Source organism: Chitinophaga skermanii, assembly GCF_003259335.1.
Classification (GTDB): domain Bacteria; phylum Bacteroidota; class Bacteroidia; order Chitinophagales; family Chitinophagaceae; genus Chitinophaga; species Chitinophaga skermanii.
This window is the reverse complement of the sequence record NZ_QLLL01000003.1, coordinates 230686-346028: the sequence shown is the minus strand read 5'-3', so window position 1 is coordinate 346028 and position 115343 is coordinate 230686. Positions and strand designations below refer to the sequence as shown.

Sequence of the window (115343 nt, the reverse complement as noted above, 5' to 3'; positions counted from 1 at the left end):
GGAATACATGCAGTTAACATCCGGCGAAAAGATTCGTTTAGATGCCTTGGTAAGTGTGAATAACATTCCCCTGCCACCGGCAGAAGAAAGCAGCTGCCGGGTATAAGACCTAACGCAAAAGACTACACGAAACCCTTAAACATATAAAATGACGCTTATACAAGACCCAGAGTTCATGGAAGCCGTTTATAAAATCCTCGTTTCCATTGTTATTGGTTCAGCACTAGGATTTGAACGGGAAATGCGCCGCAAGGCGGCGGGTATTCGTACCATTACTTTGCTGTGCGTAGGCTCTACCCTATTTACGATTTTGAGCATGCAAATTGGTCACCCTAATAGTATGGACCGTGTAGCGTCGAATATCCTAACAGGCGTGGGTTTTATTGGTGCGGGTGTAATCTTTAAGGGTGAATTCTCGATTGATGGGATTACTACTGCTACTACCATTTGGATTGCGGCGGCATTGGGTATGGCCATTGGGATGGACCGTTTTTGGTTGGCAGGTGTAACATTGGCCCTCGCTTTGTTAGCGCTTACTTTATTAAGCTATGTGGAGATTTGGATTGCCCGTATCCGCGACCGGAAGTATTATACCTTGCTGTACAAGATGGAGGAATGTAATGAAGGTATTATTGAAGAGGTGTTCAAGTCGCACCGCCTCCAGTTTAAGAAAATCGTTGCTTTCCGTAAAGACGATGTAGTGGAAGATAAATACGAAGTTACCGGCTCCAAAGAAAATATGTTAGCTATGAACCAAATATTGTTACGCCTAAAAACGATCCAGTCATTTACGGTGCAATCCAATGCTTAGTATATAATACAGACGATATATGTAAATAGCTGTAAAGCCTATCCCCACCCTATCCTTAGCCTATCCCTAGCCTATCTTTACCCTATCTATTGCCTATCTCGACCCTATCTAAAGCCTATCTTTAGCCTATCCTCACTCAATAGCAGCAAGGGTTTCAGCTATTTTAGCCCTCTAACACACGCTATAGCAATGCTTTAGCAAATGCTACTTCTTCCGTAAAGTCATTAATACAACCCCGGCAATTACAACGGCCGAGCCTTTTAGTACTTCGGGTGACAGGTGCTCATTCGCAATCCAAAAGCCAAGGAACAGTGCAACCACCGGGTTTACATAAGCGTAAGTTGCTGTAATCCTAGGCGGTGCGTTGTTCACTAACCAAGAATAAGAGGAATAGCCTATAAGAGAACCGAAAATTACGAGGTATGCGAAAGCTTCGTATGTACGAATGGTAAGGTCGCCGAAACTTGGCCAGTTGGGTTCGAGTATGAGGCTGGCGATAAAGGAGAATATACCGCCTGCAATCATTTGAATGGAAGTCGCCGTCATTTGCGCAGGTAATTGCAAACGGGGCGATAAGAGAGAGCCGGTTACCCAGGTGATTGAACCGAAAATGATAATCCCAATCGGCCATAATGGGTAATCGCGTACGGCATCCGTTTTAAACGGGTCGAAAATAAGGTACAACCCCAAGAAGCCAATCAACACCCCCGCAATAGTTAACCAAGTAGGCTTCTTCTTACTAAAGAAACCCCAATCCAGCAATATAAACCATGCCGGGGCCGCGGCCACTACAAGCGAAACAATACCGCTAGGCATATAATGCACAGCAAAAGCCACCACGGTGTTCCCTATCCCAATTAAACATATCCCAACGATCGAAGCCATCCATACTTCCTTCCAAGTAGGCCACTTCTTTTCTTTCCCAATGGCAAACGCCAATAAAATACTACCCGCCGTTAAAAACCGGAAGGCAGAAAATAAAAAGGGCGGCACCTCCATCGTGGCAATCTTCAATCCAAGATAGGTGGAACCCCAAATAATATACACTGCTAATAATGCAGGAATAAGTAACGGTGAGCTAGACGATGTAGACATGGTTTTCATACCGGAAATTCCCAGCGGCGATTATGCCGCGAAATGGGGCTACAAATGTGCAAGAATTTTTCTGCAAAATAAAACCCCTTGCAAATAAATGACAAGGGGCCTATAGGGAAAAATCGGTTTTCTTATTTCTTCATATACACTTCAATCGTTGCATTCGTAGGTCTACGCGGCGCAAGGAAGGTATCCACTTTTTGGTAAGTAGCTTCCAACTCCGTTCTTAAGGCAAACGGGAAGAAGTTATTCAAGGTAGGTGCGTATTCATACAACACGATATCATACTCATTCGCACGCACTTTCGCTGTAAACATATCGAGCTGTTTATTGAACATCCCCACCCCAAGGTGATACCATAACGGGTAGTTACTACCGGTTTCCAAGTTAAATGGAACAGCGTATGCCAATGGTGTTAATTCTGTCATGTTCAACACCTTCGGTGCGCCTTGAGGGAACTTGGTTTTCACATTCGCAATCAATCGCTCCATACCATGCACGGTAGAGGCCGGCATGTAAATCTTTTCAAAGCCTTTGATGTCTGTAAAAATCCATTCGCTCGTAGGCACATCGGTAGAGTCTAAGTTGATCATGAAGTTGTGCTTCGATACCACGTTCTCGCCTGTTTTGCTAACGTGCTGGATTTCATTCGCCGGTAAGAACTTAGCAAATACACGGTCGATGTATTTCCAATATGTGCCCGACCACCATAGTAATACCATGGCAGCACCGAGTACAAAAGGTTTAAAGGCGTTTAAGTTGAACGAGATATATTGACTTAGCATGCTAACGATAAAAGCAAATGCAAAGCTGTGGTAGAAAATGTTATTGTCGGGCGGCGTATAACTCGTTACTTGGAACAATGCTGCTTCCGCAATAATACCGAGCGTAAGTAAGGTGAATAACACCAATTGCTTATTCTCCCAAAACGCTTTGAACTGCTTGAGTTGCGGGATCAGCAATACGATAATTAACACCAAGTAAAATTTCAACCATTGCGATTCCCCGAAGATGGCATCTGCAAAATCAACCACCGATAAACGGCTGCTATGGGGGGCCTGGCCATGGTTGAACCAATAGCCAATCCCGTATTTTGAAAACGGCCAAAAGAAAGCTATAGCCACTAAGGCATAGAACCCTATGAAAATCAATAAGTCGAACTTCTTCTTTTCAATAATGCTATAATATAACAACAAGGCCAACGCCAACAACAATCCTAAGCCGCCACCATCTTGCTTTGTAAAGAAGGATAAAAACAAGAAGAAAGCCGCCGCTAATAATTGCAGCCCTCGTACCCAATGATTAAACGAGGCCGTGATGAAGCGCATCAAGAACGCTAAACCTATCAATTCATATACAATAACGCTATGGTTATACCATGGCCAGAAGTTGAAGAAGGAATAGGATAAAGCAAATACCAATACCGACAATACCCTAATGCCCGGCTGCACTTGCAACGATTTCAATATAGAACGGAAAGCAAAGCCTGCTGCTATGTTCATCACTACTTGGGCCTTCACCAAGGATATCAACGAAGGACCAAATAGCTTAAAGAATAATGCCGGCATTAACCAGAAACCAAAGCCCAGCGGGGTGCCAAAGTCTTTATACGGGGTTTGCCCCAAATACAAACGGTACGCACCTTCGTACGATAAGAAAATGTTTACCCGGTATGGGAACGTCAAAAATAAAGGAACAAGCGCTAAGCCGATAATAATCAAGCACTCAAGAAAGGTAGCTTTGTAACGCTGTGTAAAAGATCCTGGCATAGTTGGGGGACTATTAATCTATAAACAATCAAGTATTAAAAAATCAAAAGTAATAAGATTATATCTCATATGAAAGGCATGGTAGCCATACACCACGTGAAGTAATCATTTAACTTGGTGAATGACATAAAATGCTTCGTTATAGTATACATCTATATAATCACTATATATCTTATTTCCTAATACGTTAATTAAAGTTAATACATCATTAATGAGCATTTTTCTAATTCAACTTAGCATATTCTAATATTCGTTGTATCTTGCAGGCACATTAATGTTATTATCCCCGTGCAATATTTAAAGCTATTAAGGCCAACTCATTGGGCAAAAAACCTCTTCTTATTTATCCCTCTGTTCTTCGCAGGAGAAATCACGCATATTGACAAGATCGTTTCCTTGATCCAAGCTTTTATTTCCTTTAGCTTGATCGCCAGCAGTATTTATATCATTAACGATTACCGTGATATTGAAGCGGATAAATTACATCCCAAAAAAAGTAAACGTCCTTTAGCATCGGGTGCCGTTAGTAAACCGGCCGCCTTGGTGATTTTCGGGATCTGTATTGCCCTCGGTTTTGGTATAGCCTTGCTGTTGAAAACAAAATTTGCCTTTGTATTAGGCCTTTATTTCGTGATGAACCTCGCCTACTCTTACGGTTTAAAGAACATTTCCATTCTCGATATTATCATCCTATCCATTGGTTTCGTGTTGCGTGTTAAAGCGGGTGGCATTGTGGCGGTGATTACTATTTCGGAATGGTTGATGTTGATGGTGTTCCTGTTATCGCTCTTTATGGCAATTGCGAAGCGCCGGGATGATGTGTTGATTAAGCTTGAATCGGGGAAAGATATGCGTAAGGCGGTGAAAGGCTACAACTTGGATTTTATGAACGTATCGCTCGCCATTGCGGCGGCGGTAATTATCGTGGCTTATATTATGTACACCATGGCGCCGGAAACAAATGGTCGTTTCGGTACTTGGCGCCTCTACTATACAAGCATTTTTGTTATTGCTGGATTATTGCGATATTTGCAAATCACCTACGTGGAAAACAACACGGGGTCGCCTACCAACATCTTATACAAAGACCGCTTCATTCAAATAACCATACTCCTTTGGATACTGAGTTTTTATGTAATTATTTATTTACCTATTGACAAAAGTTTCTTTGGATAATGCAAAAACAACTAGCGAATTGGGGTAATTACCCTGTGCTGACCTGTGACGAATGCACCTTCACGAATGAAGAGCAATTGCAACAGTATGTTAACGCCCACAACAACATTATTGCCCGTGGAAACGGCCGTTGCTACGGCGATGCTTCCTTGGCGCAAAACAGTGTATCTACTTTGAAGTACGATAAAGTGCTTTCCTTCGACATTACCAACGGTGTGTTCGAATGCCAAAGTGGTATTACACTCGATCAAATCCTCGACATTATAGTGCCGAAAGGCTGGTTTTTACCCGTTACGCCCGGAACCAAGTTCATTACCGTAGGTGGTGCCATTGCTTCTGATGTACATGGCAAAAATCACCACGTAGATGGTTGCTTCTCGAATCATATCGTGTATATGGAAGTACTAACAGCCCAAGGCTTAGTACGATGTTCCCCTACCGAAAACAGTGATTTATTCTGGGCAACAAGTGGCGGTATGGGTTTAACCGGTGTAATTACCAACGTGCAATTCAACTTGAAGAAAATTGAAACGGCATATATCAAGCAAAAGCAAATCAAGGCGAAGAACCTAGATGAAGTTATTGCTTTGTTCGAGCAATACAAACACTATACGTATAGCATGGCTTGGATTGATTGCTTGAAAAAAGGTGATGGCTTTGGCAGAAGTATTTTGATTGTTGGAGAACATGCTACGAAAAATGAATTAAACCCCAAGCAAGCCGTAGCGCCTTTGCAACTGCCAGCTAAACCCAAACTCACCGTTCCCTTCAACCTCCCTTCCTTCATCTTGAATAACTTCACCGTGAAGGCTTTCAACTGGTTGTACTACAATAAAAACACCCGTAAGGAAATCAATAACGTGGTGCCCTACGAACCGTTCTTCTATCCACTCGATGCCATTTTGCATTGGAACCGTGGTTATGGTAAGAAAGGCTTTGTACAATACCAATTCGTATTACCATTAGCACAAAAAGATGGCCTCATCGCGATATTGAAACGAATTAGCGACAAAGGCTGGGGTTCATTCTTAGCGGTGTTGAAAGTATTTGGGCAGCAAGATTCGTTGATTTCTTTCCCTATGGAAGGATACACGCTGGCCTTGGATTTCCCGGTACGCAATGGCTTGTTCGAGTTTTTGGATGAGTTGGATGAAATTGTATTACAATATGGTGGCAGGCTCTATTTGTCGAAAGACGCACGCATGCAACAAGCTACCTTTTGGAAGAGCTACCCCAACGCGCAAACATTTGCCGATACGGTGAATAAATTCAACCCGTCGCACAAATTCAGCTCTATTCAATCGGATCGACTTCAATTAACAAATCAATAATCCTTATACACGAGGTACATGCCTACTTTACTATTACTCGGCGCCAATTCTGATATGGCCGTTGCCTTGGCCCGCAAATTCGCCCAAGAGAAATTCGATATACAACTCGCTGCCCGCAATACAGCTCCTTTAGAAGCACTGTGCAGCGATCTTCACATACGTTATAACGTTACAGCCACAGCGCACACATTCGATGCCACGGCGTACGATACCCACGAAAGCTTTTATAACAGCTTGCCTGTAAAGCCCAATGTAACCATCAGCGTATTTGGTTACCTCGGCGAACAAGCAACAGCTAACAATAGCTGGCAAGAAACAGCAAAAATTATTGCCACCAATTACACCGGTGCAGTATCTATTTTGAACATCGTAGCCAATGATTACGCGGCGAAGAAGGCCGGTACCATTATCGGCATTAGCTCGGTTGCAGGCGAACGCGGTCGCCAAAGTAATTATACCTATGGTAGTGCAAAAGCCGGCTTTACGGCTTACCTATCAGGGTTGCGTAACCGCTTGTTCCACGATGGCGTGCATGTAATGAGCGTACAACCAGGATTTGTGTATACCCGCATGACCGAGCATTTGAACCTCCCGAAATTACTCACTGCACAACCGGCCGACGTAGCCAATGCTATCTACAAAGGTTATAGCAAAAAGAAGAACGTGATTTTCGTGAAGTGGTTCTGGCGTTACATCATGTGCATTATCCGTAACATCCCTGAAGGCATCTTTAAAAAATTGAAATTGTGAATCCAGGTATTGCATTTTTCGACTTCGATGGTACCATTACCACGAAAGATACTTTATTCGAGATGGCTCGTTTTCAACGTAGTAAACAAGCTTATTGGAAAGGACTCTTCACGTTACTGCCTACTTTCGTAGCCGTAAAGTTGAAGTTGATACCGGCTGCCAAAGGCAAGGAGAAAATGTTGACCTACTTCTTAGGAGGAACAAGCGAGCGCCATTTTAATATGACTTGCCGGGATTTCTGTAGGAATATTTTACCCAATTACATTCGTCCACAAGCGATTACGGCTATTACGAAACATTTGTCGGAAGGACATGATGTAGTTGTTGTTACAGCCTCGGCCGAAAACTGGGTACAGCCGTGGTGCGATTCGCTGGGCATTCAATGTATAGGTACGAAACTAGAAGTAGCACAGGGTAAATTTACCGGTCGTATTGCGGGCGAGAATTGCAATGGAGCAGAGAAGGTAAACCGTATACGTGCAGCGTATGATTTAGCAAACTACGAGCAAGTATTTGCTTATGGAGATACAAGTGGCGATAAGCCCATGCTAGCGTTGGCGAAAGAAGGCTTTTTTAAACCTTTCAGGAATTAAAACATATCATTCAATACCCACGATAGCATTAATATCGTGATGGCGATAGAAGGAATTAACGCTGCATTCTTCATTTTATTTCTAAGATGGATACCCAATGCAGCCAGCAAGGCATTGTCGGGGTTCGTATGATCACTTACCCTGATAGTGCCTTCTCTTTTGAATAACAAATAGTTCTCGGCACTCCGCATCACTTCCACCCCATCTTTCTCCCATACCCAGGTATTATAGAAGCCTTTTACCTTGAAAGTATACCTTGTACCACTGTTTAAAACAAATTCTGCCTTTGGAAACCAACGAAGCCATTGCACGGTATGTACAACGCCCAACATGTGTAATTGGTCGGCATCAAACACGTTGATATTGTAGTTCAATATGCCTTGCGACTGGAAACGGTAATTATGACCGTACAGTGAACCGTGGATGGGATTGCCCAACCATTCCGATTTGTACAAATTTCCAACTTGTTGGCCATTACTAAATAGTGTAAACTTGTCTTGGAAAGATTTAGATTGATAGGATAATATTTGGTTCATAACAACGGTTAAATTAACAGGTTTATGGTCACAGATAGGCTACTGTAAATGTAATAAATGTTGTTGAATCATTTCCGCAAATTGTATAATTCTCTGTTAAAAATATAACCGTATTTCGTACGCGTATAAAGGTGCAATATTCCTTAAACCCTCGTACGCAAGCACTTGTTATTTACACGACTGAACTCCCATTATGGCGAAAATTTTAATACTCTTAGCACACCCAGCCTTAGAACGATCTAGGGTACACAAACGAATGGTGTCGGCAGTGAAAAACATGGATCATGTAACACTGCACGATTTATACGAACTATATCCCAATTTTGATATTCAAATACCGCGGGAACAAGATTTGCTGCTGGCCCACGATATCATCATTTTACAACATCCTATGTACTGGTACAGCGGGCCGGCCTTATTGAAACAATGGCTCGATTTAGTATTAGAGCATGGTTGGGCCTATGGCATGAAAGGTACCGCGTTAAGAGGGAAATGGCTTATGAGCGCCATTTCTACCGGGGGGCCTGAAGCGGCATATACCTTGGAAGGGCACCACCAACATACTTTGAAACAATTCATGTTGCCTTATGAACAAACCGCCAAGCTCTGCAATATGCACTACCTGCCACCGGCGGCAATTACCGGCGCACACAAATTAGACGATACCGCCATCCAACAAAAAGCCTTGCAATACCGCGCTTTGTTGGAACGCCTACGCGATGAACCGCTCGACTTACAACAAGCGGCACAATTACCCAATTTGATGGAGTTAATCCAATTACCACAAGCTTAATCGACCATGGAACATAGTTTATTATTTCAATGCCTCGTGTATTTACTCGCCGCCGTTATTTGCGTACCCATCGCGAAAAAACTAGGCTTAGGGGCTGTATTAGGATATTTAATTGCCGGGGTGGTAATTGGTCCTTCTGTTACGGGCATTATGGGCGAAAACTCTTCGGAAGTGATGCACTTTGCAGAATATGGCGTGGTGATGATGTTGTTTTTGATCGGGATGGAATTAGAACCCGAATTACTCTGGAAGCTCCGTATCCCGATTATAGGTTTAGGTGGCGTTCAAGTATTATTGACAACCGCCGCCTTTACGGGCGCTGCATACCTTTTGGGTTTGCCCCTAAAAGCCAGCTTCGCAATAGGTATGATCCTATCCCTTTCTTCTACGGCGATTGTACTACAAATACTCAAAGAGAAAGGTTGGATGGAGCTATCCGCCGGGCAAAGTAGCTTTTCCGTGCTCCTATTCCAAGATATCGCCGTTATTCCCATGCTAGCGGTTTTCCCCTTGCTAGCAAGCAGCGATGTACATACCGAATCTGAGAGTCATACCCTCATTAGCGGCCAACCCGGCTGGGTGCAAACACTAGTTGTGCTAGGGGCTGTAATAGCCATCATCTTCGCTGGGCGTTACCTAGTAAGGCCATTGCTTAGCGTTGTAGCTCGCACCCGGGTAAGAGAACTTTTTACCGCTTCTGCCCTTTTATTGGTGATTGCAATTATTGTATTGATGACACTCGTAGGCATGAGCCCAGCATTAGGATCATTCCTGGGTGGCGTTGTATTAGCCAATAGTGAATATCGCCACGAACTGGAAAGTGATATAGAACCCTTTAAAGGTTTGCTGCTGGGGTTGTTCTTCATGGCGGTTGGCGCTTCTATTGATTTTAAGTTGATATGGGCGGAACCATTGCTGATTATAGGATTGGTGTTCGGGGTGATGTTATTGAAGACCTTGGTACTCACCATTTGTGGTAAAATATTTAGGTTAAGTAAAGATCAAGATCTCCTCTTTGCTTTGGCACTTTGCCAAGTGGGTGAATTCGCCTTCGTACTCCTTTCATATTCACGCCAAAACGCCATCTTGCCAAACGATACAGTAAGTATATTAACGGCTGTTGTAGCACTTAGCATGGCCTTAACGCCACTGGTGTTCCTCTTCTACGAGAAAGGTATTCAACCCATCTTCCTCAAAAACATCCAACAAGAGGAACGCGAATTCGATGAAATTGATACGAAACACCCCGTTATTATAGCAGGCTTCGGCCGTTTCGGGAACATTACTGGCCGCTTTCTTTTAGCGAACGGTATCCAATGTACCATCCTCGATAACGACAGCGACCGCGTAGAAGTACTTCGAAAAATGGGATACAAAGTTTACTACGGCGACGCTACCCGCAACGACATGCTCGCTTCTGCCGGGGCCGAAAACGCCAAGCTGATCATTATCGCCATGGATACACCCGAACAAACCCAAGAAGTAGTCAAACTCGTTAAAAAGCACTACCCCAATATGCAAATGCTCGTACGCTCGGAAGACCTCACCGATACGTTCGAACTCATGGACCTCGGCGTTGTACGCATCTACCGCGAATACCTCGACACCTCCCTACGCATGGGCGTAGATGCCATGAAACTCCTTGGCTTCCGCGCATATGCCAGCTACCGTTCCTCCCAAACCTTCTTACGGCACGACGAACAAGCTATTAAAGGCTTCAGCGCCAGCCGCGACGATCGCAAACAGTTCATTAGTACTGCCCGCGACAGGATGGAAGAACTGACCAAACAGCTCCAAATCGACAAAGTAGCCCGCTGGCGCGATGGCGACAGCAGTTGGGAAGCCGAAACGATGCGCGAAGAAGCCCGGATCGACCCGGAAGAAAAAAACATCCAATAACAGTACAATATTTGCTGCATTCAATCGTCATCTTACCATTAACACTTGAATGCAGCAAATCGATACATGGAAAATCAACAGAAAAAACAAAAACTCTCGCTAGGTGGGTTTAAGAAAACACTTCGTTTATACAAATTTGCAAAACCATACCGCTGGCAGTTCTTATTAGGATTAACCCTTTTATTTTTATCTAGCGCCTCTACCTTATTATTCCCCAAGCTCCTCGGGCAGCTCGTAGACGCCGCCCACCAGGACCGCGTTATGCAAGAAATTAACCGCATTGGCTGGATGCTGGTCGCCGTTTTATTGGCCCAGTCAACCTTATCTTTCTTCCGGATTGCCATTTTTACCCGGGTAACCGAGAAGATCCTCGCTGTATTAAGACAAGTAACGTACGGTCATTTAACCCGTTTACCTATGAAGTTCTTCGCAGAAAGACGTGTAGGTGAGTTAAACAGCCGTATTTCCAGCGACATTTCCATCTTACAAGACACGTTTACTACTACTTTGGCCGAGTTTATTCGCCAATTAGTAATGGTAGTCGGTGGACTAACGCTTCTTTTAATTACCACCCCGCAGTTGACAGTGTTCATGCTGGCGATCTTGCCGGTAATTATCATCGTGGCCATGGTATTCGGGAAGTGGGTACGGAAGTTTTCGAAGAAAGTGCAAGCCCAAGTGGCCGACTCGAACGTAATTGTAGAAGAAACTTTGCAGGGTATTTACAACGTAAAAGCCTTCGCCAACGAACACTACGAGGTAGAACGTTACAAACAGAAAACCAATGAAGCCGCCAAAACAGGTATCCTCTCTGGTACTTACCAAGGCTATTTCGCTTCATTCCTAATCATGGGTTTATTCGGTACCATGGTAGCCGTTATCTGGAAGGGTGCCATCATGATTAATGAAGGGCAATTAATGGCGGGCCAGTTATTCTCATTCATCATATATACCGGCTTTATTGGTGGTTCCATTACCGGTTTAGCAGAAATATATACGCGCCTCCAAAAAGGTTTGGGTGCTACAGAAAACATCTTGGAAATACTTGATGAACCGGTAGAAGAATTATCGGAAGTGAAGATCGAACACATAGCAGCGCCCATTTCCGGGCAAATAGTTTTTGAAAATGTAAGCTTCCACTACCCTTCTCGTAAGGATATTACGGTGCTACGCGATGTAAACTTCACGGTACAACCCGGCTGGCAAGTAGCCCTCGTTGGCCCAAGCGGTGCCGGTAAATCGACCATTGTGTCGCTTTTATTACGTTTATACGACCCTGTACAAGGTTCCATCAAATTCGACGGGAAGGATGCGTTGGATATTCCTTTATCCGAGCTGCGCTCTCAAATGGCCGTGGTACCACAAGATGTTTACCTCTTCGGTGGCACCATCCGCGAAAACATTGCCTATGGTAACCCCGAAGCCGATGAAACGGCCATTATAGAAGCTGCTAAACAAGCCAATGCATGGGAATTCATTCAAAACTTCCCTAGCGGCCTAGATACCATTGTGGGTGAAAGGGGTATACAATTATCGGGTGGTCAAAGACAACGGATTGCTATTGCACGCGCTGTACTGAAAAACCCACGCCTCCTCATCCTCGATGAAGCTACTTCCGCCCTCGACGCAGAGTCGGAACGACTGGTGCAAGATGCTTTGGATAAGTTAATGAAAGGCAGAACCTCCATCGTAATTGCCCACAGGCTAGCTACGGTGCGCAAAGCAGATTTAATTCTCGTGATGGAAAATGGTACGGTTGTAGAATCGGGCACACACGAATCGTTATTACAACACGACCAAGGGTTGTATAAAACACTGAGTACTTTACAATTCACGCATTAATTATAACATGGGCAGGACTACCTTAAAGGTTTCCTGCTCATCTTTTACCTGTAAATCTTTCCCTGATAGTATTTTATACAAGTGCTGCAATTGAGATAAGCCCTTTTTCTCTGAGGAAGCCCGCAGCATGGGAGCTTGTTTGTTATTGGAGATAATGAGATGGTCCTCGTCGTTATAAATCTGGATCTTCAACGGTTGCTCAACCGTCATAATATTATGCTTAATGGCGTTATCGATCAGCATTTGCAAGGTCACCATCACTACCCCTTTCTGCAATACGGGGCTAGCCACATCTACCTCAATTTGAATAGCATCACCAAATCGATCTTGCATTAATGTGCGATAATGCTCGATAAAGGTAATTTCTTGCCCTATTTTCACCACAATGTTTTCATCGTGCTGCAACACGTAACGGTAAACTTTCGCTAAATGCCCAATAAACTGGGAGGCTAAACCCGGATCTGAGGTGACTAAGTTATCTAAAGATGATATGGTATGTGATAAGAATTGAGGATCGACTTGGTTTTTCAGATGATGGTACTGCATATGCAATTTTTCTTGCTCCAACACAGCCGCACGTTCGAATGATTGCCGCCAGCGTTTAATGAACTCGTCGCTAATGAATACAAGGTTGATGGAAACGGAAATGAGCGTATTGGCGAGATAGATCATGCCATTGACTTCATGCTTTTTGGGGATTTCTCTGAAATCGTATACCACTAAAAACACCAAGTACCGCACGCAAATCACCAAGCCTACGCCAATTACTAGCTGTAACACTATTCGCCCATATTGAAACCGCTCTAAGGGTAACCACCTATTCAACAAATGGTGCACCAGTAACAACAAATACCAAACGCACTGAATTACCACCACTAATATCACCGAAGCAAATAAATGTACCTGTACCGGCATAGATGGCATCACATTTGCACGCACGAGCCAACTAACAATTACTACCACGAGCGTGATAATCCATCGCCAGAAGAATGTTTGTTGAACGTTAATGCCTTTTTGCATACGCTCAAATTATATAATAAAGCCATTTTGGTGAAGTACTACCGTATAAATGGTTGATTTGGACTGATAGATGCCGTATTTCATGATATGTAATTTTTTTTCGAACATTTCCATTATAATTTTGTCAACACCTATTACGTTTATATATTGCAAAAAGAGAATCATAGGGTATTGTTTGGACAGCCCGCATGGATAACCGTATCCCGTTTAACGCCAAAGGGCGTTGATGATTGAATACACTTATTTTAAAAGCGCAGTCAAATTAGGAGAGCCCAAGGTATGGAAACAGGCCAACAGTCATTTATTGAATTCCTTTCTACTGCACACGCCAACGGAACTTTAACCACCGATGATGTGATTGCTTGCGTGATGCCCCTCTTTAGAGGTGTGATGGCTTTACACGAAGAAGGAAAAGTTTTACATATTGCCGACGAACACCAAGTGATTGCTGTACACCACCAATTACACGTCGACCCCATTTACGCTATTGCTCCCCGCGACGCAATGGACAAAATCATTCGTTTACAATCGGCCTACAACGGTCATATCGAAGTAGCCGACAAGTTCAAACGAAATAAAGGCGGTAACGGCGAGTCGACCGTACTGGAGAACCTCGAAATATATACCGGCCCCATTCAGCAACTTTCCCTCCCCGCATATATACCGGGTTACGAATGTTATGAATCTCTCGTAGAACACCACGATGCGCAAACAGACATTTTTACACTCGGGCTTATCTTGGCCAGCGTAACAATTGGGCTTAACTTCTATAAAGAAGAAGACCTCACCCAGTTCGTGAACAACCGCCAACATCTAATGCGCTTGCAGTCGAAAATCCACCCGGCGATCAATACATTGATCGTGGAAATGACCGAATTAAACCGGGCTAAACGCAGCCAGGATTTAACAGATATCATTCACCGGTTGAATCATTACCGCGACTTCAATCCCAATATCCAAAACGACTTATCACAAGTAGCAGGCTGGGTTAAAACCGTGAATACCACCCGCGAAAGTTATATACTGGGCAAATTGCGTAACCGCTTGTTCGATACCAGCAGGCGCAACCGTTTGCTTTATTACAAACCAAACTTACGGTTCATCAACCTCACGGTAAGCAGCGTTCCCATGGTGGTACACTTCAAAAGTATCCCGGCGAATACCTTGTTTACTTGGCACGAGCAATTAGCGGCCACAGTTGTTCAGCAGAAGGATTTAGTATTGAATCAATACTTACGCTTCGAAGATCACCCTTACTTACAAGCTTCTTTGAATACCATCCGCATCGAAAGCCAACGTGATATACAAGAATACGGGTTCAGTCAACTAAAAATGGCCATTGCCTTTTTAGATTGGTTCAACTTGAAGGAAGAAGAACAAGAACGGATTCAAAGCCCGCTGTTGCTAATTCCTGTTACCTTGAAGAAGAAAAAGAATGTAGCCGCCGACCAGTTTGTACTGGAAGTAAATAGCAATGTTGCGGAGGTAAACCCCGTGCTGGCGAATTACTTGGAGGACTTATACGGTATCCAATTACCCGCTTACGTGGAGTTGGAAGAAATGAGCGTGCAACAATTCTATGAACACATTAGGGCACAAATAGAAGGAGCCAACAAAGGGTTTATATTGACCTACGTCGATAAACCTCGCGTAAACCTCGTATATGAAACGGCACAACAAACCGTAGCACATTACGGTAGACGCTTTGGCATGCAAGACAATACCACCAAGCGTGCTACCCGTTCTACTACCCTAGAATTATTCCAATTAGCAGAAACGCCTACAAATAAATACCATTGGCATTTTGATGTATGTAATATCGTATTGGGCAACTTCAATTATAAGAAGATGAGCTTGGTACGTGATTACAACCACGTAATCATGAATAAGCTGCAACACGGCGTGTTCGACCAGTTATTCAGTGCCCAACCAAAACCCATCGTGCAATACCAGCCTGCCCCGGTTGACCCAGCTAGTTGGCAACACGTAGTTACAGCAGATCCTACGCAAACCAACGCGGTACTGCGCGGGCGGAACGGGGAAAGCTACGTCATTCAAGGTCCTCCTGGTACGGGTAAAAGCCAGACTATTACAAACTTGATAGCCGATTTTGTAACACGCGGCAAGCATGTGTTATTCGTGTGTGAAAAAAGAGCGGCGTTAGACGTGGTTTACCACCGTTTAAAACAGCAAGGTTTGGATGAACTGTGTTGTTATATCCACGATTCACAGCAAGATAAAAAATCGTTCATCCGTGATTTAGAAGCCACCTACAAACTGTATGCTGCGCAGCCTTTGGATTTACCGGCATTGCAGGAACAACGTACTAGTTTGTTGAAGAAGCTGGATGTACCCATCAACCTACTACAAAACTACCATCAAACACAAAATACTGTTAGCGAACAAGCCGCCACTACCACGCGCGACTTAATCGCTGCCCTCATTGCTTTACGCCCGGCCCTGCAGCAACTTTCCCCTAAAATGGAAGAAGCGATGCCGTATTACGAACAATGGGTACAATTTGGGCAGGTGATCCAGCAATTGGGTAGCGTATTAGAAGATACAGGTTCAATGCCCATTTTCGCGGAACACCCACTAAGCAAAGTGAACGAGGCAATCTTCGCTCACCCGCAACCAGTAACCAACCTGGAAAACTTGCTCGATGCCGCACAAAAAGCATTGAATGATGTACTACAAGTGTTGCGCGCTACACAACTCGATCAAAGCCTGTACACGAACCTTGCCGTATTGAAAGATACCGTGATGCATGCCCACTTAATGGTGCCGTTGGCACAACAACAACAAGTGGCATTGATCGACCCGGCAAACCCCGCTTCGCAGGTTTTAACACAACAATTGAACTTGCTCAAAGAGCAACAAGCTATACACCAACAAGCCGTAGAAGCAACCGTTCACTGGCAATTCAAGCTAGATGAGGCCACTGTGAGAGAGGGCTTAGCACTCGCCAACCAGAAGGAACATAGCATGTTGGGTTTCATGGATGGCCAGTGGCGTAAACTGAAACAACAAGTCAACGCGGGATATTTCTTCGATGCACACCCTGTAAAGCCAAGTATTACCACGGTTTTACAACAATTACTGCACGAGTATGAAACCTCGGCAGCTATTCTTCAAACAAAGAAAAACATACAACAACAATACGGTTTCCAGGACATCGACCAGATGGTGCAAACGGTAGAACGCTTGAGAACAAGGATTACCCATCCTGCTGTTCAGTGCTTAGTACACCACCCACAAGGGAGTCAAATTACCTTGCAACTGGCCGAGTTACAAGCTCCTATTGCCAAGTTGGAAGTGGCGTTGGAAGCTTGCTTGCACGAATACCAAGGCAAGTCGCTTCTACAAATGGAAGATGAACTAGAAAACATCTCCATGAATGCCAATACCCTACCCGACTTAATGCCGGCACTCGAGAACTACTTGGCCATGCCGGCAACGCTTAAAAATGCGGTGCATACCATCCCGTTCTCGCCATCGCAATTTGAAGCAGGTATGGCGCATAAAAGCTTACGCCAAGTATACCTGCAACAAAAGCAATTCGCGGCCACCGATGCACATACACTCGAAAAGGCAGTAGAAGCCATACAGGTGTATTATAAAGAATTGATGAAGCTGAATGCTTTGATCACCAAAGCACAAGCAAGGGGTAAATTCAATGATCATCTTAGCGTTAGTGCCCAGCCTTTATCGGCCTTAACACCCGAAGAGAAAGAGTTCAAGAAGCATTATCTTGAAGGCAGGAAGATATTAGAGAACGAATTTGCGAAAAGTAGTCGCTTTAAAAGTATTCGTGAATTAGCCTCGAAGGAAAGTGCCGATGTATTGAAGGATTTGAAGCCTATTTGGTTAATGAGTCCTTTAAGCGTAAGCGATTGCTTACCGGTTGAAAACACCTTCTTCGATGCCGTGATATTCGATGAGGCTAGCCAGATTACATTAGAAGAAGGGATTCCTTCTTTATACCGCGCCCCGCAAAGCATTATTGTTGGCGACGATAAACAAATGCCGCCGACCGATTTCTTCACCACCAAGGGTATCGATAAGGATGACCTTGAGTTAACAGTGGAAGAAAGCGCGAGTGATTTATTAAGTCACGACGTAGACAGTTTACTGGCCCAAGGCGCCCGTAAGCTCGACAGCGTGATGTTAGGTTGGCACTATAGAAGCCAGTTTGAAACATTGATCAACTTTAGCAACCATGCCTTCTATAAAGCTGGTTTGCTTACTGTTCCAGATAGAACCGTTCACCAATTGCCGAAACAGCCGATTGTAGTGAATAGTGCCGCGGAAGGCCTATTATATGCCAGCAGCCTATACGACCGGAGTATTAGTTTCCATTTCCAACAAGGCGGTGTGTACGAGAAACAAGTGAACTTACGCGAGGCACAATATATAGCCGAACTTGTTCGTAGCTTCTTACGGAAGAATGTGAAGGATAGCATTGGTATCGTAGCATTCAGCCAGCCACAACAAACAGCCATTGAAAATGCGTTGGAAGCCTTGGCGAAAACGGATATTACGTTCGATCAACAATTAGACGAAGCAAGAATAAGAGTAGAGAACGACCAGTTTACAGGTTTGTTTGTAAAGAACCTGGAGAATGTGCAAGGCGATGAACGCGATATTATTATCCTCAGCGTATGCTATGCACCTGCTAGTAGCGGTAAAATGTCGATGCACTTTGGACCTATCAATAAGAAAGGTGGTGAGAAACGATTGAACGTTATTTTCAGTCGCGCGAAGAAGCATATGGCCGTGGTAAGTAGTATTAAGCACCAGCAAATTACCAACGAGTATAATGCAGGCGCTAACTATTTGAAACAATTCTTACAATATGCCGAGCATGTAAGTATTGGTGCCATGAAAGAAGCGAACCAAGTATTGCAGAAACTGAATTATAAAACGCAACAACCTGTTCAGCATATCCACGAAAGCTTGGTGTTACAACAGATTAGCCGGCACTTACAACAGAAAGGCTATGTAACGCAATCGCAAGTAGGGCAATCTGGGTTTAAATGCAGTTTAGCCATTAAAGCGAATGAGCAAGACGATCATTATGCATTGAGTATTTTGGTGGATGATGATGCACACTACGCGAATGAAGATGTGTTGGAACAATACTTCCAACGCCCAGCCCTCTTGGAGAACTTTGGTTGGAAGATCATGCGTGTATTAGCGAAAGATTGGTTACACCAACCGAAGCAGGTGGTAGAAAACATCTTAAAACGCTTACATAACGAGCCGATGATTACGCAGGAAAACCCAGCCAGCATAGAGAAAGCGTATGCGCAAAGTGTTTCATTGGGCGCATATGAAAACCTTCCCTATCAACGGTTCATCCTCGATCAAGGCGAGTATATTAAATCTTGGGAAATAGCGGTAGACGATCTTAAACTCGTGACCCGTTTCGGTAAACTCGGGGCAAAAGGACAAGTACAAGTGAAAACCATGGAAAGCCAAGCGCATGCGAAAGAAGCAATGCAGCAGATGATTAAAGAAAAACAAGCGGAAGGGTACATTACGGCACCAGTGCAGTTGTAACTTTTACGCGGTAAATACATTGAAAGCGAATGAGGCGTTTGTCCTTGTTCGCTTTTTTATTACATAAGCTATTAGAACCGTACAATTTGCTTGGTATTCACAGAAGCGTATTGATGCACGAGGTTGAGGATATAATCATTCTCGGGATATTGTGTGAGTTGTTCTTTCAAAAATTCAGCACTCTCTAATTCCGCATTACTAGGAATATAGCCCATGCCATAGAACTTCCCTTTTTCGATGTACACGCAACTGTGTTGCCCTTTGGCTAAACCATTGTCGATAATAGCAAAAGTAGCGAGCCCTTCTTGTAAATGCCTGATAGCGGCAAATACACGTGAGTTATAGGTGTCGGCATCTTCGCGGTGTTCACAGGCGCCTTTGCATATTTGGGATTCGAGACCTGTACAAGCTTGCGTATCGGCTTGTAAGAAGCAGAGTTTATGACAGAGGTTGAATTGCTTGACTAACTGTATTAACCGGTTCCGTCCTTCAATCATTAAGTTGAAACCTAATATTGGCGTAGTGTATTTTCTTTTCTTTTCGATCGCCAAGCGCATATAGCCTTGTTGATCTTCGAACACATAAATACCGAATTTGGATTCGATATGTTTTTGCGCCCGGTTATATGCCGGCCACAGGCGTTTTATTTCGATGGATTCTAAAATGAATGCAATGAGTTCAGTGCCTGTCACTTGGTGGCTTACTTGGTAAATATTGCGGAGGAAATCTTGTCGTTGCTTACCGGGATTATTGCCGGAGAAATGGCTTAATACCCGCTTCCTGATATTGATAGCCTTTCCCACGTATACCACTTTCCCCTTTTGATCGTGGAAATAATATACACCGGGTGTATTGGGTAATTGTAATACTTGCTCCCTGGGCAAATTAGCTGGTAGTGCCTGCTCTTTAGAACCCACTTTTAACATAGATGCCAGCACTTGCTGGGTATCATTAGCCAGCAGCTTCTCGAACAATTGTACCGTAGCCGCCGCATCGCCATGGGCACGGTGGCGGTCTTGTATAGTTATGCCTAACTGCCTGCACAAATTCCCCAAACTATAAGAAGGCATCCCCGGGAAAATCTTCCTACTCATCCTCACGGTGCACAGCTTCTTACTATGGATGGCAAACCCCGCTACATCGAGCTGGTGCTTGATAAAGGAATAATCGAAATTAACGTTGTGTGCAATGAAAACATTGGGCTGTAACAATTCGAATACTTTGGGTGCCAGCTCACTGAATGTAGGCGCAAAGCTCACCATTTCATCAGTAATACCCGTTAAAGCCTGTATATACCGTGGTATAGGCATTTCCGGGTTCACGAGACTATGAAAAGTATCGACAACCTGTTGCCCGTCATGCACAACGATGGCGATTTCAGTAATACTACTCGCACTCGCATGACCTCCAGTGGTTTCTATATCTACAATTGCATACATGGGAGAACGAAGATAATATTTTCATCTAATGCAACACTAGTCTTTTGCTAATATTTTTGGCAATTACACTTAATACACTAATTATTTTAGTGTTTATGTATGAAGGATTGGGATAATAGATGCCTGCTATGCTAAAATAATATAACACTGTTTGCAGGGTGCATGTGGGATAGCAGACATTTGTAGTAGATGATTTTAGATCTTCGGTTGACAAGGATTCGTAATGCTTATGTAGTAAAAAGCCTGCGTGTGGTACACGCAGGCTTTTGTGGTATGTAAGAAGTACAATTTATCCCTTAGTATACCACACTATACTTTTCCCAGCTTTTAGGGTACATCTTTTTGATCTCATTTAAAATAAAACTTGGTATAGGTGAATTGCGATAATCAACTCCTTTACTTTTTAAGAAGTCTACAATTGCCATCTTTTTTTTAAATTCTCTTGATCCCAATTCAACCAAATCCTCTCTAAGATAATCAACTATAAAAATAGGCTGATCTTTACCCGGATCTTCAGTCGGTCTATAAAACATAGGTATTTTATAATCTGCTCCATTTTCCAATAATAATAAAACTACATCATATCGTTTTAAGATAACGGATTCTGTGAGTGCTGTCCTGTGATATTCATTCATGAAATTCACATTAGCCCCATTAGCTAATAACAGTTTTACTATTTCAACATTTCCGCTTTTACTTGCAATTATTAATGGAGTCATTCTTGTTTTATTGCCCTCCCTTCTTTCTCCAACTTCAACATCGTTAACATTAGCTCCAGCCTTAATTAATTGCTTTGCAAACTTTATATCATAATTTTTTCGATAACAGGCTTTAATCAGTGCTGAACTACCATCGTATGTATCATGTAAGTTTACATCAGCCCCCAAATTTAGTAATTCATTAAACGATTTCCATTGTTGATTGATGACAGTCATCATTAAAAGGGTTGCTCCAAATTTAGCTTCTTGAAAATTTAGCAATGAAGTATCTTTTGACACTATTTGTTTAATTTCATAAATATTCCCATCCTCAACTGCTTTTGCTAGTTCCCATGCTGGAGTATTTTGAAAAATTCTATAATCTCCATATAAAAGAGTTTTCTTATTTACTACCTTATCTCTTTCAATATTATTATTACAAGAAATAAAGAAAGTGACAATAACTAATAAAAATATCTCAAAATTATTCTTCATCATTTTGCAAAATCTGAGGGGTGACTTAATCCAAAAACTTTCAACATACTATCCATACTGTGACCATTCAATTTAGATGCATTATCTACGGGCTTTACATCGATTCTAATACCGTTTACATCTGGTATTTTAGAATTATCTTGCATAAAATTCAACGGATCGGATGTCAATACATAAGCGTGAATATTGGACTCTCCTTTTAGTGGTGTTTTCCAATTGCCTACAGCAAACTTCATAATATCCCCAACACCTGCCGCTTTAAATGTTATTGCTGGTCTACCAGTAATAATTGAACTCAAAGCAGCTTCACCACCACCAAGAGAGTGACCTGTAAAGGTTAAATCGACTCCTTCTCCAAGCTGAATAGATATTTACCGTGTTTTCGATATTCAATTTACTTGTTAATTGGTTTACAGCATCAATTTTTCTTTAGGGGATTTTACTTGTAGATGATTTTATATCTTCGGTTGACAAGGATTCGTAATGCTTTTTACTACTATGAAAAAATTATCGTTCCATTTTTTTGATCCAAGCCAGGCTATCCGGAAATGCTAGATTGAATTCCTTAAAATCAGTAGTCGTAATCAGCATTCGATTATTATTTAGGTCATCAACTTGATAAGCGACCGGGAAACTTTCCCCTATTAGAGAATATCCTCTTGAAGAATAAATGGTAGGATAAGCGCCTAAACCATGATAAATTTGTCCATTAACTTCAAAACTATACTTTACTGAACCTCCGCTGCCTTTATAATCTGCATAAAAATTTACTACGCCCCCTGGTACAATTTTAAAATCTGAGGTTAGCTGTTTATCCCTTATCATGGCCTTTATAAAAAAACAACCAATTACTAAGAATACCAAATAAGGTAAGCATTTATTAAAGCTTCTTTTCATCGTTCTAAGGTGAAATGTTTTTAAGTACATCACTTATTAAGGCATTTAAGGTATTTAACTGAGTACTAGTAATAGCTGTTGCGCCAAAGTATATTGTCACTACCCCTTCTCTTTTAAGGCCCCCAGTTAACATACCTTTAATTCCAGCGTATGAACTTAGACCTAGATAATCTAATCCTTTTCCAACATATTCATTAGCAACTCCGCCAACTAAAATTTCTGTAAAGAAATCCGTATATGATTTTTGACCAAATATCGGCCTCTTAAAATTATTATCAGGCCTAAAATCTAACGCACTTCCGACCATCGCTGCACCAATAGGATTTTGCATAAATGTACTTTCTGTAATACTTGCAACATTTAAATTCATTACCTTTTCCTTAAAGGTAAGCTTATCACTAGTCATGTATTGAACCGTAGCGTCTCCAAACCAGACCCAAGGCCTTCTGCTGTTATTCCTGAATCCCCGTTAAAACCTTGTATGTACCAAGGTATAGGCATTTCCGGGGTCACGGGACTATGAAAAGTATCGACAACCTGTTGCCCCTCATACACAACGATGGCTATTTCAGTAATACTACTCGCATGACCTCCTTTCTAAAATATTACTTATGACAACTCCAATTGAACAACCAACACCAAATAATGCCAAACAAATACCTGCGACCAAATTGCTCACGCCTGTTTCATTTATCCATAATACGGTATCCTCTCCAGGTAACATTTTCATATCAAATATGTCTCCTATTTTATAATCCTCACAAAACGTACCTCTTACCTGTTTATTATAATTTTGTCCTTCGTAACTAAAAGTAACAACATAAGGTTTCGTACCTAAACATATTGGTGGCTTTTCAATTAATACCATTTTCACAATCTTTCCATCTTGTGCAATTTCAAATACTTTCATATTGGCACCTATAAGTAAGAGACTTCCAATGAATAATATTAATCCTGCAAAAAATACGAATGTCTTCATTACCTAATTACATTTATTGGCATATTAAATCGTGTATTATCCTTAACAGGCATGTCAAGTTACGAACCCGTTTTCAATTCTTATTAATATTAAATATTACTTGCTACAACGGAATATACGACCTTACCGTTAACCCAATTACTTCTAAGCTGTACGTTAATTTCATTATCTAGTGCTTTGACCGCAGCGGCTTTTGGTTTATTTGTAGACTCAGCTGCTGAAACTCTCGCAGCTCTATCCGCTTTTTGGCGCGTTGCAGCCATGTGCCCATCAGAATGAATTTGGGCTTTTTCGGAATTTCTCCAGCTACTTTACAAATTAGCATATCTTCAAGGGTTTTTGTTAAGGTTACTTTAGACTCATTGCTTCCTTTTCCTTTAGTTCTATATTACTTTAATACTGATTCTCCAACATCTATATCTAAAGAAACAGTTTCATTAACTACTTTACCAGCTACTTCTTTTGGAATGTAAGCTGAGGTAGCAGCAGATAAAAAACCTGCATTGGCAGAAATTGCAATCGCATAATATCAATATCCGACCTTAATGCAGCTCTAAGCTTCTGTCCTTTCATCAATTGCTTGCGACTTGTGTTCCATATTCAACAGCGGCACCTCTTATCTTGTACAGGATAGCTAGCAGGCTTAGCTGCACGCGTTTCATCTACATTACTGAATAATTGGGTTTCTGTTGCAGCATCTGATGTTTCCATGGTGGCCACATAATTTGCTGTTCCAGTTTGGTACACGTAGGCTTTTGTGAATTTTATTACTGTATTATTCAACTATTTTGGAATTTTTTGGATTAGCGATTAAATACTCGATACGATAAGTAGAGTCCAATTTATATCTCCCTTTAGACTCAATTCTTTGAAATCTAAAATATCTCATCCCATTAATTTTATACTGATATCTTACCTTGGCGTCATCAACATAAATAACCTTAGCAAGGTTTATTAATGTTGAGTCATTTGGCAAAAAGACTTTCTCAGAGAAATCAACATAAATATCATTAGGATCTTTTTTGCGATAATATATAATGTAATGCTCTCCAATTTCCACATCACTTGCAGGCGTGTTATACCGCCCTTCATACTTTACATTTTCAACGACATATTCAAATATCGCGTAAGATCCCTTATAAGAACCAACATCGACTACATTCCCTATAGTGAAATTATTTTCTGCTTTAAAGCTATTTCTTACTGACGTGCCATAAAACACTGCAAATTTTCCAAATAAGAAAAATATTATCACTATTAAAATTCCACCAATGGCTAAAGCTATTGAAAAAATTAAAATTGACTGACCCCGTGAAAAATTTTCTTTGTTGTAGCTTTCTTTCATAACTAACTTGCTTTACATACTACTTATTTGTCCCCCTAACTTTCTTCTTTATTGGATCACCCACAGCTCCATTTATAGCTGTTTCTAATGCAGGAGTTGCAAATTCAAATGCTTTCTGTCCAGAAAGCTCAGTAATATTTGCAACAAACCTACTTTCCATTTGCGCTGCTTTCAACCTCCACATCCAAATAATCTATTTCTTTAAATGATTTACCAGGTATTTTTTGTCCAGCCAATTCACAACCTGCAGCACATTCACCATTAACAGCCCCTTTGCCAAGGCTTTTATTTATATTAGATTATTTTAGATCTTCGGTTGACAAGGATTCGTAATGCTTATGTAGTAAAAAGCCTGCGTGTGGTACACGCAGGCTATTATGGTATGTTGCTATTTAATTTCAATATTTTTAATCCATAATAAGCTATCAGGAAAAGGTATTGAAAAGTTTCTGAAATCTTTAGTACTGATTAATATATGGCTAATTTTATTATCTTTTTTTAGAAAAGCAACCGGAAACTTTTTCCCTACTATTATACTTCCTTGGCTCCTACTTATTTCTGGATAAGCATTATATCCTTCATAAAATATTCCATCTACTTTGTATTCATATTTCACAGTATTAGAACTTCCTTTCGCCGCAATTGTAAAACTAAGTACTGTCCCTTCAGTCAGAATATAATTTTGCAGCAAATCATTACTATCGTTATAAGATTTAAAAATTAATATTAATAAACCCAATATTACAAAAACTGAAATAATTTTCGACATATCATTACCTTATAGCATTGTTATCTGGACTCTCTTCAAGAACTGATTTAATCATATTTAAAAGATTAGCAAAAGTATTCATTTGGGTTCCTATAAAGTGTGCTTGTAGCTCCAGTTTCAAATTGTATTGCAAAAATATCATTATGTTTTAAACTTTCCTTAATAACACCATCAATTCCCAAGTACTCTAATCCTTTTTCTCCTACTTTATTGGCACCTCCGGTAATTACTGTTTCCATGAAAAAAGTTCCAAAGTTTTTTTAACCCCGAACTTCGGGGGAGCCTACACAAACTTCTGTCCTTTCATCAAATTGCTTGCGACTTCTGTTCCATACTCGACAGCAGCCCCTCTTATCTTATACAGGATAGCTAGCAGGCTTAGCGGCACGCGTTTCATCTACATTACTGAATAATTGGGTTTCTGTAGCAGCATTTGATGTTTCCATGGTGGCCACATAATTTGCTTCTCCAGTTTTTTATGTTAACACTATCCGAGTATTCCCTAAGTGATCCTTCACAAAGTAGATGATTTTATATCTTCGGTTGACAAGGATTCGTAATGCTTATGTGGTATTGTTTAATTAAATCTAAAAAGGTTTATTTTCTATATATTAATGCGTATTCTTTAATCCCATATAAACAACTACTCCTAAAAAACTAACTATACTGATTACAACGTAAAAAAGAGCAGTTAATTTAATTTCTTTCTGTGACTTTTTTGATTCTTTCAACCACTTATCATGTATAACAGAAGGCAAATGTTTTTCCCTGTAAAAAAATCTTATGTAATTAAATATCAGAAAGAAAAAATAAATACCAACTGAAACAATCTTTAAGAGATATTCCTGTGGATAATATATGGCTATAATAATGAACCAAATTGTAAGCAAATTAAATGTTTGCAGTAAGGAAACTACTGTAATACTAGTTCCCTCTGTTTCTTTCTCCCTGTTACGCGCATAAAACTTTGCGACTAAATAGAATAAATAGTCAAAAAACATTCGCACTTTATTTTTAATAAATTAACACCCTAAGTACTTAATTTGATTCTTCCAACTATTCAAATTATACTTCATATCGTTGTATAAATCAATAGTTGATTGTGTAAAATCACCAAAAAGATCACCAATATTCTTTCCTGTCACTTTTTTATAATTGGATCACTAAGATTGCAAAGTCTCAATTCGGCTGCATAATAAACGTGCCATTAATCCCTGCTACCGAGAAATTAACGATATCCGTTCCAAAGTCTTTGGAATAAGAAAAGAAATCAACCACTTCCCTTCCCGGGTCCGTAGGGTTTGCAGGCGTATTATAATTTGAACTGGAAGGGGCTCTCAACTCGTCCGGCCTCCCCATAATACTGCGTGTTATAGCACCACCGCCGGATAAACTTCAGCCCATCCACACATCCGATGCTAATTCATTTACACAAATTCCATTTGAGCCATAATTCAATGCAATATGAATGGGAATTGAACGCGATTGTTCTTGTATTAAAGGCACTCCCACATTGGGTACACCCGTAGCATAATTCAATGCTACATCGCCTGCTTTATTCATTGTTGCCGCGCCTACTGGTGGCGGTAATCCACGGCTAGGATTAAATCCGTAATCGTTTTGTCCTCGGGCAAGTACAAGTAAATGTGTGATACTCAATAGTATTACTAATAAGCATAGTTTCTTCATCTGCGTTAGGTCAAATGGACACTAATTATTAATTGTCATATATTGGCAATCGTATTGCTAAGAAAATTCCAGCGTCTTTAAACATCCTTATATATGTTTGATTTCCTGGTTTCGAATTAGAGCATCAAATGCTATTGAATTCATTATGTAAATCAATCTATTCTTACAATTACTCTTCTTTTCAGTTCTTAACCAGGAACAAGATCATTATAAATCGGCCGACCAGGTAACCGTATTTTATCTTCCGCAGTTATTGAATAAATTAAATAATACTTATTATTACAAATTTCAACAAAGGTTATCCCAAAAATAGAACCTGGAAAATCATAATAAATAAATACACCTATCTTATAATTTTTATCCTTTCTGATATGAGCAAAACTTTCAAATGATAAATTATCAATAAGAAAATTATTGACCACGAATCCTAATTCATACCCGTATTCATCATAAGAATTAAATATCAATTTGCCTCTTTGAATATTTATTACATTTAATGCGGAAATATGAGTAGATATATCTGCTCTATACTTTGACAAAAAATTATTGATAACCACATCATGGTATTGTTTATTAAGTAAATTCAGTGAATCCTGTAAAATAATATCACTTTTTCTTTCCTCTAATGTAAAGTGAATACTTTTAAATTTACTGTTCTCCAACTTATCAACTGGAACTTGCGCATTTAAATTTGCACTTAACAACATCCAAATAATAAAAAGCAATTTATATTTCATATTAACTGTTCTATTGAATTACAATTGGTTTTCCCGTATCTGGGTAAACTACGACTAGGGTTAAATCCATAATCGTTTTGCCCATGGGCAATAAAATGCTTACTACTCAATAGTATTACTAATAGCACAGTTTTCTCATCTCACATGTACTTTAAGGTTAAATGATGATGATTAATTGGTTAACAATATTCCATCCACCTACATATTATACCCCACCCTAAACTGCACAGGCTGCGTAGCGGGATAATGCTGGTTATGTAAGAAATCGTATAGTATGATAATGTTTCCTTTCAGTTTATTATTGATCTTGTACTTCTTGCTTACCCCCAATAAAGCCGAGTTAAAAGCCGATTGTACTTTCTCCGGTGAATTGAAGTTGTACGTTCTCTCAAACCCACCATTCACGAAGAACGTGCCTTTCAATTTGTAATCCATATAACTGCGAAGCCCGGCACCGGCGCTCGTAAACTGTATGTTATTCCACCCCGATCCCAAGCCCAGCTTATAAACACCTCCTACTCCTATTGTTCCGTTTTTCGAGAACTTGTAGCCTACTTGTAAGCCTACATCCCCACTTGCCGGGAAGTACTGGTTGTTCTTCTGGAATTGCATATTGGTGCCGTATTCTAAGCGTTGTAAGAAACGCTTCTGCTTCATCTCGTTAGGTTTGAAGTTGGGCATCTCCGCCGCATTGTCTAAGCCCGGGAATTGATTCCGCAAGGTTTCCATGCGTTCGCGGGCACTACTCATCTGGTCGCGTAAGGCTGCCGTAGCATCATTACTACCGCCACCACCACCTGCCCCTGGCATGGCACCGCCTAATCGTTGTTGGATTAATTGCTCCACTTGTGAGCGTGTTTGCAAACCTTCTAAGGAAGCTGTACCACCTGTATTTTGGAAATTAAACAGGGAGGCAATGAGCGAGTTTTGTTGAATGAGTTCTTTGAATTGCTTGCTGTTCTTCACCAATTCAACTACCTTCTTCTCTATCTTTTTGCGGTCTTGCAAGATATCTTTGTATTCCTGCACCTGCTGTACATAGCTGTATGCCGCTTGGTTGTATTTGGAGAGATATTTCTTTAAATCGGTATACTGCCCCAACTGCGATTGTAAATACTGCTTTCTTTGGGCTATAAACTGGCGTACTTGCTGTACTTCTTCAAACTTAGACTGTAACTCGTCTACGTTGCCAACTGCTTTCGTTAATTGATCTTTGTACTTCCCAATATTGCCATCCTTGCCCAGCATGCCTAATACACTCGATACCGTATCTACATAAGAATCGTACTTACCGCCACCCTTACCGGCACCCGGCTTAAACTTATTCAAAGGATCAAATACCCGTTTAGCCGCCATGGAATCAATTTTCGACAAACGCTTATTGAGCGCGTTTTCATATTGCTCCAATTCTGCTATAGCACGCGCATTCGCACGCTCCAACTGCTTCGTTGTGCGTGATACCTTCTTATTAACTTGTTGAATGTATTGCTGGCTGTATTGCTCGACCTTGGCTGCCGTATCTTTCGGCTGTATAGACTGTACAGGACTAAAAGTTAGGCAAATTGCATAAATGTATACTAACATAGGTTAAATGGATAATCTTCATGTGAAGATATTAAATTCTCCAACACAAATTCATTCAAATAACATATAATTAATTCCTATACGTCAAACCCCTTAACAGTTGAGAACGTAGAGATTAGAAAAGCTTTCAACATCGAAAGTATATCGAAAACGTATTCTTCTTGTTTAACAATAGTGTTAGTCCACGATGGGAGAATACATTTTCAACTCTTACCTATCGCCCCCGGAACCAACTACCATATTCCATTTTCCTTAATAATAAAAGATACTAAGAATAATACGAGCAATGAGGAGTATACTACACTACTTTTCTCTCTCTTTTAAACGCATTGCTTAAATACTTACTATTTAATACTAGAAACACCATCAACAACAATAACGCTATCGGCTGAAATATGGGAAACATAAGTGAACCTACCCAAAATTGTTTCGTGATAATTGGAGTTGTAAAGGCTGCCAGATTAATTGTGCTCAGCAATAATGTAATTCCTGTGATTAAAACGCCAATTCTCATACTGAAGAAGTATGTGAAAATATTGATCAATACAAGTATACCACCTGTTAAATGACGCACCCTAGCCACATGAGTTACGGCTACAATGTCATACCATGTAATAAGGGTAAAAACCAATAAAATGATGAAAGGTATATACCTTATTATTTTCTTGATGTGCATGTCTATTTTTTATATTTCCTTAATGAATTCGAAATCTGGACGCGCTTTTGGCGGTGAAAGAAACCTTATGCTGTCTCCAACTATCTAATAAATTTCGTAATAATACCACATGCTCTTCCGCTAAAAAAAACTGGTATTTTATAATTGTACGATCGACCCCTAACTCTAAATAATTTCCACTACCATTCGCAAATGACATTCTTCCATTCCTCTCTCCTTCAACCTCTAACACAAATATTTCTATTGTAGTCAATCCTGGAATATCATGTACAACTCTATGTTCATTCGCATGTACAACTATTCTACTTTCATTCAATTCAATTATACCAACCTTCTTATAATTAACGATCATACGTGATATCCATATTATCATGCTTCCACCTACAAAGGCAACTAATTTCAACGTATCATACTGAAAATAGTAGCATAATAGTGCAAGCAAGTATAGTATAAAACTAATCGCATACATCGAAAGAATGAGTTTTTTGTTATGTGCTTCAATTAACGGGAGCTGTATACTGTACATCTAAATATTGTTAAACTATTAAAATCCACAACCACACGCCTATCGATACAAGCTAAATCTTCAAATGAAAACTATCTATTCTGCTTATTCAGCGGCGGCTTATAATCATACCTCCCTTCTTATTATCTACTTTACTTTTCACAACAATATATATTTAAACAAATCATCCCAATAAGCTTCAACGTACAGCCAATACGAATATCATATCTATCTCAAAAAATCCTTTAATAAATCGTCCTCCTCTTGTTTCTTTTGCATCACATGTTTCATAAACCAACGGTACATATAATTACCTAGGGTATAGAACGGCCATGTTATAATTGTCATTATCAATGCTGATATTGGAATCGTTACTATACCATAAAAGAAACCGGCAAAACCATGTACATACTCATCATTCACCATGGAAACATCATATCCTGCTAATGCTAAAAATGCAGCTAATAATCCTAAGGGAATCATCGGAAATAAAAACGCGATAAAAAACCGGGAAAAAGGTACTTTGTAATCTTTCATAGATAAACTGTATTTAATCTTAGCCTAAAAACGAAACAAGCTATTTGCAGGAGGGAATATGCTCTACATTACTGTTATTCTAGGTTAAATGCATCATCTTTTGTACCGTGAAAATAAGGAATCTTCCCATTCATACCATATAATATTACCATTTAGCCCACTTTTCAACTCATTCCCCCTATTTTTCAATTCCCGTACTTCTACTGAGAAACACCCCAACCCGCAAAACTACTTTTGCATGATCAAACATATTAACAAGCAAAAATTCTCTAACATCATGTATTTACATTGTTCCCAAAAAACAATCATGACTACGCTCCTCGCAGCGTTCACCGTGCTTACTTTTAGCAACTGCAAAAAAGATAAAGACGACAAACCGGAAGACACAACCACCGTTACCGCCGCTAAACTCCAAAACAAAAAATGGAAAACAGTAGCCGCAACTATTACCCCGAAAGTACGGTACGACGAAAACCCAGATCACCTCACGAATAACCTCTATGCCGACGTGATGGATGCCTGTGAAAAAGATAACTTCTTCCAATTCCTCGACAACGGCGTATTACGGATGAACGAAGGCGCAGATATTTGCGAGGAAGAACAACAAACCAGCGATTACCAATGGCAAATTACCAATGGCCAGTTGAAACTACCTTACTTCGAAGACGGTTTCATTAACCCTACCTTCACTGTTGAAAAGTGCACCAAATCGGAAATGAGATTCACGATCAAAGGTAAAATTCCAACAATCAGCGATCAAGAATATACGATCACTTTTACGGCTACTTCTTTCTAACACTTATTAACTTTTTCAATAAAAAACAGTTACAGTTTCAACAAAAATCCCTGCTGCTAAGCAAGCAGTGTTACAAACAATTAGGTAATTTTATTTGTGTGGTTAAAGCTTTATCGGCGCTCCCAAAAGGGCGTCGATTGCTTTTTGGGGGTATGACTAGAAAATCGTTATTTCGTAACAAATCCACTCCCCATGCATGTCGATGAAATTATGGAACAACTCGTTGCCCTCGGCAGCCCTTCCATTAAGAAAGTACTGATCAACCATGGCGCCAAAGAACCTTTCTACGGCGTTAAAGTGCAAGATTTAAAGAAGATACAAGCGAAGGTGAAGAAGGATTACGAACTCTCTAAAAGCTTGTACAATACTGGCATCTCCGACGCCATGTACCTCGCCGGCCTCATCGCCGATGAAAAGAAAATGACCGAAGCCGATCTCCGCGATTGGGCCGCTAAAGCTCCTTGGCAAATGATTATAGAATACACCGTGCCTTGGATTACGGCGGAAACACCCCACGGTCCTAAACTGGCTACAGAATGGATCAACACAGGCGATGAGCACTTTGCTAGCATTGGCTGGGCTACATGGTCGAATATTGTTGCTATTACAAAAGATGAACAGCTCGATATTCCCTTCCTCCAACAATTAATTGAACGCGTAGTAAAAACTATTCACGCTGCACCCAACCGCGTGCGCTATACAATGAATAGTTTTGTAATTGCCGCCGGTAGTTATGTACCAGCTTTAACAACACAAGCCATGGCAGCTGGTAAATCCATTGGAGAAGTAGAAGTAAACTTAGGTAACACGGCCTGTAAAGTACCAGGTATAATTGAATACATCGATAAAGTAAAAGCCAAAAATTACATCGGTAAGAAAAAGAAAATGGCCAGGTGCTAAACCCGGCCACTCCAAATTATTTTACTACAAGGCTTGCTTATCCTGCTGCTTGTCCAATAACAGCAAACAATAAGAGAATACCTAGTATCATCAATATAAAGAAGAAAATCTTCCAGAAACTATACGGTCGCTGGCCAATCACTTCTCCTGTACTGGCATTGATATAAATGTTATACACTTTGTTGTTATACTTATAACTACTAATCCAAACAGGCAATACCGCGTACTGGATATTCGGATCTTCATACGTTACCCGGTAATCATTAATCCGCTGTTCATCACCCCCAATATCATCCCTAATAGCACTTTGAATGCCTGGGTCCATCCGCTGCTTCGCAGTTTCAAAACCTTCTTCGGGTTTGGTTTTATATACTTCCGTTCTGAAACCACTCAAGTATCTTTCGTCAAAAGCTTTCATGTCTTCAAAACGCCAAGGCTCTAATTTCCTTTCTACTTTTGCATCTATCGAGGCACTTGCTTTCACAAGTATCTTATCGAAATATAAATACACGGTGCCCGAAGCTCGCGACCAACGGGTGTGCCGTACTTGGCGCGTACGAATTTCTTGCTTCCCGTTAACGGTAGTGGTATACGTTTCGGTGGTATAGTAATAATCGCCCCTCTCACCTGTGTAAGTGGTGGTGGTGTTTGAATCGAAGTTCCAATACGGCAAGTATATACCTTTTAATTGTCGAATATCTACCAAGCTATCGGCATTCTTCAACATCTTATTTGGCACAAACCAGCGCGACTTCATCCATTTAAACAGGAATAAAGCGGCTTGTCGATCGCTTATTCTAAAAGGCAGCACCACGTGCGGCTGGGTAATTTGTTTCGAGTCGGACTGGTTAACCACCAAGGGCGATGTACAGAACGGGCAACTATCCGAGGCCACGTTCGGTAACATGGTAGTGGTAGCACCGCATTGTTTGCAGCTTACTACGTAGGAACTTACTTTTTGTCCTTGTGCTGTATTATACTCCGCTTCTACGAATTCCGCAAAATCAGTAGATATCGTATGGGCAGGTGTAGTATCGTAATCGTGACCGGATTCAATTTCGTTCATCGTTCCACAGTACCCGCAACGTAACTTTTGCGTACCGGGTTGAAACTCCAACTTAGCACCGCAGCTGTCGCAAACGAGGGAGGAAACGATTTCGCTGTTTTTTTCTTCGAATGGCATAGATCAGTTAGGTAAAATCAAAACAGGCAAGCGTTACAGCTTACCTGTTTGTGATTAAGTAATATGTTAGAAGCCAGGAATTGGTGGCGGTACATTTTTAAATAAGTTGTCTAAATCATCGTCATAGTACGCCGATTTCCACTCTGTTAACCCTTTCTTCCAATACAGGGTATCGGAATTGATGGTGCCCGCGGCAATTAAAGCAGGAATTTGATCATAATTGTAAGGACCGGCTTGTTGACCATTAATAGCAAAGAAATATTGTGCTGCTGTTGGCAATGGTGGCGGCACTGCGCCATTCGCTGGAGAATTTTGCATACCTTGTGTAGGATCGAACTGGTTTTGTTTGTACATGTTCGTCATTTGGTTACCCATAGCAAAACCCATCGCAGCTTCCATACCAAGGCCACCAACACCTGTACCACCACCAGGGTTATTACTCATATTCTCCATCGCATTGGCTGCTTGGAATTGAGAGTAAGCACCAAGGTTACCGATAATACCCATGCTGCTGCGTTTGTCGAGCGCTGTTTCCACTTCTGGTGGCAACGAAATATTCTCGATCAAAAACTTGGTGAGCTCTAAACCGATTTCTTCAAACTCCGGCTTGATCTTGTCTTGCACGAAAGTAGAGAACTCGTTGTAGTTAGACGCAAGGTCGAGTACAGGAATTTTTGATTCCGCGATGGCGTCCATACCACGCGTTACGGCTAAGTTGCGGAGGTTTTCATTGATCTCTTCAACCGAGAACGTAGGATTTGTAGCAGAGATATCGCGTACAAACATGGCCGCATCTTTCACGCGGAAGTTGTAGCTACCGAAAGCACGCAAACGTACCGGGCCGAATTCCGCGTCGCGGATCATCACCGGGTTTTTCGTGCCCCATTTTTGATTCGTGAATTGGCGCATGCTTACGAAGAAAACATCCGCCTTAAAAGGACTATCAAAACCATACTTCCAACCTTTTAAAGTTGATAAGATGGGCATGTTTTGTGTAGTAAGTGTGTACATACCAGGCATGAACACATCGGCCAGTGCACCTTCATTGAGGAACACGGCCACTTGGGATTCGCGAACGGTTAGCTTCGCGTTCATTTTGATTTCGTTCTGGTAACGCGGGAATTTCCAAACAATTGTATCGCTGGTGGTGTCCACCCATTCGATAATATCTATAAATTCTCCCTTAATTTTATCGAATAAACCCATAGCACATATAGTTTTAGTGCTGTAAATATATTAAAACGTATTATATGTGGATAGCATCCGTGTTAAAATTTATATAAAAGCGTAAGTTCCCCCTATTCACGCCGTTAGCGCCCCTTTTGAGAACAGGGTTAAAGTAATCGAGCTGCCGCTTTCCACCATTTTACAACCAGTTGATAGGCAGTATCCTTCTATGTAACTTCTATGTACTTTACCCGGTAATTCTATGTAGTTTCCTAGTAATTTCTATGTATCGTTGCCCTATTAGACTATATCAAACCTTGTATTTCCTTTAGGTCTCCCTTACTTCCCCTTTACCCTTCCTTTGTATTAGATTGATAATCAATTCACCATTTTATTGGGCTGCGGCCTCGTTACCTGCTCCTGCCTTATCTTCGGGATATTGTTAACCAATTCAACAAGCATTGTTATGGGAAAAATTGTACCCATGGGTTATAAGCACTTGGAAAAAGTAGCTTTCTACCCTACACGCAACGGCTACCTGGCCGTTACAAAACAGCGGAAAATTCCGAAATGGGGTGAAAAAATCAAAGACCACCGCGCGGCATTTGGCAAAACGGCGCAGATGGCAGCCGACCTGTATGCACATTTTCAACCTACGCGGGAATTAGTGAGGGATAAAGGGATGTACCGCCGGTTATCGTCGCATTTAATGAAGGTATTACAGTCGGATGCTACCAATATACGGGGAGAGCGTACGGCCGAGTATGGAGATGTAGCGATGATGGCGGGTTTTGAATATAATAACAAGGTGAAGTTTAACCGGGTTTTCACGGCGGAACATACGATTACGCTGGACCGTGCAAGGGGTATGGCCGAGGTGAAATTCCCCGCTTTTAATGCCCACCATGAAGTGCATGCGCCTAAGCATGCTACACATTTCAAACTCATCGCCAGCCTACACGCGGTAAACTTTCATACACAACAAATTACTTCCCACCATCTTACAAGCCAAACATTGCCTCTTCATGCTACGATAGACGCATTTTCGATGGCCTTAGAGATGGCGAAGTTTGATCCTAGGCACGTTTTTATTTCGGTCGGTATTGCATTTATTGAAGTGGAAAACGGCCAAGAATACCCTATCAAAGGCGGCGTTCTAAACGCTATGGCTATTCGTAAAGTGTTTGTGAAAGCGGTTGTAGCGCAAGAGAAAGGGATAGTTTCGGCAGAAGAAATAATCCGCCAGGCCTTGCTACCAAAGCCTTCGGTGCCACCCAAGAAACGTTCAAGGGCCTTACAAGTAGGCACAAAAAAGCATACACGCTTACGGAAGCATGCAGTAGCAACACCACTAGTTGAATGATGATTTAAGAAACTTTTTCCGCAACGGGAATAATGTGGTAGGCACAACGGCGATCGCCTTCGAGCACATGGTCGACACGGTTCACAGCAACATCGTCGCCGAATATTTTACGGATCGCTTGCAATTCCGAGTTGCAAATGGATTGGCATGCCCGGGCGGCATCACAAATAGGGCAATGGTTTTCGATGAGGAAATAACCACCATCATCTTCCTTCTTCCATTCTGCTAAATACCCTTCGTTCGTACGAATTTCGGCGAACTTATTAATCTTTTCTTCTAGGGAAGGCAAGCCACTGAGGGCGATTTCGTACTTGTAGCTCGACATTTTCTCGCGGGCAAACAGTACTTTATCGAGTGCTTCGGGGCCACTCACCTCTTCAATAGCCTTAATTAACTGCACGGTAAGGGTGGCATGGGTATCAGGGAAACGGCGGTTAGCGATTTCCGTGAGCGACCATAATTGGGTTGGGCGCCCCACTCCTTTAGATGCAGAATTGGCAGTCACGAACCCTTCTTCTTGTAGCTTTAAAAGGTGCAAGCGGGCCCCCTCGGAAGTAATGCCAAGTTCCTTCGCTAGGGCGGTTGCCGACTGTGGACCATTTGTTTTCAGCAACATTAAAAAACGTTCGGCAGTAGACTGAAAAGATGACTGATATTTACCCAAGTATTTACTTGTTTTAATAGCAAATGTCGTAACTTTGGGCCGGAAATACAATTTTTATTACGGGATGCGGCCGGCACCCGGCTATGAACAAAGTTTAACGCGAAGCCTACTTTACAGTACCATAGCCAGTTTGATGGCAAAATCCACCGAAATGTTAAAAGTAATTAACACTACTCTATAGGTCGATTCCGAAATAAAATATTCCAACGAAAGCTATTTAAGGGGAAAAATATATTAAAAACCTCTTAGATGTAAGGCATTTTAACCTGTATGGTTATTGTATATCAATGAAAAGCACCTAAATAATGATAGGATTTTCAGTATTGTAGCAGTAATTTTGCAGGATAGTCATGAACTATAAACGTAAAAACAATGATTACAATCTCACCGGCAGCTAAAGTATATGTAGCTAAATTGATGGAAGATCAGCAAGTGGCAGCGGGCAGTTTTTTGCGTGTTGGCATTAAGGGCGGCGGTTGTTCTGGTTTGGAGTACGTGATGAAATTTGACACGGAACAACAGGAGAATGACCAAGTATTCGAGAACGAGGTGGTTAAGATAGTGACAGACCGTAAGAGTTTGCTCTATTTGTATGGAACAGAATTAGATTATACGGGTGGATTGAATGGTAAGGGATTATCGTTCAATAATCCGAATGCAACGCGTACTTGTAGTTGCGGCGAGAGTTTCGCGGTGTAAGGAGACAAGTGTACGCAAAGAATTTTCAAATTATTTTACTATAATAAATGGCTACAGAAAACGAAATTATTCAACAGTTAGCTGATAAGGCTTACGAGTTTGGGTTTGAAACGACCATCGATATGGAAGTGGCACCTCCCGGGCTTGATGAAGATATTATCCGCTTTATTTCTGCAAAAAAGGAAGAGCCGGAATGGTTACTAGAATGGCGTTTGAAAGCTTATAGAGCTTTTACTAAGATGAAGATGCCCGACTGGCAACATTTCAAAATGCCTGAGATCGATTTTCAGCAACTTTCATACTATGCAGCTCCGAAGAACCAGGCTAAGTATAACAGTTTAGATGAAGTAGATCCAGAATTATTACGCACATTCGAAAAATTGGGTATCCCTTTAGACGAACAGAAAGCGTTATCAGGTGTTGCTGTTGATGCAGTTTTTGATAGTGTTTCCGTAGCTACTACATTTAGAAAAGAATTAGCTGAGAAGGGTGTTATTTTCTGTTCATTCGGTGAAGCCGTAAAAGAACATCCCGAATTAGTAAAGCAATATTTAGGAAGCGTAGTTCCTCACTCCGATAACATTTTTGCCGCATTGAACGCCGCCGTTTTCTCCGATGGTTCGTTTGTATACATTCCTAAAGGCGTTCGTTGCCCAATGGAATTATCGACGTACTTCCGTATTAACGCGCGCAATACCGGTCAATTTGAACGTACATTGATAGTAGCCGACGAAGGTGCTTACGTAAGCTACCTCGAAGGTTGTACTGCTCCCATGCGCGACGAGAACCAATTACACGCAGCAGTAGTAGAAATCGTGGCATTGGAAAATGCCGAGGTAAAATACTCTACCGTGCAAAACTGGTACCCTGGCGATAAAGAAGGTAAAGGTGGTATCTATAACTTCGTAACTAAACGTGGTATTTGTAAAGGTGCAAAAGCGAAGATTTCATGGACGCAAGTAGAAACCGGTTCCGCGATTACTTGGAAATACCCAAGCGTTATCCTTGCCGGCGACAATAGCGTAGGTGAATTCTACTCAGTAGCCGTAACATCTAACTTACAACAAGCAGATACCGGTACGAAAATGTTCCACATCGGTAAAAATACACGCAGCCATATCATTTCTAAAGGTATCTCTGCAGGCCGTAGCCAGAACGTTTACCGCGGTTTAGTAACCGTAGGACCGAAAGCTACTCACGCCCGTAACTTTACCCAGTGTGATTCATTGTTGATTGGCGACCGTTGCGGTGCGCATACCTTCCCTTACATTGAATCGAAGAACCCAACTGCCATGATCGAGCACGAGGCTACTACCTCTAAAATCGGTGAAGACCAAGTATTCTATTTGAATGCACGTGGTATCGATACCGAACAAGCAGTAGCATTAATCGTGAACGGTTACGCGAAAGAAGTTCTCAATCAATTACCCATGGAGTTTGCCGTGGAAGCACAAAAATTATTATCAATTACACTTGAAGGAAGTGTAGGTTAATTCGTTAAAATATACGCAAAAAATGATGCTCAATATTAATGATCTGCAAGCAAGAGTTGAAGAAAAAGCCATATTAAAAGGTATCAACTTGCAAATTAATCCAGGTGAAGTACATGCTATCATGGGCCCTAACGGTTCAGGTAAAAGCTCTTTGGCTTCTGTTCTTGCAGGTAGAGAATCTTACGAAGTAACAGGTGGATCTGTAACATTTGATGGTAAAGATTTATTGGACATGTCGCCAGAAGTGCGTGCCCGCGAAGGCCTCTTCTTAGCATTCCAATACCCAGTAGAAATTCCAGGTGTATCTAACATGCAGTTCTTGAAAGCTGCCGTTACCGAACACCGTGCACATAAAGGTTTACCACCTTTCACACCAAAAGAATTTTTAGCATTCGTAAAAGAAAAGCAACAACTCGTACAGTTCGATTCACAATTGATGAACCGTTCTTTAAACGAAGGTTTTTCTGGTGGTGAAAAGAAAAGAAACGAAATCTTGCAATTAGCCATGCTCGAACCAAAATTATCCATCCTAGATGAAACCGATTCTGGTTTGGATATCGACGCATTGAGAATTGTATCCGAAGGCGTAAACAAATTACGTTCTAAAGACAACGCGTTCTTAATTATCACCCACTACCAACGTTTGCTTGATTATATCGTTCCTGATTTTGTACACGTATTGTACAATGGTAGAATCGTACGCAGCGGCACACGCGAGTTAGCACTTGAATTAGAAGAAAAAGGCTACGATTGGTTGAAAGAAGAAATGCATTTACAGGAACCTGTTCAATAAAATAACTAATGACAAATACGCTTACATCGCCAATCATCGCACAATTACCAGGCGTTTTCGAGCAACACCTTTCAGATAGAAAGCAAGCCGAACCCGCTTCGTTATTGACGCAGCGAGATGAAGCATTCAAAACATTCATGTTAAAAGGCTTTCCTGCTTACAGGACAGAAGAATGGAAATACACCAACGTAGCTCCCTTCTTACAAGAAGCCTTTTCATTCGATACTACTACTACTGTTGCCAATACAACGGTAGAAGAATTGCTGAAAGCTGCTATTCCAGCAGGTTTGGATGCCTATACTTTGGTTTGTGTAAATGGTAAATTCCAAAAAGAATTAAGCCAAGTACCTGCCGAAGCGGATGTTCAAATTACCACTGTTAGCGCAGCGATCGAAGCAGGTGCTTACGCTCCTCACTTCAATACTGAATACGATTACAAACATACGTTCGAAGACTTAAACACTGCTTTATTCGAAGAAGGTATGATGATCGTGGTGAAGAAAGGAGCTTCTGTTGATAAACCGATGCACATTATTCACTTGTATCACCACAGTTCACCATTATTTGCGCAAACGCGCCAATTGTGGGTGGTAGAAGAAGGTGCGCAAGCTCAAATCATCGAAACATTGGTAGATCCAGCTTCTAACAATGCCGTGTTGTTCAACAACAACGTAACGGAAATTGTAACGGAAGCAACGGCAAACTTGCAACACTACCAATTGCAAACTGCGCTTCACCATGTACGCATCGTTCACCAAACACGCGTACACCAACATGAAGACAGCGTGTATTCTCACTTCGCTTTCATTATGAGTAGCGCAGCGTTTACCCGTAACAATATCGATATTGTTCACGTTGGCGAGCATATTGAAACCAACTTATACGGTTTCTATTTAGCATCTGAACAACAATTAATCGATAACCATACCGCCGTTCACCACGCGAAACCAAACTGTAATAGTAATGAGCTTTACAAAGGCGTGTTACTAGATAAAGCAGTAGGTGTTTTCAACGGTAAAATCTTCGTTCACCAAGACGCACAAAAAACGAACGCTTTCCAACAAAACAATAACATGATTTTGAGCGAAGGCGCTATGGTGTACACGAAACCACAATTAGAAATTTATGCCGACGACGTGAAATGTAGCCATGGTACTACCATTGGTCAAGTTTCTGAAGAAGCATTGTTCTACTTGAAATCACGCGGTATTGGCGAAGCAGCAGCACGTAACATGCTCGTTCACGCATTTGCATATGATGTAACGGCACAAATTACTGTACCTGCCATCCGCAAATACATCGAACAAATCGCCGACGAATATTTAGATACTTTCGCGAATAATTAAAGAAGCATTAGAGCCATGTTTAACGACACCATTACATTACCCAAACCTTTTAACGTAGCGGATGTACGCGGAGATTTCCCCGTGTTGCAAACCTACGTGAACGGTGCCCCCCTCGTATATTTCGATAATGGCGCCACCACGCAGAAGCCTTGGGCTGTACTGCGCGCGATGGAAGACTATTATACCGGTTATAACTCGAATGTACACCGTGGTGTACATACCCTGAGTCAACAAGCTACCGCAGCCTACGAAGCTGCCCGTGAAACAATTGCCAAGTACATCAACGCGGCATCGGTACACGAAGTAGTTTACACGAAAGGTACTACCGACAGTGTGAACTTAGTAGCTTCCACCTACGGTAAGAAATATGTAAAGGAAGGCGATGTAGTGATCATTTCGGCCATGGAACACCATTCTAATATTGTTCCTTGGCAGATGCTCTGCGAAGATAAAGGTGCTACCCTCAAAGTAATTCCCTTCGATGAGAACGGTGAATTACGCATGGATGCATTCAAAGAAATGTTAGATGAACGCGTGAAGTTAGTGTCGTTGACACACGTGTCTAACACGATGGGTACCATTAACCCGGTAAAAGAAATAATTGCCTTGGCACATGCCCTTAACATCCCCGTGATGTTAGATGGCGCACAAGCAATTGCCCACTTAGCGGTGGATGTGCAAGATTTGGATGTAGACTTCTATGCCTTCTCTTCCCATAAAATTTACGGTCCTACCGGTATTGGTGTACTATACGGTAAAGAGAAATGGTTAAATGATATCCCTCCCTACCAAGGTGGTGGTGATATGATTAAAACCGTGACCTTTGCCAAAACCATCTACAACGATCCGCCATTGAAATTCGAAGCAGGTACCCCGGCGATTGCAGAATCGGTTGGCTTAGGTGCAGCCTTGCAATACTTAATGGAATTGGATTTAGCAGGCATGAGAGCTTACGAGCATCACCTGAACCAAGTGGCATTAGAAAAATTGCGTACGATCGATGAGCTTCGCTTTATTGGGAATGCCAAAGAACGCAACGGTGCTATCTCTTTCATGATAGGCAACCACCACCCTACCGACGTAGGTGAGTTACTCGATCAACAAGGCATTGCCGTAAGAACGGGTCACCACTGTACACAACCTTTGATGGATATATTTTGTATCCCGGGCACTGTGCGCGCGTCGTTAACATTCTACAACACGGAAGAGGAAGTGGATAAATTGGTAGCCGGCATCAAGAAAGCCGTGATTATGTTGAATAAATAAAGCCGCAACGATGACTATAAATGAGCAGCAAGACGCGATTATAAGCGATTTTGAGATGTTTACCGATTGGATGGATAAGTACGAATACATTATTCAACTAGGCAAAGATCTCCCGGCCTTAGACGAACAGTATAAAGTGGATGATAATTTAATCCGCGGTTGCCAAAGTAAAGTATGGCTACATGCAGATTATAAAGACGGCAAACTCTTTTTCTCTGCCGATAGCGACGCCCTCATTACCAAAGGCTTGGTAAGCTTAGTGATCCAAGCATTAGACGGTCAGCCCGCGAAGGATATTGCCACGGCGGAGTTGTATTTCGTAGAGAAGATCGGCTTAAAGAGCCACCTTTCCCCTACCCGTTCTAACGGCTTACTAGCGATGATCAAACAAATAAAGATGTACGCTGTAGCCTACCAACTTAAATCGTCACAAAACTAAACCATGAGCGCGAATATAGCCTTGCAGATGAAAGTGGAGGAAGTACTCCATACGGTGCACGACCCCGAAATCCCCGTGAATATTTACGATTTAGGCCTTGTATATAAAGTGGAAGCGAGCGATAACGGCCACGTACTAGTGATCATGACCTTAACCGCCCCCGCCTGCCCCGTAGCCGGTGCCATTATCCAAGAAGTAACGGATAAAATTTCCGCGTTGGAAGGTGTTACGAATGCCGATGTACGATTGACGTTTGATCCACCTTGGACGAAAGATATGATGAGCGAAGAAGCGAAATTGGAATTGGGATTTTTGTAAGAGATTAGACGCCACTCGTTGAGGGGCGTTTTTTTTGTGGGATTGTGATGCTGCTATTGGGGTTTTCGATAAACTGGGATATAGTGTTTGGTTGCGAGATATTGAGGAATTTGGATGCTTCTATTGGGGTTTTCGTAAACTGGGATATAGCGTTTGGATATGGGATATTGAGGAATTTGGATGCTTCCAGTAGGAAGCATTTTTTGTTGTTTCATGATGGAATATGTACGTTTCATTACATGTGAACTTAGCGGGTTTGGGGTGCTGGATTATATTTGAATTGTTAGCGTAGTTGTGGTGATTGCTTAGAGAGGAGACTAGCAATTGCTTGATAACTATGCTTGCTAATATGTTATTACGGCGATACTGTGGTTTAAGCAGTATCGCCGTTTTATATATGCGTCATAACCATTAATATCGAGCTTAAGGTTGTGGTTCTAGCGGGTATGGGATTTTATCGGGGTGAAGGTAGCGGAGAAGGAAGTGGATGACGCCGGCTTGGCCGGTCATGAAGTCGGCGGTGGGGAATTCAGTGCCTTCTACGTACCAATATACTTCATTGGGATTAGGTGTGGCTGCTACTTGGTGAATGATACTAAGAACAATTTTTTCTGCTTTCTCTAAATAAGCTGCATCATTGAATGCCCTATAAGCTTCCAAATATACTTCCCCAATTCCAGCACTACCATGACAATGGGATAAATTAAGCATAACAAACTCATGCGGAATACACATAAATGCTTCATCCACAATTTTCTTGTATTTATCGCTCTTATATACTCTGTATGCCACAATAAATACAAGGGCAATTCCACTTGCTCCTGTACAAAGCTCAATAGTTGACTTCATGTCATGTGTACTTGTTCTCCAAAACCTAGTGCCATTTCTGGAAAAACTTGTCTTTTCTAACCATTGTAATCCCGTAATAATACATTCGTCAACTTGAGTATCATGATACAATTCTCTATACAATAGTAACGAGTATAAAATCCCTGCCACGCCATAATGCAGGCCAGTATTTATTTGTTTATTACTATTAGTTGTATCGTTGTACCATGCTCCACTTTCTAGCTGGCTTTCCCTCAATACAGTCACTATTTCATCTATTTTGGCATTAACGTATGCTGCACGATTCTGTTGATGAAGGTGTAACAATGCCAAAAGTTGTCCCGCATACCCAAATACAAGATCTGTTTTGGTGACTATTCCAGTCATCCACTCTACTAAATTATAATCGCTAATATTGTTAAAACATGAATATTGATTCATTAAGTTTAACATGATAGCAATACCTGCTTTCCCAAAGTGTAACCCATTAGGAAATTCTTTAGTTTCAATAGCTACAGGAATCTTTTCAGCAACCCTTAGACCTTCATCAATATTAAAACCAACTGATTTTGCTATATGCAACATGTAAAATACACCAGCAGCCCCCCTATTGAATCCATAATATAACCTAGCGCCATCAAACTGCCCTTTTACATGTCCATTACCAAATATTTTACGTGAAAACCAAGTTTGATGACCAGTAAACATAGGACTATTTACTGTACTAATTGCATGTTGAATAGTTGTTTCGATATCCTTCCTACTTACCAAATCTACAAGCGCTTCTCCTCCTCCATCTTTCTGAATGAGCAGCTTAAAGTATTGTACGGCATTAATGATATATTGTAAACTTGGACGCTGTTGAGGATCATCATGCAAACAATAAAAAACAACATCTCTTATTTCCTTATTTGGAATATAATACGATAATTTGCGATGTAAATTCAATTCGTGGTCACGCGATAAAATAATTGGGAACTGCCCAGTTAGCACAACGAACAAACTTGCGCCAATTGCATATAGGTCATCTTCTATTGTTGGTGTTTTGAGATAATATTGATTGGGTGACATAAAACCTGGGGTGCCCCAGTCAAATTGCAATTCAGCACTTTGTAAGTCATAACTTAATTCCAAGTCAATCATTTGAACATTAAGTTTCTTATCAACAATAAAATTAGTAGGCGTTATGTCACGGTGTACAAAATCACAATTGTGCATGCATTCAATCAATGCTAATATTTTCAACGTGATTTCTAATAGCTTAATCTTTCCATTTTGGGGTATATTATGCCATGTTCTACCATTATAAACTTCGAATATTTCATCCATAAATGACTTACCCTTCACAAGTTCCATTGCAATATACGCATCCGTATTATCCTCGAAATATTCATAGATAACAGGCATCTTAACTTTCCCTCTTAGCGCATCAAACAGTTGCTTTTGCCACCTTATCCTGGAAGTGACATCCCGATTATGAGCGTCTTGCCAAACATTCTTTTTTCCTTGTTTCAGCACACATACGCCCCAAGAAAGCAATCCTTTAAAATAAATTGCTTTATGTACACTTCCCTTCAAATCATTTTTCAAAACTTTAAAAGGCAAATAGTTCCCTACAATTTTATTCACAGCACTGCCCTTATCTTTTGATTGAACGATAGGGAAAAGCCTATCAACTCCACTTGGTAACACATGAGGAATTGTAAATAAATCTTCTACTAAGTTTCCATTTATGTCGTATATAAAATGCAAGTATTCTCCATTCTCTTGTAGAACGGGTATAGGTTTTATACCGCCATACCTGGTATAAATACTATTCGTTAATTGTTGTGCGGCTGATATAACAGGCCCTTCTTCATTACCGAGTATTTCGTACAAAAAAGGATATATACTTCGTGCTTGTTTATCATCGTTGGGGTAAATAACAATTGCTTGTCCTTGTGTAGATACGCCAAGTACAGCATTATTTATATTAATATGGTCTTCCCGTGTTTTAATAAGCTTGAAAGCTACTTCTATAGATTTTAAGTACTGCAGTAAAGGGGGGAGAATGGAGGTAATTGACACAAGATTGCAACTGATGTAATACATCCAACCTTGGGTTTTCCTTAAATCACCATGAATTATATAATAGATATCTTCACTTTCTTCATCAAACTCGTTAAAATATTCGAGTAAGAATACCTTATAATCACGAATTTTGCTTAATTGTTCTGTTGACATAATCGATGATATAAATAAATAGAAAATTCTCCCACAATACCAATAATGTGAGAATGTGCATTTATAATATCATCTATACGTTATACTGTAATTTACTGAAAAATACTAAACAAATTAATTGTTTAAATAAAATTAACATAGCCTGAAAACTGCAGCCACAAAGCATTTACCACGCAGAAATCCACCACCTTCATTTGATTTCCAGGCCTCTTATAATATTGAATTATATAATCACCTATATTTGAGTTCTCCATTTACGACATTTTCATTCGCCTCTCCATTTTATACTTATCAGCAAGCTGAATAATTAGCTTGAAAAGTTTTATTGCACAAAAACTCGTAAGTATGAAAACCAACCTGGTAAGCTGTAAAATGGCACTAGTCATATCACTTACTATTTTATTAATTCCGTTTTACACCTATTCTCAAAAGCTACCTTTGGCTTTACAAATTGGAGATCAACTTCCAGCAAATGTATTAACATACATTTCAAGCAAACTAAAACTATCTAGCAGTAAAGAGTTAGACAATAAACCACTCTTATTATACTTCTGGAATGTCCATTGTTCTGGCTGCATAGCACATATGCCTCAATATGATAGTTTGCAAAAAGTGATGAGCGAGGAGATAATTATATTACCTATTACTACAGACCCTGAGGATAGGGTTCAGAATGCTAGGCTGAAATATAAGAGGATGCAAAGTTTGACTTTACAATTCTTGAATGCAGATACGCTTATTAACAAGTTAATTCCCGTAGACGTATTTCCGGCATATGTGTGGGTTAATAGGAAAGGACGCATTATATCATTTAGTAAACAGGGCAGTATTGAAAGTATAAAGCAATTTGCAAAACATGAAATCGCACCGAAATTTATAGATTCAAAAGAATATTCCGATTCTGCGTTACAGAAAAATATAATATTTCAATCTACATTGGCAACGAATCCAAATACATCTGCTAAACAATTTATTCTCTTTAACAATCATCAACAAATAATTGAAATAAACTACTTATCGAATATCAAAGAATTATATCGCTTTGCATATAACAACCTTTCTAACACTGAACTTGCAAAGGATAGGGTGATAGTAAATGAACTTCATGGAAAGGATGAGGATACCCATATCGACTTAACAAATTACTACTATTATCAAGGCAAATCACAACCTAAAGGTTCTCCCCTAGTGCTATTTAGAGAAATGATCCATACCCTCAATAATTTCTTCGGTTTAACTAGTAGAAGAGTGGTCTCACCGGTAATGTGCTATGTAATAAAAGCCCCAGTCAAACAACTAATAAAAACAAGCACAGATACCCCACACTTTGAATATTATGTTGATTCTTCTATGGCATGGAACTATAAATTGAACAAAATATTAAACCGGGTTCAATCCATTTTCCCAGGTGAATTACCTATTGTTGATGAATCTGGATATGCAAATGGCATTAATGTGAAATTCCCCAATACAGAAGGTATCAAAGGTTTTATTACCTCGTTAAAAGCCATAGGTTTCACTATAGAAATCGAAGAAAAACCAATAGAAATAATATCATTATCTCCTATTCTCATTCCTACAAACGAATAAAATGAAACAAACATTTACCCTGCTTTCGTTTATCCTAACAGCTACTTTAAGTTGTTTTTTGTGGATGGCATCTAATGGCCAAAATTCCATCAAAAATATAGAAGGAAGAATCGTTTCATCAACCAATGAACCTATAATTAAAGCAACAATCAAGGTACTGCACGAGAAGACAGTTGCAATTAGTAGTAATGATGGATTTTTCAGTATACCAGTTGAACGTAATCAAGGTATATTAGTGATATCCTGTATTGGTTATAGTACGAAGGAAATCACTTTTGATGCAAATATCAATGCTAAGGTAAATATTGTACTTACTACAAATTCTACAGCTCTAAACGAAGTAAGTGTTTCAAATGGTTACCAAGTAATTTCCAAAGAGCGTGCCACAGGATCTTATAACTTCGTATCTAATCAAGATGTAAACAGAAGGGTTTCAACAAATATTCTTGACAGAATCGAGAATATGACTAATGCTGTTCAGTTTAATAGGAAATTTAGTAATGAACCCAGTATTACAATTAGAGGTATTAATACCATATTATCGGATCAAAATCCATTGATCATCGTTGATAATTTTCCCTATTTAGCAGATATTAATACAATTAACCCAAATGATATTGAATCTATTACTATTCTGAAAGACGCTGCGGCAGCTGCAATTTGGGGATCAAATGCAGGAAATGGCGTTATTGTTATAACAACAAAGAAGGGAAATTATAATCAGAAAATGAAAATTGAATTCAATACGAATATAACAATTGAAGAAAAACCTGACATCTATTATAAACCCAGTATTTCTGCAAGTGATTTCATTGATGTTGAATTGAATTTATACAAGCTCAATTTTCAACCAGTTAGAAATAGGACGAAACTTTTATCTCCACTCATTGAATTATTAGAACAACAAAAAAAAGGCATGGTTGACCAGGCTACTGTTGATCAAAAAATAGCAGCGTGGCGAACAACAGATATTAGGAAAGATATCGATAAATACGCCTTACAACTAGGCTTAAACCAACAATATGCTGTAAACATGCGTGGTGGGAGTAACAATATTAATTATTTGTTCTCTGCAGGCTATGATAGAAATAAAAGTACGTTAATTGGTAATTCGCTAGATAGAATTACACTACAAAATCAAACCTATTTTAAACCAATACCACAATTAGAGCTGTCGTTCGGAATCAATTATACCAGTACACTTAGCAGAAGGAACAGCCAAGGTATAGATAATATTTCGTTGGGAGATAGTAAAAAAATCTATCCCTACGCGCAAATAGCAGATAAAGATGGGAACCATTTAGCATTACCCAAAGACTTACGATTTAGTTATATCGATACAATGCAGAATATTGGATTACTAGATTGGCACTACAGGTACCTAGATCAACTAGACAATGCTAATAACAAAATAAATAACAATACAATTGTTTTAAACATAGGTACAAAGTATAGATTAAATGAACGATTTTCAGGTGAAGTTAAATATCAATTTCAAAAACAAAATATTGAAGGCACTAATACTCAGAACGAGTTAATGTATGATGTACGAAATGCAATTAACCGCTTTACCATAGCCGAAAGCAATGGCACTTTTACTTATAATTACCCACGAGGTAGCGTAATCGATATTAATAATACAGGGCTAACAACACATTCAGGAAGGGCCCAGGTAAACTACCAAGAACAATGGAATCGTCATAAAGTATTTGCATTAGCTGGTTTTGAAATTAGGGATATAGCTGGGAACATTTATTCTGATAGAATTATAGGATACAATGAATCTTCGGGCTATAGATCACCGATTGACTATAAATCAAACTTTCCACTCTTCTACAATCCACTACTTGCTACAAACATTACTGATATGTTTAGCAAAAGTGAAAGCCTAAATAGATTTACCTCTTTATTTATAAATGCTTCCTATGTGTGGAAAGACAGGTATACGTTATCCGGAAGCTTGAGGAAAGACGCATCGAACTTGTTTGGGGTAAGTACCAATCAAAGAGCTGTTCCTCTATGGTCAATTGGTGCATCATGGAACTTGGCTGATGAAATGTTTTTGAAAGCCAGCAGATTGGTAAACTTACTTAAGTTACGAGCAACCTACGGTTTTAGTGGTAGTATTAATAAACAAGCCGCAGGTGTATTAACTGCCATCAATGACAATGATTACTATTATAACCTACCGACACTTCAAATTATGAATCCCCCGAACGATAAGCTCCGCTGGGAACGCAATGGTATGTTTAACATTGGAATAGATTATAGTATTCTAAATAACCGTGTAAATGGTTCATTAGAATATTATCATAAAATCAATAAGGATTTAATGTCTGAAATTGCAATCAATCCTACTTTAGGCTCATTTGGCCACATGGATCTATCAACTTACTTTGGAAATATAGCAAGTACAAAAGGTAATGGTATTGACCTAAATTTAAATGCAGTTCTATTAAAGCAATTAGTTCGTTGGGATGCTACTTTGTTATTTAGCTATACTCGAACAACTATTACAAAATATGATATAACCCCTACTGTTGCGAATCTTATGGGAGCCGCTAATGCAGGAGCTGGAGGACCTATAACACCACAAATAGGCTATCCTGTTTACGGTATTTATAGTTATCGCTGGGGTGGTTTGGATCCTAAAACTGGCGACCCGAGAGGTTATGTTGCGGATACTTTATCGAAAGACTACACCGCAATACAAAATTCAGGTAATATTAACGACCTCGTCTTTAATGGATCTGCACTACCGACTTATTTTGGTGCTTTTAGAAATACGATCTCTTACAAAGGTGCTAGTTTGTCTATCAACATTTCATATAAGTTTGGATATTACTTCAGAAAAAATGCTCTAGAATATTACTCATTATATAATTATTGGGACGGCTACGGGGAATATGATCAAAGATGGAAAGAGCCAGGTGATGAATCAAAAACAAATGTTCCGTCTGTTCCTGCAAAGCCGAATGGCAGTTTAAGTAGGGATAAATTCTATGCAAATTCTGAAGTAAATGTGTTAAAAGGGGACAACATTCGTTTACAAGATATTAGATTTAGTTACGATCTACCGAATCTCGGTAAAAAGAAAGGAGTACTCAACCTACAAGTATACGGGTATATTAATAATATTGGCATTATATGGCGGGCAAACAAATTAAACTTAGACCCTGATTATTTCTCCCTTCCTCCGTCAAGAACTTACAGTATTGGGTTAAAATCTAATTTCTAATCAATTACAATGACAATGAAAAACTATATACTATTAATACTACTTATTAGCACCTGTTCTGCTAGTTGCAAAAAATACCTTGACGCTAAACCCCAATCGAGCCTCGCGACAATTGAAAACTTGCAAGACTTACAAGCATTGCTAGATAATACCAAACAACTCAATGGTGACGATTATGGAGTGGGAAGCTTTCCTATCTTCGGTGAACTTGGGACCGATGATTATATCATGAATGAAGAATACTTAAATTACATTTTCATAGATCGACGTAATGCTTACTTGTGGAAACAAGATATATTTGAAGGTCAACCTTCAGTTGACTGGAATAATGCCTACCAAGGTATTTTTTATACCAATTACATATTAGAGCAATTAGAGAATTTTGAGCGAAATCCAGGTAACTCTATTTACTGGGACAATATCAAGGGATCAGCTTTGTTCTATAGATCTTGGATTTATTTCAACCTGGTTCAATTATTTTCACCTCAATACCAACAGAATAATGCAAAAACTGCTTTAGGATTACCCTTAGTTTTCAGCAGCAATATCTACCAAAATATATCAAGGGCAAACTTGGAAGATACTTATGCACAAATATTGCTTGATCTAAAATCCGCTATATCATTTCTTCCAACCAAAGCAATTTACAATACTCGTCCTTCAAAAGCGGCAGCATATTCATTATTCTCAAATATTTATTTACAACAATCTAATTACAACCAAGCAAAATTATATGCCGATTCAGTATTGCTTCTACAAAATAATCTAATTGACTATAATAGTATAACTAATACGGCTTTCCCATTTTCATATAAAAACCCAGAAGTCATTTTCCTAGCATCAAACTCAGATAGTTACATCAATGCAGAAGGAGCTAGCCAAGTAGATACATCACTGATGAAAACGTATGCGTTCACTGATCTTCGTAAAGCACTCTTTTTCAACGAATCCGCACCAAATGTTTACAATTTCAAAGGTAATTATACAGGATATGATAAATTTTTCTGTGGATATGCAGTAGATGAAATTTACTTAATAAGAGCAGAAGCAAAGGCAAGACTTGGTAATACTAATTCAGCGTTAGAAGACTTGAATTTACTTCTATCTAAACGATATGAAAACGGTACGTTTAATCCATATAAAAACTTAACCCAGTCGGAAGTCATTAAGTTAATACTATTAGAGCGTAGAAAAGAACTCATATTCAGAAGTCGTCGTTGGCCTGATTTAAAAAGACTGAATCTTTCACCTGCATTTGCTGTTACGTTGAAAAGGGTAATAGAGAACAATACAATTACTTTACCACCGAATGACAAGAGGTATGTATATCCTATACCTAATGATGTTATAGTTAGAAGTAATATACCACAAAATGAAAGATAGTTTACTAAATCGGACGCTTATAAATTTTGGCCGTTAATGTACCAAATGGAGTGTCAGACGAATGCGCATAAAGGCAAGTTACAGGCATGACAACTTTTGTACATTCAGACGTGTAGCAAGCTTGAGTAACAGTTAAATGGTTTGTGCCATATCCACCAGTATAAGGGTTTCCATAATATGTAAACCAGTAATAGGCGATTGATCTTTTTGAGGTAGATTTACTAACCGTTGAAATTAAATTCATACTTATAACAGCCAATAACGCTATACTTTGAATTACTTTTGATTTCATGTTGAAAAATAATTTCAAAAAAATCCTTTGTTAGAACTATTGCTTCTAGGATTTATGGTTTAAGACAACGTATACTTCAATATTATACCTATTGATAGTTCATTGTTTAAAATCAGCCACCATCCATTTTCATGCATGGTGGCTGAAAAACATTGTGTTATTTAATGTAAATTCTCTTAACGATAGTACCGGTTGGAGAATCAGTAGCACGAGCTGTAGCGCATGTTACAGGTTTTACTGTTTTTGTACAGCTTAATGAAGTAGCTTGAGCAGTTGATAAATGGTTAGTACCTAAACCTACTGTAAATGGAGTACCTCCATTAGTAAACCAATAGTAAAGACCTACAGCAGCAGCTTTACTTTGATTGAAAGAAGCGTAAGCTTTAACTGCTAAAGAGCTACCTAATGCGATGATGATCGCAGCTAATGCAAGCGGAAACTTTTTCATAAACTATTCGCTTTTTATACTAAAAAAGCTGAAAAATTAGAATTAACAAGATACCCTACTCTATTTTACAGGTTTTCGGTTTCCCTGTTGTTGCAACAAATATTCTTAGAATTCCCTACTCTATTATTATACAGGCTTTTCGGTACTCCTGTGTATATAACGTATAGATGATGTGCGAATTCAGGCTAAGTTTTCGACATTACTGTTACCAGTTGAGAAACCCATATTTATTAAACTCAAGTAAAAAACGACAAATGATAATATGGTAAAGATGGAATTAAAAATTAAGTGTTGACTCCAACTCAAATAGCGGATGATTCCTCCACATGAACATGGCAAATGTTGATGAGTGCCAAGCATTATACCTACATACAAAGTAAAAGACAACATCGCAATACCTGCCATTAATAACCCAATCGTTTTTGTTTTCTTTAGTAAGATTAATAATGCAACAACCAGTTCCAATATTGGTACTATCCATGAGAAAAGCTCACGATTATGCTTTAACAAATCCCAAGGAGATTGCGCTAATTGTGCTGAAAATATTGCCCTATTCAATAACTTATCACTCCCCGTATACACAAACAACAAAACCAATAAGGCAATAACGATCTCTACGAAAAGTTGCTTCCTTTTCATAACTAACAAACAAGTTTAAAAGTCTATAAATGGTTTAACGATTTTCGGGCAACATCATCAGCAGTTGGCACTATCAATTACCTGTTAACTTAAAGTTACTATTCCTTTTTCTTTTTGTTATTAAATATGAGTATCGTAATCGGGAGTGTTTTTTGTACCTCCAATACTATTATGCGTTTGCTCTTATACAGTGCGGGGGAAACACCGAGCTTTTTCTTGAAAACTGCGATGAAGTTGCTAAGGTTGCCATAGCCCGTGGCTTTTGCGATGCTTTTGATTGGCTCGTCGGTTGATACCAACATGTATTTTGCCTTCTCCATCCTAGCATGCAATAAGAAGTTATAAATACTATCACCAAATAACTGCCGAAAACCTTTCTTCAATTTAAAATCATTCATCCCCACCTTCTTCGACAATACCGGTATACTATAATGATTATGCAAGTTGTTCAATAACAATTTGCGTGTCGATTGTAAGATCTGTACATCTTGCACCGATAACGGGATCTTCGTATTCGCAAATAAATCATAGAGCGACATGATCATTAACTCGTTGATCTTCGCTTGCAAATACTGCTCACGTGTAATACCGGTAAACTTACATCCCCTAACCGCCATCACTGCTCGCAACATCGATGGTACCAACCGGCCATTATGCTTCGTTAATACCCCTGCATGCATACTGCCACATTTCGATAAAAACGTTTCTAATAAAGGATACTGTTCCGCAAACGATTGCAAGTAAGGTGATGTAAATTGAATTAAACAGAATTGGTACACGCCTGCCCTTAATATCATTTTCCCCTTGCCCGTTGATAACGATAATATATTGAAGGTCATTGCCGGCATATTTACCCGTTTGCCGCGGGGCAATAGAAACAACAAATGTCCTTTCAATGAAAAACATGCTACCCCGAAACAAGGTGTCTCGATAGCATATTCTAGCACCTGCGGTGCCTGTATTACCAAATTGTTAAATAATACCCGGATACCCGGAATTTCGATCATTTCCGAGTGAATAGCCGGGGAAAATGGCGGCGGGCAACTTCCTACTGTAATGGTTGAATCTTGTGTTCCCGGTATAGCTTCCGGCGTAAATACACGACTGTCTTGTTTTTCCAATACGGTTAATGCAATTCGCATGTGACTATTGTTTGTTTATTTTAATGGGGTGGCTAGTACGTATCTCACTAATTTAACCGGGGCTACTGACATGGAACGTCACCATTACACTTCTACAACTCGCCCCTATTTCATGCATGTTTTTTCCCGTTTCATCCCGTTCCTCCTACTTTTTTGTAGAATGCAATTTTAAATTTGTAATATTCGTTTTAAGGAGATTTTTAGTAGCATGAATGATAGAAAACTACGGATATACGGCCCCCTATTACTCATGGCCGTACTTTTTACTTTCGTGTATTCGATGGACATCCGCTCCACGAAGCACTTATTATTAGTCTTGTTCGTCACCTCTTACTACGTTTTCATTGCCTGGGAAAGCACGCGGTTAATTGTAGTATGGGCGAGGAAGAAGTATCCCAGTGCGCAATCTAGTACATCACGACTGCGGTTTATGGGGTTGATGATAGTTGTAGGGTCTTTGATCGTGGGCTTCGTGAATTTCTGGGTTACGTGGTGGGTAGGCTTCTATGAAAACTTTTCATACTGGAGCTTACCGTTCTTAATGGGGATGAATATCTTCTATAGTGCCATTATTGCTGCTGTTTATGAAGCGCTGTATTATTTTGAGCAGTGGAAGATCGCTTTCCGGGAAAGCGAGCAACTGAAGAAACTCAATATCCTCAGTCAATTCAATTCCCTTAAATCCCAAGTTAACCCGCATTTCCTATTCAATAGTTTAAACTCGTTATCGTCGCTTATTCAAACCAATCCCGATCGTGCCGAGCTATTCGTTGAAGAAATGAGCGTTGTATACCGCTACCTCCTCAAGAATAACTACCAAGGGCTTACGACCCTCGAACACGAAATCACCTTTCTCCACTCCTACATACACATGCTGAAAACTAGGTTTGGCGATGGGTTACAAATCACTCTCAACATCAACGAAGATTACCACGGCTATTTTCTCCCTCCTTTAGCATTGCAAATGCTCTTGGAAAACGCTGTGAAACACAATATCGTTTCTAAAAATACGCCGCTGAAGGTCGACATTTATACCGATGACCATGCCGTATTACATGTAACGAACAACCTGCAAAAGCGACATAAAATCGCACATTCCGAAAAAACGGGCCTCTCCAATATCATTGCCCATTATAAACTCACGGGCCAAGAAGGGCTGTATATCGCGGAAGAAGAACATGCTTTCGTAATACGCCTTCCTCTCATCAAAACCAATTACAATTATGCGGATATTAATAGTGGAAGATGAACAACTGGGTGTTGAACGCTTAGAGAAACTACTCTACGAAATAGACCCCACTTTGCAAATAGTGGGTGCTACCGATAGCATTCAATCGAGTGTACAATGGCTCAAAAGAAATGATCAGCCCGATCTTATCCTGATGGACATCGAGCTAGCCGACGGTCAATGCTTCGAGATCTTTGAGCAGGTAGTGGTAAAAAGCGCCGTTGTGTTCACCACTTCGTACGACGAGTACGCTTTAAAAGCCTTCGCGGTAAATAGTATCGATTATTTATTGAAACCTATACGCAAAGCGGAGCTGGAAAAAGCGTTGGAGAAATTCGCCTTGGTAAAAGATAACTATGTAGCTACTTATAGCAACATTGCCAACCTCTTACACGCCTTTAAAGATCCAGCTAGTATAAACTTCCGCCAACGCTTCCTTGTAAAAACCGGCCAGAAGTTTAATTCTGTTGAGATAGATGAGATTGCCTATTTCTATGCGGAAGGAAGGTTAAGCTATTTTGTTACTTGGCAGAATAAGAAGTTCGTGGTAGACTATACCCTGGATGAACTAGAGAAGATGTTGAACCCTTTACACTTCTACAGGGCCAACAGAACTTTTATAGTACATGTACGCGCTGTTAAAGAAATGGCGGCGTACTTCAATGGCAAGCTGAAACTGGGCCTTCACCCTGCCACGGAAAAAGAAGTATTGGTAAGCCGGGAAAAGTCGGGTGATTTTAAATTATTTATGGGAAAATAAACGCGCAGCAGGATATCGAAAAAAATTATATTTTTACCCTTCATGCGAGGTGAATGCATGTTATTGTTGACTTCTCTTCGCTGTAACGGTTTCAAATATTGTTATTCAACATGCAAAGCAAAAATCCTACTGCTGCGAAAAAGCCTTCGCCGGCAGCCACTCTACCTACCAAACCTTTCTTGGAAAGGAATGCTAACTTGGTATTTGGTGTTCTACTCTTAGCCTTCATCCTTGTAGGCGGTTTACTATTTAATACGAAGCTATTCCTAATGGGCGACGATGCCGATTACATCCTGGACGCTTTGCATTTTGTGAAAAATAACCAATACCCCGGTGGCCGCTCTAGCTTATATGCCATGGTATTAGGTATTCCCATCGCCTTGTTCGGGGTGAATGTTGTAACATTGAAATTATTCTCTTTTCTCTGTGCCGTAGGCGCTTTTATTTTATTATACTTTACTTTCAAAAAACGTATCCCCTATTGGTTGCTTTTCACAGCTTTATTGTTCCTTGGTATCAATAGCGGTTTACAATATTATAGCAGTTCTAACCTTTCGGAGGCATTCTATACATTGGTGCAAGCCTTTTTCTTATTCGCTGCCTTTAAGTTGGTAGATAAATTGGAGAATGGTAAATCTTTCAAAGAAAACCTAGGTACATGGTTAGTATATGGCCTCGCGGCTTTATTGATCTCTCTCAGTAAAAACGTTGCCTTATTAGCCCCTATGACGCTCCCTGTTTACTTCCTTTTTAAGAAACAATGGCGTTACGCAGCCTTAGCTTTTGGCTTATTCTTAGCGTTTAAAATCCCTTACGAGATCCTGCTACGTGCTATCTACGGTGTAAATACAGTAGCGGCCCAAATGGACCAAGTAATGGCAAAAGATATGTACCACTTCGAATATGGTAAAGAAACATTGAGCGGTTTTATTGATCGTTTCTTCCAGAATTTGAAGATTTATATTTCGGGTGATATGTGGGCTTTCTTAGGTTTCCGTAAGGAACCGTTTGAAGGAACACCAGTGTTGTACTGGATAATTATGGTGGCGCTCTGCGGATACGGTGCTTACTACGCGTTCAAGAAAAATGCGTATATCTTCATCACCGCGCTGTACCTCATGATTATGATGGGTGTTACGTTCGTAGCTTTACAACCGGCGGTTGCCCAAAGTCGTATCGTAGTTATTTATGTGCCGTTGATGCTTATTCTCTTCTTTTACAGCCTTTACGCTGCTACCGCTTGGGGACCACAAACCTTGCAAAGAGGAGTCATTATCGTGGCCGGGGTATTTATGTTTACCACTACGATGGGCAAAACCAGCAAAACGATTGCGACCAATATCGACGAGCTATCAGAAAACCTTAGTGGCCAGCCTTTGTATGGTTTTACACCAGATTGGATTAACTACTTAGAAATGGGTGAATACGTGTCGAAAAACATTCCGAATAATGTGATGGTGGCTGCCCGTAAACCCAATACTTTAACGATGTACTCGAATGGTCGACCTTATTACGGCGTGTATAAAGTTTCGGATAATGCTACGGCCGACGAGTTGTTGAAAGAATTAAAAGACAATAATGTTCACTACCTGGTACTGGCTAGTTTACGTGCTAACCCGGCACAAGCTGTAGAAGGACAAATTATCAATACCCTTCACCGCATGGCCGGAACCATTGCGCAAAAATACCCTACACAGGTGAAAATTGTGCACACGATTGGGCAAACCGAGCCTTGTTACTTGGTAGAAGTTACTTACTAAACTCAACGCTATATTACTTATATCAACCGTCTCTACTGGTTAGAGACGGTTTTTTATTTGTATAATCTGAAAAACCTTGTAATTTTACGTAATACTAGAAAGGAAATGGTGTCTTCCTTATCCAACCGCCGTAACCCGGCTAATGGCGCCTACAAATGGTCTCTACGAGGTAGAGGTTGGACACTTAATTTGTAGGATATGCAGCAATTTTTCAACACACAAACAGCGACGTTACGTTTCATTTTTAAATGGACACTATTGGCCATTCCCTTGGCATTGTTAACCGGCTCGTTAGTTGCCTTATTTTTATGGTCGTTGGATGAAGTAACTAAGGTTCGGTACCAGCACACTTGGTTGTTGTATTTGTTACCATTGGGTGGCATCTTGATATATTTTCTCTACAAAAAACTCGGGAAGAACAGCGAGAAAGGTAATAACCTTATTCTTGATGAAATACATACACCGGGTGGCGGCATCCCCAAACGCATGGCGCCCCTTGTATTAGCCACTACCCTTATCACGCACTTATTTGGTGGCTCTGCCGGTCGTGAAGGTACTGCTGTACAAATGGGCGGCAGTGTAGCCGCTTGGTTAGGCAGGGTATTCAGGTTAGAACAAAAAGATGTTTCCATCATGCTGATGTGTGGCATAGCGGCCGGTTTTGGCGCCGTATTTGGCACACCAATTACAGGAGCTATTTTTGCCTTAGAAGTATTAATCATTGGTACCTTGACCTTCCACGCCATGATTCCTTGCTTAGTGGCGAGCTTTTTAGCCGACGTGGTATGCGCAGCTTGGGGAATTCACCACACAAAGTATAGCATTTCTTCCCACGACTTCCAGCCAATAGCCTCCTATTTACATGTAGACGTTTGGTTATTATTGAAGGTAATTGTAGCGGGCGCCTGCTTTGGATTAACGAGCCGTTTGTTTGCTGTATTAACATATCAAATTAAGCTACAATCGAATAAACTCATTCCTATTCCATGGTTAATTCCAGCTATTGGTGGATGTATAGTAATAGGCTTTTGCTTTGCGTTGGGAACCACCGACTACACTGGGTTAGGCGTTAGTGGGCCACATGAGAACAGCGTGAATATTGTGAATGCATTTCATGCGGGAGGGGCTGATACTTGGAGTTGGTTATGGAAGTTATTATTCACTGCTATTACATTAGGCATGGGATTTAAAGGAGGCGAGGTGACCCCGTTGTTTTTCATGGGCGCAGCCTTGGGAAATACCTTGGCCATATTATTTGGCACGCCCGTTGATCTGATGGCTGGGTTGGGGTTCATTGCTGTATTCGCTGGCGCTACTAATACTCCCTTAGCCTGTACAATCATGGGCGTTGAGTTATTTGGCGGTGAATACTTGGTGTATTATGCATTGGCATGTTTTAACGCGTATATATTTAGTGGAAAGATGGGGATCTATTCTTCCCAACGTTCCACCTCCGGCAAGATTCTCTAAATCGAAAAAACAATTATTTTTGTACTTACCACACAGATCAAATACCCCGAGATAACCAGCTCTTTTTATCCACGAAAAACAAACCCAATATGGAAAACGTAAAAGTTGCACCCGGGCACCAAACTGTCATGCCTTACCTCATCTTAAAGCATGCTGAGAAGTTCCTAGATTTCACCATCACTGTTTTCGGCGCAAAAGTCACGAATAAAACATTGCGCGAAGATCACAAAACGATCATGCATGCCGAGATTACAATTGGTGATAGTACCATCATGTTCGCGGAATCAACAGAAACCTACGCAGTACAAAATGCTGGCTTATTCATTTACGTTGCAGATACTGATACAACGTACAAATTAGCCATGCAAAACAAATGTATCAGCGTGTTCGAACCAACGGATCAGCCCTATGGGCGCACGTCGGGGGTGATAGATACGTTTGGGAATACTTGGTGGATCACTTCTTTGTAAGTTATTATAATGTAGTGGGTTACTGTAATACAAGGTATTAACCATGCACTACAGTACCCTACTTTTTGCAAATAATCAATGCTGAAAAACCTATCTTAGAGGCAACCTAGCCTTATGACATCAAAAGAACTCGATCCTTTACTCATTGAACTCGGCACCTTATTACTTACCGACGAAGGTGCATTTCAATCTAAAATTAAATCTGTAGCTCCCCTATTAAAAGCTATAGACATAGCAGTATTAAATCAACGTTTACACAATCCTCCCCAAGAACCTAAATGTTTCAATGATGAACTTGGCCTAGGTGGCTGGATGTCAGTGATACAATATGTTATTTTCGAAATCGTTTACCATTCAGGCAGTAGCCAGTTAAAATGGATACGTGATTTTGCATATGGTGAATATGATTGGACACAAGCCACAGCACTTACCATTATTTGCAGGTGGTATGTAGAAGGCAAAATCGAAAAAGAAAACTTTGAAGAGTTAGATACCCAACTATATGATATGCGCTATGAAACTTGGTTAAACTTGGCACAAGCATTATATGGATTGGCCAAGCGGGATGAAAGGTATTTCACACTGATCGATTCCTTTACAACGCCGGTAATGATAGGGGCTTTGGTAGAATTAGGTGTAGACCCTTCTTTACAAAGAAAGTATCTAATCCAAATTGGCCAGTTAATATTAGATGAAGCTAACGAGGATATGTTGTTATTATTAACTGACTTCTTCAACCAAGGAAGTAATTACCCAAATGCTGCTGACCTTCTTTACTTCCCGGGCGAAGCCAACATTGATCCATACACATATGAACCCAATATTGCCGAAATTGTAGATAAATGCTTAGCATATAAACTCGCTGAAAACCATGATTCACAACGCCACTCCACACTTCTTTAAAGACGCCGACGAAGCACATAAATGGTTTGCTAAAAACCACGATAAAGCTACCGAACTCGTTATTGGCTTCTATAAAACATCCAGCAAAAAAACAGCCGCTACTTATAGCCAAGTACTCGACGAAGCGCTTTGTTATGGCTGGATCGACGCTGTAAGAAAATCCATTGATGCTGATAGCTACATGATTCGCTTCACGAAGCGTAAACCTAATAGTATTTGGAGCAACATTAATGTGCAGCACATGACGCGGTTACTTAAAGAAAAAAGGGTACAGCCTGCCGGGAAAGAAGTGTACGACCAGCGAAAAGAGGGAAAAACCGGGGTATATGCATTTGAAAATAAACATGTAGCACTTGACCCTGCCATGCTAAAACGCTTCAAAGCCAATAAAGCAGCCTATGCTTTCTACGAAGCACAAGCACCGCATTACCAAAGAACATCGGCACACTGGGTAATGAGCGCTAAACGCGAAGAAACCCGTGAAAAGCGTTTATTGCAACTAATAGAAGATGCTGAAAACAAGCTATGGATTGCGCACCTCAGAAGAAATTAAAAAAGGCCACTCTTGCACGAGTGGCCTTTTAGTTATGATGTAACACCGGAGTATTGTTGCCATAACTCGCGGTACTGTTGTAATAAAGTTGACTTTTCTAAAAACCCTACCGGTTTGCCTTCTTTCACCACCGGCATCAACCACAATTGGTAGGTATCAAATTTCCGTAGAATACTATTCACACTCTCCCCTACAAAAGCAATTGCTGTTGGTGCTATCATGGTATTGGCAATTGTAGCACCTGTTTGCTTATTGGCATCAAATACATAGGGACGCATTGTTTCTAACGTAGCAAAACCGGCCAATTGGCCATGTTCGGTTGTAATGGCAACGTATTGGAAATTGGTATTCTTGAAAATATCGAGCAACGCTTGGAATGGTTCATCTACTTTAACTTGACCAAAGTTGCGTTCCAGCATCGTATCGGCATCTAGGAGCGATGTAATATTGCTATCGTGCGTGCGGGTAAAGATCTTTCCTTCATCTGCCAAGTGCTTCAGTTCAGGCGATACCGGCGAAAACTTCTTCACGATCAAATAAGCGGTTAATGATACAATCATTAACGGGATAAACAAATCGTACCCGGTACTCGATTCCGCGATAAGGAAGATGGCTGTTAACGGTGCGTACATAACGCCTCCCATTACTCCTGCCATGCCTACAATTACAAAATTGGTAACAGGCACATTGGGTATGCCCACCCATACGCACAGCATGGCAAAGAAATAGCCAACAAAAGCCCCTGCAAATAAGCTAGGTGCAAAGTTACCTCCATTCCCCCCACTTTGGATGGTAATAGATGTGGCAATGGCTTTCAATACCACAACACATCCCACGAAAAATAGTATCCAGCCGGGATTGGATTTAAAATATTGGAAGAAACTATTCTCGATTATGGCCGTCATACCTTCGTTCGCCAATAGCTTTACCGAGCTGTAGCCTTCGCCAAATAATGGGGGTAATGCCACGCACATCAATGAAAGTACTGCACCGCCAATCATGGCCTTTTGTAGCTTAGTAATACGAAGGTGCTTGAAGAAGTGTTCTACTTTACCTGCGATCACTAAAAAATAACGGGCGTAGAAGCCGCATAAAATACCCAGTACAACGTACAAAGGCACATTACGGTAGTTGAAAGCGGTGCGCGATTCGAAGTGGAATAGCGCCTCTTCATGCAATATTATTTTCGATATTAAACTACCACAAACAGCGGCTACAATTAAAGGAATAAAATCGGAGAACACGATCCCGGTCAGCAATATTTCAAAGGCGAACATCATGCCCGCAATAGGGGCATTAAATGCAGAAGCCACCCCGGCTGTTGCACCGGCGGCTAATAGTAATGTTCGTTCCTTGTAATCCAGCTTATACGTTTGCGCATAGTTCGACCCAATGGCAGAACCTGTTACTGCAATAGGACTTTCTAACCCAGCCGAGCCACCTAGCCCAACTGTTACCGCGCTTTGTACAATCTGCGAAAACATCTTTACTCTTGGTACATTACTGCCATTCCGGGCAATTTCATACAGGATAACGCCGATGCCTTTGCGATCTTGGCCTTTAAAGAAAAGCTGTACAATCAGTGTTGTTAGTACAATACCAAGGAACGGGAATACGGCATAAAAGAATACTTGCGTGCTGAAGTATACTTTATGGGTAATCACGTAATGAATGTAACTAACGAGCATTTTCAACACCACACCTGCCAAACCGGCGGTGCAGCCCACGAGAATACCCGATAGCAACAAAAACTGTGAGCGGCTCATTTTACTGTGCAGCCACATCAATACGATCTCGTATTGCTTTGCTTTCTTGATACTATATTTTTCAAAGTCGCGCTTAAACCTTAGAAAACCATGACGCGCCCGGATCTTACTATACTTACTCACGCTAAATATTTAAGTGAACATTTGGGTTAATACAATGAACTGAGCGTCAAATGTAGTAAGTAATGATCGAACGAAACGACTTTGTTAATAATTACGGGTCGGAATGAAAGAAACAGTAGTAGGTATATTCAGTGTATAGGATACGGTTTTAGTTCCAGTCGTAGAGATCATCTTCTCCGCGCCATGTTTTTTCTATCCGGTTACGGATATGCGCGCTGAAACCAATTAATTCGATGTTAGGACGTTCATCTAGGATGATCTTAATTTTACCTTCTTCATTCAGTAATACTTCCTGAATAGGCTCCAAAAGCGCGAACAATAAACTCTTTCCATGTTCTGCTAATTGGTTAATCAAAGAATCTTCCAGTTGAAAAAATTCCCTGTTTTTGTAAGAATAGGTTACTTCCACCATAGTGTATTAGTTTTTTCAATAGGATACTTTACTGCCTAAAAATAATAAAAATTATAAATTGACAAAAATTTTCATACATTTTCTTCACAGGCCCAATCCTAACCGCTCATCAAAAAGTCGGCAAAACTAAACTTTTGGGCCCTAACTCCCCGTATTTCTTTCAATTATATCAGTTATTTTTACTTTTCACAACATTTTTAAACGCTTATGCTACCATTACGTGTTTCTGCCAGCAAATTCAAGCTGGTGTGTATATCTCTCATTGTTAGCTGTACAGCCGCTTTCGCGCAAGGTGGCGGTCAGTTGAAATGGGCGCCGAATGGCGACGCCTATTTAAAGAATGAGAGCAGTACCATTGTTTCATATACTGCCAAAGACAACCAACGTACAGTATTGGTTCCTTCGGAAAAATTAACACCGCAAGGTTCCAACCGCCCTTTACCCATCCGCGATTTCAGTACCAATGCCGACCAATCTAAATGGTTGTTGTACACCAATACCAAGAAAGTATGGCGTTACGATACCCGCGGCGACTACTGGGTATACGACAGTAAAAGCGGTGCTTTAAAACAATTAGGCGCTTCCTTACCGGCTTCTTCCCTGATGTTCGCTAAACTTTCTCCAGATGGCACGAAAGCAGCGTACGTTAGCCAAAGCAATGTGTATGTAGAAGATCTAGCCACTAATGCTATCACTCCCCTAACGAAAGACGGTACGCGTCGTTTTATCAACGGTACGTTCGACTGGGTGTATGAAGAAGAATTCGGTTGCCGCGATGGCTTTAGGTGGAGCCCAGATAGCAAATCCATTGCTTTCTGGCAAATTGATGCTACTAAAACCCGCGACTTCCTCATGATCAACAACACCGATTCTATCTACTCTTTCACCATCCCGGTAGAGTATCCTAAAGCAGGCGAAAATCCTTCTGCTTGTAGAATTGGTATCGTGAACATCGCTTCTACACAAATTAACTGGCTGCAAGTACCTGGCGATCAACAGCAAAACTACATTCCGCGTATGGAATGGATCCCAGGCACAAATAATATCATCTTACAACAACTTAACCGCAAACAAAACAATAGCAAACTCTACGTTTGTGACGCTACTAACGGTAATGCGAACCAAATTTACGAGGAAAGTGATTCGGCTTGGATTGATGTAAAATCTCGTTGGGACAATGATCAAATTGCCGGTTGGGATTTCATCGAGAAAGGCAATGCCTTTGTTTGGGTTAGTGAAAAAGATGGTTGGAGACACGTATACCGTGTAGGTATCGATGGTAAGAAAGAGAAATTATTAACGCCGGGTAACTACGATGTTATCAACGTATTGAATATCGACGAGGCCAATAAATCGTTGTATGTATTAGCTTCTCCAGATAATGCTACCCAACAATACTTGTACCGTGTGAACATGACCAATGGCAAAGCAGAACGCATTTCGCCGGCGGATCAAGCAGGTACACATAATTACCAAATTTCGCCCAATGGTAAGTATGCGCGCCATACTTTCTCTAACCACTACTTTGTACCAACAGCTGAAATTATTAGCCTTCCCAATCACCTCAGCCTGAACAACAAAAACATCAGTGCCGATTTGAAGAAAGCAGCTGAAAAAGGTACCGGTGCAGAATTCTTCCAAGTAACGACGGAAGATGGGGTTACTTTGGATGGTTGGATGAACAAGCCGGCCAACTTCGACGAAAGCAAGCAATATCCAGTGGTATTCTATGTATACGGCGAACCTGCATCTTGTACGGTGACGGATGTATACGGCAGCACGATGAACTTCTTGTATGGCGGCGATATGGCGAAAGATGGTTACATCACCATTTCGTTAGATAACCGTGGTACACCTGCTCCTAAAGGCAGGGCTTGGAGAAAATCTATCTACCGAAACCAAGGTATTATCAATGCCCGCGACCAAGCCATGGCTACGAAAAAGATCATGGAATGGAAATTCGTTGATAAAGATCGTATTGCCGTATGGGGCTGGAGCGGTGGCGGTTCTATGACCTTGAACTTGTTATTCCAATACCCAGAGATTTACAAAACAGGTATATCTATTGCGGCAGTAGGCAATTTATTGACCTACGATAACATTTACCAAGAGCGCTACATGGGCTTACCACAAGAAACAAAAGCAGATTATGTAAAAGGCTCGCCTATTACGTACGCTAAAAACTTGAAAGGTAACTTGTTGTACATCCATGGTACAGGCGATGATAACGTGCATTATGCGAATGCTGAAATGCTCGTGAATGAATTAATTAAATACGGAAAGATTTTCCAATTCATGCCTTACCCGAACCGCACACATAGCATTAGTGAAGGTCAAGGTACATCGCAGCATTTATCTAAATTATACACGACTTACCTGCGCGAACACGTGCCAGGTGGTCCGAAAAAATAGGTTTTTTAACTGCATAAAAATCCCGGCAAGCGGCTGTTTACAGTGCTTGCCGGGATTTTTTTATGTCCTACCCTATTTATCCATTATCTTTGGCCTCTTTAATGGAAAATTAAGATGACAAGAAGCAATATTTTTATTCTTACAGGTTGTATTATTATCATCATCAGCGCTTTTTTGCCGTGGATGAGTGTCGAAACTGCCAATTTACACCATCACTTAACGGGTGTTAACTCTGACGGAACTCGTTTAGGAGAACCAGGCAAATTGAATATCGCCTTGGCCGTGATTGCTATTATCGTGATGTTCTTTGGGAAGAGTTTATCTGCTAAGATTAATTTGTTTGTAACAGGCTTTTTAGTGGCATGGACGTTTAGAAACATGCTCATGTACGCACGTTGCGAGGCGGGTATTTGCCCTACGAAGGAAATCGGGTTATATTTATCTATTGCAGGTGCAGTGATCGCGATTTTCGGTGTATTATCAACAAAAACGAAAGTTGTAAAGCCGCGTTTAGAAAACCACTAGAACGCGACTGACAAACAATAAGAGGCGAGCAATACGAGCAAACCCATAAAGATATTTCTCGTCATAATCGGCAACGCGCGCAAGTTGGCCATTTTAGCTTTGGCATATGCAAATACAATTAATGCTACTAAACTGATACAGATACTTTCGCGCGATGCTCCTACGAAATTCTCATCTGCCAAGTAGGCGAACAAAGGCACGAATCCACCCACTACAAAAAAGAGCATGGTAAAGAACGCGCTCCTCACTGCGTGCCAGAAACTATAATCGGCTAATTGTACTTGTTCTTGTTGAATTTGTTGTTGCCATTTCACTTCATCTTTTTCCATTTCATCGGCAATCGTGTGAATGGTATCATCTCCCAGCGCTAATTTCTCCAGCTTATTTCTTTCATCTGTACTAAGCAGGCCGTCGTCGTCGTGCCCTTTATTAGCGCGGTAGGTGGCGATGAACATAATAATGGCCCCTACAACAAGGAAGCCATAATGCAGGTTATAGAAGGTTTGCACGCTCATGTTCCGCGTATGCAGGATTTGCGTGGTGAAGAATATTACCAGCAAGCCGTCTGGAAAACCGATGAACATATCGGTTCTCCAGCCAGAACTGCGTATAGCTTTGCGACGTTTTGTGGTCATAAGGATATTAAGAAAGAACTGGCAATGATTTCTCTATAATAGAAACGCATTCCTCGATCTGTGCTTTTGTAATGATTAATGGTGGTGCGAAACGGATGCGATCGCCTTGTGTAGGTTTAGCCAGTAAACCTTGGTCGCGCATGCCCATACAAAGTTCCCAAGCGGCTTCTTTGTCGGGGTGTTTCAACACGATGGCATTTAGTAAACCTTTACCGCGTACGGTAGTGATATATTTGCTGTTGATATTGCTGATACCTTCGCGGAGGTATGCGCCCATGGCTTCGGCATTTTCAGCCATCTTGCCTGTTTTCAATACTTCCAACGCCTTCATGGCGACTTTACAAGCAAGCGGGTTACCGCCGTAGGTAGAGCCGTGTTCACCGGGTTGGATCACCATCATAATTTCATCGTCGGCCAGTACGGCTGAAATGGGTAAAGTACCGCCAGATAAAGCTTTCCCGAGAATGAGGATATCTGGGCGTACATTTTCATGATCGCAATAGAGCATTTTACCGGTGCGTGCTAAACCTGTTTGGATTTCGTCGGCAATGAAAAGTACATTCGCATCGGCGCACAATTGTTTGGCGGCCGCGAGAAAACCGGCTTCGGGCACTACTACACCTGCTTCACCTTGAATGGGTTCTACGAGGAAACCGGCTACATGGGGATCTTGTAAAGCTTGTTTTAAAGCGGGAAGATCGCTGTATGGGATTACTTCATAGCCTTGCATGAAAGGTCCGAAGTTGGTAGTAGCAGTAGGATCGGTGCTGAAAGAAATAACGTTCAGCGTTCTACCATGGAAGTTGCCGCCACAAACGATAATTTTCGCTTTGTTGGCCGGCACTCCTTTCACTTCGTATGCCCATTTACGGCAGAGTTTCAAAGCAGTTTCTACCGCTTCTACCCCGGTGTTCATGGGTAATACTTTATCGTAACCAAAATATTTCGTGATATATTCTTCATACTCTCCCAATACATCACTATGGAATGCACGTGAAGTAAGGGTTAGTCGTTGCGCCTGTTCGATCAAAGTAGCAATGATCTCGGGGTGGCAATGACCTTGGTTAACGGCGGAATAACCAGAAAGAAAATCGTAGTAACGTTTTCCATCAACATCCCATACGAAAACACCTTCTCCCCTCGTTAGCACGACCGGTAGCGGGTGATAATTATGTGCGCCGAATTCTTCTTCCCTGTTGATGTACTGGAGCGATTGCTCACTGATTGCAAACGTTGGTATCATAATTCAAAATTAGTGGATAAAATTGAGCAAGCATTGCAGGCAATATCGTGCATGGATACATAAACTTGGCTACAATCATCTTGATCACCTACCCTTTAAACAGCCAGGAACGGCCATGATTGGTAATAATAAGTGTTCCGTTTCATAAAACTACAAATAAGCTGCTAAATAAAATCAAACGAAGTATAATTTCTATAAGTATGATGATTAAATAATATTACATGTTGTATATTTAAGCTATGTGCTGGTAACGCCAGCCAGTAAAGAGGCGTGAAGTAAGGGTAACAAGCACCGCAATACGATCTACATACGTATCTACTAGCGTATAAACACATGGAATTACATGGAAACCACATAGAAGTTACTTAGAATTGCCTATAAATTACATGAAAACAACTTTCTCGTTAAAGGTAGGAACTAGGGAAAGAGCCTAACTAGAAACATGGGATATATATCTAAACCATTGGAATAACATTAGCCTAACATTAGGAGAACATTGGAAGAACATTAGAAGATATTATAATCGCCATTCCCACTTACTATAAACCCGTTCAAATCAATGGTTTGCAAAAATAAATTACGCTGCATGCGCATTTCACCCCCTCACCCAGTACAATTAGTAGGATCTATAGCATAAAAAAAGCCCTCCCTATAAGAAGAGAAGGCTTTTAATAATAAAGTTATGAGGAACAAGTACTTACTTCAACGTGTTAAACACATCTAAATATTCTTGCATAGCTACTTCTTTCGCCTTTCCTTTCAACGCAGCCCAAGCACTGTACTTTGCTTTACCTACGATATCGAAGGGGTTAGATGGAGGGTCGATGTTCACATCGCCATCTGTGGCTTGTTTGTACAAAGAATAGAGCTTTAACAAGGTGTTATTATCAGGACGTTGAGTTAGATTTTTGCTCTCTGCTACTGCGGCTTCAAATTGTTGTTGCAAATCCATGATCGAAAATTTTGATAAAAGTATAAAAACCTTGTCAAATAACCACTTACAAAGCTGTTATAATGCCAAAATTTGAATACCTTTGCGCCTTGAAAGCAAACCCGGGGATTGGCAACAAAACGAAAAGCTAACCTGTTCACTTCCCGTGTTTTACCCGATTTTTATGAAGCATACCAGGAATTTTTGCATCATTGCACATATCGATCACGGAAAGAGCACGCTCGCGGATCGTTTACTAGAGCACACGAAAACGATTAGTGAACGTGAAATGCAGGCCCAAGTATTGGACGACATGGACCTCGAACGTGAGAAAGGCATCACGATTAAGAGTCATGCCATCCAGATGGATTATCACTACAACGGCGAGAAATACACGTTGAATTTGATCGACACACCCGGTCACGTTGACTTTTCTTACGAAGTTTCCCGTGCCTTGGCAGCTTGTGAAGGCGCCTTACTTTTAGTAGACGCCGCGCAAGGTATCCAAGCGCAAACTATATCAAACCTTTACTTAGCGCTCGACAACGATTTGGAAATCATCCCTGTCATCAACAAGATTGACATGGATGGCGCCATGATTGAGGTAGTAAAGGACCAAATCATCGAGTTAATCGGTTGTAAAGACGAGGATATCCTCCTTGCTTCCGGTAAAACGGGTATTGGTATTGAAGAAATCTTGCAAGCGATTGTTCAAAGAGTACCTGCACCAACAGGTGATCCAGAAGCACCATTGCAAGCATTGATCTTCGATAGCGTATTCAACTCATTCCGCGGTATCATCGCTTACTTCCGTGTTTATAACGGTACAATCAAGAAGGGCGACAAAGTACGCTTCATGAATACCGGTGAAGACTATGAGGCCGATGAAGTAGGTATCTTGAAATTAGGCTTACAAGCTAGGAGCCAAGTAGATACCGGCGACGTGGGTTACATTATCACGGGTATTAAAACAGCGAAAGACGTTAAAGTGGGTGATACTATTACCTTGACGAAAAACCAAGCTACAGAAGCCATCAATGGTTTTGAAGAGGTTAAGCCCATGGTATTCGCAGGTATCTTCCCTGTAGTAACCGACGATTTCGAAGAGTTACGCGAGTGTATGGATAAATTACAGCTCAACGATGCCTCTTTAACCTACGAAACAGAAACTTCGCAAGCCTTGGGCTTCGGTTTCCGATGCGGGTTCTTGGGCATGTTGCACATGGAAATTATCCAAGAAAGGTTGGAAAGAGAGTTTAACCAAACTGTTATTACCACCGTTCCGAACGTAAGCTTCGTAGCCTATACAACACGTAACGAGAAATTGATTGTAAACAACCCTGCCGAAATGCCTGATCCTAGTAAGATCGACCGCGTAGAGGAGCCATTCATCAGGGCACAAATCATTTCTACACCAGATTATATCGGTAACATCATGACTCTTTGCCTTGGCAAACGTGGTATGTTGATTAACCAAAGCTACCTTACGCCTACCCGCGTAGAGTTGATCTTCGAAATGCCATTGGCCGAGATCGTGTTCGATTTCTATGATAAATTGAAATCTAGCACCCGTGGTTATGCATCATTCGACTATCACCCACTCGACTACCGTCAATCTGATATCGTTAAAATGGATATTTTATTGAATGGTGATAAAGTGGATGCTTTGAGTGCCTTGATTCACAGGAGCCGTGCCGAAGACTTTGGTCGTAAATTATGTACGAAGTTGAAAGAATTATTACCACGCCAGCAGTTCATGATTGCCATTCAAGCGGCATTAGGATCTAAAATCGTTGCCCGTGAAACTATTTCCGCGATGCGTAAAGACGTAACGGCGAAATGTTACGGTGGTGATATTTCCCGTAAACGTAAGTTATTAGAAAAACAAAAAGAAGGTAAAAAACGTATGCGCCAGATTGGTAACGTAGAAGTACCACAAGAAGCATTCTTAGCCGTTTTGAAATTGAACGACTAAGTTTTACCTACTACATACTTTAGGGCCGTCTCTACCATGTAGAGACGGTTTTTTTATTCAACCTGAAATTACACTACTTGCAAACAGTTATCTCTTGGAGCGGCGGGAAAGACAGTTGTTTCGCCACCATGCAAGCCATTAAGCAAGGTTACGAGCCAAAGGTTTTGCTGAACATGATGAATGAGAAAGGCGACATTTCACGCTCCCACGGGCTACCGCTTAGCCTTATTACGAAGCAAGCAAATGCCATGAAGCTACCCGTTAAATACGCACCAACTACATGGGAAGACTACGAAACGACTTTCATTAACGCCCTCAATAAAATCAAGAAGCAATTCAAAGTACAAGCTGCCGTGTTTGGCGATATAGATCTTGTACCCCACCGTGAATGGGAAGAGAAAGTATGTGCTGCTACAGGATTAGAAGCCGTACTTCCGCTTTGGCAAGGTGATAGAAAAGAGTTGGTTTTGGAGATGATGGATAGCGGGATGGAAATGATGATTGTTTCGTGTAATGCTACTTTGGGTGAACGCTTTTTAGGTCGTGTTATGGACAAGGGTTTATTGGGTGAATTGGAAGACTTGGGTGTGGATGTTTGCGGCGAGAATGGCGAGTTTCATACTTATGTAGTGAATTGCCCGATGTTCCAACAGGCGATACAATTGCCACCTTATATGGCTACTGAGCATGGTGGGTATCACTTTTTAGAATGGTTAAGGGTTTATTAGAAGATCTATACAACACAAAAGGCGGGCTTTCACAAGCACCGCCCTTTTAATATGTGGTAAAATTAAAGTCTTAGTTCGCGTTTGCTACCTGTTCTTCCCTATTAAAGATCGGCTGTAATAATGCATAGGCACCAAACAGTAAGCCCGTGTAAAACACGTTGCTTAAGATCGTGTTCAAGAAGAAGCTACCGAATACATCGTGCTGGTAGAACGGCATAGCCGATACATAGCAATGCATAAGGCCTACAAATGTTTTAGGATACATGTCTTGCAATGCCCACACCCCGAAGTTCGAGATAAGGAAATATAACAACCCGGTGCCAACAGAAGCAACCATAATACGCCCCATACTTGCATGTTTCAAGCGGGTACCAATGAAGGTTGTTAACATGAAAGCGCCGTAGTTGAATAACATGCTCCAGCCGTAGAATCCTTTGATGGTGGTAAATAGCTGTAAAAACAAGTCACTCAAAAACAAAGCGGCTAAAGGTAAAAGGTAAGCGTACTTTTTGTCTTTCAATACCACGCCGCCAAACAATGCACAAGCACCGATCGCGGTGAAGTTCCAGATGGCTAAGTGATTGGTAATAATTCTACCAAGTGAAGTCAAAAAGATTAAGCCACCGATTAATAGTACTTTGGTGTAGGTGTCTTTTTTCATAGTATAAACTTTATATGGTCGAACAAATGTAGGAAAATTCCTTTAACTAAAAATTAACTTTTATTTTTCAACCGTTTTACAAGTTCTACTTAACAGGGACTGTTGCCTTGAACAATACAGCTTTACTATTGCCGGTTTGTGATAAAGTATAAGCTTCGTTGTACGCAACAAAGATACTTTCCCCTTTTTTCACATCGAAGGCATCGGAACCATTCGCTTGTACGGCACCTTCCATAACGATGAGGATTTCGGCAGCATTGCTTTTATGGCTGTACACTTCGCCGGTTTGTAGTTCGATTTTGCTGACTACGAAATCGGGTGCAGGGCTTTGGTAAATAGCTTCTTTGGTGTTAGGGTCGATGCTAGCTGTAATGATCTGTGGATGTACAGCTTCGAACCTCGTATGTTTTAATAGTTCTGGTACGTCGATGTGTTTAGGGGTAAGACCGCCACGGAGAACGTTGTCGGAATTGGCCATTAATTCCACGTTTTGTCCTTCTAAATACGCATGCGGGATACCGGCATCTTGGAATACCGCTTCGCCTTCTTGCACGTGCATAATATTAAAGAAGTAGATAGAGAAGATGCCGCGATCGAGGCGGGTTTCTCCTTGTGGATCGTTTACCACGGCGCGGGCTGCCCAGAAAGCGGGGTCAGTTTTCGCAAGTTTATTTTCTTTATAGAGGGGAACGATTTCGTCGACAAGAGGACGTAGCATGGAGTTCACATCTTCCTGCGGCAATTCCATTACGAACTTGTACATACCGTAATAGCCTTCTTGTTCGAAGATGTGTGCCAATGGTAAGAAAGCAGGTGTATTATTGATCACCTCCTTCAATTTATCGGCAGGTAAAAACCCGTGGAGCAAATAGAACTCGCTAAGGGCCACCATAATTTCGGGTTTGTGATTCGCATCCTTGTAATTACGGTTAGGTGCATTTAAGGCAATACCTTCTTCATTCTCGCGTGCAAAACCTTTCTCAGCTTCGGCTTTCGTAGGATGTACTTGGATCGACAACATATCTTTTACGTCGAGGATTTTCAATAAGTACGGCAATTCTCCGAACGTGTTGAATGTTTGTTCGCCCAGCACAGCGGAAGGATTCGCAGCAACTAAGTCGTTTAGCGGGGTTGGGTTGGGGGTAGTACCAATTTGCGAAGGAGCACTTTGATGTGCACCCATCCAGTATTCTGCAGATGGTTCGTTGGTTACCGGTAATCCCAATAAAGCTGGGATATACGAATAACCGCCCCAAGCATAATGTTGTACTTTTCCTGTAAGATGAAATAGTTTCTTGTTCAATGTTCCTGTCGACATAATTCTGCGAATTTTTGTAACTTCTATTAAGAGATGTAAAAATATACAAATACATGGCTTTAAGCGGAGAAATTGGTAAAAAAGGCGAACAAATAGCCCGTGATTATTTTCTACAGCATTCCCACTTCCACATACTACATCAAAATTGGCGCCATGCACGCCAAGAAATAGATTTCATTGTTCAATCGCAAGGAACTATCATCTTTATAGAAGTTAAAACAAGAAGTAGCGACCAATTCGGTTATCCCGAAGCAGCAGTAGATCCACGAAAACAAGCTCACCTACAATCAGCCGCTACGGCATATTTAGAAAAAATGGATGCTTCCCCGGAAGCGATTCGATTTGATGTAATAGCGATCGTATTACATACCAATGAATCCTTCGAACTACAACATTTTGTAGATGCTTTTTAAACTTGTTGCTCTAACAAGAAGGCTAACTGCATGGCTTGTAATCGCCGCGCCAGTTTAACCACAATCTGGTTCTTGGAAGACAATCGTCCCATTAGATGAGCCCGGTCTGTCCATGCTACGCGGTTATAGCGTAGCGATCCCTCGTCGCTTTCATAGAATTTTACTTGGGGCGCATCAAACAAGAGGGTAATACCTTCTTCATCGATCACTTGCCGGATCGACTGGATAGGCATTTCGTAGCGTTTGATGTAAAAGCTTTTCGGGGTGGAATAACGTAGTGTAACGGAAAGAATGTCTTCATCGTGAAGCAAGAAAGGTTGGATCACAGTCAATTCTTGGTGATACGTTTTCTCGAACTTCTTTTTGTAGAAAGCTAGAAAGTCATTCAGCATAAGTGCGAATGCTAATCCTTCATTACGCGACATTTTCCTGGATGGACGTTCTTCGCTAGGCGGCGTCCATTGCAATGTTGGTTGTAATTTCGGTTCCCTTACCATTAGGCATGATTTAATAGTTAATGCCATCGAGCCATGCAGCCAGCCGCATCGACGGTCGATTAATGCACATGAAGTACTTGTAGCATAATAAATAGTAAATACTGCAACGATAAATGCATCCTAGTTGTGTGCTGCGAATAGGAGGAACACAACTTAAAACTACCAATTTACTCGTCACCTGTTCACTAGAGGTGATCGCTATTTGTTTGTAAAGCTTAGGAACGTTTGTTAACATTCATAGGATGAAACGTGTGGGATCTCAAAATATAAATACCATGCATTCGTTTCCTTCATCCAGTGTAACTACCCTTTAGATCATTTGCAATATGATATGGTATAGTAAAATTTACTGATAATGTCTCTGTTGTACGTGTAAAGGTTTCAATAATTAGGAATACTTACAATACCCTTTAATCGGTATTGTTTTATTTGATGCATTGCTTAACTTCTTATAAGTTACAATTTATTTGTTATATCAACTATATAATTTTTCTAGGAAACTTACACAATTAGGCTAACTAACTGGTAATTAATTCCGACAGCCATTTATTTATATCGCCCTGGATTTGGGCTTGGGTGGCTGTGTCTTCATTAAAGATTTCGTGGTAACGGCCTGCGTATACCACCAAGGTGGCCAAGCCTTCCGGGATATTTTGGTAAAACTGCCTGCCACCATCGGGATCGACCAAGTGATCGTCGCCGGCAATGAGCAGTAATGTAGGTACCCGTAAATGCTTCGCTGCTTGAATAGCCACGGGCCCTTCATCTAGCATGAAGTTAACAAGTGTTGGGGTTACTTTATCGTGATTGAGTGGGTCGCGTTTTAAATGATCGATAACAGCTTGTACATGTGATACTTTTTCCAGTTTAAGGCCGTGCGGTACTTGTAAGTGAGGGGTAACGAGTATGGCGGTTTTCGCCAATGCTCTTTGCAATCCCGAGATGCGGGGTATAAAACCCGGCGACGATAGTATCATACCACTGGGCTGGATATAACTGCCGGTTACTGCACGCCCCACTACTACGCCGCCCATTGAATGGCCAAGCACCAGTGGTGCCCGGATGACGCCCCTATTGGCTAATTCCTTCGCATATTCATCGAAAATTAATTGTAAATCCTCAACGAGCGACATAGCATGGGGTATATCACCGCGTTTGCCGCCTGAAGCCCCAAAACCGCGTTGATCGTATAAACGCACCTCGTAACCATTTGCTTGGAACCATGGTACAACGTGGTCGTACCTACGGGCATGCTCACCCACCCCGTGCACAATGATAATTCCTGTTTTTAAAGATTGCTGCGGTTGAAGCGGCCAGGTAAAAACTTGGAGGGTAATGCCGTCTTGGGTTACTTGGTGACTGAGTTTTACCGCTTGGTTCGTGGTTTCCATGGTTGTTTATATTAGCTTTAGTCTAAATAAATATAAACAATCCTTGTAAAAACGACAAAGCCGGTTTTCCACGCTGAATTGAAAAACCGGCAGCTGCCGTGTAAGAGCTCGAAGCTTGTAACCCGCTAAGGACAAGACTTCGAGCTTACTGTGTGTTTCCTATTATGAAAAAAGCTTCGATAGTAAAACACCCTAAGAAATGATAAAGTTTGCCAAGTGTATCGAGGAAATAGATATGATTTTTCATTACATATATTAATATCCAACAATATTTCTTGTGCTGAAATTTCTTTAAAATTGATTTTGAATAAATTATGCTGTTACAATATAAACAAGCCACTGACACTAATTTGCAGCTGTACTGCATAAATATTTTCAAAAATAAAATCAAGGAAATACTGTATATTCAATAACGTTCCCGCTATTCTAAGACAATTCAATGTAACCCGGTTGTAATGCCAACAACACGACACTTAACACTTACTCAATAAAATCCTTACACGTATGAAAACACAAGTACTGGTACTCGCCTGTTTTGTGTGCAGTTGTATCGGTGTGTCATGTAATCAAACAGCCAACAAAATTGCTACAGTAGCCCAAATCAAGTCGCTTTTAGCAGACCCTGCCGCTTCCACCGGCAAAACATTTAACGTGGAGGGGTATTTCTTGAAAGACCCGGCACCTTACTTGGTTACCGCCTTAAAATGGGCCAACATGAACAATGCCATGCCCGATAGCACTTTTATCCCTTTAGAGGGTGCTATTTTTGACACGTTACAGAATATAAACGCTTACCAAGGGGCTTTTTTGCAATTGGAGGGTGTATTATCGGCGGCAAAGAAATTCGTGGTGACCAAGATTCATATCGAGAAGCCTGCGGAGCGGAATTTCGTATTGCCTGTTCCCACAAAATTATGCTACAACAATAAAGCGCTATGCGAGGTTACATTCGTTGGTTCCTCGAATATGGCTTTATTATATAGCAGTGTAACAGAACCGGGCTTGGCACGGTCGAGGTATTGGAATGATTTAAAATTCCTCTACCATGTATTGAAAAGTAAATATGGTTATACTGATGAACGCATTGTAATTGTATACAACGATGGCAAACCCCTTGATGATGAAATGCCGGTTAATTTCGCTGCTACCAAGGAGGGCTTTGCTGGGGCGATGGCTGCTTTGAAAGGCCATCTCACCAATACTTCGGTACTATTTATATACACAACCGGCCATGGCGGTGGGTATTACCAAGCATTGAACACCAATATCGGCGGCGTTAAAGATGCGGTAGGTGATGATGAGAAGGATGCTTTTGGGTATGATGAAACATTTGGAAATGGCACTATTACGGATGATGATTGGGAAAGCGGTATCAATCACTTGCAATTTGCAAAACTCATTGGCGTTTTTCAACAAAGTTTTGGTGGCGGTTTACTGTATGATTTAAGGGGATTGAACCGCGTATTAATATCGGCCGGTAATGAATTTGAAGCAAGCTGGGGACCATCGTATGGTAACCACGATATGTTTAGTTTCCACTTCATTTCAGCATTAAACGGCGCTCGTCATGATGGTTTCGCTGTAGATGCCGATCTGAATAATGATGGATTAGTTACCTTGTTGGAAATATTTCTATTCGCGAAAACGAAAACCACCCCTAACGAACATCCCCAGTTAGAAGATACAGGCGATGGTGTAAGTACCGATAAACCTAGTGGGAAAATTGGAACGGAAGGCGCCTTAGCAAACAAGACAATTTTCAAATAAACGATCGCAACACGGGGTACAGCAAGCACCCGCTGCATCCCGTGTTTGTAAATATTCGTTTAGTATACCTACCTAAAAACTGCGCCACTACCTCACTTGAATAAACTAAAATTAGGCACACTATATAGTTGACAAAATAATTTTAAGCGTCAAAAAACAATAGATTTTATAATAAAATCCATTCAAAATTGATTTTTTTCGATTTTGCATACACTTCTTGTATCCTTCCAAACCAGCTACCAGCTTACATTTGTAAAATTATTTTTCTACGTTAACGAACGCTTCACAAACTGTAATCAATTTTTGTATGATCTTTATTGCGGGTTAACAAAAACAATGGATGAAACTGCCGCGCCTTGATTCTTCTTGGGGCGGCTTTTTTTATTTAGTAATTCTGGTTGACGATCCTTTTATCCTTCTTTTAGAAATAACCGGAAGATGTACAACAGTTCGTACAAGATAAATCCCACCACTAATACTTCTTGAAAACGCTTATTATTCACACGTATCGCCACTAAGCACAAGATAAAATGCGTCATATTCCGAACCGGGTATTCCCATGTGTAATGACGATAATACGCTTCTCCCTTAATCAGCGTATCCACAAAATCGAATAAATAGGTCGAGGCTAGTATCGCAAAAAACCACTTCTTCCTGGAATAAAAATATACTTGGAAATCTTCTTTATGGTCACGCAAATCGTCGGGATATAACATCGAGGCTAAAATGTAGAAAAGTAGTATGTACATAATCACGAAGAAATACTCCGTGAAATACCATTGTTGAATAGTACGTAAGTAAATTTCCCACCACCAAAAATGTAAGAGTAACAAGAAAAGGTAAAACACCCATGCTAAGTGCACCCAGTATATTTTTAACCGCCCCGGATGTTGTACAAAGCGCACCGTTCCCCGCAAAAGCACGGCCACGCTTAAGCTGAGGATCATAGCAATGACCGTTTTTATGTGACTATATTCCTCCATATAAAGAGTTTTCTTTATAATAAACAAGGTACCTGCTTTGTTCACCAACAGAAAATGTAATTTCGGTCGATGAAAACCCAAGCAGCTAAAACGTACAAATACATCGCCTTTCTCCGTGCCATTAATGTAGGCGGCCGCACCGTTAAGATGGATGCGCTGAAACAATTGTTCGTCGACATGGGATGCTTCCACATCATTACCTACATTCAAAGCGGTAACCTCATCTTTGATACTACAGAAAAAAATGCAGCAGTATTAACAAAGAAAATAGAAACATACCTGCTAGCACAATTAGGATATGAAGTCATTACCGTACTCAAACAACCGGCAGAACTGGCTTCCATCATCAACCAGCACCCATTTCTCGACATTAACAATGAAACACACACCCAATACGTGATGCTGTTAAATACGATGCCGAATGCTGCTCAAATCAATTCTGTCATGGAAAAAAGTACCGACATTGATACATACAAAATAATAGGCGACGTGGTGCATATTCGTTGCCATAAAGCACCGGGCATTAAAAACTTGTTTTCGAATATGGCTTTGGAGAAGCTAATGAAGATAGGTGGTACCACGCGAAATTGGAATACTATGAATAAACTATTAGCGTTAGCACAATAACAAAATAGCCCGCTTCTTGCGAAACGAGCTACTTGTATCATTTAAATAAATCATCATGTGCAATGTGACTTACTATTTTATACCCGCACTGTGAGGATGTTTGATGTCGAGATTGGCTTTTGCCTTTTTGTGTTTCTTTTTCTTCTTACCATACCATATAATGAAGCCGGTAATGGGTAAAGAGCCGCAAATGAAGCTAGCGAAGAAAGCAATAATTTTACCGGTTAAACCGCCAATAGCACCAACGTGAATATCGTAGTTCATACGGTATAGTTTGTCGGCTGCGGTCGCTTTCTTATATTCTTGCCCGTATATCCCCCCTCCTTCTAATGCTGCCAATGTATTGCGATCGAAGAAGCGGTATTCGCGTTTGTAATACGTGCCTTCATCGGGATTATAACTAACCGTAATTGGATCGGTCGGCGTATTGGGGTATGATACTTGGATGCTGGCTGTAGGATTATTGTAGTGTTGTACGCTTTCCAAGTAGATTTTATCGACGTTCGTCATAGGTGCTGCTACTTGTGCTGTAAGCGTATCGGAAACGGGTTCTTCCCATTTCGCTAATTTCTTACCTCCAGATGTAACAAAGTAAGAACCATTAGCAAACCATTCGAAACCCCAAACGAGACCTGTTAGGGCTAATACGAGTGCAATCAGCATCACGTAAAAACCAAGCACATTGTGCAAATCGTAATTCACACGCTTGAAACCGGCTTTCCATTTAACTTTGAAACTCTTTTCTTTGTTGGTTTTATTCCATTTCTTTGGCCACCACATAATCAACCCCGACATCAATATCACCACAAAAATCAAGATCGACCATGCTACGATGGGCTGCCCAATAGGTGCCGGTAAAAACAAGTAAAAGTGTCCTGCTAATACAATACGGAAGAAATCGCGGTTCAAGGCTTTTTTTGCTAAAGGTGTACCATCGTAAGGATTGAGGTATACCATGCTATAGCCATCTTTGGGATCGAGGAAAGCTACAACAGCAGCTTTATGCTGATCGCCATATTCGAAACCGTAGATATTCGCTTTTGCGGTATCGGAGCCATAAACGTACAATTTGGCGCTACGTTCCAATTGTGAAGGTAATAAGAATGGTTTTTGCTGCGGTTCAACGAATTGGTATGGCTGGGTAACATTTCGAATCTCTCGTTCAAAAGCTAAGATACACCCCGTTAAACTCACAAATACAACAATGATACCTGTTACCAAGCCAAGCCATAAGTGCAACCAATCGTTTATTCTACGGAATAACGACTTGTTACTCTTCTTTTTTCTTGGCTGAATCGCCCCCGTTTTCTTACTAAATGCGAACAATTTCATATGTCAAGCAATAAATCCACCCCGCATGGCTACGCGCGGGGTGGATGTCAGTTTTTTTATGTTGGATACTGTACAATAATCTTTACTAGAAGCGGTAACCTACAGTAGCACGCACATTTGTACCGGGCTCTGTTTGCCAATAATAGTACGAACCGTAAGGAGCACCACTATATAAGTATTTATTGAAAATGTTATTAATGTTCACGTTTACATAGTACTTAGGCATCGCGTAAGAGATACCTGCATCTACACGGAAGTAGTTTGGCAATTGATCTTTAGCAGTTGCCGACCATGCCCATGTAGTACGATCCACTTGGTATTGATAACCCGCGGAAAGGCCTAAGTGTTTGAAAATACCTTTACTAAAACGGTAGCTTAACCAACCATTTGTTAAATGTTTCGCGTAACCCGGAATTTTATTTCCTACGTTCGCTGGGTTGATATCTTCTGTTACTTCGTGATCTGTGTAAGCGTAGTTCAAGGTTAATTGTAAGCCCTTCACAATTTCACCTCGTAAATCGAACTCGATACCTTTCGCTACTGTTTCTCCCAATTGTAAAGAGAAAGCGTCTTTAGGTAAGTGCGTGGTATCTGGATCACCAATGATTTTACCTTTGTTGGTAATATGATAAGCCGCTAAAGTGGTATTCCATTTTCCACCGAACCAATCTTTCTTCACACCCAATTCAAAGGTGTTACCTTCTAAAGGTTTCACTGGTTTATTTGGATAGATAATACCTGCTTGGCCCATGAATGATTGGTCGAAATAACCGTACACGTTTGTACCTTTTGCTACTTCCACGTTCAAGCCAACACGCGGTGTTACTTTATTGTCTTTGCTAGTACCACCTACAGTGTGTGCATCTGTTTCGAAGTTGGTATAACGTAAGGCTACGCTTAACCTAGCACGTTCTTTCCAGAACACGATTTCATCTTGTGCATAGAATGAATAGTATTTTTCATCCGCGAAGTAAGAAGCACGATCTTTCAAAGGTTTTGAACGATCGTATGCAGGGATGCTGCTTTTCGGTACACCGTAATGTGGGTTGTATATATTGAATGGATCTGTTGCTGTATCGAGGTTGAAACCTTGTCCCCAAGTGGCCATATATTGTTTTTTACCGGCATCGATACCACCGAGCAAGTTGTGTTTTAGCGCACCTGTTTTGAAGGAACCGTTTACGAAAGCTTGGCCTAATTGGTTTTTACCTCTTGAATCCCACATGCCCACACCACGAATCAAATCACCATTTTCGTGAACGCCAAACTGCCAATCAGGCCAAATAGAGCTACCGAATGTAGTAGAATTGAAGATCGCGAATTGAGCAGTGAAACGCCAGTTTTTATTGAACTCGTGGTTAAAGGTTAAGAAACCACTGTGATCGTTGATTTTTGTAGGATCGAGGTTTTTCTCGTACATGGTGAAGTTACGGGGTAAATCGCCATAACCTTTCGGCGAGAAAACATAGGCAGAACCAATCAATGCCATTTTAGAGAATTGGTAATCGTATTCTGCTGTAATAGATGTTTTATCGTTGAATTTGTAGGTTAACACAGGTGCTACAGAAACCCTGTCGTTATATTCACCGGGACGGTGAGCCCCTTTTTTCTGTCCCATTACATTCAAACGGTATAATAACTTACCATTTTTAGTAAGCTTTCCATCCAAATCTATCGTAGCTCTATAAGTATCGAAAGAACCAACAGATACTGTTACTTCACGTTGCGAAATACCGGTTGGCTTCTTCGTAACCACGTTATACATACCGCCAGGGTAACCGCTTGCCAACATGTAGTTAGCAGGTCCTTTTACAAATTCCACGCGCTCTACAAAGCTCATATCTTCTGTTAAAGGTCCCCATGGCATAGAAACGTTCATGCCATTTCTGAAAGCAGAAATTTGAGAACCACGCATGTTAATATTAGCATAGTTATCCCAGTGTTCTAACCTTGTAACACCACTTACGTTGCGGGTTACACCTTCCAACATATCGAAAATAGCCTGGTCGGCTAACAATTTACTTGTAACTACTTGGATGTTCTGTGGAATTTCTTGTAATGGCTGGTTTAAACGTAATGATGGCGAAGGATCTACCGCTTTATACGTTTGTTTGTTGCCTTTTACTTCCACTTCAGAAAGGTTCGCATCGTTCGCTAATGTTACGTTCAATACGCTTTCTTGATCGTTCTGAACTGTTACATTCCTTTCTTCTGTTTTATAGCCTACCAATGAAATACGGAGTGTATACTCACCGGCAGTTAGTTTACGGATAATGAATTCACCTTTTTCATTGGTGAATGTACCGCGTGCTTTATTTTTTAGTTGAATGGAAACCAAAGGAGCAGCTTCGCCATTCTCGGAAGTGATTTTCCCACGGATGGCTCCATTTTGTTGTGCGAAAGAAGTAAGTGTCGCCAACAAAAAGCAAAATAAAAGTGGTAATGTGTGTTTGTTCATAAAAAGAGGAAGAGTTCCGATTTCGATTTATACGCCAGTTATACTTAGTCTATACTTAAACCGCTGCGAAATTAGTCGCGGGGGAAACGAGTAGGAAAACGAATCGGGAAATTCGTTTACGCAATACGGAAAATATTGAACTACAAAGCGTTTGCATATGATAGAGCAGGAAAATTACTCATATAAGAACCTTGCTCATAGGGTGTCTTTACAATTGGCCGACAATCGAAGCGGGAAGCGGGATGTTGGTTCGGATCTTGTAGCTTTTGGGAGAATTTTACAGAACAAGCGGGAAAAATGATCCATTTTGCTCCCTCGTTGTTATATGAAAAACCCAAGCGCATTGAAATTATGTCATTACTATTCAGCAAATTAACGATCCGGGAAGTAACGTTTAGGAACCGTATTACGGTTTCGCCGATGTGTATGTATTCATCGGAAGACGGCTTTGCAAATAATTGGCATATGGTGCACTTAGGTTCCAGGGCCGTAGGTGGCGCAGGATTAGTTATTTTTGAAGCCACGGCCGTTTCCCCGGAAGGTAGAATTTCAATAGGCGATTTAGGGCTCTGGAAGGATGAACACATCCCAGTCCTCCAGGAGATCGTTACCTTCATACACGAACAAGGCGCCATTGCCGGTATTCAATTAGCACATGCCGGGCGAAAAGCCAGTTTCGACATTCCCTTCAAGGGCACCCGCCTCCTTGCACCGGGCGAAGGTGGTTGGCAAACGGTAGCGCCTAGTGCCATCCCGTTTAGCGAAGCTACCAGCACGCCGCAAGCTTTGAACGCAGATGGTATTAAAAAAGTCATCAAAGATTTCGTGAAAGCAACAATACGTGCCTTACAAGCAGGTTTTAAAGTAATCGAAATCCATGCCGCGCATGGCTACCTCTTGCACGAATTCTTGTCGCCACTCTCTAACAAACGAAGCGATCACTACGGCGGCAGTTTCGAAAACCGTACCCGGCTTCTTCGTGAAATAGTACAAGCAGTACGTACCGAATGGCCAAGCTACTACCCGTTATTTGTAAGAATCTCCGCTACAGACTGGGTGGAAAATGGCTGGAGTATTTCTGATTCTGTTGCCTTGGCAAAGGAATTAATGCCGTTAGGTGTCGATTTAATTGATGCATCTTCGGGCGCTAATATCCCCAATGTAAAAATCCCAGCTAAGCCATTATACCAAGTGCCACTCTCCGCCTCGATCAAAGAGCTAAGCGGTATACTAACCGGTGCTGTAGGTCTCATTACAACGCCGCAAGAAGCGGAAGATATTATCGCAAAAGGACAAGCAGATATGGTGATGATGGCCCGTCAATTACTCCGTGATCCATATTTCCCTATGCATGCAGCACATGCTTTAGGCGCCAGCATTACATGGCCGGTACAATATGAAAGGGCCGCACCTTAAGGCTGGTATGATAGCTCGTTGGAGAATAATCGCAATCCCTTCGAAGTAAAATAAGGGTATAACATCTTCCAGAACGTGTCTTTATAGAAGTCCATCGCTGCTTTCATGGGTAACCCAACATTCACAGCATTACTCGACAGCCAAAAATCCGCTACGATAAATACCTGGGTGGTTAGCGCCCTATATACAGCAGCCGGAATATCCCGCCTAAAGATGCGTTTTTGTATCAGCATATGAAATATCTGCTCAAATTGTTGTACACGCTGCTGGGTAATACGGATATAACGACTCTTAATCGCCGGTACTCTTCGAACAATCGCTACAAAATCCAAGAAAATAAACCTGTATTTATACATCAAATCAAAGGCCTCGTCCACCGAAGATTTAAATACATGAATAAGCGATGGCTCTAAAGGTCGCTCTACTTGCATATCGGTGATAAGCCGACTAAAATGGTCTTCCAGCTGTTGATAAATGGCCAGGATAATATCATTCGTTGTGCGGTAGTGGTATTGCAAATTACCATGACTAATACCCATTTCGCCGGCAATATGCCTAACCGTTACCCCTTCAATACCTTCTGCATTATACAACTTAACAGCGGTATGTAGAATCCGCTCTTTTGTAGATAAATTCATCATAGCGCAGCAAAAATAAAGAAAAAAAATACACTAGGCCAATCGACCTAATTATTCATTCATACCCTATCTTTGTACACCGAAATAAACCTTCTAATATGAAAAGGGCCATCATTGTAGGCGGCGGTATTGGTGGATTAACAACAGCCATCGCACTACAACAAAAAGGCATTGAAAGCACAGTATATGAACAAGCGCCTGTGCTAGCACCTGTTGGTGCAGGTATTACACTAGCCAGCAATGCACTAAACATCTACGATTTATTGGGAATTGCACAACCAGTAGTTGACCAAGGCATCTATCTTAAAAGTGCCCGTATCTTAAACCAAAACGGCGGGCTTCTCTCCCGCTTACCCTACGAGGAATTAAAATCAACTTATAAATGGGGTGCTGTTGCCATACACCGCGCAGCTTTACAACAAGTATTAGTAAATGCTATAAGCGGTCAACACATCCAAACAGGCAAAGTGTTCCAACGTTACGAACAACATGCACACGATGCCACTGTTTACTTCGAAGATGGCACTAGCGATACAGCCGAATACGTCATTTTCGCAGATGGTATCAAATCCAAAGGACGCCAACAAATGCACCCAGGCATTCAACCACGGTTCTCTGGTCAAACGTGCTGGCGGTTTATCAGTCCTTACCAATTACCCACTCCGCAAAGAGAAGATGTATTTGAAATGTGGGCCAAGCAAAAAGGCCTCCGTGTTGGATATGCACCGATTAACGGGCAGGAAATCTATGGTTATATTACCACTTTTGCAGCAGCAAATGGACAAGATGATCCGGCACATGTAAAAGAAAAACTTCTAGATATTGTTGCCGTTTTTCCACCTGTTGTAAGAGAATTAATGGCAGCCACTCCATTAGATAAAATCATGCGCAATGATTTATACGATATAAAGCCATTTAATGGATGGAGCAAAGGAAATGTGGTGCTAATGGGCGATGCAGCGCATGCTACCATGCCTAATCTTGGCCAAGGTGCTTGCCAAGCTATTGAAAGTGCTTATGTACTAGCACAATGTATTGCTCAACACCACCCGGCAGCAGCATATGCCTTGTATGAAAAAATGAGAAAACCAAAAGCCACTTTCATTACCAATACAAGTGATTTAATCAATAAAATCACGAATACTAGTGGTCTTATGAAGTCTGTTGTATTACAATTCATGAAATGGGACCTTACTAATTACCAAGCGAAACAAATGGATAAAATGCTATCCATTCAATATATTCACCAATAACAAAAAAGCCATCTCCGCAAAGAGATGGCTTTATACTGATCACTTACATGAATATTATCCCGCTAATACCCCGCCATCTAATGCCAAGATGGAACCATTGCAATAAGATGAATCGTCTGATGCAAAGTATATAAAGGCTTTGGCTACTTCTTCAGCACGACCTAATCTATGCATAGGGGTACGATCCGTCCATTTTTTATGAATACTTTGATCGATGTTCGCGAGCAAAGGGGTTTCGATATAATAAGGACAAATAGCATTCGCTCGAATGTTTTGCGCACCGTATTGCACAGCAATATTCTTCGTCATTCCAATTACGCCATGCTTTGCGGCAGTATAAGGCACCAAACCAGGTTCTGCTACTAAACCAGCCAACGACGATAAGTTAACAATTACCCCACCTCCTTGTTTCAAAAATTGTTGTAGTTCATATTTCACACAGTAGAATTGTCCTGTTAGGTTAATATTAATAATACGTTCCCATGTTGATTCTTCCATATCATGAATACCTGAATACGGCCCACCAACACCGGCATTATTCAAGGCTACATCTAAGCGGCCGAACGCTTGAACCGTAGCATTGATGGCTGCCTTTACACTTTCTACATCCGATACGTCGATCGGTACAAACAGCGTTTTCGCGCCAAGGGCTTTTAATTCTTGCATGGTTTCATCGTGATGAGAATTGGGCAGATCTGCTACCACTACAATAGCGCCTTCTTTCGCAGCTTCAAGGGCGGAAGCTTTACCAATACCGGAATTACCACCGGTAATAAATACGACTTTGTTCTCAAGCTTTTTCATCTTCTAATGATTTAACTAAAAGAACAAGCATGGGCAAGATTTGTTTGGGTATGGGAAGAAATAAAAAACCCGCGAAGCTAGTAAATACTTGCTTCGCGGGTACTTATTATGAGAAAGGAAACGCTTATTTCTTTTCTAACAATTGGAAGAATTGATCCAATTGCGGTAAAATAACAATGCGTGTGCGGCGGTTAGCTGCACGGCCTTCTTGTGTATCGTTAGATTGTAAAGGAATATACTCGCTTCTACCTGCTGCCGTAATACGAGCCGGTGGAATACCGTAATCATTTTGCAAAATGCGAACTACTGAAGTGGCACGTTTTACTGATAAATCCCAGTTATCGAGTAATACACCGCGACGGAATGGATTCGAATCAGTATGACCTTCCACCATGAATTCAATCGCAGGTTGGTTAATTAACACCTTCGCCACCTTGCCCAACACTTCTTTCGCACGGTCGGTTACATCGTAACTACCACTCTTGAACAATAATTTATCGGAGATATCAATGTATACAACGCCTTTTTCAACTTTGATGTTAATGTCTTGGTCGTCGAGGTTCCCGATGGCACCTTTCAGGTTCATGACCAATACCATATTCAGCGAATCTTTACGTTGAATGGCAGATTGGAGATCTTGGATATAGGCATCCTTAGCACCAATATTATCCAATGATTTTTTGATGCTTTCTGCTTGCGAGCTGGTAATAACCGACAAGTCTTTTAACTGGTTAACGAGCGTGTTGTTGTTGTCTTTCAAGTTCTCAATCTTCGCACCAATCAGCTTACGTTGCGAGTCGAATGAATTAACTGAATCTTTCAAGGTACGTTCGCAATCGTTTAGCTTCCCTTGTAACATGGCATAGTCGCTACTAAGCTTCGTGTAGCGATCTTCGGAAGCTTTGAACTTTTTATTACTTACGCAAGAGAATAACAAAGGGGAAAATGCTGAAACCCATAATATTGCTTTCAGTTTCATATATAATTGATATTTAGTAATGTAATCTATAAGAAGACGGACTATTTCCACCTTACCCCTATACTTGCCACAACCATGCCATTTTTAGGTAAAGGACTAAAAGTAGGCCGTTTGCATGCAGTAAAAGCTACAGTGATGAAATGCTAAAAGCAGGTAAATAGGGCATTTTAAGTAGCTGATTAGAAAGTAATTAGAAAACCGCTCCTGGAGAAGAGCGGTTGTTTCTAAACTTTAAAGTATGATAAATGAACAAATGTTATTATACGATTGATATCTCATAGAACAACTAATATGCATGTTTTGTTCTATAAGATGAGCCCTATCTGAATAATGATTGAAAAATGCATTAAAAATGTGAAAATATACAAGAGGCAATGTCTTCTCAATTCACACCTTAAAATCATTTAAAACTTCATTACTTGTCAATTTTTCATGTATCAATACTTGATGTTACATTATTTTTTTAATCAATATTTATCTTATCAATTATTACTATATCATAAACATAAAAAGGGCCTCAGCAATTAGCCAAGGCCCTTTTATATACAGCAATATATCGGATTAATTCACGGGTGGGTTAACTATCAAGCATTACAATTAAAGTGCTTTCGACCTAAAATTATAATAAGGGAATGAACCACCGGTTACACCATTCAAATAAATAGATTGAATGTCGAAAGCGTAAATAGTGCCGCTCGCAGCATTTTGGTATAATAATACGCGGCCAGAAACCGGTGTTACTGTATGCCCAGAGCTCCAACCGTAAACATACCAACCTTTCCCATTTGCTAATGCTGAAACAGATGGAGGAATACCGGTACCGGTTACTGTGTTCATACCAATTGTTTTAGATACCGGTACTGAAGCAGTGGCCCAATCCGCAGATGTTACAGCTGAAAATGCTTTGTCAACATAACGGATATCGTCTGAACCACCTACAGTAATGTCGCCCGTTGCAACGCCAGTGAATTTGATATTGAAGTTAGCAGGTGAACCTGCTTCATTATCAGTAAAGCGCCAGTAGAAGTTACCATCTACAGGCTGGCCGGCACCTGTTGAGTAAGCTTGTTTGAAGTTTTTGATTGTGTAAACGTTACCAGCCCGGTAGATTGTACCGCTAGTTACGCCAGGGCCAACGATGGCAGCAGAATCACCATCGGCAATTACTGCGAATGTTGTAACGCCACCTCCAGCTAGTTTAGCGGCTGATTGAGGCTCGACGATGTCGTTGTTTTTAGAGCAAGATGCTAAGAATAAAGCAACAGCACCTGCTACTGTTAAGGCTAACTTTGGAAATGTTTTGAAAGTATGTGTCATTGTAAAAATAGGGTTGAAATTGAATAATAATGAAAAGTATGCGGGTTGTACATACCAAAAACCCCGTTGATATTATTGCTGCAATGATGTTATGTTATTCCGTTATGGTAAATTTCACGAATCCACCTACGTTGACGTAGTTCTTACGAATATTGGCCCAATTGTAATTCCCAATAAAATCAGAGGTACGCAATTGGAATCCAATAGCCGTTGTACTCCAGTCGCCGAAATCGTACGTACCGGTTGGAAAATCTGTAGGTATTTTGTAGGTAGCAGTGGTGGCTGTATAGCTCACTAATTCCCATTTGCCTAACTCTACTTCCATCCAGTTCGCATTGTAGCCAAATACCCGCGCTTCTTTCATATCCACAAAACCTTTACCTGTGAAGGTGATATTTGTACCTCGTTTTACAGAAACTGCCGATGTAATATTATCTGCTTTAGGAAATGCCGCGTTTGGATATACAACGCCGAAAATGAATCCATCACTTTGGTAGCTCGATAAGCCACTCGTTATCCTTATTTTATATGCTCCTTCCACTATATCCGCCGAATTAGGAATATGTACGGCCAATACACGGGCATTTTGTGGCGTGGTAACAAATGCTATCTTCATTTGATGCGATACATTGTTATTGCCTACCAAGTAAAACTTAGTTTGCACGGTATCTTCAATCACATATTTCAATATAGAATTTAGATCGAAGTTCGCCACCGCTCCTTTCTCAGCAGACGGAATAGCTAATTCATATAATTGAATCGGTGGCTGGTTAAAGACAACTTTTAAGAAGTAATCTTTTGTTGTTCCATTTTCTGCCTTCACTGTAAACTTAGTGCCGGTTTTAAAATCAACACTCGCACCGCTGGCCGGTGTTACGGTTGCTTTTTCAGATGGAGTTACTTTGGCCGTTACATTTGTAGGCTGTGCTACATAAGTAGGCCAATATACGGTGATAGAATCTTTGTCGATAGCACCTTGCACGGTAAAACCGTTGGCTGTTACAGCAAATGTTTCGATGGCATTGTATGGATACTTAGCGTACTCGGTATCTTTAGAACAGGCTGCCATCGCAATAATGCCTGCGCCTGCCAGGATGCCTTTAAATGTATATGTTGATTGCATGATGAGCGGAAAAATTATTTGTTTAGTAAATTGAGCCTGATAGGATGCTGAAGTGTTACTACTTTCGCGTAGCTATACACCCTAATTTTGTATAAACCTGTAGCCGGTAAAGCTTTCAATGCTTCATAATCTGTAGGATTATACCGGGCAATATTAATTCCCATCATTGTCAAGTTATTTGTATTGAAGGTGCTCAATCCGAATTTAAATACGGCTTTCCCAGTCGCATCTAGCAAGTCTGCTTGGATTAAATCGTTCGATGCAGCAAAGCCACTACCGTGTAATGTGATACTTAGGCTGGCATATAAATCGCCCATGTTAAAGTCATACGCCGTGATGGTGTTAGCATCGGGCGAGAGTTCATTTATGACTAAAGGAGGTTGTTGTGCTTCTATTTTAAGGGTATAGGTGCGTTGTGCACCATCTTTGGCTTTTACAACGTATTGGATTTTGGTACCCGAGAAAAACATTTTCAATAAGTCTTCCACCAAAGTACCGCTTGCGGGTGTTATGCTGGCTCCTTCCGATATGGTGATCTCAGGTTGAATAGAAGTTAGTTGTAAATAATAAGGCAAATAAACGGTAATAGCGCTATCACGGTCGTTTACGATGCCTTGGATAGGATCACCGGCTACGTTTACAATTTTATACGTCAATACCCTGTTTTGTGCTAATGCCGGCGGATCTATTGTTGTTGTTTTCGAACAGCTCGTGAAGGCAATAAGCGTCACACAACACGCTAAGGCAGCGCGTTTCAAATTGGTTATATACATCATGGTTGTAGTAAGTTTTACTTGATATCCAAGTTCGTAGAGCCGTCCATTTGGATGGCGTATGTAAAGGTTACGTAACCTGGCTTGTTATCGCGGTTTGGATCAATTGGGCTGTCTTTATAAATGTTCTCGATGATCAATTTAGCGTAATGACCTTTATGTGTTTTTACAATCATTACTCTCGGCAAAGCATACACAACGTGTGTTTTCTTTTCGTTGCCAGGGAATAATGTACCATAAAAATCATAATAACCCCAACCATCAAACTCGTTCTGGTAATGATCTAACCCAATATCACGCGTTTGCATGTTGCTTTCATCAGCTGTTTTTACAGCAGCAAAAGCGGTGGTCCATAATGCGCGTGGAATAGGTAATGTTTTGGGTTTGAAGTTGAGGGTATCGTAGTATTGAGCATCGAACTTACGATCTACAGTAACATAGATTTTGGCTTTTCCAGGCCCGCCAAATCCCGGGCTGCCCACTGCTCCACTGTTATTCGGGTAAACACTACTGTTGTAAATCCCGTAAAAGCAAATATCCCAGTTACCTGTTTGTCGTTGAGACGCAGGAATCACTTTATTCTCCTCTAAACTATAATACAACACTTCCGCGTTTCCACCCGAATTAGCCGATGTGTCGGCCACTAAGTTCGTTACAGTATATACACCCGTTGCTACAGACGGACCCGTTGGCCCTGGTGCAGGTGTTGTATCGTTGTTCTCTTTTGAACAAGCTGTCATTACTACGCTACCTATAAGCAATAGTATGGCAGCTTGCCTTTTAATGGTAAAAAGCATGCACATGAAAATATAAATGATGATGATATTGTTGGTTCTACTTTGTCGATTTCAAGTTGCGGGAACCGTCTGCCTGTACGTAATATCTAAAGGTAATGTAAGGAGAAGGCCAAAACAGGTCGGTCACTACTTTAGGGTTGCCTTTATAGATATTCAATAACTCCAATTTCGCATATTTCCCTTCTGCTGTTTTCAATACATAAGTACGGTTCTTAATAGGTACACAAATGTGGTTATTCAACGAATAAAAGAACCACCCGAGGCCGTTCCCATTATCCCAACCCACACCCGCTAAACCATCACGCTGAAACACATCCTCGGCAGGGGCTTCTATTACTTGGTCATACGGCTTTTCAACAATCACTAACCTACCCTTCCCAGGCCCACCATAACCCGGCGTACCGGCTACTGTTCCGTTATTGGTAACTACGTATGAATTATATTCCTTGGTAAACGCGATATCCCAATCGCCTTTCTGTAGCAAGCTCGTAGAATCTACTTTATTGCGGATCACTTGCTTGTTTTGTGTGCTGAATTGAAAAGTGATGGTATAAAACGGTCGTTGCGTTTTTCCATCCACGCTCCCCCCCATGGATGCACCTGTATCTGCAGGCATATCATACACGAAGGTACTTAGGTCGGTAGATGGCACTGGGTCGCTATTATCTTTTGAACAAGCTACTATGAAACTGCTAAAGCCAATGATAAGGGCGAAACGACGGCGTTTTAAAATTTGGGTGATGTTCATATCGTCAAATAAATCGAATGAATGAATGTGGATGTCTACAGCACAAAAACAGGTTTCCTATTTCGATGATGCAAAATTGCAGGGAATAAATGACCCCTATGGGAGAAAAAGCAACCAAAAAGGGAAAAAACCGCCATGGTATTAATTTTCCCGATATGGTAAATGTAATTCCGATATAGGCAAATGACATTTGTATGACAAGTTTACCTTTGATCCATCATTTAAATAGATCATCATGAACAAAAATTTTGTAGCCATTAATTACATTAACTGCAACACGGAATACCAAGAACGTTTCGAACAATTATTTGCTAGCCGCGCCCACGCGATCGACACGATGCCTGGCTTCATTAACATGCACGTATTACGCCCTTCAAAAGAAGGCGATGCTTATTTAATTGTTAGCTATTGGGAAAACGAACAGTCGTTTAAAGATTGGACTAAATCAGAAGCCTTTATTGCCGGTCATAAGCGCGGTTTCGAAGATTTGGCAAAAGCAAAAGCAGAAGGTCGTCCTGCACCGATGACTAGTGATTTTAAAATCTACCAAGTAATTAGTGAATAATGGAAATAAAACTAACCACTCAACAAAAGGTGATGAAATGGCTGAAGCGCTTAGGCTTTTGGGGATTTCTCTTCTTCCTAGTTAAGGGCCTGCTGTGGCTGGTTTTCATCTATTGGCTTGCTAAATAGATTACTTACAATTGAATTGTAGTGGAAAGCTGTCTCGTTCATTCGAGGCAGCTTTTTTATTTACTTAATACAGAGAGTCTAAGAACTACCCAAAATGGAACAGCCTCCAAGATAAATCCTCGAGGCTGTTTAATGATGTAAATTTAATAAGTTACAGGCGGCTATTTCTTCATAATCCCCGGTGCAAATCCAAAGTGTTTTTTAAATGCACGGGTAAAATGCGCCGTATGCTTATAACCCGATAAATAAGCCACTTCCGATACACTCTTGCCTTGCGACAACATCTCGCGGGCATGGGTCATTTTTATGCTTTGCAGGTAGCCGTAAACAGTGGTACCAAATACCTGTTTGAAATGACTTTTCAAATAAGCATCGTTGGTGCCTACTTGGTGTGCCAAATCGATTAAGGTACAAGGACTATTCATGTTCCCTACAATAATATCCCGGGCATGATACATCCTATCTACATCTTCCTTCTTCAAAGCACGCGAATACTGTTCGCTCTTGGGCACCCCAATTATTTGCTCGTATTGCGTTAATTGGATGGCCAACAGCTCAATTGTTTTCGCTTTCAAGTACAATTGCTTGTAACGACCATCTAGTGGGCAGTTAAGCATATCATATAAAATCGTACTCAGGGTGGAAGGCAAAGGCAAATTCATTTTACTGAGAGATGCCGGTGCATTGTAGGCCATACTTTTAGAAAAGATGGGAAACAATGGATGCTCTTCTGGCAAGAAATTCAATAACAAGTCGGTACTTACACCTAACTCGAATATCTCTAACTGTTCATTGGCAGGCCATTGTAGTTGAATCTCCTCTTTCGGCAGGTACAAATAGTTATATTGTTGCTTTTCTATAGCAGCTAATATCTTACGACCATGATCGATATGATAGCTCTTATTCCCTACTAGGTTATAGCTTAATTGTATAAAGGGTTGCTGATTCTCGAAGATCACTTTCCCCGCTTGGCTAGATTTTACGTTGTAATAACCCAAATTTATACCATCCGGACTCGATACTTCATGCACATACCCATTATGCCCTTCATGTGTAAGGGTACGTTTTCTCTCCTTTAATTGCTCACCGCCTTTGATATCAAATGGACAAGCTTTACCAGGTGTTGTATTACTAGGTTGCAGCGCAGACAATGGTATATTGATTTAACGAATGAATGTGTAACCAAGCAATATTAATTTAATTAATGCATAGCATGTTTATGTAATAGGGAACTGAATTTGCGAAAACGGGAAAAGCCTTTGTCATGGTGTATTTGACAATTCAGTTTTTCCGTATATGGTAAATAATTCTCCCGATTGAGGGAATAGTAGCGGCTTGGTTTCTCCTTTTTAGGTAAGTTATTCTCCCACTTGGGTGTTGGAATAGTAAGACCTTTGCCCCCCAAACAATCTTCCCCGGTCTATCATGAAATGTGCGTACTACTTATTGATCCTCTTTGTGTTGGCTGTTCATTCCGTTTCGGCACAACATGCCACCCTACAAGGGAAAATAACCAGCGAGGGGCACCCTGTACCACATGCGAAGATATTGTTACATAATGCGTCACTGTCCTTTCATGCAACCGTTGACGCTAATGGCGTTTATTCCATAGCCCGCATCCCGCAAGGCAACTATATCCTGGTAGCAAATGCAACCGGGTTTAACGAAGCATTCGTCAACCTTGCCATCAAAGCAGGCGTACAAATACAACACGATTTTCAACTCGCACCGAAAGAACGCAACCTCAATACTGTACAAGTAACGCACGAACGTTATAAAAAGGAAGATGACGTAATCGACGTTAAAAAAATTGCCAACCCTACCCTTATCATCGATAAAAAAACCATCCAACAAATGGGCTCCCGTAGGCTCGATGAAGTACTACGTGAACAAACAGGTATGGCCATTGTAAATGATCTTGGATCAGGTAACCGAAGTGTAGGCTTACAAATGCAGGGCTTTAGTTCGGATTATATATTGGTATTGTTGAACGGGCAACCCATGACCGGTAGGTTCAACGGCAATTTCGATATCTCCCGGATTAGTGTAGCAGGTATCGAGCGCGTAGAAGTAATAAAAGGGGCAGCCAGTAGCCTATATGGCTCCGAGGCCTTGGGTGGTGTAATCAATATTATTACTAAGCAAAATGCCACCCAACAACACGCTAAAATAGGCATGCTGTATGGTACTTACAATACTATTGATGCAAACGTAGAAGGTGAAACCCAGTTTGCGAAAGGTAAAGGTGCAACTTTCTTAGGCGGTGATTTTTATAAAACAGGTGGCTTTAACGTAAATACAGAATATTTAAAGGATGGACAAACGGCCCCACCGTATCATAGTATCAACCTGCAAGGTCGTGCCCGTTACCAGTTAAACGAGGTGAGCAGCTTGTTATGGAGTGGTCGTTTTGCAGATAGGCAATCGGTGATGACGCGCAATTATGGGGCACAGCCCTTTGATGATCGCCTCGATGAACGTGATTTCAATACTTCTATCAGCATCAATAACCAATTCAAAAACCAAACACGCTTGCTGACCCGTTATTACTTAACGCATTACAGCACGCAACAAGCAGTACAAATCATCGAAACCGGTAAAATATTACAAGATAACCGCTTCTCTCAAAATATACACCGTTTAGAAGTGCAGGCAGGCCACGACTACTTCGGTAAAAAACTATCCATAATCGCCGGCGCAGGAGGCGATTACCAAGCACTCGACAATTCCGTAACTGCCACAAATAACAACATGTTCAATTACTTCGGGTATCTGCAAGCGAATATTACACCCAGTAACCGGGTCGATTTCGTAGTGGGGGCCCGCTATGATGGAAATGATGTGTTTGGTGGAAGGTTAAACCCTAGTATTGGGGCACATGTTAAAGCAACGAATTGGTTCTCGGTGAAAGGCTCCGTAGGACAAGGTTTTAAAGCCCCTACCTATGCCCAGATGTACCAAGTATTTACCAATATCGCACAAGGATATACAGTAGTGGGCGCTAACAATTTCTCCGCAAAAGTAGCCGAACTACAACAAGCCGGCATGATTCAATCGGTTTGGTCGAATGCAGCAGGCATTAAAGATCTACAACCCGAAACCTCCACATCCTACAACTTAACATTGAATTTTACCATTGCGAAGAAAATTTATTGGTCTACCAACGGTTTCTATAACAACATTCGCAACCTCATTAATACCGAGCAAGTAGGGATCATGCGAAATGGACAACAACTTTTCTCCTATCTCAATATCTCTACAACATTTACTCGCGGCATTGAAAGCAGTGTGAAATATAGCCCTATAAACGGCTTAAACATTGCTGCCGGTTACCAATACCTCGTAGCAAAAAACAAAGACATTATCGATTCAATTAAACAGGGTATTGGCGCTTATGCTAAAGTACGTGCCAACAATGGTATTCGTACAGCTACTACAGCCGATTATTTCGGTTTACCGAACCGGAGCAAACATATGCTGAACTTGCAAGTATATTACACCTATGCACCGTGGGGAATTACAGCATCTGTGCGCGCTAATTACCGGGGTAAATATGGTTTCCTTGATATAGACAACAACGGTTACATCGATACATATGATGTGTTTGTAGATGGTTATACACTCGTGAACGCATCGTTGCAGAAAACATTATTGAAACGTAAATTAACCGTTCGCGTTGCCGTTGACAATATTAGTAACTATACCGATTACCTTATGCCAAGTCAGCCTGGACGCACTATCATGGCGGGATTCAGCTATATTTTCACTAAGGGGGCCATAGAATAAATTCCTGTTAACTACCAAGTTTCGTTCAACTTTGCGTAAAATGATTTGTTACTTAGAGTTGAAAAAGCAACCCCAAGCATGGAATTAAACGAAGCGATCGATTTAATTAATACCCCGCAATTAAAACAGGAGCGGCCTCAAAATTGGGCCGACTTGGGTTGTGGCAGTGGGTTATTTACTTATGCACTAGCACAATATCTTGCCCCTAAAAGTCATATTTACGCAGTTGATAAGCACCTTGTACAGTTTAACAAGCATTTCTACCCAGCAGGCCTACATTTACAATTTCTCCAGGCCGATTTTACACAAATCGGGCTTCCTTTGCATAACCTCGATGGCATTTTAATGGCCAATGCCCTTCACTATGTAAAACAACAGGCCAATTTCATAGAACAACTTAAGTCATATTTACAGCCACAAGGCAAGTTGCTGATTGTAGAATACGATACCAACCGCGCTAACCAGTGGGTACCCTTCCCCCTGCCCTTTTCCGAATTAAAATCGTTGCTCCTAGAGGCTGGATTTATACACGTAACAAAGCTCCGTTCGCGTGCTTCTGTATTTAATAATGGTACAATGTACGCTGCTATCAGCAGCCTTCCAACCTAGTTGAGAAACCGCTCATACCGAAACTTTTAAGATTTATGCAATCGTTTGCATAAATTTCCTATCTTGTCATTTTTACGGTGATTTCTACCACGGGGAAAACCGTAGCCAACAATCATCCAAGTCATATTATACGTAACGCATGAAATTAAAATCATTCATCGTAGCATCTCTTATGCTACCCATGGCATTCCACGGGGCACAAGCCCAGAAGGCGAATAACAAAGCCTTGTTGAAAACGATTGATCAAAATCTTTCCGATGCCGTTGCGCAATACAAAGTAATGCAGCAGCAATTGCCTGAAGGTCGTTTTCCAAAATCATTCGATTCAACGAAGAACCAATTGGTAACCAGCAATTCCGAATGGTGGTGCAGTGGCTTCTACCCGGGTTCACTTTTGTATTTGTATGAACAAAAAAAGGACACGCAGAACTTTAACGAGGCAAAACGCATTTTAGGTTTATTGGAGAAAGAAAAGATGAACACCGGTACGCATGACCTCGGGTTTATGATGTACTGTAGTTTCGGGAATCTCTACCGCCTTCAACCCGATGAAGCCACCAAACAAATCCTCATTCAAAGTGCTAAATCACTCTGCACCCGCTTCTCCGAGAAAACAGGTGTAATTAAGTCGTGGAACGGCAAACCCAACGAATACCTCGTTATCATCGATAACATGATGAACCTCGAGTTACTCTTCTGGGCTACTAAAGTAACAGGCGACTCTTCCTATGCGAAAATTGCTCTTACGCACGCCAACACAACAATGAAAAACCATTTTCATCCCAATTACGCCAGCTACCACGTAGTTAACTACGATGCTAACACGGGTGGTATTATCTCTAAAAGAACAGCGCAAGGCTTCGCCGACGAATCGGCATGGGCACGCGGCCAAGCTTGGGGCTTATACGGCTACACGGTTATGTACCGCGAAACGAAAAACCCTATCTACCTAAAACAAGCAAATAACATTGCTAAGTTCATGCTCACGGATAAGCATATGCCAAAGGACAAAATCCCTTATTGGGACTATAACGCCACCAATATTCCAAACGCCCTCCGCGATGCATCTGCTGCTGCAGTGATGGCCTCTGCTTTGTTGGAACTTAGCACGTACAATAAAAAAGAAGCTAAAAACTATATCAAGGTGGCAGAAACGGTTCTTACCAACCTCTCTACCCCTACTTATAAAGCCGCACCAGGTACATACGGTGGTTTCATCCTGAAACATAGCGTAGGTAGCATTCCGCACGGCACAGAAATCGACGTTCCTTTAACATACGCCGATTACTACTTCATTGAAGCTATGATTCGTTATAAAGAAATGGCTAAATCCTAATAGTTAATGACCTAATTATTATTTACAGCCGAAAGGGAGTGCCGTCAAAAGCACTCTCTTTTTTTTGCAGTATTGTAAGGTTTGGCAGCATCCTATTTGTTACTTTCTTTGCTTCTCCAAAGAAAGTAACCAAAGAAAGGAGGAAAAACGGCGAAAGACTGCGTCGCCGTTTTATCGGGATGTCGATGGGGCTTTGGTGCTACTGTGGTGAAGGGCGGTGGGAGCGCTATTAGATGTAGTTAATATTGAATGTGTGGGATGGACTAAATTGTAGTTGAGTTAACAAATTGTTGTTGAAGGTTTATAAGGAGGGTTTGGAGGATCTTGGTGTGGTAATAGTGAAAATAATAAGTTCTTAATCAATAGGCTACTACCTACTTATTGCTTATCATAGGTTACGCTTACTTGCCTATAGTAGACAAAATAGCTTCAAGTCTGTTCCATGTAGTTTCCATGTAAATTATGGGTATTTCCATGTAGTTTCAGGTAGTTTCCATGTAGTTTGCCTATCCTAACCCTATTAAAAGCCTATCCTTAGCCTATCTCTACCCTATCTTTTGCCTATCTTTTATAGTTAACCGGCCTTAGAACATATTCAATCTTAGTTATTTAAGCGTTTCGGAGTACTTAATTACACCTAAAGGGTGGTTATTTGGCTTATTGGGAGGATGGGGCAGGCAGCATTCCACATAACCTACCACCTACTTAATGCAATAACGAACAATAGGGCTTACAAGGGGCTTATATACGTTTATTCTATGCTTTCCAACTAAAGGGTCGAGGATAGGTATATAAATGTTAAAAGGGCTTAAAATGGGCCAAAAATAAAAGGCTGCCATACTTGCATATGACAGCCTCTTCATTCTTGGGGAAAACTAACTATAAAATCCAGTTCTACACAAGGGGCAAACAAGCGAAGGATGATTTTTTACCTGTAGTGAACAGTTCTTTACTTATTTCTGCCACCAAACTTTGTTCGTTTCTAGGTCGTTGCCGCCCGTTTCTGCGTACCAGTTGGCGTAATTGTAGTTCGCTTCATCCGCTGGATATGGGAATCTTTTCAGCTTACCATATCGTTGGTTACCATAATAACTCGCATTATCCGTTTCCATTGGCGTAGCGTTGTTTGTGCGACGTTGCAAAGCCCATGCTTCGCCCGGTTGGGTGAAGAAGTTGATCCATGATTGCGCATAAATCTGTTTCAAGGCAGCTGCTTCATTCGCCGTATTAAAGGCTACTTTGGGATTGGTCATGAAAGTGTTCATTTCCGTAGTGGTTGGCTGCGCAGTTATTTTACTTACTACCCACGGACCACTCGTACCACTTACAATAGCTTGGGAAATGTACTGCGTTACAGATGATTTCACACCTGCATCATATTCCGTTTTGGCAGCACCCGCGTTTTTAGCAGCACCCAAACCACGTAAATAGATCTCCGCTTTCAAGAAGTGTACTTCCGCTGCTGTAATGAATAATTGCGGCATGGTAGTATTATCACGCCCCATGTAATAGTTGAACAAGGCATATTTTGCACCGGCTTTATTACCCCAAGCTTTATCACGCTCAGCATCAACATAAGCACGGGCACCATCCACCGTTGTTCCAGATGTTGGGTTTTGTGGGTAAGGCACCCATTGACCAGCTTCGTTTGGTTCGAAGAACACTTTACAACGTGGATCGAAAATGCCACTACCGTTCGTGTTGTTATTATCACTCATCATCTTCCACATGGTGGTGCCTAAACGTAAGTAAGTACCGCTGTAAGCCCACGTTTTCCAAATAAAGGTTAAACCCGGCATTTGTTGAGGGTAATACCCAACGTCTTCACCATCTTCTAACAATGGCTTCGTTAATGCTTCCGCAATAATTGTTTGCGCTGCTGTTGCATTCACTTCACTCATTCTTACTGCATAACGTAAGCGTAATGAGTTAGCAAATTTGCGCCAACGATTAATGTCGCCTTTTAAAAAGGTATCATATGCACCATACGATACTTGTGAAGCATCGCTGCTTAAATTATCTACAGCCCATTTCAAATCAGCAAGGCATTGTTCGTAAATCACGTTTTGCTTATCAAATGCTACACGGTATTTAGTAGTACCATCTGCTGCTTTACCGGCTTCAGAATATGGCATGTTGCCAAAGAAATCACTCACATGCAATGTTTTATATGCCATGATGATTTTCAACATCGCCGTTACATTTTTCATGCGAGATTGATCCGGTTCTGCCGCAATCATTTTCTCCATTAAACGTGCATCAATCAATGCATAGTAATAGTTCTTCCAGATGTCTTTTGTGGCATCTTCTAAGTGATAACCGGAACTTGCCGAAATCATACCCAATTGCGTAGCAGGGTAAATGAATTCATTATAAGTTACCAGTTCTTGTGCCGGCAAATCGAGTGTCGACAAAATACTGTTAAACGAAGTATTAATATTTGTACTGCTTGGCTCCTCCCACGGTTGGTTCATGCTCTCGAAGCCCTTTCTGCAAGCACTCATGGAAGTGATCGCAGCCAAGCCCAGCGTTATATATAGTTTTGATGATCTTTTCATACGGTTAGATTTAGAAAACAATTAATGGAATCGGTTAGAATGATGCTTTAATAGATGCACCGTACGATCTCGTACCCGGGAAAGCACCAAACTCGATACCTTGCGCATTACCAATACCGTTTACACCTTCTGGATTTAAACGATCAGGTAAGGAAGAATAGATGTAAAACAAATCACGGCCAATTACAGACACACTCAGGTTATTGATGAAACCCGTTCTGCGAATAACCGAAGCCGGAATTTGGTAAGTCAACGTAACCTCGCGCATTTTCACCCAAGTATTCTCAAATACTGAATTACTACGCGGAATCCGAATGTTAGACCATGCCGCATACGCTGCCGCATATTTCCACATGTTGTTTACCACCGTTGTATTTGGCTTCCCATCTGCATATACACCTTCGATAATTACACCATCGTTGGCCGTTGTTCCATCAGGATAAGTGTAAGGTAAACCCCCTCCATTTCTTTCTTTTACTGTTGCTGGCGCTAAACCATTACCCATTGCTGCAGCATAACTACCACTATAAATTTCACCACCATATTTAAAATCAACCAAGGTATATAAGCTGAAGCCTTTATAGTTAAAGGTATTCGTTAAACCACCTGTTAATTTCGGGGTAGCATTACCAATAGGTACTACTTCTTTGCCGGTTACATATCTTGTTCCGATGATGTTGCCACTTGCATCTTTCACATCTTCCACCACGCGCTTACCATCTTTATAAGTATAATCGTAACCATAAATCACACCATAGTTCTGTCCTTCTGCCACGCGCATTACTACACCGTTTTCAGCACCGAAAAGGTTGCCAATTTCATAGAATGGAACATCACCACCCAAATCAATCAATTTGTTCTGGTTATGTGCTAAGTTCAAGGCTACATCCCAAGAGAAGTCTCTCTTTTCAACCGCACGTCCTCTCACGATCATCTCGAATCCTTTGTTCTGTAACTTACCTGTGTTGAAGATCACCTTGCTTACACCTGTTGATGGTGCTACGTTGATATCGATGATTTGGTCGGTAGATTTGATGTTGTAATAAGAGAAGTCGAAGCTTAAACGGTTCTTAAAGAAGGCCATTTGTAAACCTGCCTCGTACGCTGTTGAACGCTGTGGCTTAAGGGCTGAAGGAGGTAATACATCTTTGATACTACGGGTAGATTGGCCACCGAATACACTCGCATCGTACGTGTAAATTGTTTCGTATGGTTTACCATCATTCGCACTGCCTGCTACCGCTAATCGCACTTTACCAAAGCTTAACCAACCATTGGTATTCATTTTAAATGCATCCGAGAATACGAAGCCCAAGGAAGCAGATGGATAGAAGTAGGAATTCGAATTCGATGGTAAAGTAGACGACCAATCATTTCTACCTGTTACTGTTAAGAATAAATAATTCTTATACGAAAGGTCTAACAATCCATATAACGAATTCAGCTTCTTCTCGTAACGGTACTCGTTTGTTAAGTCTTTATCCGTTAATTGTGCAATGTTTTTCACATTTTTCAATGTGTAAATGAAAGGTGTTGCAAAAGGACCTTTGTTCCAACCTTGCATAGCATAGTTATCGGTATTCAAAGAAGAAGCACCGGCCGTAAAGCTAAGGTTCAAACCTTTCGTAAGCATGTCATTCTTATGTGCAGTGGCTAAGAATTCGTAGTTCTGCGTAGTATTTCTATACAATTCATGACCATATTTACCATCTACCCCACCAGAATCAACCGGGCGGAATTTAGATTCGAAATCATTGGTATTGTAATCGATACCGGCGCGACCCACTACATCTAACCAAGGTGTAATCTCTGCCGATAATTTAACGTTACCAATTAGCTGGTTGCGTTGCAAAGTGGTATTATTCTGGTAGGTATTCCAATAAATATCGCTACCATAAGAACCGTATGGGTACGACATAGGGAAGTTACCTAAATCGAATTTACGCTGCGATCCGTTCGGGAATTGGTACAAACCTTGTTCTAATGGTTTGTAATCGCGCGACATACCGTAGACCATGAATTTAGTCCATGCGCTATTATAGTTACCTACTTGTGGAGAGTTTAAACGATCGTAATCGGTATAGCTAGCTGTGATTTCAGCTTTCAAACGTTTAGATACGTTCATATTACCGGCAAAGTTCACTGTATTTTGCGAGTAATTGCTGTTCGGGATAATGGCTTCGTTACCTACGCGGGTATAAGATAAGCGCATTGTACCGAGATCACTACCTCCATTCACAGAAACGTTATGGGTAGTAGTATGGCCATTTTTAAAGAAAGCCTTCAAGTTATCGGGCTGCGGGTCCCATTTACGCACGGTTCCATCCCACCACAAAATCTCGCGGCCATCTAATTTAGGGCCCCAAGATGCAGCCGTACCATACCAGCTAAACAAATCCCACGTGTTATTACCCCATGGTGTAGGACCTTGGCTGGTGTATTGACCATCAATATTAGCACCCGACCAAGTTGCTTCCGCACCATAACGCGGTTTACCAGATGCTGCATCAATGGCGAAGCCTTTATTAGCAGAATACAAACCTACAGCACCGCCGTAACCGTATTCGTTTTGCATATCTTGGTAACGGTAAGGATTATTAACGCGGTAAGAGAAGTTATAATCAACCCCTAAACCTTGGCGCTTTTTACCCTTCTTCATGGTAATCATAATTACACCATTAGAACCACGCGCACCGTATAATGCAGCAGCAGTAGGGCCTTTCAAGATGCTCATATCTTCTACGTCATCTTGGTTAATGAAGTTCAACACGGAACCCCAATCTTGGTAAGCATCTGCTTTTGTAGGATCGTTATCCGATGATTTTTCGCTACCACCTTTGAACGAGTTCATATCATTATCTAATGGAATACCATCAATAACAATCAGTGGTTGGTTATTGCGGCTAATGCTTGTGTTACCACGGATTACTAAGCGCATAGAACTACCTTCCACACCATTAGGAGCAGAAACGTTCAAACCGGCTACCTTACCCATTAAACCGGCACCAATGCTAGGCGGGTTGGCTTTGATCATATCTTCGCCACTTACCTTTTGCACGGCATAACCGAGTTTTTTGGTTTCTTTTTTAATACCCAATGCAGTTACTACCACTTCGTTCATTTGACGGGTATCTTCCTGCATGGTAATCACTAAGTTGTTGCTTGTTACAGTTACTTCTTGTTGTAAGTAACCTACAAACGACAATTGTAATGTGCTACCGGCAGGTACATCCAATGTAAAATTACCCAGCACATCGGTAGCAGTACCTTTTGATGTGCCTTTGATTTTTACGGTTACACCCGGCAAAGGATCACCATTTGATGCAGAAACATGGCCTTTTACGATGTTCTCTACTACTGTAGCAATAGATACCGCATCGAAACCTGTTCCTACTAATGGAATATTGTTTGCAGCAGGTTTAGTAGTACTGTTTTCTTCGAATGGTTTTACAGCGATGTTGTTGTCCATCGTTGCAAATACTAAAGAGGTTTGCTCACCGATTTTGTCGAGCAAGTCCGACAATTTGCGTTTTCTTTTCTCGAGCGTGATGGCTTTGCGCGCATCGATATCTTCTTTACTATAACAAAACTTCTTATCAGTAAGCGATTCAATTTGTCCGAATGCTGTAATAATCGGCGTTTTATTGAATCCTACTGTAAGAGAAGGATTACTATTACTAGGTTGTTCGTCGGCATTGGCTGCTTTCGTTACCATAGGTAATAGCATGGCGAGGGTGAGTAGCTTGCAATATTGCTTTACAAGCGACAAGAACGTAGAATCCTTTGTCATGCGGAATAAATTTTGGTAATAAAACTCTGTGTTGTTTTACTGTGCTGTTTTTTTCTAATGCTATTTAAAAATCCTGTTTAATGTTCACTCTTAAAATCCACTTTGTAGCCACTTCATTTTAACTGGTAAAACCCGGTGGCGGTATGTTGTACATTTAAATTGGTGACGAAACTAAATACATTCAAAACATGAGATAATGATTCTTGGTGGAACTCGCCGGTGAAGCGCTTCACGTTTTCTGGCGGGATACTACATTCAATGCTTACGCCATAATAGGCTTCTAACTTATCTATCACTTCTTTTACCGACGCGTTTTTAAATACTAACACGCCTGTTTGAACTTGTTGTATGGTGTTGATGTCGAAACTTACTTTCTGTACTTTATGCGTCCGCAGGTTTTCGTCGAACTGTTCACCAGGTGAAAGAATCACAGGGTTAGCCAGCAATTCTTTTTGCGAGGCTTCTACCTTTACTTTCCCACTTACGAGCGATACTTTCAAAGAAGCAGCTGCTACTGTATACGCGCGTACCATAAAGGCTGTGCCTAATGCTGTGGTGGTGAACTTATTGGTTTTTACGGCGAAGGGCTTGCCGGCCACTTGCGCTACATCAAAATAGGCTTGTCCTTCTAACTGTACATCCCTGTGGGTATCGTTATAATGCCCAGCTACGGTTAATCTACTATGTGGGTACAGGGTTACTTTCGTACCATCTGCTAATTCCACTTCCTTCCGTTGATCGGTATTGCTCTCGAAAACGAGGGCTTGTTGGGAGGTATTATTTTTCCGTTGTAGCATTAACAATCCTGCCGTTACGAGGATAGCTACAGATGCTGCTGCATACCATATTGTTCGCGATTTTTTGGGCGTTGATATAGGTACTACCGGTGCTTCGATAGATGGTGCAGGTTTATTGGCATCAAACATTTGTTTGAAGCTGGCTAAACGTTGATCCAGTTGTTCGTTGGTGAAGCGTATGCTAACAGCTAGGAGAATATCCTTCGCTGTTTGCAGGGTATGTGCTTGCCCGGGATTTTGTTGTATATATTGTTCCCATTTCTGCACATCCGCCTCGTTACTGCCGTAGCAATAATGAATGAATGAATCGTCGCACAATAAATCTTCTACCTGTAGTTGTTGCTCTTCCATTTCGTAGCGTTGATATTATATAGATCCGCTTATGAAATGTTTTTACCGGGTTTTGGTGAACTTTTTTTTAACTTTTTTTTAGGAGGAAGATTAAAAACACATCAAACTTAATACCAGCAATACTTCCAGTACTTTTTGTACTAAACTGTCTTTCAAACTTTTGAGTGCTTCGTATATATTATTATAGATCGTTCGGGGAGATAAGGAAGTACGTTCGGCAATTTGTTCGTAACTAAGTTCTTGGTAGAAACGCAGGTACACGAGTTCTTTTTGGCGGGGACTTAATTGCTCGATGGCGCTGAGCACTTGTTGCTTTTTATCGGCTTCCAACTGCATTTGTAACATATGCTCTTCGATAGAATGTTGGAATTGTTCCATCTGTAACCCGGTAGACTCTAGCATGGCTTGGTAGCGTTTGCGTTGTTCCCAGGTTTTAAGGATTTTATTTTTCAGGGTGGTGAGTAAATATGCTTTGGGGTTTTGCAATTCGGGTAAGGAGTTGCGCTTTTCCCAGATGGTCATAAATACTTGGTTGATCAATTCCGTTGTTAGATCTGCATCTGCGGAAATTTTCAAGCCACACTTGTAGAGATAGTTATAATGGGATTTGTAGAGTTCAAACAATGCCTGCTCCTCTCCGCCACGCAGGCGGGTCCAAGCGTTCTCGTTGTGGAATAATGCAGGCATGAATGTGAGTATTAACGTTTAATGGTTGCTAAATCGTTAAACTAATATATAACAAATGTTTGATTATTGTCAATTTTGTTTTATAAATGGAGGATTTATATGAACAACAGGCGGGCATTTGGGCGGAGTGCAATATTTTTTTATCCGTTTATGATACAATATTCTCTGCCCTTTTGGGGGTTGAATTTAGCAGAATGAAGGTTTGCTATTTTTCGTCTAATAAGCGGTACAATTTATTGTATAAGTTGCAACCAAATCCCCTACTTCTTTTATTACTATCGAAATCTTGTAAAAGGCCTCACTTGAAAAGAAAAAATAATTGATAAAAGCCCGACCTTCGGCTTCGAGAAAAAGAAAAATTGTGCTTATGAAAATAGATCACTTGGACCACCTAGTATTAACCGTGGCCGACATCGCCGTTACCTGTGCATTTTATCAAACAGTGATGGGAATGGAGATTGTGACTTTCGGTACAGGAAGGAAGGCTTTATTATTTGGCTCTCAGAAAATTAACTTACATCAGAAAGGGCAAGAATTCGAACCCAAAGCAGCGCACCCTACAAGTGGTTCGGCTGATTTGTGCTTCATTTCTTCCACCCCTATCGACGACATCCTAGCAGAACTTCATCAACATAAAATTCCCATATTAGAAGGCGGCATAGTAGAACGTACGGGCGCCATCGGGAAAATAAAATCTGTGTATTTCCGCGATCCAGATTTCAACTTGATAGAAGTAAGCAACCACATTGAAGGATAAACTATTCTTACAATAAAACACCCGCCGAGCAAACGCCTAGCGGGTGTTTCTTTATGTTAATAACCAGTGTCTCTCATTAAGCAGTAGCTGCTACTAACTCCAGTTGCTCATCAAGCAAACCTTTGCGGTTATAGCTTTGCATTTGCGATAGTAAGTCAACATCCTCAAGATCAATTTCATCGCGTAATAATAAATAATCCACGATCCCCGCTTGTAAATTGCTTTCCTTCACCGTGAGTTCTTCATCTTCAATAGAATAAAGGTCCCATTTATTTTGGTCGCGGTGATTCACGAATACGGAAATAGAATCGAAAGCCAATACCATGGCATTGATAGTATAACCGGTATCTTTTTCCTTCATCATATTTAGCGTGTACCGGATTAAGGTAGCAGCTAAATAGGCCAGTTCCGCATAAATATTCTGCTGCGACCTTAGGTTGGGCATTTGCAGCTTTACTTGTTTATCAAGATAATGAAGGCGCTCCTCGTCGGGTTCTTCATGCAGCATTTCGCGGTAAATGAAGTCCATAGCGGCTTCTAATTTCTGGGGCTCCCCGTAGGCATAATGCTCGGAGAAATACACGTAATTGGGAAATAAACGCTTACACGCCAAATAACAAAATACAAGTCCACGCGTTAAGTCCAACTTATTGATTTTTTGGATATCCATGTACATTGTTACATAATTTTATGCGGGTGAACAATACAAGTATAACATTTTAAATAGGTTAAAGGTTGTTACAACATAAGTGTAGGCAAATCCTGTACCGGGTACTTATTAAGTGTATTACAACCAATGATTTGTAGGTTTTTGTAACGATTTTTCTACGGATTGTAGCGGTGATTGGGTAATCATTTCATAATTTAAGGGTCGTTTTTAGTTCAAAAGTATATGGAAAACTTACAGCTTATATTTACCCGTTTAATGGGGCAATACACGGAAGATCAAAAGCTTATCGAAAAATATTATAGCCTTATAGAAAAAAAATACAACAGCTCGAAAAGACACTATCATAACCTCGAACACCTGTCGAATTTATTTGCTGTTTTAGCTCCTTGCCGTTCCCTAATTATATCTACGGAAGCCGTCGATTTTGCGATTTTTTACCACGATATTTTTTATAATGTTTCTCGCAAAGACAATGAATTAAAGAGTGCACAATTCGCTCGTAAGCAACTAGTTCCGTTAGGTATACCGGGGGTTACAATCGAGTTAATTTCGGCCCATATCGAGGCCACGCAAACGCATATACGAAGCACCAATAACGATACTAATCTCTTTACCGATGCGGATCTCAGCATTTTGGGATCGAATCCTGGAACCTACCTTCAATATACAAAGAGTATTAGGAAAGAGTATAACATTTACCCAGAAATTTTATACAAACCGGGCAGAAAGAAAGTAGTAGAACACTTCCTCGCTATGCCCCGGATATTTAAGACCCCCTACTTCTATGAACACTTCGAATCCCCAGCCAGGGAAAACCTATTATCCGAACTCCATAGCTTGTTGTAACCAAGGTTAAAAAATGGTCATTTTTAACACTAAATTACCTACTTGAAGATAGATGTCGCCCGTACGCTTTTCCAATTATAAAAAAATGGCCGTACCTTCGCTGCTCAACGCTTAATATCAGCAAGTTGATTAAAATCATTTATTAAGCCAACAACACTAATTACTTTCGTTTCATGAATATGCAAAAGCAAGATAGAAAAGGACCAAATTGGCTAAAACAGTTCGATTTCCTTGGCATGCACCTCATACCGCTGTTCGCGATATTTACCGGTGTAACTACATTTGATTGGATCGTATGTGCTGTGCTTTATTTCGCACGTATGTTTTTCGTGACAGCAGGATACCACAGGTACTTTTCGCATCGATCGTTCAAGACCTCCCGCTTCTTCCAATTCATTCTAGCGGGTGGTGCACAAAGCAGCTTCCAAAAAGGTGCCTTATGGTGGGCAGCAAATCACCGTATTCACCACAAACATAGCGATACACCTGAAGATCCTCACTCGGCTAACGTGTACGGCTTCTGGTACGCACACATGGGTTGGATTATGGGCCCAGAATATAAACCTACTCGTTTCGACCTTATCAAAGACTTTAAACAACCAGAATTGTACTGGTTGAATAAATACCACATGGTGCCTGCAGTTGTATTAGCCATCGCTGTATACTTCTTAGGTAACTTTGCTAACGGTACCGGTTTCTTCGATTGGAAAGCTGGTTTATCGACCCTTTGGATTGGTTTCTTCCTCAGCACTATCTTGTGCTTCCATGGTACATTTACCATTAACTCCCTCATGCATAAAATCGGTAATAAACGTTACCGCACCGGCGACGAATCTCGCAATAGCTTGGTACTCGCTTTAATTACCATGGGTGAAGGTTGGCACAACAACCACCACTACTACCAAAGCACTGCAAAACAAGGTTTCTACTGGTGGGAAATTGATATGACTTACTATATCATCCGTGGTTTGAAATTCTTCGGTATTGTTTGGGATGTTCGTGATGTTCCAAAGAAAGTGAAGGATAGTAATAAATTGAAGGACCCTTCTGCTAAAAGAGAGCCGGTTCCACAAGACTAAGATGATTACATATAACTTTTTATAGCGAAAAGCTGCTTCTTTTACGAGGCAGCTTTTTTGTTTACTGGGCTGGCGGCGGGCATATAAAAAAGCTATTATCCTATTTGTTACTTTCTTTGCTTCTCCAAAGAAAGTAACCAAAGAAAGGAGGACAAACGGCGAAAAACTGCGTCGCCGTTTGATCGGGATGTTGATGAGGCTTTGCTGCTACTGTGGTGAATGGCGTTAGGTCTTTGGGGGGCGTGTTTTGTTGGATATGAATAAACAAAACTTTTAGGAACGAAGCATAAAAAAGCCGGCTTTCACTAAGGAAGCCGGCTGGGTTTGAATTCCCATATCCATTCACTCATTATTTCTTCTCATCCTTGTAGATGTAGATTTCTATTTTTCCGTCTTTGGTGATGGCGCCGCGGTACATGCCTTCTGTGTTGAAGGGCATGGCCATGTTGCCATCTTTGTCGAGGGCAATAAGGCCGCCATCGCCACCAAGTTTGCCTACTTTATCAATTACGGTTTGGGCGGCTTTGGAAACAGGGTCTTTTTTGTATTCCATGAGGGCAGATACATCATAGCCTACAACGGTTCTGATGAAAAATTCGCCCCAGCCGGTGCCGCTTACGGCTACCGTGTTATTGTTGGCGTAGGTGCCTGCGCCAATGATTGGGCTATCGCCAATACGACCATACTTTTTGTTGGTCATGCCCCCGGTGGAGGTAGCGGCGGCAAGGTTACCAGATTTATCGAGGGCTACGGCGCCTACGGTGCCGAATTTATTGTCGATGTTGATAATACCTAGTTTGTTATTGAAGCTGTGGTCGAGCTTGGCTTTCATGGAGTCCTCTTTAAGGGCTTTTTGAAGGCCTTTCCAGCGGTCTTCGGTGTAGAAGTAACTTGGGTCTACGATTTCGCAACCGGCTTCTTTAGCGAAGGCTTCGGCACCACGGCCGGCCATCATTACGTGCTCCGACTTCTCCATTACAGCGCGGGCTGCGTTGATAGGGTTCTTAATAGTTGTTACACCGGCTACGGCTCCCGCTTCTAATGTTTTACCGTTCATAATGGAGGCGTCCATTTCGTTTTTACCGTCGTGGGTAAATACGGCGCCTTTACCGGCGTTGAACAATGGGTTGTCTTCCAATATATTTACGGCAGCTTGAACGGCGTCGAGGCTACTTTTGCCTTCTTGAATTTTGGCGTAGCCTGCTTTTAAAGCTTGTTCTAGGGCTGCACGGTATTGGGTTTCTTTTTCTGGCGTCATGTTCTTCTTCAAGATTGTTCCCGCTCCGCCATGTATTACTAGCACGTAGTTGCCTTTCTTTTGGGCAACAAGCGAAAGGCTCATCGCCACGCACATTAAAGTGGCTAGGAATTTCATTTTGTTCATACTGTTATATTTTCGGTACCGCTAATTTACTTTTTCTTTCTCCCAATTTCCATTTTCCACCCACCACCAATACCAAGCGCCACCTTTTCCTTTGCCTTTCGCGAAGTTTTTCACATCGAACGAACCATTGCCGGTTATGCTGCCTTGGATTTCGTATACTTTCATGGCTTTGTGGTGATGATTCCATTCTAATGGTTCGCCGGCCTTACATTGTGTAGGTTTACTTTGCGGGATGATGAAATAGGCTTTACTCTCGCCTATTACGGTGGCCATGCCTTTATCATCGATACATACACCTGTTCTTTCATCCGGGGCAATACCGAATACTGGGGTGCCCCAATCGGTATAAGCACGGGCTAGAAAGGCAACGTGCCTACCTTCGCGGTTACGTTTTAGGTAGTGTTGGTCTGTTAATACGTTTTGTAAGAAAGGTGGTTGTAGGAAATTATTATAGATGGTTACGTTCTCGTTGTACGGGTTGGCTAAGGCGGTTGTAGATACGGCACTACCCTTTTCTCCGCTATAGAAATAACCGCTTAATGAAGCACAGCCGGCACTAGTGCCACCAATGGGTACTTTCTTTACATGCATGAGGTATTGTAAGGCTTCCGATACTTTGGTATCACGCCAATAGCGCATGTAATTGCTTTGATCACCGCCTGCAATAAATACGAATTCCGCGTTGCGAATAACCCGGGCTACGCGGTCGTCATTGGCTAATTCGCGGCTATTGATATTGAGCGTTTCGATGGAATTGAGTTTCCCTAAGGCCCAGATATGGGCATTGTAAACATCATCGTTGGTAGCACGTAGAATCACGGCGTCGCCACCGCCAGATCTTGCGATCATCCATTTATATACTTCATCTACATCACCGCCACCCCCCACTAAGGCAATGCCTCCTTGGGTTTTTGTTTGAACATCGGCGGTATCTCCAATAATGGCAAGGCTGCCTGGGCGTTCTTGTGCATGAGCTGCAGTTGCGCACAAAGTAAGTGCAAAGGCGCAACCCAGCATCATCATCCTTTTTTTCATAAGCAAAAATTTTCCCTGCATGAGCCGAGGGCATTGTTG

The 115343-nt window shown here is 41.1% G+C and carries 101 protein-coding genes and 1 riboswitch (1 of these 102 running past the window's edge); of the genes, 46 read left to right on the top strand and 55 right to left on the bottom strand.

Annotated elements, in window-relative coordinates; genetic code table 11:
* Both LX64_RS09135 and LX64_RS09130 read left to right on the top strand, forming a co-directional pair.
* Nucleotides 1–106: the final stretch of a hypothetical protein gene (locus LX64_RS09135; protein WP_111597334.1), read on the top strand. Its footprint begins 161 nt before the window's first position; only the last 106 of its 267 coding nucleotides appear in the window; its start codon lies beyond the left edge, outside the window; it ends in the stop codon at nt 104–106.
* A 42-nt stretch (nt 107–148) separates the two neighbouring features.
* Nucleotides 149–811: an MgtC/SapB family protein gene (locus LX64_RS09130; protein ID WP_211324782.1), complete on the top strand. Its 663-nt coding sequence runs from the start codon at nt 149–151 to the stop codon at nt 809–811.
* Between the two features lie 204 nt (nt 812–1015).
* Here the strand turns inward: LX64_RS09130 and LX64_RS09125 are convergent, their stop codons facing one another.
* Nucleotides 1016–1906: an EamA family transporter gene (locus LX64_RS09125; protein ID WP_211324781.1), complete on the bottom strand. Its 891-nt coding sequence runs from the start codon at nt 1904–1906 to the stop codon at nt 1016–1018.
* 131 nt (nt 1907–2037) lie between these two features.
* The gene (locus LX64_RS09120) at nt 2038–3675 is read right to left on the bottom strand and encodes a hypothetical protein (RefSeq protein ID WP_111597331.1); all 1638 of its coding nucleotides are present in this window, start codon (nt 3673–3675) and stop codon (nt 2038–2040) included.
* Between the two features lie 288 nt (nt 3676–3963).
* Between LX64_RS09120 and LX64_RS09115 the strand changes: the two genes are divergently transcribed.
* The 4 genes from LX64_RS09115 to LX64_RS09100 are packed head-to-tail and all read left to right on the top strand — an operon-like array spanning nt 3964 to nt 7525.
* Nucleotides 3964–4851 (top strand): decaprenyl-phosphate phosphoribosyltransferase, encoded by an 888-nt coding sequence (locus LX64_RS09115; protein WP_111597330.1) that lies wholly within the window; start codon nt 3964–3966, stop codon nt 4849–4851.
* On the top strand, nt 4851–6182 hold the full coding sequence (locus LX64_RS09110; RefSeq protein WP_111597329.1) for an FAD-binding oxidoreductase: 1332 nt from the start codon (nt 4851–4853) through the stop codon (nt 6180–6182). The genes LX64_RS09115 and LX64_RS09110 overlap by 1 nt, the downstream gene beginning before the upstream one ends.
* A gap of 18 nt (nt 6183–6200) precedes the next feature.
* Entirely contained in the window at nt 6201–6932 is a 732-nt protein-coding gene (locus LX64_RS09105) for an SDR family oxidoreductase (protein ID WP_111597328.1), read from the top strand.
* Nucleotides 6929–7525, top strand: coding sequence for an HAD family hydrolase (locus tag LX64_RS09100; protein WP_211324780.1), 597 nt, complete (start codon nt 6929–6931; stop codon nt 7523–7525). Before LX64_RS09105 ends, LX64_RS09100 begins: the two co-directional genes overlap by 4 nt.
* Here LX64_RS09100 and LX64_RS09095 read toward each other — a convergent pair.
* Nucleotides 7522–8061, bottom strand: coding sequence for a hypothetical protein (locus LX64_RS09095; RefSeq protein ID WP_111597327.1), 540 nt, complete (start codon nt 8059–8061; stop codon nt 7522–7524). The genes LX64_RS09100 and LX64_RS09095 overlap by 4 nt on opposite strands.
* 193 nt (nt 8062–8254) lie before the next feature.
* Between LX64_RS09095 and kefF the strand changes: the two genes are divergently transcribed.
* From kefF to LX64_RS09080, 3 genes are all read left to right on the top strand, one after another.
* Nucleotides 8255–8854: a glutathione-regulated potassium-efflux system oxidoreductase KefF gene (kefF, locus tag LX64_RS09090; protein ID WP_111597326.1), complete on the top strand. Its 600-nt coding sequence runs from the start codon at nt 8255–8257 to the stop codon at nt 8852–8854.
* Between the two features lie 6 nt (nt 8855–8860).
* Nucleotides 8861–10753 carry a monovalent cation:proton antiporter-2 (CPA2) family protein gene (locus LX64_RS09085; protein ID WP_111597325.1) on the top strand — a complete coding sequence of 631 codons (1893 nt, stop codon included), beginning with the start codon at nt 8861–8863 and terminating at the stop codon, nt 10751–10753.
* A 66-nt stretch (nt 10754–10819) separates the two neighbouring features.
* Entirely contained in the window at nt 10820–12595 is a 1776-nt protein-coding gene (locus LX64_RS09080; RefSeq protein ID WP_111597611.1) for an ABC transporter ATP-binding protein, read from the top strand.
* Here LX64_RS09080 and LX64_RS09075 read toward each other — a convergent pair whose 3' ends face one another.
* Nucleotides 12596–13615, bottom strand: coding sequence for a sensor histidine kinase (locus tag LX64_RS09075; protein ID WP_111597324.1), 1020 nt, complete (start codon nt 13613–13615; stop codon nt 12596–12598).
* A gap of 279 nt (nt 13616–13894) precedes the next feature.
* On the opposite strand from LX64_RS09075, the gene LX64_RS09070 reads away from it, so the two are divergent.
* A complete protein-coding gene (locus tag LX64_RS09070; RefSeq protein WP_111597323.1) occupies nt 13895–19177 on the top strand; it encodes an AAA domain-containing protein in 5283 nt (1760 codons plus the stop codon).
* A 71-nt stretch (nt 19178–19248) separates the two neighbouring features.
* Here the strand turns inward: LX64_RS09070 and LX64_RS09065 are convergent, their stop codons facing one another.
* From LX64_RS09065 to LX64_RS08990, 15 genes are all read right to left on the bottom strand, one after another.
* A complete protein-coding gene (locus LX64_RS09065) occupies nt 19249–20616 on the bottom strand; it encodes an exonuclease domain-containing protein (protein ID WP_111597322.1) in 1368 nt (455 codons plus the stop codon).
* Between the two features lie 296 nt (nt 20617–20912).
* Complete coding sequence (locus LX64_RS09060; protein WP_111597321.1) at nt 20913–21812, bottom strand: ankyrin repeat domain-containing protein; 900 nt, start codon at nt 21810–21812, stop codon at nt 20913–20915.
* Nucleotides 21809–22045, bottom strand: a complete 237-nt coding sequence (locus LX64_RS09055) for a hypothetical protein (protein ID WP_148707259.1) — start codon at nt 22043–22045, stop codon at nt 21809–21811. The genes LX64_RS09060 and LX64_RS09055 overlap by 4 nt, the downstream gene beginning before the upstream one ends.
* Nucleotides 22046–22316: 271 nt before the next feature.
* The gene (locus LX64_RS09050) at nt 22317–22706 is read right to left on the bottom strand and encodes a hypothetical protein (protein ID WP_111597319.1); all 390 of its coding nucleotides are present in this window, start codon (nt 22704–22706) and stop codon (nt 22317–22319) included.
* A 4-nt stretch (nt 22707–22710) separates the two neighbouring features.
* Nucleotides 22711–23112, bottom strand: a complete 402-nt coding sequence (locus LX64_RS09045; protein WP_111597318.1) for a hypothetical protein — start codon at nt 23110–23112, stop codon at nt 22711–22713.
* 171 nt (nt 23113–23283) lie between these two features.
* Nucleotides 23284–23685, bottom strand: a complete 402-nt coding sequence (locus LX64_RS09040; RefSeq protein WP_111597317.1) for a hypothetical protein — start codon at nt 23683–23685, stop codon at nt 23284–23286.
* 89 nt (nt 23686–23774) lie between these two features.
* Nucleotides 23775–23948, bottom strand: a complete 174-nt coding sequence (locus tag LX64_RS26010; RefSeq protein WP_158538587.1) for a hypothetical protein — start codon at nt 23946–23948, stop codon at nt 23775–23777.
* A 512-nt stretch (nt 23949–24460) separates the two neighbouring features.
* On the bottom strand, nt 24461–25030 hold the full coding sequence (locus tag LX64_RS09030) for a hypothetical protein (RefSeq protein ID WP_111597315.1): 570 nt from the start codon (nt 25028–25030) through the stop codon (nt 24461–24463).
* Between the two features lie 388 nt (nt 25031–25418).
* Complete coding sequence (locus tag LX64_RS09025; RefSeq protein ID WP_148707258.1) at nt 25419–25799, bottom strand: hypothetical protein; 381 nt, start codon at nt 25797–25799, stop codon at nt 25419–25421.
* A 65-nt stretch (nt 25800–25864) separates the two neighbouring features.
* Nucleotides 25865–26038, bottom strand: a complete 174-nt coding sequence (locus tag LX64_RS26005) for a hypothetical protein (RefSeq protein WP_158538586.1) — start codon at nt 26036–26038, stop codon at nt 25865–25867.
* 1156 nt (nt 26039–27194) lie between these two features.
* Nucleotides 27195–27488 (bottom strand): hypothetical protein, encoded by a 294-nt coding sequence (locus LX64_RS09015; RefSeq protein WP_111597312.1) that lies wholly within the window; start codon nt 27486–27488, stop codon nt 27195–27197.
* A gap of 188 nt (nt 27489–27676) precedes the next feature.
* The gene (locus tag LX64_RS09010; RefSeq protein ID WP_111597311.1) at nt 27677–28225 is read right to left on the bottom strand and encodes a hypothetical protein; all 549 of its coding nucleotides are present in this window, start codon (nt 28223–28225) and stop codon (nt 27677–27679) included.
* 198 nt (nt 28226–28423) lie between these two features.
* Nucleotides 28424–29809, bottom strand: a complete 1386-nt coding sequence (locus LX64_RS09005; protein WP_111597310.1) for a hypothetical protein — start codon at nt 29807–29809, stop codon at nt 28424–28426.
* 695 nt (nt 29810–30504) lie between these two features.
* Nucleotides 30505–30837, bottom strand: coding sequence for a hypothetical protein (locus LX64_RS08995; RefSeq protein ID WP_148707257.1), 333 nt, complete (start codon nt 30835–30837; stop codon nt 30505–30507).
* 381 nt (nt 30838–31218) lie between these two features.
* Nucleotides 31219–31527, bottom strand: coding sequence for a hypothetical protein (locus LX64_RS08990; protein ID WP_111597307.1), 309 nt, complete (start codon nt 31525–31527; stop codon nt 31219–31221).
* Nucleotides 31528–31834: 307 nt separating this feature from the next.
* On the opposite strand from LX64_RS08990, the gene LX64_RS08985 reads away from it, so the two are divergent.
* Complete coding sequence (locus tag LX64_RS08985) at nt 31835–32323, top strand: hypothetical protein (RefSeq protein ID WP_111597306.1); 489 nt, start codon at nt 31835–31837, stop codon at nt 32321–32323.
* Nucleotides 32324–32515: 192 nt separating this feature from the next.
* On the top strand, nt 32516–33223 hold the full coding sequence (locus LX64_RS08980; protein ID WP_111597305.1) for a DNA alkylation repair protein: 708 nt from the start codon (nt 32516–32518) through the stop codon (nt 33221–33223).
* A gap of 37 nt (nt 33224–33260) precedes the next feature.
* Here LX64_RS08980 and LX64_RS08975 read toward each other — a convergent pair whose 3' ends face one another.
* Together LX64_RS08975 and LX64_RS08970 are read right to left on the bottom strand one after the other, a co-directional pair.
* Nucleotides 33261–34406, bottom strand: coding sequence for a zinc finger domain-containing protein (locus tag LX64_RS08975; RefSeq protein WP_111597304.1), 1146 nt, complete (start codon nt 34404–34406; stop codon nt 33261–33263).
* A gap of 66 nt (nt 34407–34472) precedes the next feature.
* Nucleotides 34473–35612 carry an SPFH domain-containing protein gene (locus LX64_RS08970; protein WP_111597303.1) on the bottom strand — a complete coding sequence of 380 codons (1140 nt, stop codon included), beginning with the start codon at nt 35610–35612 and terminating at the stop codon, nt 34473–34475.
* A gap of 427 nt (nt 35613–36039) precedes the next feature.
* Here LX64_RS08970 and LX64_RS08965 point away from each other — a divergent pair, with 427 nt between their 5' ends.
* Entirely contained in the window at nt 36040–36936 is an 897-nt protein-coding gene (locus LX64_RS08965) for a hypothetical protein (protein WP_111597302.1), read from the top strand.
* A 4-nt stretch (nt 36937–36940) separates the two neighbouring features.
* Here the strand turns inward: LX64_RS08965 and LX64_RS08960 are convergent, their stop codons facing one another.
* On the bottom strand, nt 36941–37600 hold the full coding sequence (locus LX64_RS08960; RefSeq protein ID WP_245952597.1) for a helix-turn-helix transcriptional regulator: 660 nt from the start codon (nt 37598–37600) through the stop codon (nt 36941–36943).
* 372 nt (nt 37601–37972) lie between these two features.
* On the opposite strand from LX64_RS08960, the gene LX64_RS08955 reads away from it, so the two are divergent.
* The 7 genes from LX64_RS08955 to LX64_RS08925 are packed head-to-tail and all read left to right on the top strand — an operon-like array spanning nt 37973 to nt 43954.
* Complete coding sequence (locus LX64_RS08955; protein WP_111597300.1) at nt 37973–38299, top strand: HesB/IscA family protein; 327 nt, start codon at nt 37973–37975, stop codon at nt 38297–38299.
* 47 nt (nt 38300–38346) lie between these two features.
* Nucleotides 38347–39792 (top strand): Fe-S cluster assembly protein SufB, encoded by a 1446-nt coding sequence (gene sufB / locus LX64_RS08950; RefSeq protein ID WP_111597299.1) that lies wholly within the window; start codon nt 38347–38349, stop codon nt 39790–39792.
* Nucleotides 39793–39814: 22 nt separating this feature from the next.
* Nucleotides 39815–40585 (top strand): Fe-S cluster assembly ATPase SufC, encoded by a 771-nt coding sequence (gene sufC, locus LX64_RS08945; RefSeq protein WP_317048350.1) that lies wholly within the window; start codon nt 39815–39817, stop codon nt 40583–40585.
* An 8-nt stretch (nt 40586–40593) separates the two neighbouring features.
* Nucleotides 40594–41931 carry a Fe-S cluster assembly protein SufD gene (gene sufD, locus LX64_RS08940; protein WP_111597298.1) on the top strand — a complete coding sequence of 446 codons (1338 nt, stop codon included), beginning with the start codon at nt 40594–40596 and terminating at the stop codon, nt 41929–41931.
* Nucleotides 41932–41946: 15 nt separating this feature from the next.
* Nucleotides 41947–43197, top strand: a complete 1251-nt coding sequence (locus tag LX64_RS08935) for an aminotransferase class V-fold PLP-dependent enzyme (RefSeq protein WP_111597297.1) — start codon at nt 41947–41949, stop codon at nt 43195–43197.
* Between the two features lie 10 nt (nt 43198–43207).
* The gene (locus LX64_RS08930) at nt 43208–43636 is read left to right on the top strand and encodes a SufE family protein (protein WP_111597296.1); all 429 of its coding nucleotides are present in this window, start codon (nt 43208–43210) and stop codon (nt 43634–43636) included.
* A 3-nt stretch (nt 43637–43639) separates the two neighbouring features.
* The gene (locus LX64_RS08925) at nt 43640–43954 is read left to right on the top strand and encodes an iron-sulfur cluster assembly protein (protein ID WP_111597295.1); all 315 of its coding nucleotides are present in this window, start codon (nt 43640–43642) and stop codon (nt 43952–43954) included.
* 423 nt (nt 43955–44377) lie between these two features.
* Here the strand turns inward: LX64_RS08925 and LX64_RS08915 are convergent, their stop codons facing one another.
* Nucleotides 44378–47005 carry a lanthionine synthetase LanC family protein gene (locus LX64_RS08915; RefSeq protein WP_111597293.1) on the bottom strand — a complete coding sequence of 876 codons (2628 nt, stop codon included), beginning with the start codon at nt 47003–47005 and terminating at the stop codon, nt 44378–44380.
* 345 nt (nt 47006–47350) lie between these two features.
* On the opposite strand from LX64_RS08915, the gene LX64_RS08910 reads away from it, so the two are divergent.
* From LX64_RS08910 to LX64_RS08900, 3 genes are read left to right on the top strand one after another with little or no spacing between them, the layout of a single operon-like run.
* The gene (locus LX64_RS08910; RefSeq protein ID WP_111597292.1) at nt 47351–48595 is read left to right on the top strand and encodes a TlpA family protein disulfide reductase; all 1245 of its coding nucleotides are present in this window, start codon (nt 47351–47353) and stop codon (nt 48593–48595) included.
* A gap of 1 nt (nt 48596) precedes the next feature.
* Nucleotides 48597–51833 (top strand): SusC/RagA family TonB-linked outer membrane protein, encoded by a 3237-nt coding sequence (locus LX64_RS08905; protein WP_111597291.1) that lies wholly within the window; start codon nt 48597–48599, stop codon nt 51831–51833.
* 9 nt (nt 51834–51842) lie between these two features.
* Nucleotides 51843–53216 (top strand): RagB/SusD family nutrient uptake outer membrane protein, encoded by a 1374-nt coding sequence (locus tag LX64_RS08900; protein WP_111597290.1) that lies wholly within the window; start codon nt 51843–51845, stop codon nt 53214–53216.
* 4 nt (nt 53217–53220) lie between these two features.
* Here the strand turns inward: LX64_RS08900 and LX64_RS25830 are convergent, their stop codons facing one another.
* The 4 genes from LX64_RS25830 to LX64_RS08885 all read right to left on the bottom strand — a co-directional run bounded on the left by LX64_RS25830 (nt 53221) and on the right by LX64_RS08885 (nt 55737).
* Nucleotides 53221–53508, bottom strand: a complete 288-nt coding sequence (locus LX64_RS25830) for a hypothetical protein (RefSeq protein ID WP_148707255.1) — start codon at nt 53506–53508, stop codon at nt 53221–53223.
* 157 nt (nt 53509–53665) lie between these two features.
* The gene (locus tag LX64_RS08895) at nt 53666–53956 is read right to left on the bottom strand and encodes a hypothetical protein (RefSeq protein WP_111597289.1); all 291 of its coding nucleotides are present in this window, start codon (nt 53954–53956) and stop codon (nt 53666–53668) included.
* A 180-nt stretch (nt 53957–54136) separates the two neighbouring features.
* On the bottom strand, nt 54137–54595 hold the full coding sequence (locus tag LX64_RS08890) for a MauE/DoxX family redox-associated membrane protein (protein ID WP_111597288.1): 459 nt from the start codon (nt 54593–54595) through the stop codon (nt 54137–54139).
* Between the two features lie 98 nt (nt 54596–54693).
* Complete coding sequence (locus tag LX64_RS08885; protein WP_111597287.1) at nt 54694–55737, bottom strand: helix-turn-helix domain-containing protein; 1044 nt, start codon at nt 55735–55737, stop codon at nt 54694–54696.
* 250 nt (nt 55738–55987) lie between these two features.
* Here LX64_RS08885 and LX64_RS08880 point away from each other — a divergent pair, with 250 nt between their 5' ends.
* The 7 genes from LX64_RS08880 (at nt 55988) to LX64_RS08850 (ending at nt 62881) form a co-directional block, all read left to right on the top strand.
* On the top strand, nt 55988–56986 hold the full coding sequence (locus tag LX64_RS08880; protein ID WP_158538585.1) for a sensor histidine kinase: 999 nt from the start codon (nt 55988–55990) through the stop codon (nt 56984–56986).
* The gene (locus tag LX64_RS08875) at nt 56961–57725 is read left to right on the top strand and encodes a LytR/AlgR family response regulator transcription factor (protein ID WP_111597285.1); all 765 of its coding nucleotides are present in this window, start codon (nt 56961–56963) and stop codon (nt 57723–57725) included. The genes LX64_RS08880 and LX64_RS08875 overlap by 26 nt, the downstream gene beginning before the upstream one ends.
* 110 nt (nt 57726–57835) lie before the next feature.
* Entirely contained in the window at nt 57836–59485 is a 1650-nt protein-coding gene (locus LX64_RS08870; protein WP_111597284.1) for an ArnT family glycosyltransferase, read from the top strand.
* A gap of 92 nt (nt 59486–59577) precedes the next feature.
* A riboswitch (Fluoride riboswitch) is annotated at nt 59578–59644 on the top strand.
* A 39-nt stretch (nt 59645–59683) separates the two neighbouring features.
* Nucleotides 59684–60955 carry a voltage-gated chloride channel family protein gene (locus LX64_RS08865; protein WP_111597283.1) on the top strand — a complete coding sequence of 424 codons (1272 nt, stop codon included), beginning with the start codon at nt 59684–59686 and terminating at the stop codon, nt 60953–60955.
* An 89-nt stretch (nt 60956–61044) separates the two neighbouring features.
* Nucleotides 61045–61425, top strand: a complete 381-nt coding sequence (locus LX64_RS08860; RefSeq protein ID WP_111597282.1) for a VOC family protein — start codon at nt 61045–61047, stop codon at nt 61423–61425.
* Nucleotides 61426–61539: 114 nt separating this feature from the next.
* Nucleotides 61540–62328 (top strand): hypothetical protein, encoded by a 789-nt coding sequence (locus LX64_RS08855; protein ID WP_111597281.1) that lies wholly within the window; start codon nt 61540–61542, stop codon nt 62326–62328.
* On the top strand, nt 62297–62881 hold the full coding sequence (locus LX64_RS08850; protein ID WP_111597280.1) for a YdeI/OmpD-associated family protein: 585 nt from the start codon (nt 62297–62299) through the stop codon (nt 62879–62881). Before LX64_RS08855 ends, LX64_RS08850 begins: the two co-directional genes overlap by 32 nt.
* 32 nt (nt 62882–62913) lie before the next feature.
* On the opposite strand, the gene LX64_RS08845 is transcribed toward LX64_RS08850, so the two are convergent.
* Nucleotides 62914–64770, bottom strand: a complete 1857-nt coding sequence (locus LX64_RS08845) for a chloride channel protein (protein ID WP_211324779.1) — start codon at nt 64768–64770, stop codon at nt 62914–62916.
* A gap of 148 nt (nt 64771–64918) precedes the next feature.
* Nucleotides 64919–65182 (bottom strand): hypothetical protein, encoded by a 264-nt coding sequence (locus tag LX64_RS08840; protein ID WP_111597279.1) that lies wholly within the window; start codon nt 65180–65182, stop codon nt 64919–64921.
* Between the two features lie 207 nt (nt 65183–65389).
* Here LX64_RS08840 and LX64_RS08835 point away from each other — a divergent pair, with 207 nt between their 5' ends.
* Both LX64_RS08835 and LX64_RS08830 read left to right on the top strand, forming a co-directional pair.
* Nucleotides 65390–67594, top strand: a complete 2205-nt coding sequence (locus LX64_RS08835) for a S9 family peptidase (protein WP_111597278.1) — start codon at nt 65390–65392, stop codon at nt 67592–67594.
* Nucleotides 67595–67708: 114 nt separating this feature from the next.
* Nucleotides 67709–68119, top strand: coding sequence for a hypothetical protein (locus LX64_RS08830; protein ID WP_111597277.1), 411 nt, complete (start codon nt 67709–67711; stop codon nt 68117–68119).
* On the opposite strand, the gene LX64_RS08825 is transcribed toward LX64_RS08830, so the two are convergent.
* The 3 genes from LX64_RS08825 to LX64_RS08815 form a co-directional block, all read right to left on the bottom strand.
* Nucleotides 68116–68754: a VIT1/CCC1 transporter family protein gene (locus LX64_RS08825; protein WP_111597276.1), complete on the bottom strand. Its 639-nt coding sequence runs from the start codon at nt 68752–68754 to the stop codon at nt 68116–68118. The genes LX64_RS08830 and LX64_RS08825 overlap by 4 nt on opposite strands.
* A 7-nt stretch (nt 68755–68761) precedes the next feature.
* The gene (gene rocD / locus LX64_RS08820; RefSeq protein WP_111597275.1) at nt 68762–69997 is read right to left on the bottom strand and encodes an ornithine--oxo-acid transaminase; all 1236 of its coding nucleotides are present in this window, start codon (nt 69995–69997) and stop codon (nt 68762–68764) included.
* Nucleotides 69998–70694: 697 nt separating this feature from the next.
* On the bottom strand, nt 70695–70949 hold the full coding sequence (locus LX64_RS08815; RefSeq protein ID WP_211324778.1) for an acyl-CoA-binding protein: 255 nt from the start codon (nt 70947–70949) through the stop codon (nt 70695–70697).
* Between the two features lie 163 nt (nt 70950–71112).
* Between LX64_RS08815 and lepA the strand changes: the two genes are divergently transcribed.
* Nucleotides 71113–72903, top strand: coding sequence for a translation elongation factor 4 (gene lepA / locus LX64_RS08810; protein WP_111597608.1), 1791 nt, complete (start codon nt 71113–71115; stop codon nt 72901–72903).
* A gap of 77 nt (nt 72904–72980) precedes the next feature.
* Nucleotides 72981–73631 carry a Dph6-related ATP pyrophosphatase gene (locus LX64_RS08805; protein WP_211324777.1) on the top strand — a complete coding sequence of 217 codons (651 nt, stop codon included), beginning with the start codon at nt 72981–72983 and terminating at the stop codon, nt 73629–73631.
* A gap of 70 nt (nt 73632–73701) precedes the next feature.
* Here LX64_RS08805 and LX64_RS08800 read toward each other — a convergent pair whose 3' ends face one another.
* Both LX64_RS08800 and manA read right to left on the bottom strand, forming a co-directional pair.
* Nucleotides 73702–74292 carry a DUF6580 family putative transport protein gene (locus tag LX64_RS08800; protein ID WP_111597273.1) on the bottom strand — a complete coding sequence of 197 codons (591 nt, stop codon included), beginning with the start codon at nt 74290–74292 and terminating at the stop codon, nt 73702–73704.
* Nucleotides 74293–74377: 85 nt separating this feature from the next.
* Nucleotides 74378–75610: a mannose-6-phosphate isomerase, class I gene (gene manA, locus LX64_RS08795; protein ID WP_111597272.1), complete on the bottom strand. Its 1233-nt coding sequence runs from the start codon at nt 75608–75610 to the stop codon at nt 74378–74380.
* A gap of 53 nt (nt 75611–75663) precedes the next feature.
* Here manA and LX64_RS08790 point away from each other — a divergent pair, with 53 nt between their 5' ends.
* A complete protein-coding gene (locus LX64_RS08790) occupies nt 75664–76023 on the top strand; it encodes a YraN family protein (protein ID WP_111597271.1) in 360 nt (119 codons plus the stop codon).
* Here the strand turns inward: LX64_RS08790 and LX64_RS08785 are convergent.
* Together LX64_RS08785 and LX64_RS08780 are read right to left on the bottom strand one after the other, a co-directional pair.
* Complete coding sequence (locus tag LX64_RS08785; protein WP_111597270.1) at nt 76020–76520, bottom strand: hypothetical protein; 501 nt, start codon at nt 76518–76520, stop codon at nt 76020–76022. The two genes, LX64_RS08790 and LX64_RS08785, sit on opposite strands and share 4 nt — an antisense overlap.
* Before the next feature lie 518 nt (nt 76521–77038).
* Nucleotides 77039–77911, bottom strand: coding sequence for an alpha/beta hydrolase (locus LX64_RS08780; protein WP_111597269.1), 873 nt, complete (start codon nt 77909–77911; stop codon nt 77039–77041).
* Between the two features lie 504 nt (nt 77912–78415).
* Here LX64_RS08780 and LX64_RS08775 point away from each other — a divergent pair.
* On the top strand, nt 78416–79678 hold the full coding sequence (locus tag LX64_RS08775) for a hypothetical protein (RefSeq protein ID WP_111597268.1): 1263 nt from the start codon (nt 78416–78418) through the stop codon (nt 79676–79678).
* Nucleotides 79679–80088: 410 nt separating this feature from the next.
* On the opposite strand, the gene LX64_RS08770 is transcribed toward LX64_RS08775, so the two are convergent.
* Complete coding sequence (locus LX64_RS08770; protein WP_148707254.1) at nt 80089–80625, bottom strand: hypothetical protein; 537 nt, start codon at nt 80623–80625, stop codon at nt 80089–80091.
* Nucleotides 80626–80730: 105 nt separating this feature from the next.
* On the opposite strand from LX64_RS08770, the gene LX64_RS08765 reads away from it, so the two are divergent.
* Nucleotides 80731–81288, top strand: coding sequence for a DUF1697 domain-containing protein (locus LX64_RS08765; protein ID WP_111597266.1), 558 nt, complete (start codon nt 80731–80733; stop codon nt 81286–81288).
* A gap of 72 nt (nt 81289–81360) precedes the next feature.
* Here the strand turns inward: LX64_RS08765 and LX64_RS08760 are convergent, their stop codons facing one another.
* Nucleotides 81361–82620 carry a PepSY-associated TM helix domain-containing protein gene (locus LX64_RS08760; RefSeq protein ID WP_111597265.1) on the bottom strand — a complete coding sequence of 420 codons (1260 nt, stop codon included), beginning with the start codon at nt 82618–82620 and terminating at the stop codon, nt 81361–81363.
* A gap of 85 nt (nt 82621–82705) precedes the next feature.
* On the bottom strand, nt 82706–85078 hold the full coding sequence (locus LX64_RS08755; RefSeq protein ID WP_111597264.1) for a TonB-dependent receptor: 2373 nt from the start codon (nt 85076–85078) through the stop codon (nt 82706–82708).
* Between the two features lie 351 nt (nt 85079–85429).
* Here LX64_RS08755 and LX64_RS08750 point away from each other — a divergent pair, with 351 nt between their 5' ends.
* Nucleotides 85430–86494 (top strand): NADH:flavin oxidoreductase/NADH oxidase, encoded by a 1065-nt coding sequence (locus LX64_RS08750; protein WP_111597606.1) that lies wholly within the window; start codon nt 85430–85432, stop codon nt 86492–86494.
* Here the strand turns inward: LX64_RS08750 and LX64_RS08745 are convergent.
* Complete coding sequence (locus LX64_RS08745; RefSeq protein ID WP_111597263.1) at nt 86491–87135, bottom strand: TetR/AcrR family transcriptional regulator; 645 nt, start codon at nt 87133–87135, stop codon at nt 86491–86493. The genes LX64_RS08750 and LX64_RS08745 overlap by 4 nt on opposite strands.
* Nucleotides 87136–87230: 95 nt before the next feature.
* Here LX64_RS08745 and LX64_RS08740 point away from each other — a divergent pair, with 95 nt between their 5' ends.
* Nucleotides 87231–88385, top strand: coding sequence for an FAD-dependent monooxygenase (locus LX64_RS08740; RefSeq protein ID WP_111597262.1), 1155 nt, complete (start codon nt 87231–87233; stop codon nt 88383–88385).
* 54 nt (nt 88386–88439) lie between these two features.
* On the opposite strand, the gene LX64_RS08735 is transcribed toward LX64_RS08740, so the two are convergent.
* From LX64_RS08735 to LX64_RS08705, 7 genes are all read right to left on the bottom strand, one after another.
* Nucleotides 88440–89189: an SDR family NAD(P)-dependent oxidoreductase gene (locus LX64_RS08735; protein ID WP_111597261.1), complete on the bottom strand. Its 750-nt coding sequence runs from the start codon at nt 89187–89189 to the stop codon at nt 88440–88442.
* A gap of 124 nt (nt 89190–89313) precedes the next feature.
* On the bottom strand, nt 89314–90168 hold the full coding sequence (locus LX64_RS08730; RefSeq protein WP_111597260.1) for an OmpA/MotB family protein: 855 nt from the start codon (nt 90166–90168) through the stop codon (nt 89314–89316).
* Nucleotides 90169–90765: 597 nt separating this feature from the next.
* Nucleotides 90766–91485: a hypothetical protein gene (locus LX64_RS08725; protein ID WP_111597259.1), complete on the bottom strand. Its 720-nt coding sequence runs from the start codon at nt 91483–91485 to the stop codon at nt 90766–90768.
* A gap of 94 nt (nt 91486–91579) precedes the next feature.
* Nucleotides 91580–92608 (bottom strand): DUF5018 domain-containing protein, encoded by a 1029-nt coding sequence (locus LX64_RS08720; RefSeq protein ID WP_111597258.1) that lies wholly within the window; start codon nt 92606–92608, stop codon nt 91580–91582.
* 14 nt (nt 92609–92622) lie between these two features.
* Complete coding sequence (locus tag LX64_RS08715; protein WP_111597257.1) at nt 92623–93384, bottom strand: hypothetical protein; 762 nt, start codon at nt 93382–93384, stop codon at nt 92623–92625.
* A gap of 14 nt (nt 93385–93398) precedes the next feature.
* Nucleotides 93399–94178: an HmuY family protein gene (locus LX64_RS08710; RefSeq protein ID WP_158538584.1), complete on the bottom strand. Its 780-nt coding sequence runs from the start codon at nt 94176–94178 to the stop codon at nt 93399–93401.
* Between the two features lie 37 nt (nt 94179–94215).
* Nucleotides 94216–94926 carry an HmuY family protein gene (locus LX64_RS08705; protein ID WP_111597255.1) on the bottom strand — a complete coding sequence of 237 codons (711 nt, stop codon included), beginning with the start codon at nt 94924–94926 and terminating at the stop codon, nt 94216–94218.
* A gap of 235 nt (nt 94927–95161) precedes the next feature.
* Between LX64_RS08705 and LX64_RS08700 the strand changes: the two genes are divergently transcribed.
* Entirely contained in the window at nt 95162–95491 is a 330-nt protein-coding gene (locus LX64_RS08700) for an antibiotic biosynthesis monooxygenase family protein (RefSeq protein WP_111597254.1), read from the top strand.
* Between the two features lie 289 nt (nt 95492–95780).
* Here LX64_RS08700 and LX64_RS08690 read toward each other — a convergent pair whose 3' ends face one another.
* Nucleotides 95781–96770 carry a helix-turn-helix transcriptional regulator gene (locus LX64_RS08690; RefSeq protein ID WP_111597252.1) on the bottom strand — a complete coding sequence of 330 codons (990 nt, stop codon included), beginning with the start codon at nt 96768–96770 and terminating at the stop codon, nt 95781–95783.
* Between the two features lie 274 nt (nt 96771–97044).
* Here LX64_RS08690 and LX64_RS08685 point away from each other — a divergent pair, with 274 nt between their 5' ends.
* The 3 genes from LX64_RS08685 (at nt 97045) to LX64_RS08675 (ending at nt 101350) form a co-directional block, all read left to right on the top strand.
* Complete coding sequence (locus LX64_RS08685; protein WP_111597251.1) at nt 97045–99405, top strand: TonB-dependent receptor; 2361 nt, start codon at nt 97045–97047, stop codon at nt 99403–99405.
* Between the two features lie 78 nt (nt 99406–99483).
* Complete coding sequence (locus LX64_RS08680) at nt 99484–100014, top strand: class I SAM-dependent methyltransferase (protein ID WP_111597250.1); 531 nt, start codon at nt 99484–99486, stop codon at nt 100012–100014.
* Between the two features lie 139 nt (nt 100015–100153).
* Entirely contained in the window at nt 100154–101350 is a 1197-nt protein-coding gene (locus LX64_RS08675) for a glycoside hydrolase family 88 protein (RefSeq protein WP_111597249.1), read from the top strand.
* Nucleotides 101351–102303: 953 nt separating this feature from the next.
* Here LX64_RS08675 and LX64_RS08670 read toward each other — a convergent pair.
* The 4 genes from LX64_RS08670 to LX64_RS08655 form a co-directional block, all read right to left on the bottom strand.
* Nucleotides 102304–103908, bottom strand: coding sequence for a SusD/RagB family nutrient-binding outer membrane lipoprotein (locus tag LX64_RS08670; RefSeq protein WP_111597248.1), 1605 nt, complete (start codon nt 103906–103908; stop codon nt 102304–102306).
* 34 nt (nt 103909–103942) lie between these two features.
* Nucleotides 103943–107698 (bottom strand): SusC/RagA family TonB-linked outer membrane protein, encoded by a 3756-nt coding sequence (locus tag LX64_RS08665; protein ID WP_211324776.1) that lies wholly within the window; start codon nt 107696–107698, stop codon nt 103943–103945.
* 113 nt (nt 107699–107811) lie between these two features.
* Entirely contained in the window at nt 107812–108846 is a 1035-nt protein-coding gene (locus LX64_RS08660; protein WP_111597247.1) for a FecR family protein, read from the bottom strand.
* A gap of 90 nt (nt 108847–108936) precedes the next feature.
* Nucleotides 108937–109533 (bottom strand): RNA polymerase sigma factor, encoded by a 597-nt coding sequence (locus tag LX64_RS08655; RefSeq protein WP_111597246.1) that lies wholly within the window; start codon nt 109531–109533, stop codon nt 108937–108939.
* A gap of 367 nt (nt 109534–109900) precedes the next feature.
* Between LX64_RS08655 and LX64_RS08650 the strand changes: the two genes are divergently transcribed.
* A complete protein-coding gene (locus LX64_RS08650; RefSeq protein ID WP_111597245.1) occupies nt 109901–110290 on the top strand; it encodes a VOC family protein in 390 nt (129 codons plus the stop codon).
* Nucleotides 110291–110366: 76 nt separating this feature from the next.
* On the opposite strand, the gene LX64_RS08645 is transcribed toward LX64_RS08650, so the two are convergent.
* Nucleotides 110367–110960 carry a DUF416 family protein gene (locus LX64_RS08645; RefSeq protein ID WP_158538583.1) on the bottom strand — a complete coding sequence of 198 codons (594 nt, stop codon included), beginning with the start codon at nt 110958–110960 and terminating at the stop codon, nt 110367–110369.
* A 222-nt stretch (nt 110961–111182) separates the two neighbouring features.
* Between LX64_RS08645 and LX64_RS08640 the strand changes: the two genes are divergently transcribed.
* On the top strand, nt 111183–111806 hold the full coding sequence (locus LX64_RS08640; RefSeq protein ID WP_111597243.1) for an HD domain-containing protein: 624 nt from the start codon (nt 111183–111185) through the stop codon (nt 111804–111806).
* Between the two features lie 173 nt (nt 111807–111979).
* The gene (locus LX64_RS08635) at nt 111980–112885 is read left to right on the top strand and encodes an acyl-CoA desaturase (RefSeq protein ID WP_111597242.1); all 906 of its coding nucleotides are present in this window, start codon (nt 111980–111982) and stop codon (nt 112883–112885) included.
* A gap of 349 nt (nt 112886–113234) precedes the next feature.
* On the opposite strand, the gene LX64_RS08630 is transcribed toward LX64_RS08635, so the two are convergent.
* Complete coding sequence (locus tag LX64_RS08630; RefSeq protein WP_211324775.1) at nt 113235–114269, bottom strand: isoaspartyl peptidase/L-asparaginase family protein; 1035 nt, start codon at nt 114267–114269, stop codon at nt 113235–113237.
* Nucleotides 114270–114290: 21 nt separating this feature from the next.
* Nucleotides 114291–115304, bottom strand: coding sequence for a cyanophycinase (locus tag LX64_RS08625; RefSeq protein WP_158538582.1), 1014 nt, complete (start codon nt 115302–115304; stop codon nt 114291–114293).
* Nucleotides 115305–115343 lie beyond the last annotated feature (39 nt).

What these genes read in the sequence shown, in the direction of transcription:
- LX64_RS09130 (WP_211324782.1), top strand. Translation starts at nt 149, where the DNA reads ATGACGCTTATACAAGACCCAGAGTTCATGGAAGCCGTTTATAAAATC.
- LX64_RS09125 (WP_211324781.1), bottom strand. Translation starts at nt 1,906, where the DNA reads ATGTCTACATCGTCTAGCTCACCGTTACTTATTCCTGCATTATTAGCA.
- LX64_RS09120 (WP_111597331.1), bottom strand. Translation starts at nt 3,675, where the DNA reads ATGCCAGGATCTTTTACACAGCGTTACAAAGCTACCTTTCTTGAGTGC.
- LX64_RS09110 (WP_111597329.1), top strand. Translation starts at nt 4,851, where the DNA reads ATGCAAAAACAACTAGCGAATTGGGGTAATTACCCTGTGCTGACCTGT.
- LX64_RS09105 (WP_111597328.1), top strand. Translation starts at nt 6,201, where the DNA reads ATGCCTACTTTACTATTACTCGGCGCCAATTCTGATATGGCCGTTGCC.
- LX64_RS09095 (WP_111597327.1), bottom strand. Translation starts at nt 8,061, where the DNA reads ATGAACCAAATATTATCCTATCAATCTAAATCTTTCCAAGACAAGTTT.
- kefF (WP_111597326.1), top strand. Translation starts at nt 8,255, where the DNA reads ATGGCGAAAATTTTAATACTCTTAGCACACCCAGCCTTAGAACGATCT.
- LX64_RS09085 (WP_111597325.1), top strand. Translation starts at nt 8,861, where the DNA reads ATGGAACATAGTTTATTATTTCAATGCCTCGTGTATTTACTCGCCGCC.
- LX64_RS09080 (WP_111597611.1), top strand. Translation starts at nt 10,820, where the DNA reads ATGGAAAATCAACAGAAAAAACAAAAACTCTCGCTAGGTGGGTTTAAG.
- LX64_RS09075 (WP_111597324.1), bottom strand. Translation starts at nt 13,615, where the DNA reads ATGCAAAAAGGCATTAACGTTCAACAAACATTCTTCTGGCGATGGATT.
- LX64_RS09070 (WP_111597323.1), top strand. Translation starts at nt 13,895, where the DNA reads ATGGAAACAGGCCAACAGTCATTTATTGAATTCCTTTCTACTGCACAC.
- LX64_RS09065 (WP_111597322.1), bottom strand. Translation starts at nt 20,616, where the DNA reads ATGTATGCAATTGTAGATATAGAAACCACTGGAGGTCATGCGAGTGCG.
- LX64_RS09060 (WP_111597321.1), bottom strand. Translation starts at nt 21,812, where the DNA reads ATGATGAAGAATAATTTTGAGATATTTTTATTAGTTATTGTCACTTTC.
- LX64_RS09055 (WP_148707259.1), bottom strand. Translation starts at nt 22,045, where the DNA reads ATGAAGTTTGCTGTAGGCAATTGGAAAACACCACTAAAAGGAGAGTCC.
- LX64_RS09050 (WP_111597319.1), bottom strand. Translation starts at nt 22,706, where the DNA reads ATGAAAAGAAGCTTTAATAAATGCTTACCTTATTTGGTATTCTTAGTA.
- LX64_RS09045 (WP_111597318.1), bottom strand. Translation starts at nt 23,112, where the DNA reads ATGACTAGTGATAAGCTTACCTTTAAGGAAAAGGTAATGAATTTAAAT.
- LX64_RS09040 (WP_111597317.1), bottom strand. Translation starts at nt 23,685, where the DNA reads ATGAAGACATTCGTATTTTTTGCAGGATTAATATTATTCATTGGAAGT.
- LX64_RS26010 (WP_158538587.1), bottom strand. Translation starts at nt 23,948, where the DNA reads ATGGCTGCAACGCGCCAAAAAGCGGATAGAGCTGCGAGAGTTTCAGCA.
- LX64_RS09030 (WP_111597315.1), bottom strand. Translation starts at nt 25,030, where the DNA reads ATGAAAGAAAGCTACAACAAAGAAAATTTTTCACGGGGTCAGTCAATT.
- LX64_RS09025 (WP_148707258.1), bottom strand. Translation starts at nt 25,799, where the DNA reads ATGTCGAAAATTATTTCAGTTTTTGTAATATTGGGTTTATTAATATTA.
- LX64_RS26005 (WP_158538586.1), bottom strand. Translation starts at nt 26,038, where the DNA reads ATGGAAACAGTAATTACCGGAGGTGCCAATAAAGTAGGAGAAAAAGGA.
- LX64_RS09015 (WP_111597312.1), bottom strand. Translation starts at nt 27,488, where the DNA reads ATGAAGAAACTATGCTTATTAGTAATACTATTGAGTATCACACATTTA.
- LX64_RS09010 (WP_111597311.1), bottom strand. Translation starts at nt 28,225, where the DNA reads ATGAAATATAAATTGCTTTTTATTATTTGGATGTTGTTAAGTGCAAAT.
- LX64_RS09005 (WP_111597310.1), bottom strand. Translation starts at nt 29,809, where the DNA reads ATGTTAGTATACATTTATGCAATTTGCCTAACTTTTAGTCCTGTACAG.
- LX64_RS08995 (WP_148707257.1), bottom strand. Translation starts at nt 30,837, where the DNA reads ATGATCGTTAATTATAAGAAGGTTGGTATAATTGAATTGAATGAAAGT.
- LX64_RS08990 (WP_111597307.1), bottom strand. Translation starts at nt 31,527, where the DNA reads ATGAAAGATTACAAAGTACCTTTTTCCCGGTTTTTTATCGCGTTTTTA.
- LX64_RS08985 (WP_111597306.1), top strand. Translation starts at nt 31,835, where the DNA reads ATGACTACGCTCCTCGCAGCGTTCACCGTGCTTACTTTTAGCAACTGC.
- LX64_RS08980 (WP_111597305.1), top strand. Translation starts at nt 32,516, where the DNA reads ATGCATGTCGATGAAATTATGGAACAACTCGTTGCCCTCGGCAGCCCT.
- LX64_RS08975 (WP_111597304.1), bottom strand. Translation starts at nt 34,406, where the DNA reads ATGCCATTCGAAGAAAAAAACAGCGAAATCGTTTCCTCCCTCGTTTGC.
- LX64_RS08970 (WP_111597303.1), bottom strand. Translation starts at nt 35,612, where the DNA reads ATGGGTTTATTCGATAAAATTAAGGGAGAATTTATAGATATTATCGAA.
- LX64_RS08965 (WP_111597302.1), top strand. Translation starts at nt 36,040, where the DNA reads ATGGGAAAAATTGTACCCATGGGTTATAAGCACTTGGAAAAAGTAGCT.
- LX64_RS08955 (WP_111597300.1), top strand. Translation starts at nt 37,973, where the DNA reads ATGATTACAATCTCACCGGCAGCTAAAGTATATGTAGCTAAATTGATG.
- sufB (WP_111597299.1), top strand. Translation starts at nt 38,347, where the DNA reads ATGGCTACAGAAAACGAAATTATTCAACAGTTAGCTGATAAGGCTTAC.
- sufC (WP_317048350.1), top strand. Translation starts at nt 39,815, where the DNA reads ATGATGCTCAATATTAATGATCTGCAAGCAAGAGTTGAAGAAAAAGCC.
- sufD (WP_111597298.1), top strand. Translation starts at nt 40,594, where the DNA reads ATGACAAATACGCTTACATCGCCAATCATCGCACAATTACCAGGCGTT.
- LX64_RS08935 (WP_111597297.1), top strand. Translation starts at nt 41,947, where the DNA reads ATGTTTAACGACACCATTACATTACCCAAACCTTTTAACGTAGCGGAT.
- LX64_RS08930 (WP_111597296.1), top strand. Translation starts at nt 43,208, where the DNA reads ATGACTATAAATGAGCAGCAAGACGCGATTATAAGCGATTTTGAGATG.
- LX64_RS08925 (WP_111597295.1), top strand. Translation starts at nt 43,640, where the DNA reads ATGAGCGCGAATATAGCCTTGCAGATGAAAGTGGAGGAAGTACTCCAT.
- LX64_RS08915 (WP_111597293.1), bottom strand. Translation starts at nt 47,005, where the DNA reads ATGTCAACAGAACAATTAAGCAAAATTCGTGATTATAAGGTATTCTTA.
- LX64_RS08910 (WP_111597292.1), top strand. Translation starts at nt 47,351, where the DNA reads ATGAAAACCAACCTGGTAAGCTGTAAAATGGCACTAGTCATATCACTT.
- LX64_RS08905 (WP_111597291.1), top strand. Translation starts at nt 48,597, where the DNA reads ATGAAACAAACATTTACCCTGCTTTCGTTTATCCTAACAGCTACTTTA.
- LX64_RS08900 (WP_111597290.1), top strand. Translation starts at nt 51,843, where the DNA reads ATGACAATGAAAAACTATATACTATTAATACTACTTATTAGCACCTGT.
- LX64_RS25830 (WP_148707255.1), bottom strand. Translation starts at nt 53,508, where the DNA reads ATGAAATCAAAAGTAATTCAAAGTATAGCGTTATTGGCTGTTATAAGT.
- LX64_RS08895 (WP_111597289.1), bottom strand. Translation starts at nt 53,956, where the DNA reads ATGAAAAAGTTTCCGCTTGCATTAGCTGCGATCATCATCGCATTAGGT.
- LX64_RS08890 (WP_111597288.1), bottom strand. Translation starts at nt 54,595, where the DNA reads ATGAAAAGGAAGCAACTTTTCGTAGAGATCGTTATTGCCTTATTGGTT.
- LX64_RS08885 (WP_111597287.1), bottom strand. Translation starts at nt 55,737, where the DNA reads ATGCGAATTGCATTAACCGTATTGGAAAAACAAGACAGTCGTGTATTT.
- LX64_RS08880 (WP_158538585.1), top strand. Translation starts at nt 55,988, where the DNA reads ATGGCCGTACTTTTTACTTTCGTGTATTCGATGGACATCCGCTCCACG.
- LX64_RS08875 (WP_111597285.1), top strand. Translation starts at nt 56,961, where the DNA reads ATGCGGATATTAATAGTGGAAGATGAACAACTGGGTGTTGAACGCTTA.
- LX64_RS08870 (WP_111597284.1), top strand. Translation starts at nt 57,836, where the DNA reads ATGCAAAGCAAAAATCCTACTGCTGCGAAAAAGCCTTCGCCGGCAGCC.
- LX64_RS08865 (WP_111597283.1), top strand. Translation starts at nt 59,684, where the DNA reads ATGCAGCAATTTTTCAACACACAAACAGCGACGTTACGTTTCATTTTT.
- LX64_RS08860 (WP_111597282.1), top strand. Translation starts at nt 61,045, where the DNA reads ATGGAAAACGTAAAAGTTGCACCCGGGCACCAAACTGTCATGCCTTAC.
- LX64_RS08855 (WP_111597281.1), top strand. Translation starts at nt 61,540, where the DNA reads ATGACATCAAAAGAACTCGATCCTTTACTCATTGAACTCGGCACCTTA.
- LX64_RS08850 (WP_111597280.1), top strand. Translation starts at nt 62,297, where the DNA reads ATGATTCACAACGCCACTCCACACTTCTTTAAAGACGCCGACGAAGCA.
- LX64_RS08840 (WP_111597279.1), bottom strand. Translation starts at nt 65,182, where the DNA reads ATGGTGGAAGTAACCTATTCTTACAAAAACAGGGAATTTTTTCAACTG.
- LX64_RS08835 (WP_111597278.1), top strand. Translation starts at nt 65,390, where the DNA reads ATGCTACCATTACGTGTTTCTGCCAGCAAATTCAAGCTGGTGTGTATA.
- LX64_RS08830 (WP_111597277.1), top strand. Translation starts at nt 67,709, where the DNA reads ATGACAAGAAGCAATATTTTTATTCTTACAGGTTGTATTATTATCATC.
- LX64_RS08825 (WP_111597276.1), bottom strand. Translation starts at nt 68,754, where the DNA reads ATGACCACAAAACGTCGCAAAGCTATACGCAGTTCTGGCTGGAGAACC.
- rocD (WP_111597275.1), bottom strand. Translation starts at nt 69,997, where the DNA reads ATGATACCAACGTTTGCAATCAGTGAGCAATCGCTCCAGTACATCAAC.
- LX64_RS08815 (WP_211324778.1), bottom strand. Translation starts at nt 70,949, where the DNA reads ATGGATTTGCAACAACAATTTGAAGCCGCAGTAGCAGAGAGCAAAAAT.
- lepA (WP_111597608.1), top strand. Translation starts at nt 71,113, where the DNA reads ATGAAGCATACCAGGAATTTTTGCATCATTGCACATATCGATCACGGA.
- LX64_RS08800 (WP_111597273.1), bottom strand. Translation starts at nt 74,292, where the DNA reads ATGAAAAAAGACACCTACACCAAAGTACTATTAATCGGTGGCTTAATC.
- manA (WP_111597272.1), bottom strand. Translation starts at nt 75,610, where the DNA reads ATGTCGACAGGAACATTGAACAAGAAACTATTTCATCTTACAGGAAAA.
- LX64_RS08790 (WP_111597271.1), top strand. Translation starts at nt 75,664, where the DNA reads ATGGCTTTAAGCGGAGAAATTGGTAAAAAAGGCGAACAAATAGCCCGT.
- LX64_RS08785 (WP_111597270.1), bottom strand. Translation starts at nt 76,520, where the DNA reads ATGGTAAGGGAACCGAAATTACAACCAACATTGCAATGGACGCCGCCT.
- LX64_RS08780 (WP_111597269.1), bottom strand. Translation starts at nt 77,911, where the DNA reads ATGGAAACCACGAACCAAGCGGTAAAACTCAGTCACCAAGTAACCCAA.
- LX64_RS08775 (WP_111597268.1), top strand. Translation starts at nt 78,416, where the DNA reads ATGAAAACACAAGTACTGGTACTCGCCTGTTTTGTGTGCAGTTGTATC.
- LX64_RS08770 (WP_148707254.1), bottom strand. Translation starts at nt 80,625, where the DNA reads ATGATCCTCAGCTTAAGCGTGGCCGTGCTTTTGCGGGGAACGGTGCGC.
- LX64_RS08765 (WP_111597266.1), top strand. Translation starts at nt 80,731, where the DNA reads ATGAAAACCCAAGCAGCTAAAACGTACAAATACATCGCCTTTCTCCGT.
- LX64_RS08760 (WP_111597265.1), bottom strand. Translation starts at nt 82,620, where the DNA reads ATGAAATTGTTCGCATTTAGTAAGAAAACGGGGGCGATTCAGCCAAGA.
- LX64_RS08755 (WP_111597264.1), bottom strand. Translation starts at nt 85,078, where the DNA reads ATGAACAAACACACATTACCACTTTTATTTTGCTTTTTGTTGGCGACA.
- LX64_RS08750 (WP_111597606.1), top strand. Translation starts at nt 85,430, where the DNA reads ATGTCATTACTATTCAGCAAATTAACGATCCGGGAAGTAACGTTTAGG.
- LX64_RS08745 (WP_111597263.1), bottom strand. Translation starts at nt 87,135, where the DNA reads ATGATGAATTTATCTACAAAAGAGCGGATTCTACATACCGCTGTTAAG.
- LX64_RS08740 (WP_111597262.1), top strand. Translation starts at nt 87,231, where the DNA reads ATGAAAAGGGCCATCATTGTAGGCGGCGGTATTGGTGGATTAACAACA.
- LX64_RS08735 (WP_111597261.1), bottom strand. Translation starts at nt 89,189, where the DNA reads ATGAAAAAGCTTGAGAACAAAGTCGTATTTATTACCGGTGGTAATTCC.
- LX64_RS08730 (WP_111597260.1), bottom strand. Translation starts at nt 90,168, where the DNA reads ATGAAACTGAAAGCAATATTATGGGTTTCAGCATTTTCCCCTTTGTTA.
- LX64_RS08725 (WP_111597259.1), bottom strand. Translation starts at nt 91,485, where the DNA reads ATGACACATACTTTCAAAACATTTCCAAAGTTAGCCTTAACAGTAGCA.
- LX64_RS08720 (WP_111597258.1), bottom strand. Translation starts at nt 92,608, where the DNA reads ATGCAATCAACATATACATTTAAAGGCATCCTGGCAGGCGCAGGCATT.
- LX64_RS08715 (WP_111597257.1), bottom strand. Translation starts at nt 93,384, where the DNA reads ATGATGTATATAACCAATTTGAAACGCGCTGCCTTAGCGTGTTGTGTG.
- LX64_RS08710 (WP_158538584.1), bottom strand. Translation starts at nt 94,178, where the DNA reads ATGCTTTTTACCATTAAAAGGCAAGCTGCCATACTATTGCTTATAGGT.
- LX64_RS08705 (WP_111597255.1), bottom strand. Translation starts at nt 94,926, where the DNA reads ATGAACATCACCCAAATTTTAAAACGCCGTCGTTTCGCCCTTATCATT.
- LX64_RS08700 (WP_111597254.1), top strand. Translation starts at nt 95,162, where the DNA reads ATGAACAAAAATTTTGTAGCCATTAATTACATTAACTGCAACACGGAA.
- LX64_RS08685 (WP_111597251.1), top strand. Translation starts at nt 97,045, where the DNA reads ATGAAATGTGCGTACTACTTATTGATCCTCTTTGTGTTGGCTGTTCAT.
- LX64_RS08680 (WP_111597250.1), top strand. Translation starts at nt 99,484, where the DNA reads ATGGAATTAAACGAAGCGATCGATTTAATTAATACCCCGCAATTAAAA.
- LX64_RS08675 (WP_111597249.1), top strand. Translation starts at nt 100,154, where the DNA reads ATGAAATTAAAATCATTCATCGTAGCATCTCTTATGCTACCCATGGCA.
- LX64_RS08670 (WP_111597248.1), bottom strand. Translation starts at nt 103,908, where the DNA reads ATGAAAAGATCATCAAAACTATATATAACGCTGGGCTTGGCTGCGATC.
- LX64_RS08665 (WP_211324776.1), bottom strand. Translation starts at nt 107,698, where the DNA reads ATGACAAAGGATTCTACGTTCTTGTCGCTTGTAAAGCAATATTGCAAG.
- LX64_RS08660 (WP_111597247.1), bottom strand. Translation starts at nt 108,846, where the DNA reads ATGGAAGAGCAACAACTACAGGTAGAAGATTTATTGTGCGACGATTCA.
- LX64_RS08655 (WP_111597246.1), bottom strand. Translation starts at nt 109,533, where the DNA reads ATGCCTGCATTATTCCACAACGAGAACGCTTGGACCCGCCTGCGTGGC.
- LX64_RS08650 (WP_111597245.1), top strand. Translation starts at nt 109,901, where the DNA reads ATGAAAATAGATCACTTGGACCACCTAGTATTAACCGTGGCCGACATC.
- LX64_RS08645 (WP_158538583.1), bottom strand. Translation starts at nt 110,960, where the DNA reads ATGGATATCCAAAAAATCAATAAGTTGGACTTAACGCGTGGACTTGTA.
- LX64_RS08640 (WP_111597243.1), top strand. Translation starts at nt 111,183, where the DNA reads ATGGAAAACTTACAGCTTATATTTACCCGTTTAATGGGGCAATACACG.
- LX64_RS08635 (WP_111597242.1), top strand. Translation starts at nt 111,980, where the DNA reads ATGAATATGCAAAAGCAAGATAGAAAAGGACCAAATTGGCTAAAACAG.
- LX64_RS08630 (WP_211324775.1), bottom strand. Translation starts at nt 114,269, where the DNA reads ATGAACAAAATGAAATTCCTAGCCACTTTAATGTGCGTGGCGATGAGC.
- LX64_RS08625 (WP_158538582.1), bottom strand. Translation starts at nt 115,304, where the DNA reads ATGAAAAAAAGGATGATGATGCTGGGTTGCGCCTTTGCACTTACTTTG.